Genomic DNA, 111655 nt, shown 5'->3' on the forward strand with positions numbered 1-111655 from the left:
GGCTTCAAGAACCCCTCCACCGCTTCGCGGTCCCCCTCCCCGCAAAGCGGGGAGGAGACAAAACGCCGTCGCAAAGCCAAGCTGGTAAACAGCCCCTTAACCCTGTGGGTGCGACAAAGGCGGCCGAACGTCAGCCGCAGGAAGGTTCGATCCTTCATGTCCACCGCCCTCGTCATCGGCCGTCAGGCCTGGATCAGCGCCCGCATCCTGTGGGACGCGCCGTTCGTGGTGCGGTTCAGGGGGGTCTTGCAGGCCCTGCTGGCGACCCTGCTGCTGGTCGCCCTGGTGTCGTGGAATCCGGCGGACGCCAGTCTGAATGCCGCTTCCAGCCTGCCGACGACCAACTGGCTTGGGACGAACGGGGCCCTGTTCGCCGACCTGTTCATGCAATCGCTGGGCCTTGCGGCCTGGCCCGCCGCCCTGCTGCTGGTCGCCTTCGGCCTGGCGCGCGCGGTCGGTGATGCGATCCAGCAAAGGCTCAAGCCCACGCCGTTGAAAGCTCTGGCCGCGACCGGCGGGGTGCTGCTGCTGTCCAGCGCGCTCGCCGCCCTGGCCGCGCCCGCCGCCTGGCCGCTCGCCGCCGGTCTGGGCGGTCTGTGGGGCGATGCGGTGACAGGCCTGGCGGCGCGCGGTCTCGGCGCCCTGCATATCCCCGGCGGCCGCATAATCGCGGGCCTCGTCTTCCTGATCTTCGGGCTGTGGCTGGTCGGTTTCGCCATCGGCCTGCGCGCCATGGATTTTCTGGACGCCCTGCACTGGGGCAAGTCGCTGCGCGCACCCGCGCCGCCTCAGCCGAAGCCCCAGGCCGCCCGCGAAAAGGCGCCCGCCAAGGCCCGAGCGCCCCGCGCCGCCCCACCGGAAGAGGCGCCGCTGGCCCCGACCTATGCAGAAGAGCCGCCTCAGACCGCCTATGACGACCTGCCGCCGTGGGAGGACGACGCCGTCCAGCCCGCGCCCCGCCCCTCGGCCGCCCGCCCGGTCGAGCCGCGCGTCGCCGCGGTTAAGGCCCCCAAGGCCCGCAAGGACGACGTGGACCAACAGGCCTTCGACTTCGTGCGGCCCGAGGGCGATTTCGACCTGCCGCCGCTCGGCATCCTGACCAAGCCGGCCCAGCGCGTCGGTTCGGTGGACGAGGACTCGCTGAAGCAGAACGCCAAGATGCTGGAAGGCGTGCTGCAGGAGTTCGGCGTGCGCGGCGTGATCGACCAGATCCGCCCGGGCCCGGTCGTCACCCTGTACGAACTGGTGCCCGCGCCGGGCGTGAAGCATGGCCGCGTGGTCGCCTTGGCCGACGATATCGCCCGGTCGATGTCCGCCCGCGCCTGTCGCATCTCGGTGGTCCAAGGCCGAAACGCAATCGGCATCGAACTGCCCAACGCCAAGCGCGAGACCGTCTATCTGCGCGACCTTCTGGCCAGCGCCGAATACGACAAGAAGGGCCACCTGCTGCCCCTGGCGCTTGGCGAGACCATTGGCGGCGAGCCCTATGTGGCCGACTTGGCGCGGATGCCTCACCTGCTGATCGCGGGCACCACCGGCTCCGGCAAGTCGGTCGGGGTCAACGCCATGATCCTGTCGATCCTGTATCGCCACAGCCCGGCCGAGTGCCGCTTCATCATGATCGACCCCAAGATGCTGGAGCTGTCGGTCTATGACGGCATCCCGCACCTGCTGGCGCCGGTCGTCACCGATCCGAAGAAGGCCGTCGTCGCCCTGAAATGGACGGTGCGCGAGATGGAGGATCGCTATCGCCGCATGTCCAAGCTGGGGGTGCGCAACATCGCCAGCTACAACGAGCGCGCCCGCGAGGCCCAGGCCAAGGGCGAGCATTTCGAACGCACGGTCCAGACCGGCTTCGACGACCAGGGCCGCCCGGTCTATGAGTCCGAGAAGATCCGCCCCGAACCCCTGCCCTTCCTGGTCGTGGTCATGGACGAAATGGCCGACCTGATGCTGGTCGCCGGCAAGGACGTGGAAGGCGCCGTTCAGCGCCTGGCCCAGATGGCCCGCGCCGCCGGCATCCACCTGATCATGGCGACCCAGCGCCCGTCGGTGGACGTCATCACCGGCACCATCAAGGCCAACTTCCCCACCCGCATCTCCTTCCAGGTCACGTCCAAGATCGACAGCCGCACCATCCTGGGCGAACAGGGCGGCGAACAACTGCTGGGCCAGGGCGACATGCTCTACATGGCCGGCGGCGGGCGGATCACCCGCCTGCACGGCCCGTTCGTCGACGACAAGGAAGTCGAGGACGTCTGCAAACACCTGAAAGCCCAGGCCGAGCCCGACTATCTGGATCTGATCACCGACGAGCCCGACGGCGACGGCGACAACGGTTTCGACGAAAGCGGCGGCGGAGGCTCGGGCGACGACCTGTACGATCGCGCCGTCGCCGTGGTCACCCGCGACCGCAAGGCCTCGACCAGCTACGTCCAGCGTCGACTGCAGATCGGCTACAACCGCGCCGCTTCTCTGATCGAGCGAATGGAGCAGGAAGGCGTGGTCAGCCCCGCCAACCACGCGGGCAAGCGCGACGTCCTGGCCGGCCCGCCGCCGATGGTGTGACGAAAATCGAGGAACGGCTGCGGCTCGGAGCCGTTGTCTGACCCGCTATCGCGTCCAAGCTTCAGCATTTCGATGAACAGGGCTTCATCGCAGCGCCGGAATATGGTCAGGCTCGCGTCATTCCGACGCCAAGCCGACCGGGCAAGACGGCAGGATCGACAACCATCCCGAACGGGAGACGAACTTCATGACCTCGCGCACCAAGACTCTGGCCTTGCCGGCCGCCGATCTGCACCGCCGCAGCCTGCTGCTGGGCGCCGGCCTGACGACCGGCCTGATCGCGCTGGGCGCCTTCGACGCCGCCCACGCCCAGTCCAACCTGTCGGCCGAGGATCGCGCCGTGGTGCAGCAGGCGCAGGGCTATCTTCAGGCCCTGACCTCGGCGCAAGGGACCTTCACCGAAACGGGTCCGAACGGCCAGACGCGCCAGGGCCGCTTCTATCTGCAGCGTCCGGGCAAGATGCGGTTCGAATACACCAACCCGGCCGGTCTGCTGGTGGTGTCGGACGGCTATAACGTCAAACGCTACGACCCGCGTCTGAACAGCTTCCAGCAGGTGCCGCTGGGTCGCACCCCGCTGTCCACCTTCCTGGCGCGCAATGTGCGGCTGGACCAGGGCGTGCGCATCGAGCGCGTGACGCGGATGGCCTCGGGCGCCTTCGCCATCACGGCGCGGGATTCCAACCGCCCGAACGACGGTCAGGTCGTGCTGGCCTTCGCCGGCAATCCGATGCGTCTGCAAGAGTGGACCATCACCGATCCTCAGGGCGCCCGCACCCGGACCCAGCTGACGTCGCTGCAACCTGCGTCCGGCCTGTCGGCGCGCCTGTTCCAGCTCAGCGACCCGACCCGTCGTCCCGGCCGCAACTAAGGCCGTTCAGTCTAGAGTGTTCTTGGGGGCGGGTGACCATTCCTCAACCCCTGTTCCCCTAGATTGGCCGCATGAGCGCGACCGCCCCGCCATCCGGCGTCCCATCGCTGAAATGGATCGCGGCGGTCGGCGCGGGCGCCTTTGCTCTGTTCATGCTGGGCGCCTTGGTGGTCGAGCCGGCTCTAAATCGCCTGATCGCGCCGACCGACGCCTCCGTCGGACCTCGCGTGTCCGTACAGGTCGAGGTCGGGGAAGTCGTGCTGTCCGGGCGCTACGTCGCGGCCAAGTCCTCCATGGCGCTGGACGTGGACGGCGGCGCGCTGAGCACGACCACGGGCGGCCGCCTGACTTCGGCGCCGCATCGGCTGGTTCAGGCGGATCAGCAGGCCAGCGTCTCCAAGAGGTTCACCGACGCCATGGCCGTGCCGCCGACGGCCCAGATCGAGGTGCGGCGCGTCACGGCTGACGAAGACACGCGGCTGTGCGCCGGTCATCCCGTCGGATGGCTGGCCTTGGCCGTGCGGCGCGACGGCTTCGTCCTGATGCCGGTGCGACAGGGGCCGCCGCCGGGCGCCCTGCTGGCCGACGACCGCCTGTGCGCCGTGCTGGACCTCAGCCGATGATGCGAGCCCTGGCGCTGGCGGCGTTGGCCGGACTGGTCGCCGCGCTTCTGACCTGGACCCGGCCGGGTGCGACGGGTGGGACGGCGACAGACCCTGTCGTCATTCAGGTGCTCGACAACGGCTTTCACACCGATATCGCCGTACCGCGCGCGGCGCTTGAACGTCGCGGCGGTCCTCTGGCCCATGCGGTTGAGGCTTTGGCGCCGGGCGACTGGATCCTGATCGGCTGGGGCGATGCGAAATTCTACGTCGATCAGCGCCCGATTTCGGATCGGTTGCCGGACGGGGCGCGCGCGTTCCTGCATCCCGGCAATCGATCGGTGCTGATGCTGGCCCCTCGACGTGACGATCCGCGCCGGACCTATGGCGAAGACAGCGCCGCCCTGACCCTGAGCCGCGCCCGGTTCGAGCGTCTGGCCGCGCGGGTCGAGGCCTCGCTGGATCTGTCGAACGGCCGGCCGCACATCGCAGCCCTACGGCCCGGCGACGACGCGCGCTTCTTCGCTAGCCGCGAGACCTTCTCCGTCCTGCATCTGTGCAATCACTGGACGGCCGGCGTGCTGAACGCCGGCGGCGTGGCCATTCGTCCGGTGCCGGCCATCGCCTCGGGCGAGGTGATGCGTTCGGTTCGGGCCGCCGAACGGGCGCGAAAACTGGACAGACCCCCGCTGCGGGACTAGACCGCCCGACTTTCGCCTATCCGGCCGGGTCCGATCCCCAGCGGGCGAACAAGAAGGAGAGGCCGATGGCCCACAAGCAACACACCCGCAACGCCTCCGGCCCCGCCGGACCTAGCCAGCGCCAGCTGCGCGCCGGCGAGCTGATCCGTCACGCCTTGGTCGACATCCTGCGCGAGGAGGATATCCGAGACGAGGCCCTGGCCGGGGTGTCCATCACTGTGACCGAAGTGCGCCTGTCGCCGGACCTGAAACACGCCACCTGTTTCGTCGAGCCTCTCGGCGCCGGCGTCGAGGCCGCGCCGACCAATGGCCATGAGAGCGAGATCATCAAGGCGCTGAACGTCCACGCCAAATTCGTGCGCGGTCAGCTGGGCCGCCGCCTGGACATGAAGTTCACGCCCGATCTGAAGTTCCGCCACGACGAAAGCTTCGACGCCGCCAGCCACATCGACCGCCTGTTTGACGACCCCCGCGTCCGCGCCGACCTGGAGCGCCGCGACGAAGACGAGGGCGAAGACTGATGCTGGCGATCCTCCCCCGTCCTTCACGGGGGAGGGGGACCGCGCGCAGCGTGGTGGAGGGGGCGACCCCAGACACCGGCCTTGCGTCCGCCCCCTCCACCACTTCGTGGTCCCCCTCCCCCGCTTCGCAGGGGAGGATCTGAGGATGGCCCGCAAGAAGAAGGGCGACATCGTCGATGGCTGGGTCTGCCTGGACAAGCCGTTCGAGATGGGATCGACCGAGGCCGTCAGCCGCATCCGTCGCCTGTTCAACGCCCAGAAGGCCGGTCACGCCGGAACGCTCGACCCCCTGGCCAGCGGCATCCTGCCTATCGCGCTCGGCGAGGCGACCAAGACCGTGCCGATGATGATGGAGGCCCAGAAGGTCTATCGCTTCACCATCAACTGGGGCGTCTCGACCGACAGCGTGGACCGCGAGGGCGAGATCATCGGCCGCTCCGACGTGCGTCCCACGGTCGATCAAGTGAAGGCCGCCCTGCCTGCCTTCGTCGGCGAGATCGACCAGACGCCGCCGCGCTTTTCCGCCATCAAGGTGGACGGCGCCCGAGCCTATGACCTGGCGCGCGACGGCGTCGAGTTCGAGCTCCAGGCCCGGCGCGTGACCATCCATTCCGCCGAGGTCAGCGACGCGCCCGACGCCGACCACGTTGAAATCACAATCCGCACCGGCAAGGGCGTCTATGTCCGCTCGATGGCCCGCGATCTGGCTGCGGTTCTGGGCGCCGAGGGTCATGTCAGCGCCCTGAGACGCGAGCGCGTGGGGCCGTTCAGCACGCAAAACGCCGTCACTCTGGATTCTCTGGAGGAAATGGTGCATAGGGGCGCCGCCTCGGAAGGCTTGCTTGCCGTCGCGACCGCTCTGGACGACATCCCGGAACTGGCCGTGAATGAACAGGACGCCTTCTCGCTTCGGCAGGGACGCCCGATCGTTCTGCTCCCCCGTCAGGTGGAAACCCTCAAGGATCGTCTCACCGGCGGTTCGCGCACGGTTTCAGCCTTTCAGGGCCAGACCCTCGTCGCCCTCTGTCAGTTGCGGGCCGGCCGGCTAGAACCCGACCGCGTTTTCAACCTCTAGGCCCGCGCCATCCGGCAAGGGCCGAGACCCCACGGCCTCAAGTAGCGCGAAGCGCGATAGGCCAAGAAAGGACTCTTACGATGTCGGTTACTGCTGAACGCAAGCACGAGATCATCGCCGATAACGCCCGCTCCGCCGGCGACACCGGCTCGGCCGAGGTTCAGGTCGCGATCCTGTCGGAACGCATCGCCAACCTCACCGAACACTTCAAGACCCACAAGAAGGACAACCACTCGCGTCGTGGCCTTCTGAAGATGGTGTCGCAACGTCGCCGCCTGCTCGACCACCTGAACAAGGTCGACGCCGGTCGCTACCAGGCGCTCATCTCCAAACTGGGCCTGCGCCGCTAAGGCGTCGGATCAGTGTAGAATATGCTTTCGAGGCGCGGGCGGTCACGTCCGCGCCTCGTTGTGCAACTAAGCGCTTCCAGGCCAAGTGGCTGCCGGTTGGCCGCCCGGGAAGCGCGACTACAAGACACGACCTGTGCGCCGCAGGACTTACCGGCGCAGCTGCGAGGGCCATGACGGTCCTCTCCCGGTCGTCGCGATGGCGCGGCGGCCTCTGGATCGAAGGACTGAACGCCGACGCATCCGCCCCATGATGGGACCCCGCACGGAATACGCCGTCCGGGATACGAAAGACGAAATATGTTCGACATCAAACGCAAGACGATCGACTGGGCCGGCCGCCCGCTGACCCTGGAAACGGGCCGCATCGCCCGCCAGGCCGACGGCGCCGTGCTGGCGACCTACGGCGAGACCGTGGTTCTGGCCACCGTCGTCTATGGCCGCGCGCCCAAGCCCGGCCTGGATTTCTTCCCCCTGACGGTCAACTACCAGGAAAAGACCTTCGCCGCCGGCAAGATCCCGGGCGGCTACTTCAAGCGTGAAGGCCGTCCGTCCGAGAAGGAAACCCTGGTTTCCCGCCTTATCGACCGTCCGATCCGCCCGCTGTTCGTCAAGGGCTTCAAGAACGAGACCCAGGTCGTCGTGACCGTGCTGCAGCACGACATGGAAAACGATCCCGACGTTCTGGGCATGGTCGCCGCCTCGGCCGCCCTGACCATCTCGGGCGTGCCCTTCATGGGCCCCATCGGCGCCGCGCGCGTCGGCCTGATCGATGGCGAGCTGGTGCTGAACCCCGCCATCGACCTGATCCCGTCCTCGGACCTCGACCTGGTGGTCGCCGGTACGCAAGACGCCCTGATGATGGTCGAATCCGAAGCCAAGGAGCTGTCGGAAGAGAAGATGCTCGAGGCCCTGATGTTCGCGCATGCGGGCATGCAGCCGGTGATCGACGCCATCATCGAACTGGCTGAACACGCCGCCAAGGAGCCCTTCGACTTCCAGGCCGACGATCACTCCGACGTCGTCGCCTCGATCAAGTCGCTGGTCGGCGAAGACATCAAGAGCGCCTACACCCACGCCGGCAAATACGAGCGCCGTTCGGGCGTCGACGCGGCCAAGAAAGCCGCCGCCGCCAAGCTGGTGAAGACCGACGAGAACCCCGACGGCGTCGACGGTTCCAAGTTCTCGGCCGCCTTCAAGGAGTGCGAAGCCGAAGTCCTGCGTCGCGACATCATCGAGAACGCGCACCGCGTCGACGGCCGCGCCCTCGACAAGGTCCGCGCCATCGTGTCGGAAGTCGGCGTCCTGCCGCGCACCCACGGTTCGGCCCTGTTCACGCGTGGGGAAACCCAGGCCTTGGTCGTCGCCACCCTCGGCACCGGCGAGGACGAGCAGTACATCGACAGCCTGCAGGGCACCTACAAAGAGAACTTCCTGCTGCACTATAACTTCCCCCCCTATTCGGTGGGTGAAGCGGGCCGCATGGGTTCGCCCGGCCGTCGCGAAATCGGTCACGGCAAGCTGGCCTGGCGCGCGATCCGTCCGATGCTCCCGACCAAGGAAGACTTCCCCTACACCATCCGCCTGGTCTCCGAGATCACCGAGTCGAACGGCTCGTCCTCAATGGCCACGGTCTGCGGTTCGTCGCTGGCCCTGATGGACGCCGGCGTGCCGCTGATCCGTCCGGTCTCGGGCATCGCCATGGGCCTGATCCTGGAGCCGTCGGGCGAGTTCGCCATCCTGTCGGACATCCTGGGTGACGAAGACCACCTGGGCGACATGGACTTCAAGGTCGCCGGCACGTCGGAAGGCATCACCAGCCTTCAGATGGACATCAAGGTCGCCGGCATCACCAAGGAGATCATGAAGCAGGCCCTGACGCAGGCTTCGGCCGGTCGCCTGCACATCCTGGACGAGATGTCCAAGGCCATGGATGCGCCGCGCGCCGAACTGGGTGAACACGCGCCCAAGATCGAAACGATCAAGATCCCCGTCGACAAGATCCGTGAAGTCATCGGTTCGGGCGGCAAGGTCATCCGCGAGATCGTCGAGAAGACCGGCGCCAAGATCGACATCGGCGATGACGGCACCATCAAGGTCGCCGCCAACGACCAGGAGAAGATCGACGCTGCCAAGGCCTGGATCCAGTCCATCGCCTCGGAGCCGGAAGTCGGAACCATCTACTCCGGCAAAGTCGTTAAGGTCGTCGACTTCGGCGCCTTTGTGAACTTCTTCGGCGCCAAGGACGGCCTGGTCCACGTGTCCCAGATCGCTCTGGAACGCGTCGCCAACCCGGCCGACGTCCTGTCGGAAGGCCAAGAGGTGAAGGTCAAGTTCCTGGGCTTCGACGATCGCGGCAAGACCAAGCTGTCGATGAAGGTCGTCGATCAGGCCACGGGTGAAGACCTGACGGCCAAGATCAACGCCGAGCGCGCCGAGCGCGGCGAAGAGCCCCTGTCGGAAGACACCGGCGGTCGTCCGAAACGTGACGGCGGGGATCGCGGTGGCGATCGCGGACGTCGTCGTCGCGACTAAGCGACCTCGCATCCAAGACTGATGAGGCCCGGCGGAGCGATCCGCCGGGCCTTTTTCTTTGGGGCCGCGCAACGGCTGTCCGCGATTTCACTTGCCGCTTCGGCCCATGCAGTTTCCATTGCCGCATCCAAGTTTCGAGGGGCCGTTCCATGTTCGATCGTCGTCGTCTTCTTCAGTCCGCCGCCTTGGGCGCCGGTCTCGTCGCCGTGAGCGGCCCCGCCTTCGCGCGTCAGGCCGGGGCATCTCAGGGCGACGCCGCCGCCCAACTCAAAACCTTTATGGACGCCACGTTCGAGCAGACGCTGGACAAGAGCCCCGAGGTCGTCACCATGTTCGGCCTGGACAAGGGCGACCGCGCCGCCGCCAAGTCCAAACTGACTGTTCCGACCCGCGCCGAGGAAGACGACCAGCGCGCCTTCACGCGTCGCCAACGCGCCGAACTGTCCCGCATCGACCGCTCTAAACTCGATGCCCGCAACGCCAACTACTACGACAGCCTGACCCAGAATCTGGACGGGGTGATCGCCACCTACGACATTCCCTACGGCCAGGGCGGCTGGCCCAATCCGTACCGCGTCAGCCAGCAGGGCGGCGCCTATCAGTCCACGCCCGACTTCCTGGCCAACCAGCACACCATCGAGACGGCCGCCGACGCCGACGCCTATGTCGCCCGCGTCAACGCCTTCGCCGACGTGTTGATGGCCGAAACGGATCGACTGAAGGAAGACTATGCGCTGGGCGTCATCCCGCCCGACTTCATCCTGGCCAAGGCCATCCGCCAGCAGGACGGCGTCCTGGCGACCCCCGCGGCGACCTCGCCCCTGACCCAGTCGGTCGTGGATCGGGGCCGCGCCAAGGGCCTGACCGGCGACTGGGGCGCCCAGGTCGAACGGCTTGTGACCGAGCGGGTCTATCCGGCCCTGGCCGCCCAAAACGCCGTGCTGAAAGCAGCCCAGCCGAACGCCGTGCACGAGGCCTCGGTTCGACGCCTGCCGCAGGGCGAGCAGTATTACGCCAACAGCCTGCGCTACATCACCACGACCCGACTGACCGCCGACGAGATCCACCGCACCGGCGTGGAACAGATGGCCGATCTGACGGCGCGCGCCGATGTGTTGCTGAAGGCGCAAGGCCTGACGCAGGGTTCGGTCGCCGAACGGATCAAGGCCTTGGGGGATGATCCCAAATACGTCTACGCCAACACCGACGCCGGCAAGGCCGAGCTGATCGCCAAGCTGAACGCCCAAATGGCCGACATGCAGGCCCGCCTGCCCAACGCGTTCGGCCGCCTGCCCAAGGCCAAGGTCGAGATCAAGCGCGTCCCGCCCGAGATCGAGGCTGGCGCGCCGATGGGCTATTATAACTCGCCCAGCCTGGATGGGACGCGGCCCGGCATCTACTGGATCAATCTGAAGGACACGGCGGAATGGCCGTCCTGGACCCTGCCGACCCTGACCTATCACGAGGCGACGCCGGGCCACCACTTGCAGATCAGCCTGCAGCAGGAGAGCGAGTCGGCGCCGCTGCTGATGAACCTGCTGGGCTTCTCGTCCTACGTCGAGGGCTGGGGGCTATATGCCGAACAGCTGGCCGACGAACTGGGCGCCTATGAGAGCGATCCGGTCGGTCAGATCGGCTACCTGCAATCGTTGATGTTCCGCGCCGCGCGCCTTGTCGTCGACACCGGCATCCATTCCAAGGGCTGGAGCCGCGAAGAGGGCATCCGCTACATGATGGAGGCCTATGGCGATCAGGAAGGCGCGGCGACGTCCGAGGTCGAACGCTATTGCGGATGGCCGGGCCAGGCCTGCGCCTACAAGGTCGGTCACAACGAATGGGTCCGCCTGCGCGAAAAGGCCAAGACGACTCTGGGGCCCAGGTTCGACATCAAGGGCTTCCACGACACCGCCCTCGCCGCCGGCGGCGTGCCCCTGTCGGTGCTGGAACGGATCGTCGACGGCTGGGTCGCGACCCAGGCCTGACCGCCCCGGCCGCGCCGGGCCGATGAAGAGGATCGGGACGCGTCGGCGCGACGTGTCCCCCTACGAGAGTTGCCGCATGATCGATCGTCGCCGACTTCTGCTGACCGCCGCCGCCACGGCTGCGGTCGCCCCCGCCGCAGCGCAGGCCCAGACCCAGACGACCGCCGCCGATGCGGACGGACGCCTTAACAGCCTGCTGGACGGCTGGTTCGAAGCGGACATCGACGAAAATCCGGAGGGTGCGACCAACCTTGGCCTGGACCACGGCACGCGGGCGGGGCTTTCTGCAAAACTCAGCGAAGCCGGACCGGCCGCCATACGGAACGATCGTCAGAAGGCTGTGAGCCGCTGGGCGCAGTTGGACGCCTTCGACCAGAGCGGCCTGTCGCCCGCCGGGGCGCTGAACTACGCCATCGCGGCCTTCGGAGCCGAGACGGCGGCGCAGACGGCGCGCTTCGATTATGGGGCGGGACCGGGACGACCGTCGCCCTATATCGTGACCCAGCTGTCGGGCGCCTATTTCAGCACGCCCGATTTCCTCGACAACCAGCACAGGATCGAAGACGCGGCGGGCGCCGACGCCTTCCTGTCGCGGCTCGAGGCCTTCTCCGGCGTGCTGGAGGGCGAGACGGCCAAGATCCAGGAAGATGCGGGTCTGGGTGTCATTCCGCCGGACTTCATCATCGACCGGATGCTGCCGCAGATTCGAACCCTGCACGACACGCCCGCCGCCGATCTCGCCATGCTGAAGTCTTTGGCGCGCAAGACCGCCGGTCTGGGCCTGACCGGTTATGACGCCCGCGCCGCCGCTATCGTCGATCAGAAGGTCAAGCCGGCCCTGGCCGCTCAGATCGAAGCTTTGGAGGCCCTGCGTCCGCGCGCCACCCACGAAGCCGGGGTCTGGCGCCTGCCGGACGGCGAGGCCTTCTACGCCGCCGGGCTGAAGGCCAATACGACCACAACGTTGACGGCCAAGGAAATCCACGCACTGGGCCGCGAACAGGTCGCCGAGATCAGCGCCGAGATCGACGCCATCCTGAAGGCCCAAGGCTATACCCAAGGCACGGTCGGCGAACGCATCCAGGCCCTGAACAAGGACCCGGCCCAGTTGTTCGCCAATACCGATGCGGGCAAGGCCGAACTGCTGGCCTGGTTGAACATGCTGGTCTCCGATCTTGAGCCGAAACTGCCCCAGGTGTTTGGCCGTCTGCCCAAGTCGCACGTCGAGATCCGCCGCGTCCCGGTCTCGATCCAGTCGGGTGCGCCGGGCGGCTACTATCAAGGACCGCCGCTGGATGGATCGCGGCCGGGCGCCTATTACATCAACCTGCGCGACACCGGAAACTGGCCGCGCTTCGCCTTGCCGACGCTGACCTATCATGAAGCATCGCCGGGGCATCACCTTCAGGTGGCGCTGCAGCGCGAGTCCGACGAACTGCCGCAATGGCGACGCGCGGGAGGCTTCTCGGCCTATAACGAGGGCTGGGCCCTGTATGCCGAGGCGGTGGCGGCTGACGATCTGGGTGTCTATGCCGACAATCCATTGGGCCGGGTCGGCTTCCTGATGTCCTACCTGTTCCGGGCCGTGCGATTGGTTGTGGACACGGGCCTGCATTCCGAGCGCTGGAGCCGCGAACAGGCGGTCGACTATATGGCGACCTCAGGCGCCAAGCCATTGGATGCGTCCAACAGCGAGATCAACCGATACTGCGTCTGGCCCGGCCAGGCCTGCGCGTACAAGGTCGGCCACACCGTCATCGCGCGCCTGCGCAAAGAGGCCGAAGGCCGGCCCGGCTTCGATTTGCGGGCCTTCCACGACAAGGTGCTGGAGAACGGATCCTTGCCCCTGGCCGTCCTCGAACGCGTGGTCCGAGGACAGGCCTAGTCGGCGACGGTAAGGCCGTCGGCCTGGCGCAGGCGATTGTGGATGTCGGTGGCGGCGACGGCGGCTTCGGCGGTCGCGACGGCGATCTGGTTGAGGCCGCGCACCACGTCTCCGGCGGCATAGAGGCCCGGCACGCTGGTGGCCTGATGCAGATCGACCTCCAACCGGCCGTCGTCGGCCAGACGCGCGCCCAGCCCCCGGGCCAGGTCGGCGTTCGGCGATGTGCCCAGCGCCGAATAGACAAGGTCGAACGCGCGGCTCTGGCCAGCGTAACTCAGGGCCGTCACCCGGTCGTTCTCGATGTCGATTGCGTCCAGCGGCGCCAAGATCAGTTCGACGCCCAACCGTTCAAGTTCGTCACGCCGGCTGAGCGCGTCGGGCGCGCCGATGTGGATCAAGGTCACACGGTCGGAATAGGTGCGCATGAAGGCGGCCTCGCGCGCGCCCTTGTCGCTTTGGCCGATGATGGCGACAGCCTTGTCGGTCGCCTCATAGCCGTCGCAGATGGGACAGATGCGGACCAGCGCCTTTTGCACCGCCGCTTCGACGCCGGGCAGATCCGGACGGTGATCGACGACCCCGGTCGCCAACAGGACGGCGCGGGCGCGGATAGCGCGGCCATCCATCTCAGCGACGAAGCCGTCGCCGTCGTGGCTCAGGCGCTGGACGCGACCCGGTTCGACGACCGCGCCATATTCCTGGGCCTGTTCGCGCATCCGCATCAGGATGTCCGCGCCGGTGATGCCGGCCGGAAAGCCCGGCATATTGTGGCTGAGCGGGATCCAGCAGGCGCGGGGCGCGCCGCCATCCACCACCAGGGTCCGCCGACGAAAGCGCCCCAGATAGGTCGCCGCCGTCAGGCCGGCCGGGCCCGCGCCGATGATCAGAACCTCCGGATCGGTCACCGCGTGCGCCAAGTGACAGGCCAAAGATCGGACGGCACGCCGGCGCATTCGCCCATCACGCTTTCCTGCGTCAGGGTGAAGCCCTGTCCCGTCCAGGCCCAGGTCTGCGCCGCGCCGCAATCCCCGATGCCCCGCGCCTTGGCGAAGGCCGATAGGGTGCGGGTCTTGGGATGATAGGCGCCGTTGACGGTCGCGTTGTCCGGCATGACGGGATCGGAACCCGGCCCTTCCGATCCGGCGAGGATCGCGGGCCGAGGGTCGCGACCGCCCGGTCCTGTCAGGTACCAGTTGTGGGTGACATTGTAGGCGCCCGATCCGCAGGGCACGGCCCACAGCTCGGTGCGGGCGTCCAGCCGGGCGGACATGACCATGTCGCTGACAGCCGGCATGGCCGACTCCTTGAGGCAGTCGCCGACCTCGGTGCGGGCGCGCAGCGCGGCGGGCACCTTCTGGCTCTGATCGCCGAACCCAGCCTGATCGACGGCCGGAGCGGGGGTGACGATCGGCAGCGGCGGCGCGACAGGAACGAGGGCGGCCGGGCGGTCGCCGCGTCGGATCAGGGCGGTTGGCGTATCCAGACGTCCCTGCTTCTCGTCGATCCACAACAGGGCGGCGGCGGCGCCGTGCAGCGAGACCTCCTGGGTCGAGGCGCCGCGAATGATCATGACCTTGCCTTGGGCCAGGGCGTCGAGGGTAGTGCGGGCGCCGTCGCGGATCTCGCCGATCGGCGCCTCGACGTTGCTCGCGTCGCTGAGCACAGCCGGATAGGCGCGGCCGTCGATCGTCAGGCTGAGCGGCTCAGCAGCCTTGGCGTCGCCGTCCGGCCAATAGCCGAAGAGGATTTGCGGCTGGGCGTCCGGACCGGGCGCCAGGGTGATGCGGACCCAGCCAGCGGCGAACTCTGGCGCAAAGCCGAAGGCCCAGCATGTCCCGTCGTTGCCGCAGGTCGCGCTCCAGTCCCGGAAGGTCTTGGTTTCAGGGCGTATCTGCAGCACCGGCGCAGCGGCGGCCGGAGCAGCAGGACGAGCGGCCTTGGTCGCGGCAGGCGTCTTGGCCGCATCCTTGTCTCCGCATCCGGCGATGGACAGCGCAGACAGGACAAGGGCCGAAAGGGCGACGCCGCGCTACAGGCCGTTCAGGGTCATGCCTTCTTCAACTCCGACGGCTTGTGCGCCGCGCGTGCGCCGGTCTTGGCGCTCTCGACGATATACTCCGGATTATCCTTGGAGGCCGCAACCTTGTGGCCCTTGATCTTGGCCTCCGAGGTGACCTTCTTGACCACCTTGCCGGTCGTTGTGCCCTGGCTGTGGTCCCACTTCACCTTGTCGCCGGCCTTGAACGTCTTTTCTGACATGATTGTGCTTCCTGCTGTGTCGCTTCCTGTTCAGCGATCAGCCTGCGCATCAGTTCCGCATCGATCACGGGCGGCGCCTCGCAGAAGGTGACGATCCAGCGATCCACCAGCTGGCGCTCTTCCTCCGTCATCCTGCCGTCCGTCTCTATTGCTGGGTTCAAGAGAAGTCCGGGGGCGGCAAAGGGTTCAGGAACGATCTGCGTTATTCCGGGCGGTGACGACGGGCGGCGGGGTTTGCGCGGGCGCGCGGCCTCGCTATACCGCCGCCACGACATTCCCTTCCCCACAGTCACAGGCGGACCGTACGCATGGCCAAGATCAAGGTCGAAAACCCCATCGTCGACATCGACGGCGACGAAATGACCCGCATCATCTGGCAGATGATCAAGGACAAGCTGGTCTTCCCGTTCCTGGATCTCGAGCTGGACTACTACGACCTGGGCATGGAGAACCGCGACGCCACCGACGACCAGGTGACGATCGATGCGGCCCACGCGATCCAGAAGCACGGCGTCGGCGTGAAGTGCGCCACCATCACCCCGGACGAAGCCCGCGTGCAGGAGTTCGGCCTGAAGAAGATGTGGAAGTCGCCGAACGGCACCATCCGCAACATCCTGGGCGGCGTGGTCTTCCGCGAGCCCATCATCTGCTCGAACGTGCCGCGCCTGGTTCCGGGTTGGACCCAGCCGATCGTCGTCGGCCGTCACGCCTTCGGCGACCAGTACAAGGCCACCGACTTCCTGATGCCCGGTCCCGGCACCCTGACGATCAAGTTCGTCGGCGAGGACGGCGAAGTGATCGAGCACGAGGTCTACAAGGCCCCGGGCGCCGGCGTGGCCATGGCCATGTACAACCAAGACGCCTCGATCCGCGAATTCGCCCACGCCAGCTTCGCCTATGGCCTGCAGCGCAACTACCCGGTCTATCTGTCGACCAAGAACACGATCCTGAAAGCCTATGACGGCCGCTTCAAGGACCTGTTCCAGGAAGTGTTCGACGAACACTACGCCGCCGAGTTCAAGGCGCGCGGCCTGACCTATGAGCACCGCCTGATCGACGACATGGTCGCGGCCGCGATGAAGTGGTCGGGCGGCTTCGTCTGGGCGTGCAAGAACTACGACGGCGACGTGCAGTCCGACGTCGTGGCCCAGGGCTTCGGCTCGCTGGGCCTGATGACCTCGGTCCTGATGACGCCGGACGGCAAGGTGCTGGAGACGGAAGCCGCCCACGGCACCGTGACCCGCCACTATCGCCAGCATCAGAAGGGCGAGGCCACCTCGACCAACTCGATCGCCTCGATCTTCGCCTGGACGCGCGGCTTCAAGCACCGCGCCAAGCTGGACGACAACGCCGCCCTGGACCAGTTCGCCGACACGCTGGAGAAGGTGGTCGTGGACACCGTCGAGGCCGGCTTCATGACCAAGGACCTGGCGCTGCTGGTCGGCGACCAACAGGGCTGGCTGACCACCGAAGGCTTCCTCGACAAGGTCGCCGAGAACCTGAAGACCGCTCTGCCGGACGTGGGCTGAGGATAAGGGTGGACGTCCGTGCGGCGTCCGCCCCCTCCACCACGCTGCGCGTGGTCCCCCTCCCCCGCTTCGCTGGGGAGGAATGTCCTCAAGCAGCCCGAAGGGCGGTAGGACAAACAAGAATGAGCCCCGTCGGATCGCTCCGGCGGGGCTTTTCGTTGTGCGAAGGGCCGGGGCGTGCATGATCGGCGGTAATGAGGATGCGTTCGTGAAGCGGCTGTTCGGAAACCTGGTGCTGGCGGCGGTGGTCGTGGCGGTGCTGTCCTTCTTCGCGGCGCCCGCGGTGGCCTTCTTCGCCATTCGGTCGGCGGCCGAGGCGAACGACGTGGCGGGGCTGGCGCGGCTGATCGACTTCAACGCGGTGCGCCAGTCGTTGCGGCCGCAGCTGGCGGGACGGCCCGAGGCGATGGCGCCCGCGCCGTCCTTCCTGGAAGACCCCATCGGCGCCTTCCGGCGTCAGATCGAGCAGAACCCGATCCTGCGCCAGCCGGACGTCGACGCCTATCTGACGCCGGCCGCCCTCGACGCCCTGCTGAAGGGCGAGGGCCGATACGCCAGCCAGCGCACGTCGGCGGGCGTGGCGCCGGCCTCGGAGCGCAGTCGCAAGCCCTGGCCCAGCCCCGCCTACTGGAGCGTCAACCGGGCGCGGATGGCGGTGACGGATCAGGGCGGGTCGCGCACCCTGTTCACATTCGAGCGGCGCGGGCCGTTCGAGTGGAAGCTGGTTCACATCGGCCTGCCCGACGGGACGGCGCCGGCGACGCCGGCCGTCACCGTCACCACCCGATAAACCCGGCAACCGACGCCGCCCGGCCCGCGTTGGCTTTCCAAGGAGACGACATGAGCCGCAAGATCATCACCGGAGCCCTGATCGCCGTCGTCATCGGCGTGGTCGTCGCCCTGTTCGTCTCGCCCTTCATCGCCGCCCAGGCGCTGGTGCGGGCTGCGCGGACCGGGGATGCGGCCGGGCTGGAGCGGCAGGTGGACTTCCCGGCGTTCCGCACCAGCCTGAAGAGCGAGCTGAACGCGCGGGCGGCGCTGGAAATCCGCAACCGGACCAAGGGCGACACGGGCCTGGCGGCGCTGGGGATGCTGCTGGCCCCGTCGCTGGTCGAAGGCGCGGTCGACAACTTCGTCACGCCGCAGGGCATCGCCGCCATGGTCCGCTCCGGCGAGACGCCCGAGCCGGAACGGCCCGTGCCCGCTGACGACACCCCGGCCGCAGACAAGGACAAGATCCGCCAGTCCTGGGCCTATCGCGGGCTCAACACCTTCGCCGTCACCCTGACGCGCGACGACCGGCCGGACGATGCGCTGGTGCTGATCATGGAACGCCGGACGCCGTTTACCTGGAAGCTGGCCGGGGTCGATCTGACGCCCGACCCGATGGGTTGAGACGGTCGGGCACAAAAACACCGTCTAAAGTGTCTAATTCGTCTGATTGGACGGCGGGGCGCCGATCAGAAAAGTGAGTGCAATTGGTGCACTTTGTCTTGGGTGCGCGGCCTCCTCTGGGGTGAGCGGAGATTATAGGCCGGGTCCAGGGCGCGCTCAGGAAGCGGACGCTGCGGCCCTCTAAGCCGCTGAGTTGCAAGGTTTTCAGGTTCAAAATTGGGATGGCTTCCCTCTCCGGGTGGGAGAGGGCTTGAGCGCACGAGCGCGCAGCGATCGTACTTGCGCGAAAGGGTGAGGGTCGGGTGGTGCGACATGGCCCAGCGACCGACCCTCATCCGGCCCTGCGGGCCACCTTCTCCCACCGGGAGAAGGATCGAGGCGATTAAGCCAGCGCGTTTCGAATCGCCGCCAGACCGTCTTCGGCCTTGGAGCCGTCGGGAGCGCCGCCTTGGGCGAAGTCGGGTTTGCCGCCGGCGCCCTGGCCGCCCATGGCGATGACGGCGGCGCGGGCCAGGTCGGCGGCGTTGACGCGGTCGGCCCCAGTCCCGGCAAGGTCCGAGGTCACGGCGACGGTGACGGCCGCCTTACCCTCGGTGACGCCGATCAAGGCGACGACGCCGGTTCCAACCTGTTTTCTGAAGTCTTCGGCGACGCCGCGCAGACCCTTGCCGTCCACGCCGTCCAGCACGCGGGCCATCAGTTTGACGCCGTTGATCTCCTCAGGCGCGGACGACGCGCCCGAGCCGCCGCCCAGGGCCAGCTGCTTCTTCAGCTCGGCGACCTGCTTCTCCAGCGACTTGACCGAGGCGGACAAGCTGTCGACGCGGGCGGGGACGTCGGCGGTCTGGACCTTGAAGCTCTGGGCCAGCGAACGGGCGACGCCGGCCTGGGACAGCAGATACTGACGCGCGGCCTCGCCGGTCAGGGCCTCGATGCGGCGCACGCCGGCGGCGACGCCGGTTTCCTGAACGATCTTGAACAGGGCGATGTCGCCGGTGCGGGCGACGTGGGTGCCGCCGCACAGTTCGACCGAATAGGGGGCGTTGTCGCTGACCAGCGAGCGCCCCAGCGTCAGCACGCGGACCTCGTCGCCATATTTCTCGCCGAACAGGGCGATGGCGCCGGCCTCGATCGCCTCCTGCGGGGCCATCAGTTTCGTCTCCGCCGGGACGTTCTGGCGGATGACGGCGTTGACCTCGGTCTCGATGGCCGACAGTTCAGCCTCGGTGAGCGGGGCGCCGTGGCTGAAGTCGAAGCGGGCGCGCTCGGCGTCGACCAGCTGACCCTTCTGGGCGACGGCGGGGCCGAGCACATTCTTCAGCGCCGTGTGCAGCAGGTGGGCGGCGGAGTGGTTGGCGCGGCTGGTGCGGCGCTTTTCAGCGTCCACCAGCTGGGCGGCGCGGGTTCCGATCTCCAGCTTGCCGGCCGTGACCTGGGCCACCAGGACGTGCAGGTCGCCGGCGTGTTTGCGCACATCGATGACCTCGGCTTCCCCGCCCGGCCACTCCAGCGTCCCGTGATCGCCGGCCTGGCCGCCGCTTTCGGCATAGAAGGGGGTGGTGTCGAACAAGACTTCGACGATGTCGCCGGCCTCGGCGGTTTCGACCGGCGCGCCGGCGTTCATGATGGCCAGGACCTCGCCCGAGCCTTCGATATTGTCATAGCCGGTGAAGACGGTCGGGCCCATCCGGTCGCGGATCGCCAGCCATTCGTTTGTGTTGGCGGTCTGGCCCGAGCCCTTCCAGTTTTCGCGCGACCGCTGGCGCTGTTCGGCCATGGCGGCCTCGAAGCCGTCGACGTTGACCGAGAAGCCGCGACGACGCGCCTCGTCCTGGGTCAGGTCCAGCGGGAAGCCGTAGGTGTCGGACAGGGTGAAGGCCGTCTGGCCGTCCAGCATGTCGCCGGGACGGAAGCCCTGAACCGCCGTGTCGAACAGGGCCATGCCGCGGCCGAGCGTGGTGCGGAAGCGGACCTCTTCCTGCTTCAGCGTATCCTCGATGAAGGGCTGGGCGCGGGCGAGTTCGGGATAGGCGTCGCCCATCTGGGCCACCAGGGTCGGGACCAGACGGTGCATCAGGGGATCGGCGGCGCCCAGCAGGTGGGCGTGGCGCATGGCGCGGCGCATGATGCGGCGCAGCACATAGCCTCGGCCTTCGTTCGACGGCGTGACGCCGTCCGCGATCAGGAAGGACGACGAGCGAAGGTGGTCGGCGATGACCCGGTGGCTGGCGGCCTGGTCGCCGTCCGACTTGGTCGAGGTGGCGTCTTCAGACGCGGCGATCAGGGTCTTGAACAGGTCGGTTTCGAAGACCGAATGCACGCCCTGGAGCACGGTGGTCATCCGCTCGAGACCCATGCCGGTGTCCACGCTGGGCTTGGGAAGGTTGCGAACGATCTGATCGTTCTCCTTCTCATATTGCATGAAGACGTTGTTCCAGATCTCGACGTAGCGATCGCCGTCCTCATCCGGCGAACCGGGAGGGCCGCCGGCGATCTTGTCGCCGTGATCCCAGAAGATTTCGGTGCATGGGCCGCACGGACCCGAGTCGCCCATGGCCCAGAAGTTGTCCGAGCCGGCGATGCGAATGATCTTGTCGTCGGAGAAGCCGGTGACCTTTTTCCAGATCGCGGCGGCCTCGTCGTCATCGATATAGACGGTGACCAGCAGGCGTTTGGGGTCCAGGTCGAAGTCCTGGGTGACCAGGTTCCACGCCTTCTCGATGGCGTGTTCCTTGAAGTAGTCGCCGAAGGAGAAGTTGCCCAGCATCTCGAAGAAGGTCAGGTGGCGGGCGGTATAGCCGACGTTGTCCAGGTCGTTGTGCTTGCCCCCGGCGCGGACGCATTTCTGCGAGCTGGTCGCGCGCGGATAGGGCGGCTTGGCGGCGCCGGTGAAATAGTCCTTGAACGGCACCATGCCTGCATTGACGAAGAGCAGGCTCGGATCGTTCTGCGGCACCAGCGGGGCCGAATGGACCTTGGCGTGGCCGTCCGCCGCGAAATAGTCGAGGTAGGTGGCGCGGATCTCGTTCAGGCTGGGCATTCGGCGTGTCTTCGGCTGGGGCGGTCGCTAGGAACCGGCGTCATATAGGGTTTTGGCGGGGAGCGCATCATCTGCGCGGGGAGAGGCGCGCAGCACACGATCCTCCCCCGAGGAGCGCAGCGTAACGGGGGAGGGGGACCATGCGCAGCATGGTGGAGGGGGCGAAAGTCGTTAGGTGTTGAAAGGAGCGGTCAGCATCGGGGATGCGGTCGCCCCCTCCACCGCTTCGCGGTCCCCCTCCCCCGCTGGGCGGGGGGAGGATTATCTCAGACCCTCGGCGGCGGGCCGAACTTGCCGGACTGGTAGTCCTGGATCGCCTGGATGATCTCGTCGCGGGTGTTCATGACGAAGGGGCCGTGGCTGAAGACCGGCTCGCCGATGGGATCGGCGTGGCCCAGGAGGACGACGGCGTCGGTGGTCGCCGTGATCTGGACCGTGTCGCCATCGGTCAGGCCGGCGAGGTTCCATTGCGGCACCGGCGTTCCGGCGACGGCGATCTCGCCCTTGACCCCATAGAGGAAGACATTGCGGCCGGGGGCGACGGGCGTCTCGAACGTCGCACCGGCGGGCAGGCGCACGACCGCCAGATGGATGTCGATCAGGGACTGGATCGGCGCCTTCACACCCAGCCAGTCGCCGGAGACCGGCTCGACCGTGACGCCGGCCTCGGTCGTGAAGGTCGGGATGTCGGATTTCTGCAGCCCGATGTAGTCAGGCTTGGTCATCTTCAGCCGTGACGGCAGGTTGACCCACAGCTGCAGGATTTCCATCGGCCCGCCGTCGCGCTTGAAGGCGGCCGGTGACAGTTCGGCGTGGATCAGGCCGGAGCCGGCGGTCATCCACTGGATGCCGCCCGCCTTGATGATGCTCTCGCCGCCGCCGGAATCGTTGTGGGCCAGTTCGCCGTCCAGGATGAAGGTGACGGTCTCGAAGCCCCGGTGCGGGTGCGGGCCGAACGGCAGCCCGGCGTTGCCCGGCGCATAGGTCTGGGGCCCGTGGTGGTTCAGGAACAGGAAGGGATCGATCTGGTCCACGCCGGGACCGGGCACCGGACGCCGGGTGGTCAGGTCGCCGATGTCGTCGCGATGGGCGGGGTGCAGGCGAAGGACGGAACGGGGCTGGGTCATTCGCTACATATAGGGTGGCGGATCGGCGGTGGCGAGATCAGCCTGAACGGGTCGCCGTAACAGGACGGGCGCGGCCGTCCTGAACCCATTCTCCGGCCCAGCCACTCGCCGCCGCATGCAGACGCAGTTCGCCCTCCGACAGGGGAATGATGACGACCTCGCCCTGGGTCGAGACCGGGCCTGCGAAGCCCATTTGGTCGACCCCGGCCGGCGCATCCAGACGTCGCCAGGCGCCTTCGACCCGACGGCCCTCGCCCCTGTCGGTCAGGGACAGCGACAGCAAGGGTCTTCCGTCCGGCTGGGCGATGCGCCAGCGGCCGTCCAGCGGGCCCATTGCGGCTTCGGCGTCGATCGCGGCCTGGGCCACGCCCTGGTCGTAGGTGGTCTGGCTGTCGGAGGGGCTGAACTCATAGTCGCCGGCGTAGTCGTCGACCGCAACCGGGGCCGTCAGGGAACGGCGATGCAGGTCGGTCGCGGCGTCCCCCTCGGCCGTTTCGCGCCCGAAACGGGACGGCGGCTGATAGGGGTGGACGGCCGGCGCGCGATAGGTTTCCGGCGTCGCGTCCAGAAGACCGGTCGTCTGGATGGCGGGCTCCAGGGCGACGGCGGACATCAGGGCGAGCAGCAACATGACCCCACCCTGCCAAATCGCCGGGCGCGTCGCCTAGCCGTCGATCGGGCGCTGAACGCAAACGTGATCCGTCGTGATGGAACCGACGTAAACCGCACAATCTGTCGATCTGGGGGTCTGCGCGTTGACACCGGCCCCACAGGGTCACAAAAGCCTTCGCAACCGCACACGGCGATTGAATTCATTCGCTTTTGAGAACCATTCGCATGAACCAGCCCAACCCGACGCCGGGTGGCGCCTCAAGCGACCGGACGGGTCGCTTCGTCACTCAACCGAACGGACATATCGCGCCGCTGTCGCCCCACATGGGCGTCTGGCGCTGGCACGTCACCATGACGGCCTCGATCCTGTTCCGCGCGACGATCATCGCCGCCACGGTCGGCGTGCTGTTCGTCCTGGCCTGGCTGGGCGCGCTGGCGTTCGGGCCCGAGGCGTTCCAGAGCGCGCTCGATCTGGCCGGATCGCCGCTGGGCCTGCTGGTCTTCTTCGGTCTGACGGTCGTGCTGTTCTCCTTCATCCTGAACGGCGCGCGCCACACCTATAACGACACCGGCAACGGGCTGACGGTGAAGTCGGCGACCGCCCTGTCGAACATCGCCGTGTGGGGGCCGGTCCCGCTGGCCGTGCTGTTCTGGGTCGTGCTGTTCGCCACGGGGAGGGTTTCGCTGTGAGCGGCGCCGCAAAGTTCAAGAACAACGTCAAGGTCTCCGAGCGTCACGGCGCCGGTGAATGGCTGATCGAGCGCATCCTGCTGGTGGCCCTGCTGCCGCTGGGCCTGTGGGTCGCCTCGACCGGCTTCACCTTGGCGGGCGCCGGCTATGACGCGGCGATGGCCTGGTTCGCCAATCCGCTGAACGCCGCCCTGATGGCGATCACCGCGGTGATCTTCTTCGGCTACGTCAGCCTGGCTTGGAAAGTCATTCTGGAAGACTACGTGCCCAACGTCGGAACGCGCGGCCTTCTGGTCCTGCTGCTGAACGTCGTCTTCCTGGTGCTGGCCGCCGCCAGCGTCTTCTTCATCGTGCGGCTGGCGCTGGGTTCGGCGCCGCTGCCCGCTGGTTTCGGAGCCTGATTACCTGATGGCCGCTTACGAACTGATCGATCACGAATATGACGTCGTCGTCGTCGGCGCTGGGGGCTCGGGCCTTCGCGCCGCGCTCGGCGCCGCCCAGCAGGGGCTGAAGGTCGCCTGCGTGACCAAGGTCTTCCCCACCCGCTCGCACACCGTCGCGGCCCAGGGCGGCATCTCCGCCTCGCTCGGCAACATGGGCGAGGACAGCTGGCAATGGCACATGTACGACACCGTCAAGGGGTCGGACTGGCTGGGCGACCAGGACTCGATCGAATATCTGGTCCGTAACGCGCCCAAGGCCGTCTATGAGCTGGAACACTGGGGCGTGCCCTTCAGCCGCACCGAAGAAGGCAAGATCTATCAGCGCGCCTTCGGCGGCATGACCCGCAACTTCGGCGAAGGCCCGGTGCAGCGCACCTGCGCCGCCGCCGACCGCACCGGCCACGCCATCCTGCACACCCTGTACGGCCAGTCGGTGCGCCGCGAGGTGAAGTTCTTCGTCGAATATTTCGCGCTCGACCTGATCATGCAGGACGGCGCCTGCACCGGCGTGACGGCCCTGCAACTGGACAACGGTCAGCTTCACCAGTTCCGCGCCAAGATGGTGGTTCTGGCGACCGGCGGATACGGCCGCGCCTATTTCAGCGCCACCTCGGCCCACACCTGCACCGGCGACGGCAATGCGATGGTGCTGCGCGCCGGCCTGCCGTTGCAGGACATGGAGTTCGTGCAGTTCCACCCGACCGGCATCTATGGCGCCGGCTGCCTGATCACCGAGGGTGCACGCGGCGAGGGCGGTTATCTGACCAACTCGGAAGGCGAGCGCTTCATGGAGCGCTATGCGCCGACCGTGAAGGACCTGGCCCCGCGCGACATGGTCTCGCGCTCCATGACCATCGAAATCCGTGAAGGGCGCGGCGTGGGTCCGAACAAGGACCACATCTTCCTGCACCTGGATCACCTGGATCCGAAGATCCTGCACCAGCGCCTGCCGGGCATTTCCGAAAGCGCCAAGATCTTCGCCGGCGTGGATGTGACCAAGGAGCCGATCCCGGTCCTGCCGACCGTCCACTACAACATGGGCGGCATCCCCACGAACTATCACGGCGAAGTCCTGACGCTGCGCGACGGCAACCCCGACAGCGTGGTTCCGGGCCTGATGGCCGTGGGCGAGGCGGCGTGCGTTTCGGTGCACGGCGCCAACCGCCTGGGCTCCAACTCCCTGACCGACCTGGTGGTGTTCGGCCGCGCCGTCGGCCTGCGCTGCGGTGAAGTCGTCGACAAGGCCTCGGCCGTGCCGTCGGCCTCCAAGAGCCAGACCGACCAGCACCTGGCCCGCCTGGACCGCTTCCGCTACGCCGACGGCTCGACCCCGACCGCCGAGCTGCGTCTGTCGATGCAGCGCGCGATGCAGGCCGATGCGGCGGTGTTCCGCACCGGCGAAACCCTGCAGCAGGGCACCGACAAGCTGCGCGCCATCGAGGCGGCCGGCGCCGACATCAAGACCACCGATCGCGGCCTGATCTGGAATACGGACCTGGTCGAGACGCTGGAGTACGACAACCTCATCGCCCAGGCGATGGTGACGATCGAGGGTGGTCTGAACCGCACGGAATCGCGCGGCGCCCACGCCCGCGAAGACTATCCCGATCGCGACGACGTCAACTGGATGAAGCACACCTTGGCGTGGAAGCGTCCGGGAGAGCAGGTCCAGATCGATTATCGTCCGGTCCACAACTACACCATGTCCGACGACATCGCGTATATCGAACCGAAGGCGCGGGTTTACTAAGATGGTCCAGCTTACTCTCCCCAGAGGCTCCAAGCCAACGACCGGCAAGGTCCACAAGGCCGCGCCGGGCTCCAAGGACGTGAAGACCTACAAGGTCTATCGCTACGATCCGGAGACCGACGCCGATCCGCGCTGGGACACCTATGAGGTGCCGACCGGCGACCACGGCCCGATGCTGCTGGACGCCCTGATCCACATCAAGAACACCATCGATCCGACCCTGTCGTTCCGGCGCTCGTGCCGAGAGGGCATCTGCGGCTCGTGCTCGATGAACATCGACGGGCGCAACGCCCTGGCCTGCACCAAGGGCTGGGACGAATGCGCGTCCAACAACATCACCATCTCCCCCCTGCCCCACCAGCCGGTGGTCAAGGACCTGGTGACGGACCTGAGCCTGTTCTACGCCCAGTACGACTCGATCCAGCCGTATCTGCAATCGGACGAGCCCGACCCCGAAAAGGAACGTCTGCAGACCCCGGCCGAGCGCGAGAAGCTGGACGGCCTGTACGAGTGCATCCTGTGCGCCTGCTGCTCGACGTCCTGCCCCAGCTACTGGTGGAACCAGGAAGAATACCTGGGCCCGGCGGCGCTGCTGCAATCCTATCGCTGGATTTCCGACAGCCGCGACGACGCGACCCAGAAGCGCCTGGACGACCTGGAAGACCCGTTCAAACTGTATCGCTGCCACACGATCATGAACTGCGCCCAGGTCTGCCCCAAGGGTCTGAACCCGGCCAAGGCCATCGCCGAGACCAAGAAGCTGATGGTCGCGCCGAGCCGCAAGAAGGCGGCCTGAGTATCCGGCGCCGGGGGCCTTGCCTCCGGCGCCGCCTCGTTTAAGAGCGGCGCATGGCCAGCATCACCTATATCGAGCATGACGGAACCGAGCACGTCGTCGACGTGAAGTCGGGGCTGAGCGTCATGGAAGGCGCGATCCGCAACAATGTGCCGGGCATCGACGCGGACTGCGGCGGGGCCTGCGCCTGCGCGACCTGCCATGTTTATGTCGACGACGCCTGGCGCGAGGCGACGGGCAAGCCGTCGGCGATGGAAGAATCGATGCTGGACTTCGCCGAAGAGGTCGAGCCGAACAGCCGCCTGTCGTGCCAGATCCGGGTGTCGGACGCGCTGAACGGCCTGATCGTGCGGTTGCCGGAAAACCAGCACTGAAATGATCGACGCGCGGCTGATCGACAGGATCGGCCGATGGATCGACCAGCGCACCGAGGCGATGGGCCAGGACAGTCCGCCGCCGGTTCTAGGGATCGCGGGTTCGCAAGGTTCGGGAAAATCGACCCTGGCCAAAGCCGTCGCCGAGCGGTTCGGCGGGGCGAGCCTGTCGCTGGACGACGTCTATCTGACCAAGGCGGAGCGGGCGGCCATGGCGGCGCGGGTGCATCCGCTGTTCGCCACGCGCGGGCCGCCGGGGACGCATGACCTGGGGGTTCTGAACCGTCTGCTGGATCGGTTGCAGGCGGCGAGGCCGGACGATCTGACGCCTCTGCCGCGTTTCGACAAGCTGGCCGACGACCGGGCGTCCGAGGCGGACTGGCCAGTCGTGAAAGGTCGGCCGCGCGTCATCGTGCTGGAGGGATGGTGCCTAGGCGCGACGCCGCAGGCCGAGGCGGACCTGGTTGCACCGATCAACGCCCTGGAAGCCCAGAAGGATGTCGGGGGCGAATGGCGCAGGGCGGTCAATGCAGCGCTGAGCCAGCCCTACCTCCGCCTGCGCGCGCGGCTGGACGCTCTGGTCTTTCTCAAGGCGCCGGGGTTCGATGTCGTGCTGGACTGGCGCTGCGAGCAGGAGGCGGGATTGATGGGGCAGGACGCCGTATCGCCCGAGCTACGCGCGGCCCTGGAGGTCTTCATCCAGCATTATGAGCGCCTGAGCCGGCATATGATGTCGGGCGGCGTGGAGGCCGACATGATCGTCGCTCTGGACCGGAAACGCGGGGTTCGCAGCCTTGAAGGCGGGCTTGGCGCCTGAGCCGCATCTGTGCGTTATCGGACCATGAGCCTGTTTGGATCCAAGCCCGCCGTCGAGCCCGACCGCCGCATGGGCGCGCGCCGACCCGCAAACGCGCGCGGTGTGATCTGTGCGCCCGGCCTGGAGACGGCGTGTCTGATCGTCGATCTGTCGGACGCGGGGATGAAGCTGCGGCTGGACAGAGGCGGGGCCTTGCCGCGCGAGGTCGTGGTGGTCGATGTGGCTGCGGGCGTCGCCTATCCCGCCACCGTCGTCTGGCAGCGCGGGCAGGAGGCCGGGCTGAGGCAGACCGGGGCGAAGTCGCTGAGAGGCCTAGCGCCGGCGAGGCTGATCCCCGCGCGCGACGCCTGGCTGAGGGCCGGCGGCCAATGATCGGCCGGGCTAGTCCGCCGTATCGGCGGGCATGGAGCCGGCGTTGATGGCGATGCGGCCCACCAGCCCCTTGACGATCAGGTCCAAGGCCGATCCCTCACGATAGTCGGCGGCGGCGACGAAGTTCACCCGGTCCTCCGAGATCAGGGAATAGACCTTCTTCTGATCCCGCTCGTTCGAGCGCGGATCATAGACGGCGATCGAGAAACCGCCCTTGGTGTGCATCATCTTCATGGTCGGCACGTCGGTGTCGCCGTCGCCGATGAAGATCATCCGGTCGAAAGGCACGGCGCGCTCGTCGTCGGGGATGAAGTGGTTGATGCGTTCGTGCTCCCAGTGATTCTTCACGCCCTTGTTGATGCGGAACAGATACTGGGTCTTGGTGGTGTAGTTGACGCCGACCGCCGGCCAGGCGGCCTCGCCCTTGTCGTCATAGACGTAGTGGGAGGCGAAGACGTGGGTCAGGGCGGGGCGGATCGGCGTGCCGTCGATCATCTCCTCCAGCCCGGCGGAGATGATGTAATGCTCGATCTCCAGCCCGTATTTGGCGCCGAAGGCGTTCATCCGGTCGAACCAGCTAAGGTCCTTCAGTCCCTCGAACAGAGCCACCGCCTCGCCGTGCTGGCGCAGGGTCTCGCGCGTCACCGGGGTGCCGTTCTGACGCGCGTGGTGCAGCATCAGCTGCATGTACATCAGGATGCCGTCGCCGTCGGCGTCCTTGGTCAGGCGCTCGGCCTCTTCCCAGAAGGCGCCGATGCCCATGCCGACGGAGGGAATGAAGGACACCTCCTGCATATTGCCGCGCGCCAGGGTGCCGTCGAAATCATAGATCAGGGCGGTCTTCAGCAGCGGGGTCTTGGGTTCGGCCGTATCGGACATGGGGGCGAGATCCTTGGTGGAACCCGCCCTCTATATCAGCCCGCCGCGCCCGTCGATTGGCGCCGCTGACCGAAGGTGGGCGCCGCCGCCTTCTGCTCGGCCCAGTAGTCGGCGCCCGTCGTCGGCTTGAACATGGTGCGGGGCGACCCGTTGCGGGCCACCACGGCGAAGGTGTTGGTCGAGGCCTGATAGATCAGGGTGTCGCCATTGGGCCGTTTGACGGTCTCGGCGTCGCGCGGAGGCTTGGTCGTGAAAGCCGTGACCTTGGTCAGATAATCCTCGGCCGAGCGCGCGCCGAAGTCTGCGCCGTTGCGGTCGTAGAGACGCGCGATCTTGGCGTCGACGGTTTCGCGCCGATTGGCGGTCAGGACGGGCTTTCCTGAGGCGTCGCAGCCTCTTCGCTTGCCGTCGGCATGGACGTCAGGGCGACGGGTTCGGCGCTCGCCGTCCGATCCCGCGTCTCGACCGCCGAACTGTTGTCGCAGGCACTCAGCCCCAGCAGACCGCACAGGACCAGCGCGGTCCCTCCCCTCGTCAGCATTCTCATTCCTCCCTCCAGATACCCGCTGGGCGCGACGAAAGCACAACTTTATTGTTCGTGCAATGTTCTCGTCTCGACGGCGCCACGCGCGGCGGCTAGACCGTGGGCATGGACAATCGCCTCCTTTCGAACCGCAAGATCCTGCTGATCGTGGGCGGCGGCATCGCGGCCTATAAGGCGCTGGAGCTGGTGCGGCTGATCGCCAAGGCGGGCGGGCAGACGCGGGTGATCCTGACGGAATCCGGCGCCGAGTTCGTCACGCCCCTGTCGCTGGCGGCGCTGAGCGGGCATCCGGTGCGGTCAGGGCTGTTCCACCCGGACGACGAGACCAGCATGGGTCATATCGAGCTGTCCCGCTGGGCCGATCTGGTGGTGGTGGCGCCGGCGACGGCGGGACTGATCGCCAAGGCGGCGAATGGTTTGGCCGACGACCTGGCCTCGACGACCCTGATCGCCACGGACAAGCGGGTGCTGCTGGCGCCGGCGATGAATGTGCGAATGTGGGAGCATCCGGCGGTCCAGGCCAATATGGAACGATTGAAGGCCTTTCCGGGCTTCCACGGCGTCGCGGTGGTGGGGCCGGACGACGGCGAGATGGCCTGCGGCGAATATGGGCTGGGTCGGATGGCGGAGCCCGCCGCGATCCTGGAGGCCATTGTGGGCCTGCTGGCAGGCGCGGCCGGACGACCGCTCAAGGGACGCAAGGCCGTGGTCACGGCCGGGCCGACGTTCGAACCGATCGACCCGGTGCGGGGCCTGACCAATCGCTCCAGCGGCAAACAGGGCTACGCCATCGCCGCCGCCCTGGCCGAACTGGGCGCAGAGGTGACGTTGGTGTCGGGGCCGACGGCGCTGGCGGCGCCGACCGGCGTGACGCGGATCGATGTGGAGAGCGCGCTGGAGATGCAGGCGGCGACGCAGAGCGCCCTTCCCGCCGACATCGCCGTCCTGTCGGCCGCCGTCGCCGACTGGCGCATCGACACCATCGCCGGCGGCAAGATCAAGAAGGGACCCGGCGGCCCGCCGACCCTGGCCCTGATCGAAAACCCCGACATCCTGGCCGGCGTCGCCGCGCCCGGTCCGAACCGCCCGGCCCTGGTCATCGGCTTCGCCGCCGAGACGACGGATCTGGAAGCGAATGCGCGCGCCAAGCTGTCGCGAAAGGGCTGCGACTGGATTCTGGGCAACGACGTGTCCGACGACGTGTTCGGATCGGACGGCAACGCCGTGCTGCTGGTCACCGCCGATCGGACCGAGACCTGGCCGCGCCAGTCCAAGACCGCCATCGCCCGGGCCGTCGCCGTCCGCATCGCCGATCATTTCAAGGCCCCCGAATGACTGAGACCCCGATCCAGATCCTGCGCCTGCCGCATTCCGAAGGTCTGCCCCTGCCCGCCTATGAGACGGCCGGGTCGGCGGGCATGGACCTGCGCGCCGCAGTGCCCGAGGATCAGCCGATGACCCTGGCGCCGGGTCAGCGGGCGCTGGTGCCCACGGGGCTGAAGATCGCCCTGCCGCTGGGGTATGAGGCCCAGGTGCGGGCGCGCTCGGGACTGGCTTTGAAACACGGCATCATCTGCCCCAATGCGCCGGGCACCATCGACAGCGACTATCGCGGCGAGTGCGGCGTCATCCTGGCCAACATCGGCGCCGAGCCCTTCGTCATCCGCCGCGGCGAACGCATCGCCCAGCTTGTGATCGCCCGGCATGAGCGGGCGGACTGGATCGAGGTCGAAACGCTGGACGAGACCGCACGCGGGGCGGGCGGGTTCGGATCGACGGGGCGCTGACGCCCTAAACCAGCGGCGCCGTCGGCTGGATGAGGCTGGCCTTGCGGCGGATATGTTCGCGCCAGGCGGTGTAGAGGCCGCTGCTCGCGATCAGGGCGGCGCCGGCCAGGGTGGTGAGGGTGGGCGTCGCGGCCATCAGCCACCAGCCGAAGACGATGGCGCCGACAATCTGGAGATAGTCGAAGGGCGCGACCACGGCGACCGGGGCCTTTTGCAGCGAGGCGGTCATGAACAGCTGGGCCAGACCGCCGGCGACGCCCGATCCGATCAGCAGGCCGAAGGTGCCGAGCGCGTGCCAATGGCCGACGAAGGGCAGCAGGATCGCCCCCACGACCGAACAGGCGACGAAGAACCAGAAGACGATGGCGGCGACGTGTTCGGTGTCGCGCAGCTGTCGCAGCGTAATGGTCACGCCGGCCGTCAGCACCGCCCCGATCAAGGCGAAGGCCACGCCCGCCAGCGGCAGGACCGAATGGCCGACGCCCGGCCGCATGACGACGATCACGCCGATGAAACCGACCGCGACGGCGGCCCAGCGGCGCGGGCCGACCGCCTCCTTCAGCACGAAGAAGGACAGGATGGTGGCGAAGATCGGGGCGGTGAAGCTGAGGGTCGTCGCGTCGGCAAGGGGTAGAAGGGTCAGCGTCTGGAACAGGCACAGGATGGCCGCGACGCCCAGGGCGCTGCGTCCCAGATGGGCCAGGGGGCGGCGCGTCGACAGGGCCGAGAGGCCGCCCGGCTGGGTCAGCACCCAAGCCAACACCACCGGCAGGCCGAAGAAGGCGCGATAGAACAGCATTTCCGGCGCCGCGACGCCGTCCTGCGACGCCAGCTTCAACGTCGCCGTCATGATCGAGAAACAGCCGGCGGCGGCGATGCGCAGAAGAATGCCGCGGACGACATCCTCGCCCGCGGCTTTCGATGGATCAGGCGAAGGCCGCGCGGCGGCGACCATGTCGCGCGCTTAGGCCTGGCCGGTTTCGACCGGCTGCTGGGCGATCTGTTGCTGGCGCGCGATGTAGATGGCGGCGAAGTCGATCGGGTCCAGCTGGAACGGGGGATAGAAGCCGCCGTCGGCCGTGGCGCCCGAGATGATCTCGCGCGCGAACGGGAACAGGTAGCGCGGGCATTCGATCAGCAGCAGCGGCTCGATGTCCTGCTCCTGAACATTGGCCAGCTGGAACAGGCCGCCATAGACCAGTTCGACGTGGAAGACGGGCTGGTTCTCGTGGGTCGCCTTGATCGAGAGCTTCAGGTCCAGTTCGAACAGGCCGTCGGGGCGACCCTGGGCGGCCATTTCGACGCCGAGGTCGATTGCGGGCTTGCCGTCTATGCGTAGGGATTCCGGGGCGCGCGGGTTCTCGAACGAGAAGTCGCGAACGTATTGCGCCAGGATGCGGAAGCCGGGACCGGCGGGCTGGCCCTGCTGGGCGTCGCCTTGCTGGGGCTGTTCGGCGGGAGGAGCGGCGTCGGTCATGAAACGGTCTTTGGCGCAGTTTGGGGCCGATGAGGCCGGAATGAGGCGCCGCGACTACCATGCCGGGACGCTTGGCCGCAACGTCGCGCGCGCGATTGGGGGCGCGCTTCGCCTTGCCTCACCCTATATGAGCCCGTAATCACGCCAGACTAAGTGTTTGGCGCACCCGTCGTTCGCTACAGGAATCTCCTCTTGAACATGCCGGTTCAGTTCCAGGTCGTCGTCTTCGCCTTCATTGCAGCCTTTGTGCTGTTTCAGCTCTACAATGTGCTGGGCAAGCGGGTGGGCCGTCAGCCGCAGGAAGACGCCAAGATCGCGCCGCCCGGCCCGGCCCAGGCCGAAACGCCCAAGATCGCGGCGATCGACCCGGCGACCCTGGCCTCGATCGCCAGCCTGAAGGCGCGCGATCCGGCGTTCGACCCGGCCCGTTTCCTGGACGGCGCGCGTCAGGCCTATGAGACCATCGTTCGCGGCTACGCCGCCGGCGACAGGGCCGCGCTGAAGCCGTTGCTGAAGCCGAACGTCTTCGCCTCGTTCGAGGCCGGCATCGCGGCGCGCGAGACGCGTGGCGAGACCGAGACGGTCGAGTTCCTGTATCCCCCCCGGGCCGATCTGGAAGGCGCAGTGGCCGAGGGCGACAAGGCCGTGGCCAAGGTACGCTTCCTGGCCGAACTGCGCAGCCGGGTGACCAAGGCCTCTGGCGAAACGGCAGACGCGACGACGGGCGAGCCGCTGGTCGAGGAACGCCGCACGGCCGAACACTGGACCTTCGAACGCACCCTGGGCGCTGCGGACCCGAACTGGGTCCTGGCGCGCGTCGAGCCGGCCAACGCCTGATGGCGGTTTGCGGCCGGTCGGGCGCGCTGGCGACGCTGACGGCCGCCCTGGCTGTCGCGGCCTGTTCGACCGGGCCGATGACGCCGACGGGCGCGACGGGGACGACAGGGCCGCAGACAGGGCCGATGCCCTATACGCCCTCGCCCAATCCGACCCCGCCTCCCGCGCCGTCCGACGCCCTGAGCCCCGCCGTGCTGCCGGGCTGGAGCCAGGAGGACCATCTGGCCGCCTTCCGGGCCTATGTGGACGGGTGCGGCGCGGCGCGTGACGCGGCCGCCGGCCGGGTCTGCGGACGCGCCAAGGCCATGGCGACGACAATGACGATCACGCCGTCGCAGGCGCGCGCCTTCTTCGAGGCCAGCTTCAGCGCGATCCCGGCTCAGACGCCGGACGGGCGACCGGGCCTGCTGACCTCCTATTTCGCGCCCGAATATCCGGCGCGGCGACGACCGGACGCCGAGTTCTCGGCCCCCATCCTGCCCAAGCCCGCCAATCCACGCGCGGCCGGCGACCGGGCCTATATCGAATCCGCCGCACGGCCCGAGCAGGCCTTGGCCTGGATGCGGGCCGAGGACCTGTTCTTTCTGCAGATCCAGGGGTCGGGCTATCTGACGTTCGAGGACGGCACGCGCGGCCGCGCCGCCTATGCCGCCGACAACGGCAAGCCGTTCGTGGGCATCGCCCGACCGATGGCGCAGCAGGGATTGTTGCCGCAGAACGGCACCTCCGGCGATGCGATCCGGGACTGGCTGGCCAGCCACCGGGGCTATGAGGCGCAGGCGGTCATGGCGCTGAACCCGCGCTACATCTTCTTCCGGCTGGACCCGGACGATGACGGCCACCCGGCGGGGGCGGCGGGCGTGCCCCTGACCGAGCGGCGGGCCATCGCGGTCGACCCGGCCCACTGGCGTTATGGCGAACTGGTCTGGCTGGAGGCCGACGGGGGCAATCTGCGCGGCGCCACGGCCAGCTATCGCGGTCTGGCCATGGCGCTGGACACGGGATCGGCCATTCGCGGACCGGTGCGCGCCGACCTCTATATGGGTCGCGGCGACCGCGCGGGGGCTGAAGCCGGGACCGTGCGCCACCCCTTGCGGATGTGGCGCCTGGTCCCGAAGGGTTAGGCGACGGTCTGGGTCACCGCGATATTGCCCCGCGTGGCGTGCGAATAGGGGCAGACGGTATCCGCCTCGGCGACAAGGGCTTCGGCCTCGGCGCGATCCACGCCAGGCAGGCTGACCTCCAGCGCCACCTCCAGGCCGAAGCCCTTGTCGCTGCGCGGACCGATGCCGACCGTGGCGTTGACGGCGGCGTCGGCAGGCACTTTGGCGTAACCGCCCTGAGAGGCGACGAACTTCATGGCGCCGAGGAAGCAGGCCGCGTAGCCAGCCGCGAACAGCTGTTCGGGGTTGTTGCCGACGCCGGCGCCGCCCAGCTCCTTAGGCGTGCCCAAGGCGACATCCAGAGAGCCGTCGGTGGTGGCGGCGCGGCCGTCGCGGCCGCCCGTCGCGACGGCGGTGGTGCGGTACAGGGTGTTGATGGACATACAAATCAGCTCCGGGGAGGTCGTAAATATCGTGCGCGATTTAATCGCGTGACATGATTTAGTGCGCCAGATAGGAGGCGTCAAGCTTGCGATTGTATCGCGTGCGATTATTATCTACCTATGACCTCACCCGCCCCCTCCCCCGCCGCCATGGCCGTCGATGACATGCTGTGTTTCGCCGCCTATTCGGCGAACCTGGCGTTCAACCGGTTCTACAAGCCGCTGCTGGACCGGATGGGCCTGACTTATCCGCAGTTCCTGACCATGGCCCTGCTCTGGCGTGAGGACGAACAGACGGTCGGCCGGCTGGGCGAGCAGCTGTTTCTGGAATCCAACACCCTGACCCCGCTGATCAAACGGCTTGAGGCGGCCGGGCTGGTGACGAGGGCGCGCGACAAGGCGGATGAGCGGGTCGTGCGCGTCAGCCTGACCGACGCAGGACGGGCGTTGGCTGTCGAGGCCGCCTGCCTGCCGCAATCGGTATTGGACGCCACCGAGATGACGCCCGAAGCCCTGACCGACCTGCGCCAAGGCCTGGGGGCGCTGCGCGACAAGCTGCGGGCGGCCCAGCCGCCGGCCGAGGGCTAGGCCAGGTCTTCGATCTCGTCTTCGGTCAGTTCGCCGGGGACGATGGTGACGGGCAGTTTGCGGCCGCCGATCTGCGCGCCTTGTTTGATGATGGCCGAGACCAGCGGGCCGGGGCCGCGCGAGCTGGTTCCGGCGGCCAGGACCAGGATCTTGATGTCGGGATCGGCGGCGACGACCTTCTTGATCGCGGCCTGGGCCTCGCCCTTTTCGATCAGGAAGACCGGCGCGGCGCCGGAGCGGGTCTGCGCCTCCTCGCCCAGGCGGTTGAGCAGGATTTCCGCCTCCTGGCGCTGCTGGCGTTCGATTTCCTCGCGAACGCCCGACCAGTGGGCGTCGCTGTCGGTCGGCAGGACGCGCAGCATGACCACGTGCCCGCCCGTCGATTTCGCCCGCCGCGAGGCGAACCGCAGGGCGGCCTCGAACTCCGGACTGTCGTCGACGACGACGAGGAACTTTCTCGGCATTGCGGCCTCCCCAGCCTGATCAGCGGCTGAAGAGGCCGTGCGACGACGGCTTCGTCAAGCGAAGACCCGCTGCTCAGCCATTCACGGCCGCTGTCGCCAGATCGCGGATCGTCGCGTTGGCGATGGTCAGTTTGGCGAAGGTCCATCCCGAGCCCGACTGTTCGATCTCGTCCACCGAGGCGCGCACGCCCTCGACCGTCGCCTGTTTGGAGCCGATCCAGGCGTCCACGGCGGCCTCGGCCGCGTCCTCGCTGACGCCGACCGACGGATCGGAAGCGCGGGCGACGGCGCGGGTCAAGGCCGCCTGCTCGTTCATCAGGTCTTCGATCAGACGACGGACGGCGAGACGATCGAAATGATCCGCAGACGGAATGGAGCCGGCGGCGGCGCGCAGGCGGTCGAAGTCGAAGGCGGCCCCGACCTGGTGATACAGGCGCGCCATGGCCGCGACCGGCCAGTTCGCTTCCTGCGCCAGATCCCCGATGTCGGAGGCGGCGACGAGGGGGCGCATGATGGCGATGCTGCGGGTCAGATCCTCAGGCGCGCCATGGTCGGCGAAGCGTTTGACGCGCGCATCCAGACGCCCCTGTTCGAAGCGCGACAGGACCGGCGCGCCCTCGGCCTGCAAGGCGTCGGCGATCGGGCGATAGCGGTCGATCAGGGCCTGAACCGACAGACCGCCCTTGGCGCGGCGGGCCAGCCAGAAGGTCTGACGACGCAGGACGACGGCGATCTCCTGATAAAGGGCGATCTGGGCCTCGGCCGAGATCTTCAGGTCCAGGGCCGAAACGGCGTCCCAGGCCTCGTCCAGGCGGAAGACGCGGCGCGCGGCCTCGAAGGCGATGATCAGGGCGGTGGTGTCGCATTCCGCCGAGCCGCGCAGGCGGTCGGGGAAGGTCGGGCCGCACATGTTGACGACTTCGTTGGCCATGACGGTGGCGATGATCTCGCGCCGCAGACGGTGGCTCTTCATCTCCGGCTCGAACCGGGCCAGGGCCTCGGGGAAGTAGCGGACCAGGATCTGTTCGAAGAAGGGATCCTCGGGCGCCTGGGAGGCGACGATGTCGTCCGACAGTTCTAGCTTGGCGTAGGCCATCAGGACGGCCAGTTCGGGCCGGGCCAGCGGGATGCCCGCCGTCATCAGCTCCTTGACGCGGGCGTCGTTGGGCAGGCCCTCGACCTTGCGGTCCAGTTTGCCGCGCGCCGACAGGCTCTGCATGAACCGCTGCTGGGCGTCCAGGGCGCCGACGCCTTCGGCCTGTTGGAGGGTCAGGGCCAGGGTCTGGTCGTAGTTGTGGGCCAGCACCTTCAGGCCGACCTCGTCGGTCATGGAGGCCAGCAGCGGCGTGCGCTCCTCGGCCGGCAGGACGCCGTTGGTCACGGCCGAGCCGACCAGGATCTTGATGTTGACCTCGTGGTCGGAGGTGTCGACCCCGGCGGAGTTGTCGATGGCGTCGGTGTTGATGCGGCCGCCGGCCTGACCGAAGGCAATGCGCCCGGCCTGGGTGAAGCCGAGGTTTGCGCCCTCGCCCACCACCTTGACCCGCAGTTCGTCGGCGTTGATGCGCAGTGCGTCGGTGCCCTTGTCCCCGACCTGGGCGTCGGTTTCGGCCGCCGATTTCACATAGGTGCCGATGCCGCCCAGATAGAGCAGTTCGACCGGCGCCTTCAGGATGGCGCGGATCAGGCTGACGGGGTCCAGCTCGTCCTCGGCGATGTCCAGGGCCGCCTTGATCTGGGGCGTCAGTTGGATCGACTTGGCCGAGCGCGAGAAGACGCCGCCGCCTTCCGAGATCAGGGCCTTGTCATAGTCCTGCCAAGACGAGCGCGGCAGGTCGAACAGACGCTTGCGCTCCGTCCAAGTGGTGAGATGATCCGGGTTCGGATCAATGAAGATGTCGCGGTGATCGAAGGCGGCGACCAGGCGCGTCGCCTTGGACAGAAGGACGCCGTTGCCAAAGACGTCGCCGGACATGTCGCCGACGCCGACCATGGTGAAGGGCTGGGTCTGGATGTCCTTGCCCATTTCGCGGAAGTGGCGCTTGACCGCCTCCCACGCGCCGCGCGCGGTGATGCCCATGGCCTTGTGGTCATAGCCGATGGAGCCGCCCGAGGCGAAGGCGTCGCCCAGCCAGAAGCCGTAGGAGGCCGAGACGCCGTTGGCGATGTCGGAAAAGGTCGCCGTGCCCTTGTCGGCGGCCACGACCAGATAGGGGTCGTCGCCCTCCCAGGCGATGACATTGGCCGGATGGGTCACCGAACCGTCGGCGGCGATATTGTCGGTGATGTCCAGAAGACCGGACAGGAAGGTGCGATAGGCGCGGATGGCCTCGCCCTGAATGGCCTCGCGATCCGTCGTGCGGGGCAGTTGCTTGGGATAGAAGCCGCCCTTTGAGCCGACCGGCACGATGACGGCGTTCTTCACCTGCTGCGCCTTGACCAGGCCCAGGACCTCGGTGCGGAAGTCGTCGCGACGGTCCGACCAGCGCAGGCCGCCGCGCGCGACGGGGCCGAAGCGCAGGTGCACGCCCTCGACGTGCGGCGCCCAGACGAAGATTTCACGATAGGGTTTGGGCAGGGGCAGATCGTCCAGCTCGCGCGAGGCGATCTTGATCGAGATGTGCGGCTTGGGCTGACCGTCGGCGTCCAGCTGGAAATAGTTGGTGCGTTTGATCGCGCCGATCAGGGCGGCGATGCGGCGCAGGGCCCGGTCGTGATCCAGGCTCTTCACGTCCTGCAGCAAGGTGACGATCTTGGCGTCCAGCTCGGCGACGGCCGGCGCGCGGTCGTCGGCCGAGCCCCCTTCAGGCGCGAACTTGGCCTTGAACAGCGACAGAAGCGCGCGAGCCACGTCGGGATATTCGCGCAGGGCCTCTTCCTGCACCGTCTGGGAAGGGTCCAGGCCCGTCTGCTGGCGATAGTGGGCCAGGGTGCGGATCAGGGCGGCGTCGCGCCATTCCACGCCCAGTTCGATCACCAAGCGGTTGAAGCCGTCGCTTTCATTGCGGCCGGTCCAAACGGCGGCGAAGGCGTCCTCGAACGGGCCCTTCACGTCGTCAAAGACCAGCGCCTCGCCGCGCGGATCCTCCATCAGGAACTCGTGGACGTGGATCTCCTCCTCGCCCATGGGACGGATCGGATAGCCGTATTCCTCCAGCGTCTTCAGGCCCATGTCGGCCAGGATCGGCAGGACGTCGGACAGGGGAACGGCGGGGCCGCGACGATAGAGTTTGAAGCGGAACTGCAGGCGGCTGTCGTCCGGCGTGCGGAAGGCGCGCACGGCGACCGCCTTGCCCTCACCCGGCAGGCCCGTCTCATTCAGCCGGTTCACATATTGCAGGTCGGTTGCGGCCTCGTCGGCGTCATAGCGATCGCGATAGGCGGCCCCGAAGGCGCGGGCCCATTGGGCGCTCAGCGGCCCGACGGCGACTTCCTCGACGCCCGAGCGACGCAGGGCGCCTTCGAAACGATCGACCCAGCCGCGACCAGCCTCGGCGACGTCGGTCTCCAGCTGGGCGGCGTCCGGGATCGGGTGGGCGCCGGGCTCCACGCCGATGATGTAGTGGATGCGCACCAGGGGCGCGTCGGACAGCTCCGGATACCAGGCCGAGATGCGGCCGCCCCAAGCGCGAGCGATGATCTGGCCGATACGTTCGCGCACGGCGGAATCGAACTTCTCGCGCGGAATGAAGCACAGGACCGAGACGAAGCGGTCGAACGGGTCCTGGCGCGAGAACAGACGGATGCGCGGCCGGTCGTAGAGGTGAAGGATGCCCAGGGCGATGGACAGCAGTTCGTCCTCGCTGACCTGGAACAGCTCGTCGCGCGGATAATTCTCAAGGATGTTCTTGAGACGTTTCTCATTGTGGCTGCCGGGCGCCTTGTCGGCGCGGGCCAGAGCGTTGGCCACCTTGCGACGCAGCAGAGGCACTTCGGTCGTCAGCTGGTCGTAGGCTTCCGACGTGAACAGGCCGACGAAACGGGTCTCGCCGGTCGCCTTGCCGTCCGGGCCGTAACGCTTGACCCCGACATAGTCCATGTAGGCGCGGCGGTGGACGCGCGAGCGGGCGTTGGCCTTGGCCACCGTCACCGGTTCGCTGAGGTCCAGCTGACGGCGCATCTGGCGCGTCAGGACGGCGGGTTCCGACGCGCGGCGCAGCACGGTGCGCTCGGGATCGGCCAGAATGCCCAGGCCGTCGGTGGACAGGCCCAGCGGCGCCTCGGCCTCATAGTCGCCGTCGGCATTCAGCGGATAGTCGTAGTCGCGCGCGCCCAGGAAGACGAAATGGTCGCTCTTCAGCCATTTCAGGAAGGCGATGTTCTCGGCCAGGACGGCGGGATCGACCGGGGGCGGGGTCTCTTCCAGACGCTGCACGGCCTGGCGCATCAAAGACGTCATGGCGTCGTGATCGGCGACGGCGGCGTGCACATCCGACAGGCTCTGGGCCAGGCCTTCGCCCAGGGCGTCGCGACGCTCCTGAGGCACGCTGTCGATGACCAGCATGATGATCGACAGGCGGCGGCCGTCCAGCTCGACCACCGGGTGGAACAGGGCGCGCACGGACACGGCGGCCTCGGCCAGGGCGCCCATGACGCTGTCGACCAGGAAGGGGGCGTCGGACTGGACGATGCGCACCAGATCGTAATCCAGCACCTTGTCCGACGCGCCGTGCAGCGGGCCGACGGTAATGGCGGGAGCAGCCGCGTCGGTCGGATAGGCCTTGGCGGCGGTCCAGGAGGCGGCGAGCAAGGCGGCCAGATCCTCGCCGCTGAGCTCGGGCGTCTCATCGGCCGAATAGTCTTCGTGCGCCTGGGTCAGATAGGTCTGTTCGACTGCGCCGGGCCCGGTCCCCACGATCTTGGCGAAGGCCGCCTCCAGCGCGGCCTTGGTGATCGGCTGAACGGGTTGGCGCAGATCGTGGGCGGTCATGGACGAGCGGTCTCGAACGACGCGGCAGGGCCGCAAGGGATGCGGCGCGACGGGGCGCCACCCCCGCTGACTAGGCCAGGTCCGGTCGCTCGGGAAGCCCCCGGAGACCGTTCATTGTAATGATCAGTGATCAGGTTGGAATTATTGTGCAGCGCCACAAAGCAGAAAGCCGCCGGACTGGGGGAGTCCGGCGGCCTGCGCGAGCGGCGCCTGGAGGGGAGGGGAGGGCGCCGGCTTCGCTTCGCTGCGGTTCGGAGGGGGAGTGTCCCGCAGCGTCGAAATCGGAAATGGGAAGCCGCCTGCGCCGTTCAAGAGCGCATCAGGCGGAATCTTTCGCGACATTTTGGCGCCTCTGGTTAACCCCTTTGGGCGCCGATGCAGACGTGGCCGGATGAGGGCGACAACGGATTTCGATGCTATGCGTTAGGAGGGGTCAACGGTGAAGCTGGAGCACCCGATTACATGCGTCGCTTTTTGATGGGTTCGATCGTGGCGGCCGTGGTCGGCCTGCTGCTCGCCGGCGCCGGATACTGGGCCTATTGGAACTTCTATTCGCGGTTCCAGCCGGTCACCATCAGCCGCAATCAGGCCGAGGTGCAGCAACTGCTGGACGAGGCGTCCTGGGTGTCGGACGGCAGCGGGGGGCAGGCCCTGTATATCGTCACCTATCGCGACAGCGCCTCGGCCCTGCGTTACGCGCGCGACGAGGCGCCCAAGCTGAAGGCGGCGGGTATCGAGACGCGCTACATCCTGTTCGCCCGCCCCGATCTGGAGGGTGCGGCGCAATCGACGGCGGCGGAGCGAGCGACGGTCGCGGAGCTGTGGCTGACGCGGGACTGGCCGCTTTATCAGCGCTGGATGGCGACCCCGGCCAAAAGCTGGACCGCCGCAGGCGTGCCGCAGGCGGACGGCAATCTGGCGCGCACCGCCGTGGTCGAGGCCGGCCGTCGCTTCAACGAGCGGCTGAGCCAGCTGCTAAAAGAATCCGGCGTCGACATCAGCTATCCGCTGATCCTGTGGCGCGACAAGCAGGGCTTCCTGAAGGCCTGCGGCTGCTCGGACCGGCAGGCCTGGGCATTTATCCGCGACGATGTCGGCGCACCCGACCGGTTGGGCCAGCCCGACGCGGGACCGATCGCGCCCGAAGAACAGGCGCCGGCGCAGGACGTCCGCCCCTCGGCGATGCCCTATCCAGACCTGCCGACCATTCCACCGGTCAATGCGCCGGCTGGAGGCGCCACGCCGACGCCGCCCTCGCCTCAAGCCCGCCCGGCGACACCGCCCGCATCGAACCGACCGGCGACGCCGCCGCGCACGGCCCCGGCGCCGAGCAAGCAGGACGACACGACCTTCTATTGATCAGAGCGTTCGGCAGGCCGCGATCAGGCGATCGACGTCGCCGGCGTCCTGATACAACCCAAAACCGAAGCGGATCACGTCTTCGCGCACATCGGTGACGAGGTTCGCCACCCGCAGACCCGCGCACCAGGTCTGGGCGTCGGGATGACGCAAGGCGAGGAAACGGGCGCGCGGCGCATCGCCCTCGACGGGATTGAGGATTTCGGCCTGAGACAACAGCCCCGCCTGTCCACCCTGAACGGCCTGCTGGAAAATGCTCGCGAGATCGCGCGCATGGGCGGCAACGGCGGCGGTGTCGAGCCCCTGCTGATCCAGCATTCGGCGCACGGCGTTGAAACGGTACAGCGGGGTGCAGTCGAAGGTGGCGCCCCAGAACCGACCACCGTCGCTGCGATACTGGACGCCGCCGGGCGGCCCCGACAGGTCGCCGAACTCCGCGAACCAGCCGGTGACGACAGGACGCGGGCAGAAGCCGGGTGGGGCGTGCAGGAAGCAGACGCCCTCGCCCGACATGGCGTATTTGTAGCCGCCGGAGACATAGAAGACCCGGTCCGCCACCGCCGACAGGTCGGTCGGGGTGGCCATGAAGCCGTGATAGCCGTCGATCAGCACCCAAGGCCCTTCGGGTTTCGCCAGGGCGGCAAGCTCCTCGATCCGGTCGAACAGGCCCCCGGTGCGGAAGAAGACCTGGCTGACCACGATCCAGTCGTAACCGCCCTTGGACGCTTCGGCGATAAAGCGGTCGGCGAAGGTGTCGAAGGGCGCGAGCGCAACGCGCGTGACCACCGCCGCCCCGACCTCTTCCCACCGTTCGGCCTGACGACGGAAGGAGTGGAACTCGCCATCGGTCGCCAGAATACGGACCGGCGTGGTCTCTACGCCCGAAAACAGGCGCAGCAGGAAGTCGTGGGTGTTGGAGGAAAAGACGATGCTGTCGGGCGAGGACAGGCCCAGCTCGGCCGCGACATGGGCCTGGGCCTCGGGGATCACCTGGCCGAAGACGAGGTCCCACTTGTGGTCGGCATGCAGATTGGCGTCGAGCCAGGTCTGCTGCTGCGCTTCGAAACTGGCGTCGGGCCACAGGTGATGGCTGTGCGCGGCGAAATGCAGCCGACCGGGCGCCGCCGACAGGGCGCGGGAGAAGAGGGACTTGTAGGTCATCCCTCTTCTTTAGGACATCTCACCCAGCGCTCAAGCAGCGAGCCGAAGCGCGGCGAGCGAGAGCGCCGCGCGGTGGCTCGCCTCTTAAACCAGAGCGCCGTGGCAGTGTTTGAACTTGCGGCCCGAGCCGCAGGGGCAGGGGGAGTTGCGGCCGGTCATTTCCCAGTCGGGCGGCAGGGCCTCGACGGGCAGTTTGGAGCGGTCGTCGCCGATCAGCGTGCCTTCGGGGTTCTGAGCCGACGGATTGGCCATCTCGTTCTCGCCGGTGCCGGGGTTCAGGTGGATTTCCTGGAACTCGGGCAGTTCGGGCGGCGCCTGGAAGCGGAACTCGACCGTCATCAGCCAGCGGGTCACGTTGTGGCGCAGGTCGTAGAGCAAGTTCTCGAACAGCGAGAAGGCTTCGGTCTTGTATTCGTTCAGCGGGTCGCGCTGGCCATAGCCGCGCAGGCCAATGACGCCGCGCAGGTGGTCCAGGTGGACCAGGTGCTCGCGCCACTGCATGTCGATCATCTGCAGCATGAACTGCTTTTCCAGACCGCGCGTCTGGTCGGCGCCGATCTGTTCCAGGCGTTCGGCGGCGCGGGCGTCGGCGGCGGCCAGCAGCCGCTCCTCGATCTCCTCGTTCGACACGCCTTCCTCGGCGGCCCAGTCGTGCAGCGGCAGCTCCAGACCCAGGGTCGAGCGGACCTTTTCGTCCAGGCCGTCGATGTCCCACTGCTCGGCATAGGCCTTGGGCGGCATATAGCGTTCGACCAGGTCGGATACGACGTCGCGGCGGAAGTCGCCGACCAGTTCCGATAGATCCTCGGAGTCCATGAACTCCTGACGCTGCTCGAACACAGCCTTACGCTGGTCGTTCACGACGTCGTCGTATTTCAGCAGGTTCTTGCGGATGTCGTAGTTGCGGGTCTCGACGCGCTTCTGGGCCGTCTCGATGGCGCGGTTCAGCCAGGGGTGGGTGATAGCCTCGCCCTCCGCCACGCCGAAGGTCTTCATGATCGAGTCGAGGCGGTCGCCGGCGAAGATGCGCAGCAGGTCGTCCTCGCAGGACAGATAGAATTTCGAGGTGCCGGGGTCGCCCTGACGGCCGGTGCGGCCGCGCAGCTGGTTGTCGATCCGGCGGCTTTCGTGGCGCTCGGTGCCCAAGACGAACAGGCCGCCGGCCTCCAGCGCGATCTTCTTCTGGACGGCGATCTCGGCCTTGAACTCGGCCTCCTTGGCTGCTTGCATTTCCGGCGTGACCTCGACGGCCATGTTGCGCTGTTCCAGCAGCCACTTCTGCATCTTCATCTCGAGGTTGCCCCCGAGCTGAATGTCGGTGCCGCGGCCCGCCATGTTGGTGGCGATGGTCACCACGCCCGGCAGGCCGGCGTCGGCGACGATGTAGGCTTCCTGCTCGTGCTGGCGCGCGTTTAGGACGCTGTGCGGAATGCCGCGCAGCTTGGTCTCGTAGGTGATGTCATAGGCGGCGTCGCCGATCTTCTCGGCTTCCTTGGCCTTGCCCGCATATTCCGGCTTCAGCGTCCGCGAGGTCTCGACCTTGTATTCGAAGCGGCTCAGCAGGTCCGACAGCTGTTCCGAACGCTCGATCGACACGGTGCCGACCAGGATCGGCTGGCCGGCGAGGTGGCATTCGGCGATCTGGCGCGCGATGGCCTGGTTCTTCTCGGCGTGGGTCCGATAGACCTCGTCGTCGTAGTCCTTGCGCTGGATCGGCCGGTTGGTCGGCACTTCCAGCACGTCCATCTTGTAGATGTCGCCGAATTCCTGGGCCTCGGTCGCCGCCGTGCCGGTCATGCCCGACAGCTTTTCGTACAGGCGGAAATAGTTCTGGATCGTCACCGAGGCCAGGGTCTGGTTCTCGGGCTGGATCTTGACGTCTTCTTTGGCCTCGATGGCCTGGTGCAGACCTTCGGACAGGCGACGGCCGGTCATCATGCGGCCGGTGAACTCGTCGATCAGGACGATCTCGCCGCCCTTGATGATATAGTCCTTGTCGCGCTGATACAGGGTGTTGGCGCGCAGGGCCTGGTTGGCGTGGTGAACCAGGCTGATGTTGGCGGCGTCGTACAGGCCGGTGGTGTCGGCCGCGAAGTGACCGCCGGCCTCGAGGGCCTCTTCCATCCGCTCGGAACCCAGCTCGGTCAGCAGGACCTGCTTCTGCTTCTCGTCGAGCTCGAAGGTGTCCTTGTCCTTGATCAGGTCTTTGATCAGGCCGTCGAGGATCTTGTAGAGATCCGAACGGTCCTCGGTCGGGCCCGAGATGATCAGAGGCGTGCGCGCCTCGTCGATCAGGATGGAGTCGACCTCGTCGACAATGGCGAAGTTGTGCGGACGCTGCACCATCTCGCGCCGGTCATAGACCAGGTTGTCGCGCAGATAGTCGAAGCCGAACTCGTTGTTGGTGCCGTAGGTGACGTCGGCGTTGTAGGCCTGCTGGCGCTGGCCCTGGCTGAGGCCGTTGACGATGACGCCGACCTCAAGGCCCAGGAAGCGATAGACCTTGCCCATCGTCTCGGCGTCGCGGCGGGCCAGGTAGTCGTTGACGGTGATGACGTGCACGCCCTTGCCGGGCAGGGCGTTCAGATAGACCGGCGCCACGGCGACCAGGGTCTTGCCTTCGCCGGTCCGCATCTCGGCGATGCCGCCTTCATGCAGGATCATGCCGCCGGCCAGCTGAACATCGTACTGGCGCTGGCCCAGCACGCGCTTGGAGGCCTCGCGCACGACCGCAAAGGCTTCGGGCAGGATCTTGTCCAGGGTCTCGCCGTTCGCCAGCCGATCGCGGAAGGCGTCGGTCATCATCCGCAGTTCGTCGTCGGACAGGGCGGCGAACTTGGGCTCCAGCGCATTGATGCGCTGGGCGTGGTCCTGGAAGGCCTTGACCTTGCGGTCGTTGGAAGAGCCGAAAAGTTTCTTGGCGAAGCCGAGCATATTGGATCCGGTAAGCGGTCGAGCGTCTGCGAGCTGAGCGGCTCTGAAATCCCGTGAGGGGCGGCGATACGGACGCCGTGAGAGAGGCCCTGACCGACCGCAGCCCCGGAGCGCCGCATCAGGCGCGCGCGAAGGGCCGCGCAGACGATCAAAACCCCTCGACTTGGGCGCAGGCGGGACTTAAGCACCGGCCTAACCCCTGTCAACGCGAGGGGCTTTCGGCCGCCTTCGACGGAGCGCCCCCTTGACCCCCTTCCGGCGATCTTCACGCATCCTGACGGCGGCCTTGCTGACGGCGGCGCTTTCGACCGCCGCCTGTTCGCGTAGCGGCGACAACCGGCCGCCCGAACAGGGGGACCAGGCCGTGGCCACGGTCCAGGACGAGACCATCTGGGCCTCGGACGTGAAGCGCGAGGCGGTTGCCCAAGGTTTGATCGGCGAGGACGAGGCGCTGGATACGACGTCGGATCTCTTCCGCCGGGTGCTGGACGAGGTGATCGACCAAAAGCTGCTGGCCGGAGAGGCGCAGCGGCGTCGACTGGATTCCTCGCCTCTGGCGCAGCGGCGACTGGAAGCGACGCGCGAACGCATCCTGGGCGACATGCTGGTCGAGAGCGTGGTCAACAAGGCCGTCTCGGACCAGGCGGTGCAGACCCTGTATAATGAGCAGCTGCGGCTGGCGAAGACCTCGGAAGAGATCCGCGTGCGGTTGATCCTGTCGCGCACCAAGCCCGAGGCGGACGCCGTGATCGGCATTCTGGGCCAGGGCGCCGGCTTCGAGGCGGTGGCGGCGGAGCGGTCGATCGACGAGGCGACGCGGTTTTCCGGCGGGGATCTGGGCTATTCGACGCTGGACGTGATGCCCCAAGCCTATGCCGACGCCCTGCGCGACAAGCCGGCCGGTGCGACCGTCGGGCCCTTCCAGACCGAGGGCGGCTGGGCCGTTCTGAGAGTCGAGGACCGGCGCAAGGAAAACCCGCCGACGCTGGAACAGGCCCGACCGCAGATCGTGCGCTATCTGACCTATGAAGGCGTGCGACAGTTGCTGGAACAACTGCGTGGCAAGGCCAAGGTCGATGTCCGCCTGCCCGCGCAGACGCCGCCCGCATCGCCCGCTCCTTCCGCCCCTTCCGCTCCTCCGGGCGCCTGACATGACCAAGCCTCCCTCCACGACCGGCCAGAAGATCGAGCATGCGTTCGAAAAGGCGCTGGACCCGTTCGCCACGGCGCTGAAGCGCGCCACCCGCACGCCGGGATCGGATGCGGCGCCAACCGCCGCGCCTGCGCCGGCCGCCGCCGGCAAGCCGGGTCTGGCCATCTCGCCCTTAGCCGTGCCGTTTCCGACCATTCCGCCGATTGGCGGGGTCGAGATCGCGACCGCGCGCGCCGGCTTCTACAAGCATGAACGTGACGATCTGGTGGTGTTCCGGTTCGCGCGGGGGACCAGCTGCGCCGGGGTCTTCACCCGCCACAAGATCGGCTCGGCCCCCGTGGACTGGTGCAAGAAGCATCTGGCCGGGGCCGAGGGCGGCAAGGATGTGCGCGCCCTGGTTATCAACGCCGGATGCGCCAACGCCTTCACCGGCAAGGCCGGCGCGGACGCGGCGCGGCGCACGGCCTCGGAGGTCGCCAAACGGTTCGGCTGTCGTCAGCGCGACGTCATGCTGGCCTCGACAGGCGTGATCGGCGTGGTGCTGGACGACAAGAAGATCGTCGCCAAACTGCCCGAGATCGAGAACGGACTGGAGGCGGACGCCTGGGCCCGGGCCGGTCGCGGCATCATGACCACCGACACCTTCCCCAAGGGCTCCTACGCCGAGGCCGAGATCGAGGGCTACAAGGTCCGGATCGCCGGCATCGCCAAGGGATCGGGCATGATCGCGCCGGACATGGCGACCATGCTGGCCTTCATCGTCACCGATGCGGACATCCATCCGAACGTGCTGCAGGCGCTGTTGGGCCTGCACGTGCGCACCACCTTCAACAGCGTGACGGTGGATGGCGACACCTCGACCAACGACACGGCCCTGCTGTTCGCCACCGGCACCTCGGGCGCGCCACGCATCGGGCGGGTCGGCGATCGCCGCCTGAAGAGCTTCTCGGCCGCCCTGGACAAGGTGATGCTGGACCTGGCGCACCAGCTGGTGCGCGACGGCGAAGGCGCGACCAAGTTTGTCAAGGTGACGGTGGACGGGGCCGCCTCGCCCGCCTCGGCCCGCAAGCTGGCCAAGTCCATCGCCGACAGCCCGCTGGTCAAGACCGCCATCGCCGGTCAGGACGCCAATTGGGGCCGGGTCGTCATGGCGGTGGGCAAGACCGAGGAGCCGGTCGACCGCGACCGTCTGGCCATCAAGTTCGGTCCGCACCAGGCCGCCATCGACGGCGCCCCGTCCCCGACCTATGACGAGGCCAAGATGACCGCCTATATGAAAAACCCCGAAATCGACATCATCGTCGACGTGGGTTCGGGCCGGGCGTCGGCGACCGTGTGGACCTGCGATCTGACCAAGGGCTACATCGAGATCAACGGCGACTATCGCTCGTGACCGCTGCGCCCCTTCCCACCATCCTGGTCGTCGCCGTCGCCCTGATTGACGTGGATGGACGGGTGCTGATCGCCAAACGTCCCGAAGGCAAGAAGCTGGCCGGGCTGTGGGAGTTTCCGGGCGGCAAGGTCGAGCCCGGAGAGCGGCCTGAACAGGCCCTGATCCGCGAGCTGAAGGAAGAGCTGGGCATCGACGTCAGCGAAAACTGTCTGTCGCCGTTCGTTTTCGCCAGTCACGCTTACGATTCGTTTCACCTGTTGATGCCATTGTATCTGTGCCGACGGTGGGACGGCGTGGTCACGGCGCGTGAACACGACGGCCTGGCCTGGGTGAAGCCGAACAAGCTTTCGGACTATCCCATGCCGCCGGCGGACGAACCTCTGGTCGCCTGGTTGCGCGACCTGCTCTGACCACCGCCGACCAGGGAGGCCGGCCATGCGACGTCTTATCGGCCGGTTCCTGCGCAATGAGAGCGGGGCCACAGCCATCGAATACGGCCTGCTCTGCGCCCTGATCTTCCTGGCGATCGTGACCTCGATCAGCGCCTTGGCGAACAGCCAAAACGGCGGCCTGGCCGCAACGGTGAACAAGCTGAGCGCCGCCATACAGGCCGCGATAAGCTAGTCCGGCTCTTCGCCCGTCATTTCCCTGACGCCCAGCGCATCGGCCAGCCGCGTCTTGGCCGAGCCGCGCGGCAGAGGCTTCTGCTGGCTGTCGTGGGGTTTCCAGCCGGCCAGATGGATGATCTCGAACGTCGCCTGTATGCGGCCGTCGTCGAGACCGTAGCGCTCGGCATAGAGGGCGGCGGCGCGCGCCACGATACGTCGGCTCAGCGGCCGAACGGGTCCGTGCAGCACATTGGTCTCGCCCATTGCGCGCAGGTCGCGGATCAAGGCGAACAGGTCGGCGTAACGGACGGTGAACCGATCCACGTCCGATACCGGCAGGGCGAACCCGGCGCGCTGCAACAGGGCCGCGCCGTCATAGCCGTCAGCGAAGGGCGAAACCCGCGCCTGGGCGCCGCCGCGCTCTTCCAGCTCGACCTCGGTCAGGACGGCGCGAAGCTCTTTCAGCGTGCCCGCGCCGAACAGCGTGCCGATGAACAGGCCGTCCGGTTTCAACACGCGCCGGATCTGGGCCAAGGCGCCAGGCAGGTCGTTGGCCCAGTGAAGAGTCAAAAGGGAGACGATCAGATCGGTCGAGGCGTCGGCCAGCGGCAGCGCATCCGCGCCTGGCGCTGCGCGCTGGGCCAGGGAGACAGGCGTCTGGATGAGACCGACGCGGCCGGCGGCGTCGCTGGACCGAACCGCCGCATCGAACACGCCTGGATGAGCGGACAGATCGACCGCAACGGGAAAATCGCGCAGTATGGCTTCCAGGCTCTCGGCGGCGTTGGCGGCGGCGCGGGCGTGCAGGAAGTCAGCCTGGGGGAACCGGGTGGCGGACCGCGCCAGCCGCGCCTGACGTCGAACGGCGTCGAAGATGCGTGGGGGGCCTTCGGAAGGGGATTGGGGGGCGGTCATGGACGCACAGGATGGGGGCTGGCGGCGCGCCTGGGAAGGGGCGGGCCGTCACTTGCGCGGAGCGGGGCGGGGACTGGCCGACCTGATCCTGCCGCCGATGGCGCATGACAGCCGAGAGGCGACGGCTGCGGCCGGCCTGACGCCCGACGCCTGGAGCCGGATCAAATTTCTAGAAGCGCCGGTCTGCGACGGCTGCGGGGCGGCCTTCGACTTTGACGGCGGCCCCTTCGCCGAGGATCGCTGCGCCGCCTGTATCGCCAGGCCCTACGCCTTCGAGAGGGCGCGCGCGGCCTGCCTGTATGACGAGGCGTCGCGTGGCCTGATCCTGAGGTTCAAGCACGGGGACCAGCAACAGTTCGCGCCCCTGTTCGCGCGCTGGATCGGACGCGCCGCCGCCGATCTGGTCGAAGACGCGGACGTGATCCTGCCCGTGCCGCTGCATCGGTTTCGCCTGTTGTCGCGGCGCTTCAATCAGGCCGCCGAAATCGCCCGGCCGCTGGCCCGGCACGCCCACCGCGACTATTTGCCCGACGCCCTGGTCCGCACGACCCACACGACCAGCCAGGGCGGCAAGAGCCAGCGCGGGCGGCGGCTGAACGTCAAGCAGGCCTTCGCCGTGACCAAGGCGGGCCGGCGTCGGATCCGGGGGCGACGCATCCTTCTGATCGACGATGTGTTGACCACTGGCGCGACCGGAGAGGCCTGCGCGCGCGCCCTGATTGACGGCGGAGCGCGCGCCGTGGATCTCGCCGTCATCGCGAGGGTGCGAAACGCCCGTGAACTGACTATGTGAAGAGCGCCCTATCGCTCGCCGCGCGGCGGCTCGCTGCTTGAGGGCGCTGGATTTTATTTTGGAGATCTGAACTTGGCCGACGTCGTCATCTACACCAAGCCTGGCTGCCCCTACTGCTTCAGCGCCATGTCGCTTCTGAAGAAAAAGGGCGTGGACTATACCGAGATCGTCGCGTCCAACGATCCCGACAAGAAGGCCGAGATGGTCGAGAAGTCAGGCGGCCGCATGACCTTCCCGCAGATCTTCATCGACGGCCAGCACGTCGGCGGTTCCGACGACATCCACGCGCTGGATCGCGACGGCAAGCTGGACGGACTTCTGGCCGCCTGATCCATGAGCAGCGGGCTCGACATCGCCCTGATCCAGACGCGCACGCCGGCGACGGCGCGAGCGGCGCTGGCCCATGTCGAGCCTCTGATCCGCGAGGCGGCGTCGGGCGGGGCGAAGTTCGTCCTGACGCCCGAAGGGACTAATGTCCTGGAGCAACGCCGCGACCGGCGTGATGCGGCGATCACGACTGAGGACGAGGACGTCGTCGTTCTGGGTCTGCGTCGTCTGGCGGCGGAACTGGGCGTCTGGCTGCTGATCGGTTCGGCCATCGTCCGGTCAGGCCAGGCGGGAGATGGCCGCGCCGCCAATCGGTCGCTGCTGATCGATGCGTCGGGCGGGATCGTGGCCCGATACGACAAGCTGCATGTCTTCGATGTGAACCTGCCCAATGGCGAGACCTATCGCGAAAGCGCGACGGTGAGGCCCGGCGACGGGGCGTCGGTAGCGGACACGCCCTGGGGCCGGCTGGGCCTGACCATCTGCTACGACATCCGCTTTCCCCACCTGCATCGCCAGCTGGCCAAGGCCGGGGCGTCGATGATCGCCGTCCCGGCCGCCTTCACCGCCCCGACAGGCGAGGCGCATTGGGAAACCCTGTTGCGCGCCCGCGCCATCGAGACGGGTGCGTTCGTCCTGGCCCCAGCGCAGGGCGGACTGCATGAGGACGGTCGCCGCACCTGGGGGCGATCCACCGTCGTCGGCCCGTGGGGTGAGATCATCGCCAAGGTGGATCACGACGAGCCTTGCATCGTGCGTGCAAAACTGGACATGGAGGCCGTGGCCAGGGCGCGCGCCGCCGTGCCCAGCCTGACCCACGATCGCGATTTCCTGCCCGCTGTTTAACGCCCCATGATCCGCTACGCCCTGAAATGCGACCAGGCCCACGCCTTCGAAGCCTGGTTCGGCTCCTCGACCGACTATGACGATCAGGCGGCGCGGGGGCTGGTGGAATGCCCGTTCTGCGGTTCGCACGCGGTCGACAAGGCGATCATGGCTCCGGCCGTCAGCGGCGCCCGCAAGGCCGATCCCGCCTCTGACGTCGCCGCCAAGATGCAGACAATGATGATGGCCGCCGCCCGCGAGGTTCGCGCCCATGTCGAGGCCAACTTCGACTACGTCGGCGACACCTTCGCCCGCGAGGCGCGCGACATCCACGAGGGCCGATCCGAGAAGCGCGAAATCTATGGCGAGGCCACGCCCGCCGAGGTGAAGAAGCTGAAGGACGACGGTGTTCCGGTCTCCGCCCTGCCTGACGCGCCGCCAGACCCGTCCAAGGTGAACTGATGACCCTGCAATGGCGGCCCATGCGGCCCGACGACATCGAGGCGGTGACGGGGGTGGCGCGGCTGTCGTTTCCCGATCATTTCGAGGACCGGGCCTGTTTCGAGAACCGCCTGGCGCTGTATCCGCGCGGATGTTTCGTTCTGGCGGACGGTGACGAACCGGCGCGCGGCTATCTGATCGCCTATCCGTGGAAGGCCGAGAGCGCGCCGCCGCTGAACACGGTGATCGAGGGCCTGCCGGCCCAGCCGGACCTGATCTATCTGCACGATCTGGCCCTGCACCCCGAGGCGCGGGGCGGGGGCGTGACCGGCGCCATCGTCGAGCGACTGGCCGAACAGGCGACGGAAGACGGATGGCCCGCCATCGCCCTGGTCGCCGTCAATGACGCCGTCGGGTTCTGGTCGCGACACGGTTTCGTCGAGCAGCCCGCCGAGGCCATGGCGGCCAAACTGGCTAGCTACGGCGCCGACGCCCGCTATATGCTCCGGCCGCTCTAGCGCCGATTGAGCGCGGTCTGTCCGCCCGCGCGCACGAAATGCGTGCGTTGAGGACGGGGCAGAGCGACATAGGCCCGACGCCTCATTTCACGCTCGCAGACGCTGGCGTCGCCAAGGCTGTCGGGCGTCAGGATCGCGCGATGGACGGCGCACCAGTCGCGGCTGGCGGCGCGGATGCGACCGGCCAGGATCATCGCCTCGCCAGGTCGGGCCATATTCAGTCCCTCGGCGTTCACATGCATGTCCGGCGCCTGGCCGGTGCCCAAGGCGGCGGCAAGCGCGGCTGCGATCATCAAACCCATCGTCATCTCCCATCGGAATGGGCCTGCGTCAGGCCCGTCGTGGGAAGGAGGCGTCCGTCGGCGGCGTCAGATGCGGCGTCGGGGATGAAATATCGGTAAGGCGGCGATCAGCGCGGCGAACGCCCGCTCTGGTCTTTCTGTCCACATGCCTGTAAGAGGCGCGCGCCTCCCGCATGCCTTTTCATGACCAGCGGCCGCCCGTATGCCGGCCGCGCCTTTTCGCGATACTCAAATGAACCTGCGCAACGTCGCCATCATCGCCCACGTCGACCACGGCAAGACGACCCTGGTGGACCAACTGCTCGCCCAGTCCGGCGTCTTCCGAGCCAACGAGGCGCAGACCGAGCGCGCGATGGACTCCAACGACCAGGAAAAAGAGCGCGGCATCACCATCCTGGCCAAGTGCACGTCGGTGCTCTGGAACGGCAAGGCCGGTGAAACCCGCATCAACATCATCGACACCCCCGGCCACGCCGACTTCGGCGGCGAGGTCGAGCGCATCCTGGGCATGGTGGACGGCTGCGTCATCCTGGTCGACGCCGAAGAGGGCGTCATGCCCCAGACCAAGTTCGTGCTGACCAAGGCGCTGAAGATGGGCCTGCGCCCGATCCTGTGCATCAACAAGGTCGACCGCGCCCACGCCGATCCGGACCGCGTCCACAACGAGACCTTCGACCTGTTCGCCGCCATCGGCGCGACGGACGAGCAGCTGGACTTCCCGCACATCTACGCCTCGGGCCGCAACGGCTGGGCGACGCTGGACCTGAACCAGCCGAATGACAATCTGGCTCCGCTGTTCGACCTGATCGTCGATCACGTCCCGCCGCCCGCCGTCCAGGCCAACCGCGACAAGCCCTTCCGCATGCTGGACGTGCTGATCGAAAGCGATCCGTTCCTGGGGCGTCTGCTGACCGGCCGCATCGAGAGCGGCAAGGCCGTTCCCGGCATGGCGATCCATGCCCTGGACCGTGAAGGTAAGGAAATCGAACGCGGCCGCATCACCAAGGTGCTGGCCTTCCGCGGCCTGAAGCGTCAGGCCCTGGACGAGGGTTCGGAAGCGGGCGACATCGTCGCCATCGCCGGCATGTCCAAGGCGACCGTGGCCGACACCCTGTGCGCCATGGAAGTCACCGAGCCTCTGCCCGCCCAGCCGATCGATCCGCCCACCATCTCCATGACCGTCTCGGTCAACGACAGCCCCCTGGCCGGTCGCGAAGGCGACAAGGTCCAGTCGCGCGTCATCCGTGATCGCCTTCTGAAGGAGGCTGAGGCCAACGTCGCCATCCGCGTGACTACGACCGAAGGCGGCGACGCCTATGAAGTCGCCGGCCGTGGCGAACTGCAGCTGGGCGTTCTGATCGAGAACATGCGCCGCGAAGGCTTCGAGGTCTCGATCTCGCGTCCGCGCGTGGTGTTCCAGACCGGCGAGAACGGCGAGAAGCTGGAGCCGATCGAAGACGTCATGATCGACGTCGACGACGAGTTCTCGGGCATCGTCATCGAGAAGCTGTCGGCGCGTAAGGCCGAAATGACCGACATGGGCCCGTCGGGCGCCGGCAAGACCCGCATCAGCCTGAAGGCGCCGTCGCGTTCGCTGATCGGCTATCAGGGCGAGTTCCTGACCGACACGCGTGGTTCGGGCGTGCTGAACCGCGTGTTCAGCCACTATGAGCCGCACAAGGGCGCCATCGCCGGTCGTCTGAAGGGCGTTCTGATCTCGAACTCGGACGGTGAAACCGCCGCCTTCGCCCTGTGGAACCTGGAAGACCGCGGCATCATGTTCGTCGGCGCCGGCGAAAAGACCTATCAGGGCATGATCATCGGCGAGAACGCGCGCTGGGACGACCTGGACGTCAACCCGATCAAGGGCAAGCAGCTGACCAACGTCCGCGCCTCCGGCAAGGACGAGGCCGTTCGCCTGACGCCGCCGCGCCAGATGTCGCTGGAACAGGCCATCGCCTATATCGACGACGATGAACTGGTTGAAGTGACGCCCAAGTCCATCCGCCTGCGCAAGCAGACGCTGAACCCGTCGTTCCGCAAGAAACGCGTTCGCCCGGAGTAGTCAGCAATCCCTGACTGACGAGCGGTGGGATGCGGCCTATAGACGGCTGACATGAACGCCTCGCCCAGTCTGGATGACCGCCTTGACGAGGCCGCCCGCGCGGAAGACCCGCGCGCGGCGGTCTCTGTCGTTTTGCGCGAGACCTATGACGCCGCCCGCGCCCGGGCGGAGCGCAAGCTGGACGGCGGCATGAAGGGCCGCGATGTGGCGCGTCTGTACGCCGCCGCCGCCGACGAGATGCTGGCCGGCCTGTGGCGGGTGGCGACCCAGACGCTGTGGCCGACCTCGCCGGTCGAGGCCGAGCGGCTGGCCCTGGTCGCGGTCGGGGGCTACGGCCGGGGCGTGCTGGCGCCCCATTCCGATCTCGACCTGCTGTTTCTGAGATCGTCCAAAGCGACGCCGCGCGGCGAGCAGGTGATTCAGTTCGTCCTCTATGTGCTGTGGGACCTGGGGGCCAAGGTCGGGTCGGCGGTGCGCTCGGTCGAAGAGTGTCTGAGCCTGTCGCGCACCGACATGACGGTGCGGACGACCCTGCTGGAGGCGCGTCCGCTGGCGGGGGACGAGGCGCTGGCCCAGCTGATGATCGGCCGGTTTCGCGACATGGTGTCGAAATCCGATCCGCGCTCCTTCATCGCCGCCAAGCTGGAGGAGCGGGCTGCCCGGCACGAAAAGGCCGGCTCGACCCGCTACAAGGTCGAACCCAACGTCAAGGACGGCAAGGGGGGCTTGCGCGACCTGAACACCCTGTACTGGATCGCCCGGTCACTGGCGCCCGAAAGCCGGCTGGGCGCGACGGTGATGGACGAGCTGTTCACCCCGCGCGAGCGACGAACGTCGGACGAGGCGTTCGACTTCCTGTGGCGGGTCCGCATACATCTGCATCTGATCGCGGGCCGGCCCGAGGAAAAGCTGACGTTCGACATGCAGCCCGAGGTGGCCCGGCGCATGGGCTGGCGCGGGCGCGGCGACGAACCGGCGGTCGAGCGGTTCATGCGGCGATACTTTCTGGTGGCCCGCGACGTCGGCGCCCTGACGCGCGCCATGTCGGCTAAGCTGGAGGCGCGCCACCAAAAGACGGCGCACGGCCTGTCGCGTCTGATGGCGCCGTTCCGGCCCGCCCCCCGGCGCAAGCTGGAGGTCGAGGGGTTCTGGATCGACCAGGGCCGGTTGTCAGTCGAGGGGCCGGAGGTGTTCGCCGCCGATCCAGTCAAGCTGCTGACCCTGTTCGTCTGCGCCGACAAGCACGACCTGGACCTGCATCCGGACGCCTTTTCGGCGGTGACGCGATCGCTGTCGCTGGTGACGCCCCGGCTGAGGCGCGATCCGGCGGCGACGCGCGCCTTCCTGGACGTTCTGGCGCACGGGCAGCGGCCCTATCGCGTCCTGACCATCATGAACGAGACGGGTCTGTTGGGTCGGTTCCTGCCCGAATGGGGGCGGATCGTCGGCCAGACCCAGTTCAACATGTACCACGCCTATACGGTCGACGAGCATACGCTTCAGGCCATCGGCATCATCAACGACATCGCGCGCGGCAAACTGAAGACCGACCACCCCATGGCCAGCGAGATCGTGCACCTGATCTCGGACATGGAAGCCCTGATGCTGGGCATGCTGCTGCACGACGTCGGCAAGGGCGGCGAGCGGGGGCAGCTGGAGGACGGCGCCATCGCCGCGCGCCGGGCGTGCGAGCGGCTGGGCGTCGATCCGCGCCGGATCGAACTGGTCGTCTGGCTGGTGCGCAGCCATCTGGCGCTGTCGGACTACGCCCAGAAGCGCGACCTGTCGGACCCGGCGACCATCCGCGCCTTCGCCGAACTGGTCGGCGACCCCGAGCGGCTGCGGATGCTGCTGGTCCTGACCGTCGCCGATATCCGGGCCGTGGGGCCGGGGGTGTGGAACGGCTGGAAGGGTCAGCTGATGCGCACCCTCTACAACCAGGTCGCCGCCCTGTTCCGTGGCGAGGACGTCACGCGCGAGGATCCGCTGGCGGCGCACCCGGCCCTGGTCCAGCGGGCGCGCGAGACGGGCGCGGCGGCCGAGAGCGCGCCCACCGCGCCGGTGCAGGGGCTGACGGTGCAGACCACCGAAATCTCCATCGCAGCGGCCGACCGACCGGGCCTGTTCGCCGATCTGGCCCAGACCATGGCCGCCCTGGGCGCCGACGTGACCGACGCCCGCGTGGCGACAGAGGACGGTGTCGTTCTGGACGTGTTTCGTGTTCAGGACGGAGCGGGCCTGCCCTATGGCCAGGCCGAGCCGCGTCGCCTGAAGGCTTTGGTCGAGGCGCTGGAAAAGGCCGCGCGGGGCGAGGGCCGCATCGGCCAGGCGCCCGATCCGACGGGCAATGCGCGCAAGGCGGCCTTCGAAGTCCGGCCCGTGGTCATGGTCGATCACCACGCCAGCGAGGTCGCCACCGTGGTCGAGGTGTCCTGCGCCGACCGGCCGGGGCTGCTGGCGGACCTGTCGCGCGTGTTCAACGACGAAGGCCTGAGCATCCGCTCCGCCCATGTCGCCAGCTATGGCGAGCGGGCGGTGGACAGTTTCTACGTCGTGGATCGCAAAGGGCGGAAGATCACCTCGGAACAGCGGATCGCCGAACTGCGCACCGCGCTTGAGGCCGTGCTGGACAGCCGCGCGCCCGCGCCCGCCGGACGCAAGGTCGCCTCGGCCCGCGCCAGCGCGCGCGACGTCTCCGACCTGGGCCGCCGCAGCCCGCGCGCAAAGCCCGTATCGCCCGGCGAACAAGCGCGCTAAGCGACAACCTTCCTCCGCGCCCTGTCGAATGTCCGCATGAGCCTCGCCCGAAACACCCTGGTGCAGTCGACCCTGACGCTGGGCAGTCGAATTCTCGGCTTCGTGCGCGACATGGCGCTGGCGGCGCGCTTCGGCCAGGGGCCGATGATGGACGCCTTCACCACGGCGTTGATGCTGCCCAACATGTTCCGCCGCCTGTTCGCCGAGGGCGCCTTCGCCCAGGCCTTCGTGCCGGTCTATGGCGGGGTTCGGGCGCGCGAGGGCGAGGAAGCCGCCGCCGTCACGGCGTCCGAGGCGCTCAGCTTCATGCTGGCGGTCGTCGCCGGCTTCTGCATCCTGCTGCAGGTCGTGATGCCCTGGATCATGCCGTGGCTGCTGTCGGCGTATCAGGGTCAGCCCGAGGTGCTGCGCGCCGCCGTGATCGCAACCCAACTGGCCATGCCCTACCTGGCCTGTATGACCGTGGCCTCGCTGCTGTCGGGCGTGTTGAACACCGGGGGTCGGTTCGCCCTGTCGGCGGCCGTGCCGGTGTTTCTGAACCTGTGCACCCTGGCCGCCCTGATGCCGCCGGTGATCCTGCCGATCCCGCAGGAGACGGTGCTGCTGATGGTGACGGCGGCGGTGACGGTGTCTGGGCTTATCCAGGCCGGCCTCTTGTGGTGGGGCGTGCGGCGTCTGGGCGTGCGGCTCAAGATCGGCCTGCCGCGCATCACGCCGAATGTGCGTCACACCCTGGCGCTCGCTGTGCCCGGCGCCCTGGCGGGCGGGGCGCTGCAGATCAACTCTCTGGTGTCGCAGTTCCTGACCGGGTCGGACGAGGGCGCGCGTTCGGTGCTGTATAACGCCGACCGGCTGTATCAACTGCCGCTGGGCCTGGTGGGGGTCGCCATCGGCCTGGCCCTGGTGCCGCGCCTGACCAAGGCCTTCGTCGACGGCGATCACGAGGGCGGGCAGAAGACGCTGGACGACGGCATCAACCTGGCCATGGCCTTCACCCTGCCGGCGGCCGTGGCCCTGTTTGTCATTCCCTTCTTCATCATCGACGCGACGGTGACGCGGGGCGCCTTCACCTCGGCCGACGCCGCCCGCACCGCCGACGTTTTGCGTCAGTTCGCCTGGGGCGTGCCGGCCTTCGTCCTGGCCAAGGTTCTGACCCCGCCCTTCTTCGCGCGCCAGGACACGCGCCGTCCGATGATCTTCGCCGTGGCCAGCGTGGTCATCACCGTCATCCTGGGCTCGGCCCTGTTCTTCTGGTTCCGCCGTCAGGGCTGGGACGGAGTGCTGGGCCTGGCCATCGCCACCAGCACCTCGGCCTGGGTGAATGTCGCCCTGCTGGGCGGGGTCCTGATCCGCGAGAACAGCTGGCGGCCGTCGCCGGCCTTTTTGTCGCGCATCGCCCGCGTGATCGCCGCCAGCGCCATGATGGCCGCCCTGCTGTTCGCCGCCGACGTCTTCTATCCGCAGCTTAGCCGCCTGTTCCTGGCCAAGGAGATCGCCGTCCTGGTGGTCTGCGGCGCCGGGGCCGGGCTTTACGGCTTCTGCCTGCTGGCGTTCCGGGCCGTCACGATCTCGGAACTGAAGGCCACGCTGAAGCGCGAGCCCGGCGGCGGCGCGGTCTCCGGTCTGGACTGACAGGCGGCGAACCGATAAGCGCGAGGCCATGACGACCTCGGGCCTGATCCATGACCTGCGATGGCGCGGCTGAACCGCCGCCTGCCTCGCCACGCCTGCCTTTCGACCTTCCGAGACCCGATCCCATGACCGACCAAACCCCCGCCGTTGCGACCTTTGACGGCCCGCGCCGCATCCTGTCCGGCATCCAGGCCTCAGGCGCGCTGCACCTGGGCAACTACCTCGGCGCCCTGAAGCGGTTCGTGGAACTGCAGGACCAGGGCGCGCCGGTCTATGTCTTCGTCGCCGACATGCACGCCATCACCGTGTGGCAGGATCCGGCCAAACTGACCGCCCAGACGCGCGAGATCGCCGCCGCCTATCTCGCCTCGGGCCTGGATCCGGAAAAGGCGATCATCTTCCCGCAGTCGGCCGTGCGCGCCCATGCCGAACTGGCCTGGATCTTCAACTGCGTCGCCCGCCTCGGCTGGCTCGACCGGATGACCCAGTTCAAGGAGAAGTCGGGCAAGCACAAGGAACGCTCGTCGGTCGGTCTCTACACCTATCCCGTGCTCCAGGCGGCCGACATCCTGCTGTACAAGGCCACCGAAGTGCCGGTCGGCGAGGACCAGAAGCAGCATCTGGAGCTGACCCGCGACATCGCCGCCAAGTTCAACAACGACTTCGGCGTTGCCGGCTTTTTCCCCGTGCCTGAGCCGATCATCCAGGGGCCGGCGACGCGCGTTATGTCCCTGCGCGACGGGGCAGCCAAGATGTCCAAGTCGGATCCGTCCGACAACAGCCGCATCAACCTGACCGACGACGCCGACACGATCGCCTCCAAGATCAAGAAGGCCAAGACCGATCCCGAGCCGTTGCCGGAAACCCTGGACGGCCTGAACGAACGGCCCGAGGCCAAGAATCTGGTCGCCATCTATGCGGCGTTGGCGGGCCTTACCCGCGAACAGGTGATCGCACAGTTCGGCGGCCAGGGTTTCGGCGCCTTCAAGCCGGCGCTGGCGGATCTGGCGGTGTCGTCGCTGGCGCCCGTGACGGCCGAGATGCGCCGACTGATGGACGATCCGGCCGAGATCGACCGCGTGCTGAAGGCCGGCGCCGAACGCGCCGCCGAGGTCGCCGATCCCGTGGTGGACGAGGTCAAGAAGATCGTCGGCTTCTGGAGGGCGTAATGGGGGTCTATGAAGCCAAGGTCGTCTGGAACCGCGGCGACCAGCCCTTCCTGGACAAAGGCTACAGCCGCGCCCATTCCTGGAGCTTCGACGGCGGGGCGGTGGTGCCGGGGTCGTCGGCGCCCTCCAGCGTGCCCGTGCCGATGTCCGATCCGGCCGGCGTCGATCCGGAAGAGGCGATGATCGCCTCTCTGTCCAGCTGTCATATGCTGTGGTTCCTGGCCTTCGCCGCCAACGCCGGCCTGGTGGTCGACACCTATGTCGACGAGGCGTCGGGCAAGATGGGCAAGGACGAGAACGGCAAACGCTACCTCGCCGAGGTGACGCTGCGCCCCTTCACCAGCTTCACCGGCCGCGAACCCGATCAGGCCGAGATCGACGCCCTGCACCACCAGGCCCACGACCATGGCGAAATGGCCCATTCGGTCCGCGCAACGATCACGGTCGAGGCGACGATCGGCTAGGCGGCGACCGCCGTCTCTTCCTCGACCAGGGACCTGAACAGAGCGTGGGCGGCGATCATACCGTCCGAGGTCGCCAGGGTGATGTTGGAGGCGGCGCGCGCCAGGTCACCGGCGGCGAAGACGCCCGGCTGGGTCGTCTGCTGCATGGCGTCCACCTTGATTACTCGCCCCATCGGGGTGTCGGTCATCTCGCAGCCCAGCCGCTCGGCGAAGGGGCTGGCGACGCGCACATTGGCGCCGACGAAGATAGCCTTCAGGTCGACGAACCGTCCGTCGGTCAGCCGCGCGCCGCTCAGGTCCGGCGCCTCGCCCTCCAGCCGCGCGATGGGCGTGGCCTCGATGGTGACCCCGCGTCGATCCAGCAGATGGGCGTCCTCGGGCGACAGGCCCACGTCGAGATCCATGAACAGGGTGACCTGGCCCCATTCGGCGACCGTCGCCGCATACGGGACCGCGTGATCGCCGCGCCCCAGCACGCCGATGGGGCCGCCGCCGATCTCATAGCCGTGGCACCAAGGACAGTGCAGGGCGGTGCGGCCCCAGCGTTCCTTCACTCCCGGAATGTCGGCCAGCACGTCCTCGACCCCGTGCGACAGCAGCAGCCGGCGACCGCGCGTGCGCGTGCCGTCAGCGAAGGCGACCGAGAAACCGCCATCGATCCGTTCGACCTCGACCGCCTCCGCCATGCGGAAGGCGGCGGTCGGATAGGCCGCGACCTGAGCTCGAGCCGACGCCGTGATCTCAGCGCCGGGCTTTCCGTCATTTGTCAGGACGCCATGGGCGCGAGCGGCGAACCGATTGCGCGGCCGGCCGTCGTCGATGACCAGAACGCGGCGTCGCGCGCGGACCAGCTGCATGGCTGCGGATAGGCCGGCATAGGAGCCGCCGATGATCAGAGCGTCGTGCGGCATGACGTCAGGACTTTCGGGCGTGGGCATGCAGGAGGTCTCTCTTGGGATGTTCGGCCATGCGGCGCGAGAAATCCGCCGCCAGATCGGCCAGGGTTATGTCGTTCAGGCGCGCGATCAGAAGGGCGCGGGCGGCGGCGTAGGTCTCGGCCAAGGCGTCGTTGACCGCCGCCTCGACTAGGCAGCCGTCGGCCTCGACAGGCGGAGCGGCCGGAAACAGATCCGCGCCGCCGAGGGCCGCGTTCACCTGGCCCAGGGTGACCTGATCCAGCGGTCGCGACAGACGCCAGCCCCCGCCATGCCCCTTCTCCGACGCCACCAATCCCTGCTCGCGCAGACCGGCCATGGTTCGGCGCACCACCACCGGATTTGTCGAAAGGCAGACCGCCAGCTGGTCCGAGGTCATGGGCGAGCCGGTGCGTGTCTCACGCTCGGCCATGTGCAGCAGGGCGTGGAGGATGTTGGACAGCCGGGAATTCCTTTTCATGTAACTGCAATTGTTACGTGATGGATCGCCCGTCAAGAGCGCGGGTCAGTTTTCTTTTCAGCCGTGCGGCACGGCGTCGGTCAGGAAGGCGCCGAAACGGCGCAGGGCCTCGACTGTCAGTTCCGGATCGTGGCGCATTGGACCGTTGTTGGTGGGTTCGTCGAAGGCGTGGGTGCCCCCGGCGATCCAGCTTTCGACCTGGGAGCCGCAGTTGCGGATCATGGCGTTGACCTGTTCGGCGTTACGCACAGTCGTCAGGTGGTCGCGCTTGCAGGTAACGGCCAGAACGCGCGGGCAATGCCGCCACGGCTTCAACCGGTTGAAGGCGAACGGGCCGATATAGGGATAGGTCAGCCACACCGCCTTGACGCCGGACAGGTTGGCCTCGGCGGGATCCATCACGCCAAAGGCGCCGGGCGTCGGCGCGCCGCTCATCATCTCCATGATCGACCAGCCGCCGTGGCTCCAGCCGGCGAGGGCCAGCTTTGTCGCATCGACATCAGGGCGGGCCGAAACGCCCTGGATCGCCGCCAGCACGTCGCCCACCCGCTCATAGCCCCGGAACGACAGGCCCGTGCAGACCGCCGCCAGGGTGAAGACCCGGCCCCATCCGCGCGGGCCGTAGGAATCGATGATGAAGGCGCGCCAGCCCGCCGCCTTGGCGACCTCGGCATAGCGGGGCAGGTGATCGCGCAGCCCCCCGCAGCCATGAAACAGCAGCACCGCCGGGCGGGGCCGGTCGTCGTCGGGGCCCACGACGGTGACGTGGGGTTCGAGGCGGGCCCAGCGGCGCTTCAGATCATCCATTCCCGATTTACGCCGCAGCTTGTCGTCGAAAGCCAGTCCAAAAATCAGGCGCTCAACGCGCCCGGCGCAGCGTCAGGTTCAGCCGGCCGCCGCCGGGGATCAGGCGCGACGATCCGGCCAGCACGCGGTCGACGCCGTGACGGGCCAGGCGCGCGGGGCCGGTCAGGGCGCAGATATCGCCGCTGTCCAGCCTCAGCGTCGTGGTGCGTCCGCGTTCCGCCGCGCCGATGCGGAACGTCGCCGTGTCTCCCAGCGAGACCGACAGGACCGGTGCCCCGAGGTCGGCCTCGTCCTTGTCCTGGTGCAGGCCCATCTTCGCCGCATCGCGATACAGATTGACCAGACAGGCGTCCGGCGGCGTGGGCCAGCCGACCGTGGCGTCCCACAGGTCGAGCAGCACAGTCGGGATCGCGGGCCAGGGTCGCCCGGTTTCGGGATGGGTCGACTGATAGCGATAGCCGCCCCGGTCGGAGACCCAGCCCAGCCGCCCGAAGTTGCTCATCTGAACCGAAAAGGGCCGACCGCCCGGCGTGGTCGGCCGATAGAGGGGCGCGTCATCCAGCCGGGCGAACACCTCGGCGACCAGATCAGCCTGCGCCGCAGCATCGAGCGCCCCCGGCCAGAGCCGGAAGCCCTCGATAGCGGTCTTCACCTCAACGGGTATAGGTGTATTCGCTGACCTCACAGACATTGATGCGCGACCGCGTCAGCTCCTGACCGTTGGTGAACTCGGCCTTGAAGTCATAGATACAGGCGCCCGAGCCGTCATCGATGTTGATGCGCACATCCTGCCCGCTTTCCAGAACGTCCGAGCCCAGGATGTCCTCTTCCCAGTCGTCGCTGCGCGAATCCGACGCGTAGAAGCGCAACATGGTCCAGCCGGTGCGGTTCTTGATTGTGACGTGCCGATCATAGCCGTCACGCGACTGGATGGCCGGCGCCCCAGCAGGCGGCGCGGCGGCCGCCGCAGAGCCGATCAGAACGGCGGCGGCGACGGCGGCCTTGAGCATGATCTTGATCATTGTTTCCTTTCCCTTCCTCGATCGCGATCCCCAGAGCGCGATGCAAAATCTTATGCGCCGTAATCGCCGCGCCTGCATCTTCGAATTTCACCGTTCTTCGAAAGTGCTGAATCGCATAACGCCCTTGCGGGCCGGGGGGATTTTCCCATATCGGGGCCAGCTTCGGAGAAACCCCGCGAAACTTGGGGCTATCCAGCCTGATCCACGCCAACCCAACCGGGGGCGGTCACGCGCGGCGCTTCGTCGAAGGCCGCCGCATCGCCCGCCGAACCAGAGAGACTGAAGAACACATGGCCAAGATTATCGGCATCGACCTGGGCACCACCAACTCGTGCGTCGCCGTCATGGACGGCAAGACGCCGAAGGTGATCGAAAACGCCGAGGGCAACCGCACGACCCCGTCGGTCGTGGCGATCCAGGACGGCGCGGAAGTGCTGGTGGGCCAACCCGCCAAGCGCCAGGCCGTCACCAACCCGTCCAACACCTTCTTCGCGATCAAGCGCCTGATCGGCCGCAACTTCGATGATCCCGTCGTCGCCAAGGACAAGGGCATGGTGCCCTATGAGATCGTCAAGGGCCCGAACGGCGACGCCTGGGTGCGCGCCTTCGGCAAGGACTATTCCCCGCAGCAGATTTCGGCCTTCACCCTGACCAAGATGAAGGAAGCGGCCGAGGCCTATCTGGGCGACAAGGTCACCCAGGCCGTGATCACCGTGCCGGCCTACTTCAACGACAGCCAACGTCAGGCGACCAAGGACGCCGGCAAGATCGCCGGCCTGGAAGTGCTGCGCATCATTAACGAGCCGACCGCGGCGGCTCTGGCCTATGGTCTGGAAAAGAACGACGGCCAGAAGATCGCCGTCTATGACCTGGGCGGCGGCACCTTCGACGTCTCGATCCTGGAGATCGGCGACGGCGTGTTCGAGGTGAAGTCGACCAACGGCGACACCTTCCTGGGCGGCGAGGACTTCGATCTGCGTCTGGTCGATTACCTGGCCGACGAGTTCAAGAAGGAGCAGTCGGTCGACCTGCGCCAGGACAAGCTGGCCCTGCAGCGCCTGAAGGAAGAGGCCGAGAAGGCCAAGAAGGAGCTGTCGACCACGACCCAGTACGAGGTCAACCTGCCGTTCATCACCATGAACGCCTCGGGTCCGCTGCACCTGAACATCAAGCTGACGCGCGCCAAGCTGGAAAGCCTGGTCGAGGATCTGGTCCAGCGCACGATCGAGCCGTGCAAGAAGGCCCTGGCCGACGCCGGCCTGAAGGCTTCGGACATCGACGAAGTGGTTCTGGTCGGCGGCATGACCCGCATGCCCAAGGTCGTGGAAGCCGTGAAGGCCTTCTTCGGCAAGGAGCCGCACAAGGGCGTGAACCCTGACGAAGTCGTGGCCCTGGGCGCCGCCGTTCAGGCCGGCGTTCTGCAAGGCGACGTCAAGGACGTGCTGCTGCTGGACGTGACGCCGCTGACCCTGGGCATCGAAACCCTGGGCGGCGTCTTCACGCCCCTGATCGAGCGCAACACGACGATCCCGACCAAGAAGAGCCAGACCTTCTCGACCGCCGACGACAACCAGTCGGCCGTGACGATCCGGGTCTTCCAGGGCGAGCGTCCGATGGCGTCGGACAACAAGATGCTGGGTCAGTTCGACCTGATGGGCATTCCGCCCGCACCGCGCGGCATGCCGCAGATCGAGGTCGCCTTCGACATCGACGCCAACGGCATCGTCAACGTTTCGGCCAAGGATAAGGCGACCAACAAGGAGCAGTCGATCCGCATCCAGGCCAACGGCGGCCTGTCGGACGCCGACATCGACAAGATGGTCAAGGAAGCCGAGGCCAACGCCGCCACCGACAAGGCCAAGAAGGATCTGGTCGAGGCGCAGAACGCCGCCGACAGCCTGATCCACTCGACCGAGAAGGCCCTGGCCGAACATGGCGACAAGGTCGGCGCGGACGAGAAGACGGCCATCGAGACCGGCCTGGCCGAGCTGAAGACCGCTCGCGAAGGTACCGACCCGGAAGACATCCGCGCCAAGACCAACACCCTGGTCCAGGCTTCGATGAAGCTGGGTGAGGCCATGTACGCCCAACAACAGGGCGACACCGCCGCAGAAGGCCAGCCGGCCGACGACGGCGTGGTCGATGCCGAGTTCGAAGAAGTGTCGGACACGGACGGCGACGACAAGAAGAGCGCCTGATCCGTCACAGGTCGCTGAAATGATACGGCCCCGCTTGTCTTGCGATAGGCGGGGCCTTTTCATGAAACTTGCATCATTGGTCCCGGACCCCATGTCAGCCGGGACATCGATTTCGACCAACGCTCGATAAGAGGCGAGGCGAAAGCGAACGGGGAAGTATGAGGACGAACGCCCGATGGCGCGTGATTATTACGAAGTTCTGGGTGTCGAACGCACGATCGACGCCCCCGGCCTGAAAGCCGCCTACCGCAAGCTGGCCATGATCCACCACCCGGACCGCAACGGCGGGTCGGAAGAGTCGATGGCCAAGTTCAAGGAGTTGTCCGAGGCCTATACGGTGCTGTCGGACGACAACAAGCGCGCGGCCTATGATCGTTACGGCCATGCGGGCGTGAACGGCGGTGGGGGCGGCAATCCCTTCGGCCAGGGCGGCCAGGGCTTCTCGGACATCAACGACATCTTCTCCCAGGTCTTTGGCGATGCGTTCGGCGACGCGTTCGGCGGACGCCAGGGCCGGGGCCAGCAGGGCGGACCGCGCCGGGGCTCGGACCTGCGCTACGATCTCGAGATCACCTTGGAGCAGGCCTACAAGGGCGAAGACGTCGAGATCGACATCCCCTCGACCATGACCTGCGACACCTGCGAGGGGTCGGGCGCCAAGCCGGGGACCAAGCCCGTCACCTGCACCACCTGCCAGGGCGCCGGTCGCGTGCGCCAGGCCAACGGCTTCTTTCAGGTCGAGCGCACCTGCCCCCGTTGCCACGGCCAGGGTCAGATGATCGCCGATCCCTGCACCACCTGCCACGGGCACGGCCAGGTTCGCAAAACCCGCACCCTGAACCTGAAAATCCCCGCCGGCGTGGACGACGGTTCGCGCATCCGTCTGTCGGGTGAGGGCGATGCGGGCCAGCGCGGCGGACCGCGCGGCGATCTATACGTCTTCATCTCGGTCACGCCGCACGACCTGTTCGAGCGCGACAACCTGGACCTGCTGGTCACCGTGCCCGTGCCGATGACCGTGGCGGCTCTGGGCGGCGAGATCGACGCCCCTTGCCTGGTCTCCACGGCCTGCGACGGCAAGTGCAAGGCCTCCGTCGCCGTGCCGGCCGGCGCCCAGACCGGCAAGACCGTGCGCATCAAGGGCAAGGGCATGCCCCATCTGAACGGCCGCAATCGAGGCGATCTGGTCGTCGAACTGTTCGTCGAGACGCCCACCGATCTGACCGCGCGCCAGCGTGAGTTGCTGGAAGAGCTTGCCCTGTCGTTCGGGGAGGGGCAGAACCCCAGGAATTCCAGCTTTGCCGGAAAGGCGAAGCGTTTCTGGGCCGACATCCTGGGCAGTCAGGACGCGGACGGGTCGAAAGAGAACGCGGTTTGAGCGCAATCTTCCACGCCGGCATTTCCGGCTATCGCGGCCGGATGGGGCGTGCGGTCTCTCAGGTTCTGGACGCCCGCGAGGACGTGGTGGTCGCCGCCCGCTTCGATTGGGGCGAAACCGCCGACCTGTCGCTGTGCGACGTGATCATCGACTTCTCGACCCCGGCCGCCTCGGTGGCCCTGGCCCAGAGCGCGGCCGAGCGCGGCGGCCCGGCCTTGGTGATCGGTTCGACCGGCTTCACGGACGAGCAGGAGGCCGACCTGATGAAGGCCGCCGAGAAGGTCGCCATCGTCAAGAGCGGCAATTTCTCCTTGGGCGTGAACATCCTGATCGGCCTTGTCCAGCACGCGGCCCAACGTCTGGACGCCCAGGATTGGGACATCGAGATCACCGAGGCCCACCACCGCCGGAAAGTGGATTCACCGTCGGGCACGGCCCTGATGCTGGGCGAAGCCGCCGCCGAGGGGCGGTTTGCGGATCTGGATGACCTGCGCTCCAAACCCTACGACGGGGTCCAAGGCGAGCGCGAGAGCGGCAAGATCGGTTTTTCCTCCATCCGCGCCGGCGGCATCATCGGCGAGCATACCGTGCTGTTCGCATCGGAAGACGAGGTGCTGACCCTGAGCCACTCGGCGATCGATCGGTCGTTGTTTGCAAAGGGCGCTGTCGCCGCCGCCGCCTGGGTGCGGACGCGAGGCCCCGGTCTCTATGACATGCAGGACGTGCTGGGCTTCCGGCAGGCTTAGTTTTTTGAGGCGCTAACGCGCCGCGCTACGTTCGCGACGCGGTCGCTCTCTGCTTGCGCATCTATTGTGCGGTTACGCCGCGTCTTCCTGAACAGGCAGGCCGTAGGCTTCCCACAGTGAGCGGTCCTTAAGCGCCTTGGCGAGGAAGGCGACGTGGGCGGCCTGTTCCTCGGGCGTGGAGCGCGGCGCCAAGGGGCGAGGACGCTGGCCGTAGGCGGCGGTTTCGATGACGCCGCCGGGGCCACGACCGACCGGCGCGGACGACAGGTCCAGCACCCGTTCCTTGCCGCCGCGAAGCTCCAGATAAACCTCGGCCAGCAGACGGGCGTCGATCAGGGCGCCGTGCAGCGTCCGCTCGACCAGCGACACCTTGTAGCGTTTACATAGGGCGTCCAGCGAGTTGGGCATCCCCGGAAACCGCGTCTGGGCCAGTTTCAGCGTATCGATCCAGCGCGCCTCGCCGGTGATCGGCCGGCCGCACCGCGCATATTCGAAGTCGATGAAGTTGCGGTCAAAGGCGGCGTTGTGGGCGATCATCTGCGCATCGCCGATGAAGTCGATCAGGTCGTCAGCGATCTCAGCGAACTTGGGCGCATCCTTGACCTTCTCGTCGGTGATGCCGTGAACCCGGATGGCGTCGGGCGGGATCAGCCGCTCGGGATTGACGAACCGATGGAAGGTCCGCCCCGTCGGCAGCAGATCCTGGATCTCGATACAGCCGACCTCGATCAACCGGTCGCCCGTCTTGGGGTCGAAGCCGGTGGTTTCCGTATCCAGAACGATCTCGCGCGCCATTCGCCCTTAATGGCGGCATTCGCCTCAGCGCGAAAGGCTCGCCGCGCCGCGCCGGTGAGATATCCACGACGGGTCCAGAACGGCGGCGACGATCGCCTCGACCTCGTCCCGCGCGGCCTCCAACCCCCGGCCGGTGTCGATGACGAAATCGGCGCGGGCGCGCTTTTCGGCGTCCGGCATCTGGCGCGCCAGGATGGCGTCGAACCGTTCGCGGGTCATGCCGGGGCGGGCCAGGACACGCTCCGCCTGGATCGCCGGATCGGCGGTGACCACCACCACGGCGTCGACGGCCCTGTCTCCACCCGTCTCGAACAGCAGGGGGATGTCCAGAACCGCCAGTTTCACACCCGCCGAGCGCGCCGCCTCCAGGTCCGCCGCGCGCCCCTGGGCGACCAGGGGGTGGACGATGGCTTCCAGACGATGGAACGCGGTGTCGGCTTTCCCAAGGGCCTCGGCCAGACGCGTGCGATCGACCGCGCCGTCCACGATGACGCCGGGAAAGGCTTCGCCCACAGGACCGACCGCCTCACCGCCGCGCGCGTAGAGGCGGTGAACCGCATCGTCGGCGTTCCAAACGACGGCCCCCAGATCGGCGAACATGGCCGTCGTCGTCGACTTGCCCATGCCGATGGAGCCGGTGAGACCGAGCAGGATCATGCCGTCTCGCCCAGATGGGTCATCAACAGGGCGCGAAGATCGAGAGGCGGCGGCGCGCGGCGGAAAAGGGCTTCGAACGACGGCGCCGCCTGGCCGATCAACATGGCCAATCCATCCACTGTCCGCAGGCCGCGTTCGCGCGCCGCCGTCAGAAAGGGCGTAGCCAACGGTTTGTAGGTCATGTCCATAACCACCGTGCCGGGCGCGATCCGGTCGAAGTCGATGCTGGGCGCAACGCTCAGCGCGTTGATAACCAAGGCTGCGCCGTCAAAAGCGTCGCCTGCCGCCATGACCCGAACCGACGGCCCGAGATCGGCGGCCAGGGCCTGGGCGCGTTCGGGCGAACGGTTGACGATGCGAACCTCGGCGCCGGCCTCGACCAAAGCGCCGGACCCTGCGCGGGCCGCGCCCCCGGCGCCCAGCATCACCACCGGCCGCCCGGCCACGTCCAGGTCCGGCGCTTGTTCTTTCAGGCCGCTCATCAGGCCGATCCCGTCGGAACTGTCGGCCAGCACCCGCCCGTTTTCGAACTGCAGGATGTTGGCCGAGGACGTCAGCCGCGCCGCCGCAGTCGCCTGATCCGCCAGGGCGAAGGCCTGTTCCTTGAACGGGGCGGTGACGTTCAGCCCCATGATCAGACCCGCGCGCCCTGCCGCGACTAGGGACTCGAAGCCGGCCGCATCGGCAGGGGCGAAGGGGACGTAGGCGCCGTCAATAACGCCGGCCGCCAGCCAGGCGTTGTGGATGACCGGGCTAAGCGAATGGGCGACCGGATTCCCGGCGATCCCGGCGACCATGGCCGCCCCGGTTATGCGGTGCGTGCTCATGCCGCGATCACCCCAGCCCGACGCAGCTCTTTCAGCACCGGCCAGAGCGGCAGGCCCAGCACCGTGAAATAGTCGCCGTCCACCGCCTCGAACAGCTGCGAGCCCAGCCCCTCGAGCCGATAGGAGCCGACGCAGGACAGCAGGGCCTCGCCCTCGGCCGCCAGATAGGCGTCGAGGAAGGCGTCCGAGAAATCGCGCATCCGCATCTGAACCGTATCGACGCCGGACCAGACGATCTGGCCCTTGGTCGCCAATGCTGCGCCGGAATGCAGCTGGTGCGACTTGCCACGCATCGTTTTCAGCCGCTCGCGCGCCGCCTCCAGAGACCTGGCCTTGGAGACCAAGCCGCCGTCAAAGGCCAGGGTCTGATCCGAGCCCAGCACCCAGGCGGTTTCGTCGTCGCGTGAGACGGCCAAGGCCTTGGCTTCCGCGAGACGAACGGCGAGGGCGGCGGCGTCCAGGTCGGTCGAGACGGCCTTGATGGCGTCCTCGTCCACAGCGGCGACGCGCACCTCAAAGGCGACGCCGGCGTTTTCCAGCATGGCACGGCGGGCCGAGCTCTTGGATGCCAGGATGAGAGCTTCGGATTTCACCACGTCGTCCCGATCTTGTGGTTGCGATGTTCGCTCAGCAGATTGGTGATCGCCGCCGCCGTCTCCTCCACCGAGCGGCGGGTCACGTCGATGGTGGGCCAGCCGCGCCGCTCGAAGGCCCGGCGCGCCTTGATCGTCTCGTCGCGCACGGCGTCCTGATCGGTGTAGTTCGACGACTGGCTGGCGTTCAGATTGTCGATACGGTTGCGCCGGATCTGAACCAGTCGATCAGGCGACACGGTCAGGCCGATCACCAAGGGGTTCTTCAGCTTGGTCAGCCGCTCGCCATCCTCCTGACCCGGCACCAGAGGCACATTGGCCGCCCGGATGCCTCGGTGGGCCAGATAGATGCAGGTCGGGGTCTTGGATGTCCGGCTGACCCCGCACAGAACGACGTCTGCGCCCTCCAGCTGATCCAGCGACCCCTGGCCGTCGTCGTAGGCCATGGCGAAGTCCAGCGCCGCGATCCGGTTGAAATAGTCATGGTCCAGCGCGTGCTGGGCGCCGACGCGGGTGGACAGGGCCGCGCCGAGATAGCGCGACATGGCCCCGACCAGCGGATCCAGCGCGCCGATCTGGGGCATGTCCAGGCGACGGCAGCCCTCTTCCAGCTGTTCGCGCAGATCGCGGTCGACCAGGGTGTGGAGAACGACGCCCGGCGCGGACTCCACCTCCTGCAGCACCCGTTCCATCTGCTTTGCCGATCGCACCAGGGAATAGATGTGCTCGATCGGAATGACGCCGTCGAAGCGTGCGGTCACCGCCTTGGCCATGGCGTTCAAGGTCTCGCCGGTGGAGTCTGACACCAGGTGAACGTGGAAATAGGTGGCCAGACGGGCCGGTCCCGAGGGTCTCGCAGGGCTCATGAGACTGTCTGTCTCCCTGTTGAAAGTTGGGGGACGGCGTTGGACCGTCGGGGCGCCGTTTTTCTTAGCCGCTGATCGATCCGCCCGCGAGCGGGGATGATGGTGGATCGCATTGGGCGTCCGCCGCCGGATCATCCCAAGGCGGAAAACCGAATTTCCAACCGCTGTGGAAAATCCTAATGAAAGGTTAACGGTGCTTAACCGCGTTCACAGCCGCAAGCCCCCGCAAACCCTTGCCCGTTAATGTTTCGTTAGGGATTGTCCACCGGCGGGATCAGTCGTTTCGACATCCCCGTTAACGATACGCCAGGCGTGGATATCCGCTTTTGTTCCGCCGCCGCCGATCGATTCATCACCGCCATTCCACCGCCCTACCTGCCACTTCGAATCTTTTAATTCTTAATCTGATTAGGGATTGAGGGCGGGGGGCTGTGACCTTAATCCTCCGGCATGACCGATCAGACCCAGACTGCCGATCCGACACCCCTGGTGCTCCGGGCTCTCCGCGGGGATACGTTGGAGCGTCCGCCGGTGTGGTTCATGCGCCAGGCCGGTCGGTATCTGCCGGAATACCGCAAGCTGAGGTCCGAGGCGCCCGACTTCATCGCCTTCTGTCTGAACCCCGACATGGCCGCCGAAGCGACGCTTCAGCCCATGCGCCGGTTCGGCTTCGATGCGGCCATCGTCTTCGCCGACATCCTGCTGATCCCGCGCGCCCTGGGCCAAGACGTCTGGTTCGAAACGGGGGAGGGGCCGCGGCTGGGCGAAATGCCGATCCCGGGTCGGATGGCCGAACTGGCTCCGGCGGCGGGCGAGCATCTGTCGGCGGTGGGTGAGACCCTGTCGATCGTGCGCGCGGCCCTAGAGCCGGAACGCGCCCTGATCGGCTTCGCCGGCGCGCCCTGGACAGTGGCGACCTATATGCTGGACGGACAGGCGCGCACCATCGGCAAAGGCGAACGCGCCCAGGCCCGCACCTACGCCTATGCCGATCCTGAACGCGTCGACGAGACGCTGGAGGTTCTGGTCGAGGCCACGGCCAGGTATCTGAAGATGCAGGCGGACGCCGGGGCCCAGGTTCTGAAGATCTTCGAGAGCTGGGCCGAGGGTCTGCCGGATGATCTGTTCGAAAGATTGGTCCTGAAGCCCCACCAGGCGCTGGTGAAGCGCACGCGGGAGCTGGGGGTCACTGTACCCCTGATCGGCTTCCCACGGGGCTCTGCGGCGCTCGCAGAGCAGTATGCCGAGGCGGTCGAGGTCGACGCCGTCGCCCTGGACACCGCCTGCCCGCTCGAGGTCGGCAAACGGGTGCAGCAGATCAAGCCGATCCAGGGGGCGCTCGACCCGCTGTTGTTGCGCGCCGGCGGCGATCTGCTGGACCGACGCGTCGATCAGCTGATGGAGGCCTGGGGGCAGGGGCCTTGGCTGTTCAACCTCGGCCACGGCATCCTGCCGGACGTGCCGATCGACCATGTCGAACAGGTTCTGAGACGGATCGGCGCCCAATGAGCGATGCGAACCCCGGCCGCCGCATTGCGGTGGTGCTGTTCAATCTGGGCGGGCCGGACGATCAGGCTTCGGTCAAGCCGTTCCTGTTCAACCTGTTCAACGATCCGGCCATCATCGGCCTTCCGGGGATCTTCCGCACGCCTCTGGCCAAACTGATCTCCAGCCGGCGCGAAACCAGCGCTCAGGCCAACTACGCCCTGATGGGCGGGGGATCGCCGCTGCTGCCCGAAACCAGTCGCCAAGCTGAGGCTTTGCAGGCGGTGCTTGGCGCGCGGCTGGGCGGCGATGAGGTCAAGGTCTTCATCGCCATGCGCTACTGGCATCCGTTGACCGAAGAGACGGCGGCCGAGGTCGCCGCCTTCGGACCCGACGAAGTCGTCCTGCTGCCGCTCTATCCGCAGTTTTCGACCACGACGACGGAATCCTCGCTGAAGGCTTGGAACGCCGCCTATGCCGGCCCGGGCGTCAGCCGCGCCGTCTGCTGCTATCCGGCCGCGACAGGCTGGGTTGAGGCCCAGGCCCAGGCGATCGGCGAGAAGCTGGACGAGGCGGTGGGCCAGCCGGTGCGGGTGCTGTTCTCCGCCCATGGCATCCCCGAGAAGCTGGTGACCGGCAAGGGCGATCCCTATCAGGAGCAGATCGAGACGACGGTTGCCGCCGTGGTCGCCGCCATCGAGGCCCAGCGCGGGCCGATCGACCACGCTATCTGCTACCAAAGCCGGGTCGGGCCGATGAAATGGCTGGGCCCGTCCACGCCTGAAGCCATTGAAACCGCCGCCAAAGACGGCGTCGGGGTCGTCGTCACGCCCATCGCCTTCGTCTCGGAGCATATCGAGACCCTGGTCGAGCTGGATATTGAATACGGCGAACTGGCCCACGAAAAAGGGGCCAGTCCCTATTTGCGGGCGCCGGCGGTCGGGATCGAGCCGCTGTTCATCGACGCCTTGGCCGACGCGGCTGTGGGTGCACTGTCCCATAGGGGCGTCGCGCCGTTCGGTCAGGGGTGCAAGGCGGACTGGAAGGCCTGCCCGCATCGCAAGGCAAGGCAGGCGGCATGAACACCTACGATCTCGCACGCGGGCTGCACATTCTGGCGGTGATCGCCTGGATGGCGGGCCTTCTGTTCCTGCCTCGGCTCTACGCCTATGACGCCGAACAGAACGCCAAGCCCGAACCGCTGAAAAGTGAAATGCAGGCGCTGTTGCGCCTGTGGCAGACGCGGCTGCTGCGCATCATTCTGAACCCGGCGATGATCCTGGCCTGGGTTTTTGGTCTGTGGTTGATCCACATCGACGTCTCGGCGCGCGGAGCGGTCTTCCTGGGCGAGCCGTGGATGATCGCCAAGCTGACTGGCGTCTTCGTGCTCAGCGGCTGGCATGGATTTCTGGCGGCCCAAAGGAAGAAGATTGCGGCCGGCACGTCGAAATATTCCGGCAAGTTCTGGCGTATGACGAACGAAGTGCCCTTCGTTCTGGCCATCGTCATGGTGCTGTCGGTGACGACGGAGTGGACGTTCCGGTAAGCGGCTCCGCTTGACCTCGTCCGCCGCCTGTGGTTCCGCTGGCGGCGAACCGTTCGGCGTCCCGCGTCGGCGGTCCCTCTCTTTCGTGACGCCTGCAGGCCTTGGAGCCAGCGGGAGCCCGTCGCACCTCCCTTCGGCCTTCCGGCCAGACATTTTCAGAGACCCGCGCCGCAGCCGTCTGGCCGTGTGCGCCCGCGAGCCTGCATCATGACCGACGTCCGCGACACCAATCCCGAGACCCCCGAGAACGAAGGCGTGGAGGTTGAAGCCCCCACCCATCACGGCGCGGCGCATGAAGCCGGCGAGGCGGCGGGCGCCGATTCCGGCGTGGATACGACAGCGGACGATGAAGAGGACGGCGAGCCCGTCGTCGCCAACGGCCGCATCACGCTCGCCGAGCTGAACGAGAAGACGCCGGCTGACCTGGTCGCCTTCGCCGAACAGCTGGAGGTCGAGAACGCCTCCAACTTGCGCAAACAGGATTTGCTGTTCGCCATCCTGAAGGCCCTCGCCGACGAAGAAGTCGAGATCATCGCCGACGGCGTGCTGGAAATCCTGCCGGACGGCTTCGGCTTCCTGCGCAGCTCGGACGCCAACTATCTGCCGGGGCCGGACGACGTCTATGTCTCGCCGTCGCAGATCCGCCGCTTCGGCCTGCGTTCGGGCGACACCGTCCATGGGGCCGTGCGGGCGCCGCGCGAAGGCGAACGCTATTTCGCCCTGCTCAAGGTCGACACGATCAATCTGGAAGACCCCGAAGCGGTCAAGACGAAGGTCCTGTTCGACAACCTGACGCCGCTCTATCCCGAAGAGCGACTGCACATGGAAATCCAGGATCCGACGCTGAAGGATCGCTCGGGTCGGGTCATCGATATCGTCGCGCCGCTGGGCAAGGGACAGCGCTGCCTGATCGTGGCGCCGCCGCGCGTCGGCAAGACGGTGATGCTGCAGAACATCGCCAAGTCGATCGAGCGGAACCACCCGGAAGTCTTCCTGATCGTCCTGCTGATCGACGAACGCCCCGAAGAAGTGACGGACATGCAGCGCACGGTGAAGGGCGAGGTTGTCGCCTCGACCTTCGACGAGCCTGCCACCCGCCACGTCGCCGTCGCCGAAATGGTGATCGAAAAGGCCAAGCGTCTGGTCGAGCACAAGAAGGACGTAGTGATCCTGCTGGACTCCATCACGCGTCTGGGCCGGGCCTACAACGCCACCGTCCCCTCTTCGGGCAAGGTGCTGACGGGCGGCGTGGACGCCAACGCCCTGCAACGTCCCAAGCGCTTCTTCGGCGCCGCGCGCAACGTGGAGCAGGGCGGTTCTCTGACCATCATCGCCACGGCCCTGATCGACACGGGCAGCCGGATGGACGAGGTGATCTTCGAAGAGTTCAAGGGCACCGGCAACTCGGAAATCGTGCTGGACCGCAAGGTCGCCGACAAGCGCATCTTCCCCGCCATCGACGTGCTGAAGTCCGGCACCCGCAAGGAAGATCTGATCACGCCGAAGGATCAGTTGGCCAAGACCTATGTCCTGCGCCGCATCCTGAATCCGATGGGTCCGCAGGACGCGATCGAGTTCCTGCTCGACAAACTGCGTCAGTCGAAGAACAACTCTGACTTCTTCCAGTCGATGAACACCTGATCCGTCGTCGGACGTTTCACGTGAAACAGGAGACCGTGCGATGAAGGTCAATGTGGAAGTCGATTGCACACCGGCGGAGGCGCGCGCATTCCTGGGTCTGCCGGACGTCACGCCGCTGAACGAGGCCATGGTCGCGGAGATGCAGAAGCGGATGGAGGCCAATGTCGCCGCGATGCAGCCCGAGGAGTTGATGAAGACCTGGACCAGCTTCGGCCTGCAGGCTCAGGACCAATTCCGACGCCTGATGGAAGCGGCGGTAAAGTGAGCATCCGCCCTCTCCGGAGCCGCTCGGTCTGAGTTGATGATCGACACCATCTTCGCCTTGGCGACGCCGCCCGGCCGAGGCGCCATTGCGGTTCTCCGCCTGTCGGGCCCTGGCGTCGAGGCCGCGTTGACGGCGCTGGGCGCAACCCGGTTGAAGCCGCGCATCGCGTCGGTGCGTGACCTCAGCCATGCCGGCGATCACATTGATCAGGCGCTTGTGCTGCGTTTTGTGGCGCCCAACAGCTATACGGGCGAGGACGCGGCAGAATTGCATCTGCATGGCGGTCGCGCGGTCGTTGAGGCCGCCAGCCGCGCCTTGATCGCGTTGGGCTTGCGCCCGGCAGACCCCGGCGAGTTCACGCGCCGCGCCTTTCAGAATGGCCGCATGGATCTGGCGCAAGCCGAGGCGGTCGCCGATCTGATAGACGCGGAGACCAGCGCCCAGGCCAAGCAGGCCTTGGGTCAGTTGGACGGCAAGCTCAGCGAGACCTATGCCGGTTTCCGCCGTGACCTTCTTCACGCCCTGGCTCTGATCGAGGCCGAGATCGATTTTCCGGATGAAGAGGTGCCGGACAATCTGGCTCGCACGGCAGGGCCGGTGTTGGACCGACTCGGCGCCGACCTGCGACGCGCGGTCGATACGGGGCGGCGTGGCGAACGGGTCAGGGAGGGCTATCGCATCGTCTTGATCGGAGAAACGAACGCCGGCAAGTCGTCGCTGTTCAATGCGCTCGTTGCGCGTGAGGCGGCTATCGTCACGCCGATCGCCGGCACCACGCGGGATGTGCTGGATGCCGACCTGGTGATCGGCGGCTACGCCGTGACCTTGTCGGATACGGCCGGCTTGAGAGACAGCGACGACCCGGTCGAGGCCGAGGGCGTGCGCCGCGCTCGGCTGCGCGCCGAACACGCCGACCTGCGTCTTTGGGTCCGTGCGCCTGGCGACCCGGACGGGGTGGCTGCGGCTTACGTCAAGGATGGCGATCTGATCGTGGCGACCAAGTCCGACCTAGGCGCCGGCTCAGGCGAAGGCGAGTATGAGACTTTGGCGGTGAGCACCGTGACTGGCGCCGGCCTGGCTGAGCTTCGGGACTGGATTGCTGCCCGTCTTGCGCAGGATTTGTCAGGCGCCGACTTCCCCTCCGTGACTCAGGAACGGCATCGGCTGCGTTTGCTTGAGGCGTTGGAAAGCGTGGATGCGGCGCGGGCTGCACTGAATGTGGCGCCGGAAATGGCTGGCGACGATCTGAGACGGGCTGCCGACGCTATGGCGCGCGTGACAGGTGCGATCGGTGTTGAGGACATTCTGGGCGAAGTCTTTTCGACCTTCTGCATCGGAAAGTAGGTCTAGCCATACCGGTGTTTCACGTGAAACGGAGGGCCATCTTAGTCTGACGGGCTTGGCCTGCCTCTGGCGGTCAAACCCGTTTTGCCCTATGTGGCGGCGATGATTTCTCCCTTAGATTTCGTGTTCGACGTCGTTGTCATCGGCGGCGGCCACGCCGGCTGTGAAGCGGCGGCGGCCTCCGCGCGGGCGGGTGCTCGCACCGTCTTGCTGACCCAGAAGCTGGAGACGATCGGCGAGATGTCGTGCAACCCAGCTATCGGGGGGCTGGGGAAGGGGCATCTGGTTCGAGAGATCGACGCCATGGACGGCGTGATGGGGCGGCTGGCCGATGTGTCAGGCATCCAATTCCGCCTCCTAAACCGATCCAAGGGCGCCGCCGTTCGGGGTCCGCGCAGCCAGATCGACCGCAGGCTCTATCGCGAAGCCATGCAGGCCGAACTTCACGGCACGCCCAATCTGACCCTGATGGCGGGGACGGCCGAGCGACTTATCCTTGAAGGTGACTGTGTGGTCGGCGTCGTGACCGGCGGCGGAGAGACGGTTCGCGCTGGGGCGGTCGTCCTGACGACCGGCACCTTCCTGAACGGGGTCATCCATCGCGGCGACGAGCGCATCCCCGCGGGGCGGCATGGCGAGGAGCCCTCGATGGGTCTGGCCGCCGATCTTCATGCGGCCGACCTTATGATGGGACGTCTGAAGACAGGCACGCCCGCACGCCTGGACGGTCGGACGATTGCCTGGGAACGTCTGGAAATGCAGCAGGCGGACGAGGAGCCGTCAGCTTTTTCCTTCCTGTCCGACCGGATCGATGTGCCCCAGATCGCCTGCGGCGTGACCCACACGACTGAAGAGACCCATCGGATCATCGCGGAGAATCTTGGGGAGAGCGCCGTCTATGGCGGCAAGCTTTCGGGACGGGGGCCGCGTTACTGTCCGTCGATCGAAGACAAGGTCGTTCGGTTCGCCGACAAGACGAGCCATCAGATCTTTCTTGAACCGGAAGGTTTGGACGATCCGACGGTCTATCCGAACGGGATCTCCACCTCGGTGTCAGAGCCGATACAACTCGCCTTCCTTCGCACCATCCCGGGGTTGGAGGCGGTCGAGGTGTTTCGATACGGCTACGCCATTGAATACGACTACGTCGATCCGCGCGAGTTGACGGCGGCGCTGGAGGTGAAGAAGCGTCCCGGACTGTATTTGGCCGGACAGATCAACGGGACGACCGGTTATGAGGAGGCCGCGGCGCAGGGGCTGATGGCGGGGCTGAACGCCGCGCGTTCAGCGGCCGGCCAGGAGCCGGTGATCCTGGGGCGTGATCAGGCCTATATCGGCGTCATGATCGACGATCTGGTGACACGCGGTGTCACCGAACCGTACCGGATGTTCACCAGCCGGGCGGAATATCGGCTGACGCTGCGAGCCGACAATGCCGACCTTCGGCTCACACCCCTTGCAATCGAGCTGGGTATCGTTGGTGACGAGCGGCGCATTCGTTTTGAAGGCAAGGCCTCGGCGCTTGCGGCAGCGAGTGCTGTTTCACGTGAAACACTGTTCACCCCCAACCAAGCCAGCGCAATCGGCATATCTGTAAATGCTGATGGTCGTCGACGGTCGATGCGCGAACTGTTGGCCTTCCCCGATGTGACTTTGGATCAATTCCTCTCGGCAGTGCCCCTCATCGCCGATTGGACCACTGAAGTCCGCGAGCAGGTCCAGATCGACGCGGCCTATGCCAACTATTTGGATCGCCAATCGCAGGATGCGGACGCTCTGAAGGTGGAGGAGGGGCTGATGCTTCCGACCGATCTCGACTACGGCGCCGTCGGCGGCCTGTCGAACGAGGTGAAGGAGAAGTTGGCTCGCGTGCAACCTCGGACCCTGGGCCAGGCTGGCCGGATCGAGGGCATGACGCCCGGCGCTTTGACGGCGCTGCTGGCCTATGTGAAGCGCGCGCCCAAGGCATCGGTCGCGGCCTGATGTTGGAGGCTGAACAAGAGGCGTTCCGTGCACGCGCCAATGCGTCAGCGGAACAGATCGCCGACCTTGAAGCCTTTCGACTGCGATTGGTCGAGGCCAATGCGGTGATGAATCTAGTCGGCCCGGACAGTTTGTCAGACTTCTGGAACCGCCATGTCTGGGACAGTGCGCAACTGCTTGATCTGGCGCCGGACGCGAAGACCTGGGCGGATCTGGGGGCAGGGGCCGGCTTTCCCGGGCTAGTGCTTTCCACCATGCTGAAGGGGCGGGATGGGGCCCATGTCTGGCTGATCGATAGCCTGGCCAAGCGCTGCCGATTCCTTCAGGAGGTTGTGAATGCATTGTCATTGCCGGCGACGGTCATAGTCGGTCGGGCTGAGGCGCAGACTGTGACGTGTGACATCGTCACCGCCCGAGCCGTCGCGCCAATGGAGAAACTGCTAGGTTATGCACAGCCCTACTTCCAAAGGGGTGCACAAGGTCTGTTCCTGAAGGGGGAGCGTGCCGAATCCGAGTTGATCGAAGCGCGCAAATCCTGGCATTTCGAGGCTGAACTGGCCCCGTCGCAAAGCGACGTGCGCGGCCGCATCGTGACAATCCGGAGCCTCCGCCGTGCCCGCTCAACGCGCTAGAAAGCCCGCCCGCGTCCTCGCCGTGTCCAACCAGAAGGGCGGGGTTGGCAAGACGACGACGGCAATCAACCTCGGCACCGCGCTGGCCGCTATCGGGGAGCGCGTGCTGATCGTGGATATGGACCCACAGGGCAATGCCTCCACAGGTCTCGGTGTTCCACGTGAAACACGGCGCGTCACCATCTACGATGTCGTCGTGGATCAGCGCTCCATCGCCGATGCCTCGGTGCAGACGACTGTGCCGGGTTTGTGGATCGTCCCGGCCGACGCGGACATGTCGGGCGTTGAGATCGAACTCAGCCAGGCGGATCGCCGATCCTATCGGCTGCGTGATGCTCTTCGCGCGCACGACGACGGCCCTACCGCGTATGACTACGTCCTGATCGACTGCCCGCCGTCGTTGAACCTGCTGACGCTGAATGCGATGGCCGCTGCGGACGCGGTGCTGGTGCCGCTGCAATGCGAGTTCTTCGCCTTGGAAGGCCTGAGCCAGCTGATGCGCACCATCGACATGGTCAAGCACAGCCTCAACCCGTCGCTGGAAATCCAGGGCCTAGTCCTGACGATGTTCGATCGTCGTAGCGCCCTGTCGGGCCAGGTGGCCAACGACGTGCGCGCTCACTTCGGCGACAAGGTCTATGAGAGCGTGATCCCGCGTAATGTCCGCGTCGCCGAGGCGCCGTCCTTCGGCAAGCCCGCGCTGATCTATGACCTGAAGTGCGCGGGCAGCCAGGCCTATCTGCGGCTAGCCAAGGAAGTAGTGAAGCGCGAACGCCAGCGCCTGAAGCTGGCCGCCTGAGTTTTAATAGAACGGAACAGTATCTTGGCTGAACGACAAAGAGGTCTGGGCCGCGGCCTGTCGGCGTTGATGGGGCAGGACGCCGAGGCGCCGGTGGCATCTGACGCGCCTGTGCCCGCCGGCGTGCAACGCGTGCCGATCGAAAGCCTGAAGCCCAATCCGGACCAGCCGCGCAAGACCTTCCGCCAGGAGGATCTGGAGGAACTGACCGCCTCTATCCGCGACAAGGGGGTGTTGCAGCCGATCCTGGTGCGGACCCAACCGGGCGAGGACGGCGTCTGGCAGATTATCGCTGGCGAACGCCGCTGGCGCGCGTCGCAGGCGGCGCGCCTGACCGAGGTGCCGATCGTGGTCCACGAGATGGACGACGTCGAGGTGTTCGAAGTCGCGATCGTCGAGAACGTCCAGCGCGCGGACCTGAATCCTCTGGAAGAGGCCGAGGCGTACCGCGTTCTGATGGATCGCTTCGGACGGACGCAGGATGCGGTGGCGGGCGTGGTAGGCAAGAGCCGCAGCCATGTGGCCAACACCATGCGCCTGCTGCAACTGCCCGAGCGGGTGCTGTTCTATGTGCGCGAAGGCAAGCTGTCCGCGGGTCACGCCCGGGCCCTGATCAATACGCCCGATCCGGGCCAGTTGGCGGACATCGCTTTCGTGGATGGTCTCAGTGTCCGTGAGACCGAGGCCCTGGCGCGCCGTGCGGTCGAGGGGCCGAAGCCGACGAAGACCAAGTCGGCGTCGGCGGCCTCAGGCGGGGAGGGGGCGGCCGATGTCGCCGCCCTGCAGCAGGATCTGGCCGATGCGCTGGGCCTGAAGGTGCAGTTGTCGGACAAGGGCGGTAAGGGCGAGCTGACGATCGGCTACGGCTCGCTGGAGCAGCTCGACGACCTGTGCCGCCGTTTGATGCGCGGCTGAGCGGCGGACTGTGCTAGGGTGTCGATATGACTGAAGACACGACACCCACCGCCGCCGAAAAGCTGAAGCAGGCGCTCGCCGCCAAGAAGGCCAAGGCTGGTCATGGGTTCAACGCCCAACCGGGCGCCAAGGCCGAAGAGAAGGCCGTGTCGGCGCGCAACGTCGCCATGGCCCAGCCCGCCTTCCGCAAGGCGTCCAAGCGCGGCTAGCGCTACAGCCCCAGCCGTCTGGCGCGACCTGCGATTTCCAGCAGCAGGCGTTCGGCGATCAATTGGTCCGGCATTCCGGTCGTCTTGGTGGCGACATCGGCCGTGTTGATGCTGTCCAAGACTTCGTCCAGGGCTTCGAGCCGCCAGGACCGCGCCTGACGCAGCATTTCCGCCTCCTGTTTCCAGAAGACGCCGGCGGCCTTGGCGGCCTCCTTGGCGTTTGCGCCGTTGGCCTGCAAGATATTGATCCGGCGTAGCTTGCCGAGATGGATTGCGGCGGAGCGAACGGCCAGCACCGACGATTCGCCCTCGGCGAAAGCGCGCCTGAGCCCCGCCTGCGCCGGGCCGGGACGCGCGCCGAAGGCCTGAAGCGCCGCATCCGACAGGGAGGCGTCCGGCTCGACGCCAAGATGATGCTCCAGCGCGTCCATATCCAGAGTCTTGCCGGAGCCGGGGCCGATGAACAGGGCCAGCCGCTCGATCTCCTGCCGCATCAAGCCCCGCTCGCGCGGCAGGCGGGCGACGAAACGGTCCAGGGCGTCGGACGTCAGGCCCACCTTGTCGGCGGCCAGGGCTTCACGGACCATGCGGGCGACATCGCCGGTTTCGTCCTCGTAGCAGACGATGCCGACCGCGCCGTTTTCCTTCTCGGCCGCCTTTCTGAGCGCGGATTCGCGGCCTAGCTGGTCGGCCTCGACCACCATCATGGCGTCGGGATTGTAGCCGCCGTCGGCGTGGATCTTCAGCGCGGCGGCGACAGCCTTGTCCACGCCGGGCTTCAGCGCCGACAGACGGATGCGCACCAGACGACGGCCGCCCATCAGGGACATGGCCGTCAGCGCCTCTTCCAGCTTCGTTTCGTCGCCATCGATGTCGCTGTCGGTCAGGACGGTGACGTTGAAGGGGTCGTTCAGGTCGGGCGTGACCGTCTTGCACAACACCTCGGCCCGCTCGGCGACGCCCGACCGGTCCTTGCCGTGGATCACCGCCGCCCGGATCGCCGGATCGGGCGCCTTTAGAAAGCGATCGATCTCAGGGCGTTTGGCCAGGATCACGGGTTCGACAGCGCCTGCATCAGATCCAGTCGGATCAGGCGAGCCAGTTCGGCTGCGGCGCGCTCCTCGCCGTCCTGCTGGGCGGCGATGGCGGCATAGGGCTGGTCGGCGGTAGCGTAGGTCGTGGTGACCGTTTCCGTGCCGCTGACAGGCATTCCGCCGGCAGCCGGGGTCAGGGTCCAGGTCGCCTTGACCGTCAGTTCATAGCGGGTGGCGGTGTCGTCGATGCGGCGACCCAGCGAGCGGCGGTTCTGCTGGACCTCGGTCGTCAGGCGATACAGCGGCGTCGCGCCGCGATCCCAAGCGAGGACGTCTTCCAGCTGCTCGCGCAGGCGATAGCCCAGGCGGTCGTCCTGGGTCGTGACGGCGATCCGGCGCAGGGACGACCCCACGGCCGGCTCCGCGTACATGGGCGTGAAGCCGCAGGCGGACACCGCCAGAGACGCGAGAACCGCGAAAGCCGCCGCAATACGCATCAGCCGGCCACCAGATTGACGATGCGGTCCTTGACCACGACGATCTTCTTCACGCTCAGACCCTCCAGCCGCGCCTTGACCGTTTCGTCGGCCAGGACCAGGGCTTCGACCTCGGACGGCTCCATGCCGCGCGGCACGCGGATTTCCGCGCGACGCTTGCCGTTGATCTGGATGGGCAGGACCACCTCGTCGTCGGCCGCGAGCGCAGCGTCCCACACGGGCCACGGCGCGTCCAGAACCATCCCGTCTTCTCCCAGCCGGGTCCAGGCTTCTTCGGCCAGGTGCGGGGTGAAGGGGGCGATCAGACGGGCCAGTGCCGACAGGGCCTGCCGCTTGGCGTCGCCGCCGGCCTGGGCGTTGTCGCGGATGGTGGCGACGAAGGCGTAGAGCTTGGCGATGGCCGAGTTAAAGCGGAAGCCTTCGACCCCTTCGGACACGGCCTTGATGGCCTTGTGCGTCTCGCGCAGCAGCTCGGCGTTGGCCTTATCCTCGCCGGCGAAACCGGCGTCATAGGTGTCGAACAAGGTCCAGGCGCGCTGGACGAAGCGGCTGGCGCCCTCCACGCCGCCAGGAGTCCACTGCACGTCCCGCTCGGGCGGGCTGTCGGACAGGACGAACAGGCGACCGGCGTCCACGCCGTAGCTTTCCAGGATCTCGGCCGGAGCGACCACGTTCTTCTTGGACTTCGACATCTTTTCGATGTCGCCGATGACCAGGATTTCGCCGGTCGAAAGCTGGCGGGCCGAGCGGACGCCGTTGTCGTTCTTCAGCTCCACGTCGGTCGGCTCGACCCAGGCGCCGTCGGCCCGGCGATAGGTCTCGTGGACCACCATGCCTTGGGTGAACAGGCCGGCGAACGGCTCCTTCACCGACAACATGCCGGCGTCAGACAGGGCGCGGGTGATGAAGCGGGCGTACAGCAGGTGCAGGACCGCGTGCTCGACCCCGCCGATATATTGATCGACAGCCAGCCAGCGGTCGGCGGCGGCCTTGTCGATCGGCGCCTCGGCCGTCGGATCGGTGAACCGCGCGAAATACCAGCTGGAATCTACGAAGGTGTCGAGCGTGTCGGTCTCGCGCGTAGCATCCGCGCCGCACGAGGGGCATTTGACGTGCTTCCAGGTCGCGTGACGCGCCAACGGGTTGCCGGGCACGTCGAAGGTCACATCATCAGGCAGGATGACCGGCAACTGATCGGCGGGAACCTCGACGACGCCGCAAGACGGACAGTGGATGATCGGGATCGGGCAACCCCAGTAGCGCTGGCGCGAGACGCCCCAGTCGCGCAGGCGATAGATGGTCTCGGCGCGACCCTGGCCGGCGGCCTCGACCTTGGCGATGGCGGCGGCCTTGGCGGCCTCGACGTCCATTCCGTCCAGGAAGTCGGAGTTGAAGATGCGGCCGGGACCGACATAGGCCTCGGTTCCGATCTCGATGGTCTCGGCGTCGTCGGGCTTGACCACCGGCGTCACCGGCAGATCGTATTTGCGGGCGAAATCCAGGTCGCGCTGGTCGTGGGCCGGGCAGCCGAAGATGGCGCCCGAGCCATAGGTCGACAGCACGAAGTTAGCGGCCCAGACCGGCAGGGTCTTGTCCGGATCGAAGGGGTGGCGGACGCGGACGCCCAGATCGACGCCCAGCTTCTCGGCCTTTTCGATCTCAGCTTCGCTGGTGCCGGTTTGGGCGCAGGCCTTGATGAAGTCCGCCACGTCCGGCCGGTGCTCCGCGATGGCCTTGGCCAGGGGATGGTCGGGGGCCAGGGCCAGGAAGCTGGCCCCGAACAGGGTGTCGGGGCGGGTCGTATAGACCTCGATGGGGTCGCGGGCGTGATTGGGTTCGCCCTCGGGAGAGGCGGGCAGGAAGGCCGGCGCCTCGGCGATGTCCCACCACAGGGTCGCACCCTTGGACTTGCCGATCCAGTTCTCCTGCATCAGCCGGACCTTTTCGGGCCAGCGGTCCAAGGTCTTCAGGCCGTCGATCAGGTCGTCGGCATAGTCGGTGATGCGAAGGAACCACTGGTTCAGCTTGCGCTTCTCGACCAGGGCGCCCGAGCGCCAGCCGCGTCCATCGATCACCTGTTCGTTGGCCAAGACCGTGTTGTCGACCGGATCCCAGTTGACCACCGCATCCTTGCGATAGACCAGACCGCGCCGATACAGCTCCAAGAACCAGGCCTGCTGCTTGCCGTAGTATTCCGGGTCGCAGGTGGCGAACTCACGCGACCAGTCCAGCGAAAGGCCCAGCAGCTTCAGCTGCTCGCGCATGTTGGCGATGTTGGAATAGGTCCAGCCCTTGGGATGGATGCCGCGCTCCATGGCTGCGTTTTCGGCCGGCATGCCGAAGGCGTCCCAGCCCATCGGGTGCAGAACGTCGTACCCTTGCGCGCGCTTGGACCGCGCCACCACGTCGCCCATCACATAGTTGCGGGCGTGACCCATGTGGATGTTGCCCGACGGATAGGGGAACATCTCCAGCACATAGTATTTCGGCCGGCCGGTGTCCTTCGTGACGAAGGCGGAAGCCTCGGCCCATCGGGCCCGCTGGCGGGGTTCGGCGGTCTTGGGTTCGTAACGGGCCACGGTCGTCCTGAAAGTCGAAAGGGCGCTGACGCCCTCCCGGCTCAACTAGCCCGAAGGACGACAGCGCCCAAGAAGTAATGCGTCCTAAAAACTCTTGGACGCGTCGCGCTCAAGCAGCCCGAAGGGCGGTAGCGCCTAGAAATAAGAGCGAGCGCCGGCTTTAGCCGGCGTTCGACAGGTTCAGCTGGCGCGCCTTGGTCAGGATGGCGTTTTCCAGATCGGCCTCGGTCTGGGCGGCGACCGGGGCGGCGGTCCACTGACCATCGGCGCCCTTCACTTCCTTGGTCACCGTGACGTTCAGCGCGTCGGCGCGCAGACGGGTGTCCAGGATGAAGACGGTCGCCTTGAAGCGCTCGTTCGGCGTCTGGGGGTTGATGTACCAGTCATAGTTGATGACGCCGCCCCACGGATCGGCGGTCAGCAGCGGCATGAAGCTGAGCGTGTCCAGCGAGGCGCGCCACAGGTAGGCGTTGACGCCGATGCCCTGTTGCACGTTCGTCTTGGGCGCAGACTTCTTGCCGCCGACGAAGGGAATGCTCGAGCAGCCCGACAGGGACGCGCCCAGGGCCACGCCCGAGACCAGCACGACCGCGACGTTCCGAACCAGGGCCTTGTTGAGGCTCATCAAGAGAAGTCTCCGTAAACTCAGGGACGTGAGAGCCCTCGCCCGCACGCGCGCACGGCATGGGGAATGCCGATTACCAGGCTCTATAACACGGCGAAAAGGGGCGATGACAAGGCGAAGTCGGTTTCCCGTAGCATCGCGCGTCGCGGTGTTTTGTGAAGAGCATGTGAGATTTCGCCGGAATCCGCCCGAATCCCGTGACGCTTGAGACACATACGCTGACAACAATGCGCGGGAACCTTGTTATCGCCGGCTCATTGCGTTGACCGCGCAGACACCCGGTGTCTAATCGCGGGGCTCACGACCATATAAGGTCGGTTCAGGGTTGAAACGCCGCCTCATGGCGGGGTTCGAAGGATTCGGTATGCGGTTCGGTGGTTTCCTGGCTGTGGTGATGGCGACGACGGCGATGGCCGCGTCGACGTCGGCGCTCGCCCAAAGCACATCCACCGTTTCTCTTTCGGAAGCGCAGGCGGCGCAGCGCAATGCGCCGGCGCCGCAACGTCGCGGCCTGCGCCTGAACGATCGTGGCCGCTGGGGCCTGGATTTCAACCTGAACCAGCCCGTGGGTCGCGAGACCGACTGGGGTGATGTCGAGGCCGGCGCCTATTACCGCCTGAACGACCGTCTGCGCGTCGGCGCCGCCGCCGCCGTCAGCACGCCGGAAGCCGATCCGGCCCGCGCGCCCGAAACCAATGGTCGGGCCCAGCCCCGCGTCCGTCTGGAAACCATCTTCAAGTTCTGATTTCGATCGGTCAGCGAAACGCTGACTGGATCGCATTTACCGCCGCTAGGCCGCAGGCGCCTGTGTGTGCGAGCGTTGCGGCGTTTTCTGGCGTGACGCCGCCCAGCGCATAAACGGGCAGGCCGGCGGCTTTCACATGCTGTTCGAAAGCAGCGATGCCCAGGGCAGGTTTGCCGGCGGACACGCCGCCCGCTGGAAACACCGGCGACAGGATCAGTGCGTTCAGGTCTTCGGGCGGCAGCGATAGGCCGTGCCAGGCCGCTGTCAAAATCCAGTCGGGTCGGTCTGCGCGAATGCGCGCTGTCTGCTCCACCGCACGTTCAGGCAGGTGGAGCCCGTCGGCGTCGATCGCCTCGGCCAGATCAGGGTCCAGCCCGACCAACAGTTTCACGCCCCGATCGGCCGTCTCTTCCCGAAGCCGATGCCCCGTCTCGACGGCGTCGGAGGCGCCAAAGGCGCGATAGACCACGGCCGAGCCGGCGGGCAGGCGCGCCGCTGTCTCCCACGGTCTGGTCGTGCGATCCGGGTCGGTGAAGAACAGCATCGGCGGCAAGGCTGCGGCTGCCGGGCTGACAGCGGCGGCGGCGCGGTTTAGAGCGGTCGCGGCGTTCCAGAGCGCGCGCGCATTGTCGCTGTAACCGGCCGGCAGGATCATGACCTCTTCTTCCTCCGCTTTTTCCGCCCCGTCCATCGCCGAAAGGGTCGCCGAGGTGCGGGCGCGCATCGACGCCGCCTGCCATGCGGCCGGTCGGGATCCGGCGAGCGTGACCCTGACCGCCGTTTCCAAGACGCAAGCCCCAGAGGCCATCGACGCTATCCTGGCGACGGGTCAGCGGATCTTCGGCGAGAACCGAGTTCAAGAGGCGCAAGGCCGTTGGGCCGCCCGTCGTGGGGCCTTGCCGAGTCTGGAACTGCGGCTGATCGGCCCCTTGCAGACCAACAAGGCCGAGGATGCGGTCGCCCTGTTCGATGTGATCGAAACCCTAGACCGTGAAAAACTGGCGCGCGCCTTGGCGCAGGCGGGCGAAAAGCGCGGCCGATCGCCGCGCGTCCTGGTCCAGGTGAACTCGGGCGCGGAGCCTCAGAAAGCCGGGGTCCTGCCCGACGCCGCCGACGCCCTGATTGCGGCGGCCCGCGACACCTATGGGCTGACGCTCGAGGGTCTGATGTGCATTCCACCGGCGGATCAGGACGCAGGGCCGCATTTTCAGATGTTGCGGGACATGGCCGAACGCCACGGTTTGTCGGTCCTGTCGATGGGCATGAGCGGCGACTACGAGACCGCCATCCGGTGCGGCGCGACGCACGTCAGGGTCGGCACGGCCTTGTTCGGGGAACGAAATCGACCCGAAACGCCCTCTAGCTCGTAACCCGATGTGAATATTCGCACCCCCAAGCCTTGGCGCGGGGGCCAAGCCTCGCCATTGTCTGTCCCATGCCTACGCCCAAGACCATTCTGATCATTGACGACGACGACGACCTGCGCGAGGCCTTGGCCGAGCAGCTGAACCTGCATGAGGAGTTCAAGACTCAGCAGGCTGCAACCGCGACCGATGGCGTGCGAATGGGGCGCGAGATCCGCGCCGATCTGATCCTGTTGGACGTCGATCTGCCCGATATGGATGGCCGCGAGGCCTGTCGCCTGTTGCGTAAGGACGGGGTTTCGACGCCGGTGATCATGCTGACGGCGCAATCGGCGGACGCCGACGCCATCCTGGGTCTGGACGCCGGGGCCAACGACTATGTCACCAAGCCCTTCCGGTTCGCCGTGCTGCTGGCGCGCATTCGCGCCCATCTGCGCAGCCATGAACAATCCGAGGACGCCGTCTTCACCATCGGCCCCTACGAGTTCCGGCCTGCCGCCAAGGTGCTGATGGACGCCAAGGGCAAGAAAGTGCGGTTGACCGAAAAGGAAACCAATATCCTCAAATACCTCTATCGCGCCGGGGCCAAGCCGGTGTCGCGCGAAGAGTTGCTGACCGAGGTCTGGGGCTACAACGCCGGGGTCACGACCCACACGCTGGAAACCCATATCTATCGCCTGCGCCAGAAGATCGAACCGGAACCCGGCCATGCCCGCCTTCTGCTGACCGATGCGGGCGGATACCGGCTGCAGCCCTAAGGGCTCAGTCGGCCGTCTTCGGGCGGATCGTGAGCAGCGGCAGGAAGATGTGGACCAGCGGGCCGATGGTCAGGGCGTAGAGCAAAGTGCCCACCCCGACCGAGCCGCCCAACAGCCAGCCGACGGCGATAACGGCTAGTTCGATGGCCGTCCGCACCCATTTCACCGGCCAGCCTGTGCGCGCGATGATGCCGGTCATCAGGCCGTCGCGGGGGCCGGGACCGAGGCCTGCGCCGATATAGGCCCCGCTGGCCACGCCGTTCAGGACGATGCCGGCGATGAGCAGGCCGGCCCGGAGCGGTAGGCCCAGGTCGGACGGAATCCAGCCTAGGCCGACGTTGGCGACCGTGCCGATGACCAGCACATTGGCGACGGTCCCGATCCCCGGCTTCTGGCGCAGGGGAATCCATAGCAGCAACACGGCCATACCGATCAGATTGACCACCAGACCGAAGTTGATCCCGGCGGGTTTCGCGAACCGCTCGAACACCCCTTGGTTCAGCACGTCCCATGGATCCAGACCGAGATCGGCGCGGACGATCAGGGCGATGGACAGGCCGTAGAGAAACAGGCCGGCGAAGAGCTGGATCAGGCGACGGGTCATAAATCGATCTGATGCGCCAAACTGGCTATCAAAAACAGGGCCAGTTATGCCATTCTGGCCCCATGTCGTCGCGGTCAATCGGTCTTGTTGCTCTGACGCGCCACCTCGGCGCCTGGCGTGCGCCGGGTGCCGGGGCGGCCTATCGGCAGCTAGCGGGGGCGCTACGGCTTCTGATTTTGGACGGGCGATTGCCGTTGGCGGCGCGTTTGCCCGGCGAACGGGAAATGGCCCAGGCGCTGGGCTTGAGCCGAACGACCGTCTCGGCCGCCTACGGCCGCTTGCGGGATGACGGGTTTCTGACCGGCGGGCAGGGCGCCGCCGCACGCACCAGCCTGCCGAACGGACCGGCGCCGCGTCATGAGGCGACGCAAACGGACAGGTCCGGCCTGATCGACATGACCGCCGCCGTCCTGCCGGCCGATGCCAATGTGCATGCAGCCTATGTGCGGGCGCTGGAGCGATTGCCGGCGAACCTGCCAGGACACGGTTATGAGACGTCGGGGCTGGAGGAACTGCGCGAAGCGGTGGCCGCGGGATACCGGCGGCGCGGCCTGGCGACCTCTTCGGGGCAGATATTGATCACGCATGGCGCGCACAACGGACTGGTCCATCTGCTGCGCCTGACGACGCGGCCCGGCGCCCCGGTGGTGTTCGACCATCCCACATATCCGCAGGCGATCGACGCCATCCTGGCCGCGGGCGGTCGCGCCGTACCCGTCGCCTTGCCGGACGGCGAGGGCGAGGAGGGTTGGGACGTCGAGGGTCTGATCACGGCCTGCCGCAGCAGCAACGCGGCCATGGCCTATCTGGTGCTGGACCATAACAACCCGACCGGCCGAATGATGCGGGCGGCGGATCGGACGCGCTTGCTGGCGGGGCTGAAGGGGTCGGAGACCCTGCTGGTGCTGGACGAGACCCTGGTCGAACTGACGTTGAGCGGACCGCCGGCGCTCAGCGCCTCGGCCGTCGATGCGCCACGGATTGTCAGACTGGGATCGATGTCCAAAAGCGTCTGGGGCGGTTTGCGGATCGGCTGGATCCGCGCGGACCGGGCGGTGATCCAGCGTCTGGCCCAAAGTCGCGCCAGCTTCGATCTGGGTGTTCCGATCCTGGAGCAGCTGGCGGCGGTCGAACTGTTGAACGACGGCGGCAAGGCCTTAGCGGCGCGCCGGCCCCTCTTGCGCGCCCGGCGGGATCATCTGCGGGCGCGGCTCGCCGAAAAACTGCCTGAGTGGGTCTGTCCGCGCCCGGCTGGGGGACTGTCCCTATGGGCGCGGCTGCCGGGGCCGATCAGTTCCGCTTTGACGATCGCGGCCGAGGCCGAAGGCCTGCGCCTCGCCGCCAGTCCGCGATTCGGCGTCGACGGCGCCTTCGAACGCCGGCTGCGCCTGCCCTATACCTTGCCGGAAGATCAGCTGGAGGAGGCGGTGGTCCGGCTGGGGCGCGCCGCCAGAAAGGTCGGCCGGGGGCGAAAGGCGGCGGGGTCGGTCAAGCCGGTCGCCGTCTATTGAGGATCACACGTCCAGGTCGACCGTCACCGGCGCGTGGTCGCTGGGACGATCCCATTCACGGACGTCGTCGTGGATGCGGGCGGTGTCTTTGACCACGGCGGGGGTCAGGCCGGGCGAGGTCCAGATGTGGTCCAGGCGCAGACCGCGATTCGATTTGCGGAAGTCGGCGGCGCGATAGCTCCACCAGCTGGCCAGTTTCTGGGGCTCGGGGAAGCGGTCGCGCAGCACATCGGCGAAACCGCCCGTCTCCTGAAGCCTGTTCAGGGCCTCCACCTCGATCGGCGTGTGGCTGACGATCTTGGACATATAGCGGTGGTTCCAAACATCGCCCTCTCCCGGTGCAATGTTGAAGTCGCCGGCCATGACCAGGGGGCGAGACTTGTCCTGCTTGGCCACGATCGCGGTCAGCTGCTCGTAGAAATCCATCTTGTGATCGAATTTGGGGTTCAGCATCCGGTCGGGAACGTCTCCGCCGGCGGGGATATAGAAGTTCTGCACGTCGATGCCGGACACGCGGGCCGAGACGCAGCGCGCATGACCCAGTTTGCACACCTGGAAGGTGTCGCTGTCCTCAAGCGGCATGCGGCTGGCGATGGCGACGCCGTGCCAGCCCTTCTGGCCCGCCACGCGAAGGTGGGGCATGCCCATGTCCTCGAAGGCGCCGCGCGGGAACTGGTCCGTGGTGCATTTGATCTCCTGCAGCATCAGGACATCGGGCGCGCGTTCGGCGACGAAGCGGGCCACCTGATCGATGCGCAGGCGGACGGAGTTGATGTTCCAGGTGGCGAGGCGAAGGGTCATGTCCCGGTCTAGCAGGCGCGCCGCGTAAAAAAAGCCCGGCCGCGACGGGCCGGGCTCTGGGAGGTTCGTCTCTCTCGCCGCCGGGGGGGGGGATATTCCAGGGCGGTAGAACGGCCGCCGCCGCTCGTGTGCCCAAAGTGTCACTGACGAATATAAAAGTCAAATCTTCACAATTGCCCGCTTGTGCGTGCTCATTATGAAACAGTCTAAACGCGGATCAGTCTCGTGGCGTTTGCGCTTGCGGGGCCGTCGCCCATTCGCCGCGCCAGTCGTAGCTGAGCGTTACGCAGTGTCGATAGGCGCCGTCCGACCACCGACCCACCGCCTGCATCGTCAGGGGACGGGGCGCACGGACGCGACCCATGATCAGCCAGACCTCGTCGGCGCCGGGACACAGGGCGCGCGACAGGCCGCGGCCGTCGCCGTCTTGATCGATGGCATAGATGTCGTTTTCCTCGGCGCCCTGCGGCAGGACGCGTCGCGCGGCGTCCGGCCCGCCGCGCGTGAAGCCTGCTGTCCCGCGCGCGGTGGTGGAGAACAGACGTTCAACCTGCACCGCCCCGAACAGACCGCGCCGCACCTGCAAGGTGACACCCTTGGTCAGCGTCTGGGTGATCCGGTCCGACGCATTATAGGCTAGGTAGCGGGTGTCCGCATGAGCGGGCGCCGCTGCCGAACCGACGACGATCAGGGCGAGAGCGGTGGCGGTGATACGGCGCATACGTTTCTCTTCCTCAGGTTTTGCGGCGAGAACGGGGCCTGATCCGATCAGTGTTCGCCGAGGCAGCGCAGCGCGACCTCGAGATTGCGCAGGCCGTCTTCGCCGGTGACCGCCGGCGTTTCGCCGGTCGTGATGGCGCGGGCGAAGGCCTCCAGCTCCTTTTTCAGCGGCTCGGCCGGCCAGCTGTTCAGCATCCGGGTCGAATAGGAGCCGTCCGGCTGCTGGCCGAAATATTCTGTGACCTGGCGCGTGATCAGATCGGCGACGATGAACTTGGTCTTGGTCGCCACCTGCAGCGTGCGGGTCTTGTAGGGCGTGACCCAGTTGGTGGTGATGTGGGCGATGACCCCGCTGTCCAGGCGGAACTGAAGCAGGGCCGTGTCCTCGCGATCGGCGCGGGTACGGGCCAGTTGCGGCTGGACCTCGACGATCTCCGAGCCCGTCAGGTGGCGGATGATGTCGATGTCATGCACGGCGAGGTCGATGACCACGCCGACCTCGCCCATGCGGGGCGGGAAGGGACCGACCCGGGTGATCTGGATCGAGATGATGTCGTCGTCGGTAACGGCGCGCTTGACGGTTTCGACTGCGGGATTGAAGCGCTCGACCTGACCGACCATCAGAACGCGGTCATTGGCCTTGGCCGCATCAATCATGCGCTGGGCATCGGCGACGCTGGCGGCGATCGGCTTTTCGACCAGGACGTGGACGCCCTTTTCCAGCAGGGCGACGCCGATTTCGGCGTGGAATCGGTTGGGCGTGGCGACGATGGCGGCGTCCAGACCGGCGTCGACGAAGGCCTGGGCCGTCGTGACAGGTGATGCGCCATAGGCGGCGGCGACGCCCTCGGCCGTCACCGCATCGGGATCGAAGACGGTGGTCAGGTCGAACTCGCGCATCTCGGAGGCGACGCGCGCATGGTTGCGGCCCATGACGCCGACGCCGGCGACGCCGATCTTGAGGGCGGGAGTGTTCGGCATCGGCTTAGCCCTTGTAGCTGGCGACGGCGGCGACGACCTTGTCCTGGGTCGCCTCGTCCAGATCGGCGTGCATCGGCAGGCTGAGGACCCGGTCCCTCAGCCGTTCGGTGACGGGCAGGCCGCCCGCACCCTGAGGGAAGCGCTGATAGGCCGGCTGCATGTGCATGGGCACCGGATAATAGACGGCGGTGGGCACGCCCTGATCCTTCAGGTGCGCGGCCAGCCCGTCGCGGTCCTCATGCTCGATCGTGTACTGCGCCCAGATGGAGACGCCGCCGTCGATGACGTGGGGCACGGCCGAGACATGGGGTGCGAGGCGTTCGTTGTAGCGGGCGGCGATCCGGTTGCGCCACTCAATCTCCTGACCGAAGACCTTCAGCTTCTCGATCAGGATGGCGGCCTGGATGGTGTCCAGCCGGCTGTTCATGCCGATGCGCATGGCCAGATATTTGGGGTCGTGGGCGAAGGCGGCGGCACCGGCCTCGAGGTCCTTGGCGACGACCTTGCCGTGCACGCGAAGGGAATCCATTTCCTGAGCCAGGTCGTCGTCGTCGGTCAGCACCGCACCGCCGTCGCCGTAGCAGCCCAGGGGCTTGGCCGGGAAGAAGCTGGTCGTGGTGACATCGGCCCACTTCAGCGGATGATCGCCGTTCAGGCTGCAGCCGAAACCTTGCGCCGAGTCCGAGATCAGCTTCAGCCCATGACGGTCGCAGATGGCGCGGATTGCGGGATAGTCGGCGGGCTGACCGAACAGATCCACGGCGATGACCACCTTGGGCGTCAGGCGACCTTCGGCCTTGACCGCTTCGATGGCCGCCTCAAGCTTGGCCGGGTCCATATTGTAGGTGTGGGCGTCGACGTCCACGAACACGGGCGACGCGCCCAGCCACGGCACGACCTCGGCCGTGGCCGTGAAGGTGAAGCTGGGGCAGAAGACGGCGTCGCCGGTGCGGACGCCCCAGGCGATCAACGGCAGGATCAGAGCGTCGGTGCCGTTGCCGCAGCCCAAGGCGTGCTTGGCCTGACCGAAGGCGGCGAGGTCGGCCTCGAACTGGCGGACCTGCGGACCCATGACCCAGGCGCCGCCGACGACGGCCTCCTGAACGGCGGCCTCGATCTTGCCGCCGAGGCGTTGGCGCTGGGCCTGAAGGTCGATGAAGGGGATCATGGGGGACGCTCTCCACGGGGGATCGGGGGCGGCGGCCGGACAGGCGGGCCGCGAATGTCGGGTCGTCCTAGCAAGATCGGGCGCGCGGGCCAAATCGCGCGGCGTCACATCGCGTTGCCCTTTGCTACCGCACACAGGTCTTGGCGCCCGTCGGCTTGCGTCTTAAGCCAGCGCCATGACGACGCTTTCCGCCGCCCGGACCAGGGTTTCGAACTGGCTGTTCGACCATGCCCTGCCGCTGTGGGCCGAGCGGGGCGTGGATGCGCAGGGGCGCTTCTTCGAGCAGCTGGATTTCGATGGCCGGCCGGTGACCGGTCTTCGTCGTCGCACGCGGGTTCAGGCGCGTCAGGTCTATGTGTTTTGCGAAGCGGCTGCCTTGGGATGGGCGCAGGGCCATGCGGTGGCCAAGGCCGGGCTGGATCAACTGATAGCCGACCGCCGACGTGACGACGGCCTTTGGGTCTCGGCGACCGATGACGACGGCGTGGTGGTCGATGAGACGCCCGATCTCTACGACCTGGCCTTCGTCCTGTTCGCGCTCGCGGCGGCGCACCGCGTCCTGGGTGATACGCGAGCGCGGCCTCTGGCGCTTGAGACGCTGGCTGCGATCGATCGGTTGATGGCGTCTTCGCATGGAGGATGGGAGGAGGCCCTGCCGCCGCGCCTGCCGCGGCGTCAAAATCCCCACATGCATATGCTGGAGGCCATGCTGGCCTGGCAGGCGATTGCGCCTGATCCCGCGTTCGAGGCGGCGGCGCGGACGTCGCTGGACCTGTGCAAACAGCGCTTCCTGATCGACGGCGCGATCCGCGAATATTTCACCGAGGATTGGTCCGCCGATCCAGCGACAGGTTATGTGATCGAGCCGGGCCACCTCGAAGAATGGGCCTGGCTGTTGAAACAGAGCGGGGACGATTCAGATCTGGCCACGGCGCTGCATCGTCGGGCGGCAGCCCAGGGCTATCGCGACAGGTTCGCCATCCGTGAGATCGGCCCGGCGGGAGAGGTGCTGGATGGCGGGCGGCGTCTGTGGGCCCAGACCGAGGCCATTCGCACAGGGTTGAGTTTTGGCGACACCTGCGTTTCGGCACTGATCGCCGCCGTGTTCCACACGCATCTGGCGACCGCCGTGCCGGGCCTATGGGTGGACAGCTACGACGCCGACTGCCGCTCGCACGATGAAGCGGCGCCGGCGTCCAGCCTCTATCACCTGATGACCGCCTTTTCGGAATTGCTTCGGAGCGACGCATGACCGGCCGGCCCGCCGGCTTTCTGGATCGGGACGGGGTGCTGATCGAGGACAGCGGTTATCCGCATCGGCCCGAGGATCTGAAGCTGATTCCGGGCGCGGCGGCGGCGGTGCGGCGGATGAATCAGGCCGGCTATCGCACCGTGATCGTGACGAACCAGTCGGGCGTGGCGCGGGGCCTGTTCAGCGAAGAGACGATGAACGCCTTCAACGATCTGCTGGTCGCGCGACTGGCCGAAGAGGGCGCGATCATCGACGCCGTCTATTCCGCGCCCTTCCATCCTGAAGCGATCGAGGCGCGCTATCGCCATCCCGACCACCCTGATCGCAAGCCCAATCCGGGCATGTTGCTGCGCGCCATCGAAGAGCATGATCTGGACCCGACCCAGTCCTTCATCATCGGCGATCAGAAGCGGGATCTGCAGGCCGGAGATCGGGCCGGGGTGGCGGGCTACCTCTTCGAAGGCGGCGATCTGGACGCTTTCGTGCGCGATGTGGTCGGTCTCTAAGACCGGGCGTCGCATTTCCTCGCCTGGTGAATTACTCTGATCCAAAATCGGAGGACATCGCCAATGAGCGCGCCCTATCCATTCGTTGAACGCCGCTGGACCTCGTCGGATGGGCTCACGCTCTTTGCGCGGGATTATGCGCCCGGTCCCGGCGTCGCGCGCCCGCCGGTGATCGCCATCCACGGCCTGACCCGCAACAGCGCCGATTTTGAAGCCATAGCGCCGCTTCTGGCCCAGAGCGGGCGGCGGGTGCTGGCGGTGGATATGCGCGGGCGCGGCCTGTCGGACCGTGCGCCCGATCCCATGACGTATACGCCAGATTTCTATGCGCGCGACGTTCTGGCCCTGATGGAGCAGGCTGGAATCGATCGAGCGGTCTTCATCGGCACCTCCATGGGCGGGTTGATCACCATGGCGCTGACGGCGATGCGGCCCAAGGCGGTGGTCGCGGCCATCTTGAACGACATCGGGCCGGAGGTGGCGCCGGAAGGTCTGGCGCGCATCGCCGCCTACAGCGGTCAGCCCGTCGAGATCGGCTCTTGGGCCGATGCGGCGGCCTATGCAAAGCGGATCAATGCGGTGGCGTTCCCGCACTATACGGATGCGGACTGGGACGCCTTCGCCCGGCGCATTTTCCGCCAGCAGCCGGACGGTGAGATCGCGCTGGACTACGATCCCGACATCGCCGTGCCGATCCGAGCGGCGGGGGCTAAGGCGCTGGTCCCGAACCTGTGGCCGATGTTCCGGCGGCTGGCGAAGAAGAAGCCGACGCTGCTGGTGCGAGGCGCTCAGTCGGATCTGCTGAGCGCCGACATCGCCGCGCGGATGAAGAGGGCGGCTCCAACCATGGCCTATGTCGAGGTTCCCGGCATCGGCCACGCGCCCATGTTGGACGAGGCCGAGGCCAAGGCGCCGATCTTCGAGTTCCTGGCCGAGGTCGATTAGTCCCTGGTCGGGTCGACCCGTGACGCATCGCCGTAGGTCAGGGCCAGGAAGACGTCCTCCAGGTCCGGATCTTCGGTGGTGATGTCGGCGATGGTGACGCCGGCGGCGCGCACGGCGTTGATAACCTGCTCGACCGACGACTGCCCCTTTTTGTAGGCGACCGCGAAGGCGCCGCCCGGACGAGGCGTAACCTCGAAACCGGCCAGCACCGGCGGCGTCGCCTGGGGCGTTTCCGGGGTCACAACGACATTTCGGCTGTCCAGACGGCGCAATAGCTGCGGCGTCGGCTCGCAGGCCACCACCTCGCCCCGGTTGACGATGGCGATGGTGTCGCAAAGCTCCTGGGCCTCTTCCAGATAGTGGGTGGTCAGGACGATGGTCACCCCCTCTTCGTTGATGCGGCGGACGTAGGCCCACAGCTGGCGACGCAGTTCGACGTCTACGCCGGCTGTCGGCTCGTCCAGGATCAGAATGGGCGGATTGTGGACCAGGGCCTTGGCCACCATCAGGCGGCGCTTCATACCGCCGGAGAGGGCGCGGACATAGGCGTTGGCCTTGTCCGACAGGCCCAGCGCGGCCAGAAGTTCGTCGGACCGGCGCTCGTCCTTGGGCACGCCGTAAAAGCCCGCCTGTACCTCCAGCGATTCGCGCGGGGTGAAGAAGACGTCGGCGACGATCTCCTGCGGCACGACGCCCAGGGCGGCGGCGGCGTCGCGCGGCTCCCTGTCGATGTCGCGGCCCCAAATAGTCACCGAGCCCTCGGACTTCTTCACCACTCCGGCCAGGATGTTGATCAGGGTCGATTTGCCTGCGCCGTTCGGGCCTAGCAGGCCGAAGACGGAGCCGCGCGGAATGACCAGATCAACGCCGCGCAGGGCCGTCTTGGGGGCGGCCTTCTTGGACCCAGCATAGGTCTTCTTCAGTCCCCGCACCTCAATGGCGTTGTCGGGCAGGGCGGGGGTCTCTGACATGATCGGCTATTCACTCGGGCGGGACGGCGAGCGGCATAGGTAAGGCGCACGATCGCAATCGCCAACCTGTCTCGCCGACACCATCCGACAAGCAGACCTGTCTATGTGTCAATGGTGCTTGACTCCGATCGTCTATTTGTCTAGCTTCCTTGTCATAAAGACAACCGACCTTGATGGAGATCGACGTGACCCCCGTTCAAAAAGCCAAGACGCCTCTGACTCGCACTCGCCTGATCGGCTTCGTCGCCATGGCGGTCTGCGCCATTGGCTATACCAGTGGAGGACTGGTGCTGCTGGCGGGCAAGACCGATCAGATCGAGATGACGCATGCCGCCATCGCCGGCGCCGCCCTGTTGCTGATCGGCGAGATCGGTCTGTGGGTCGGCGCGGCCTGTCTGGGCCTGACCTTGTTCAAGAAGCGCAAGGCCATGCTGAACCGGCTGCTGGGTCGTCGCCCGGCTGCGCCCAGCGAGGTTTGACCTTCGGGGCCGGTCCGCCTAGGAAGCCCGCAAGCCTTTCAGACCCGGACCGGACCATGCCTCCCCGCCATTCCGACGCCATCATCCCGCCGCCCGAAGAGATCGTCGTCTCGACCAAACGCGTGGCCTGCGACGGCGGCGGCGGGGCCCTGGGGCATCCGCTGGTCTATATGGACATGGGCGAGGACGACTTCATCGAGTGCGGCTATTGCGACCGGCGTTTCGTCCTGTCGGCCCAGGCGCACGACGAAAACGAATATCTGAGCCCCGCCGCCCGCGCGCCCGAGGCCCACTGAGACCGTAACCTCAGTTCAGTCGCGGTGTTGCGGCGGTTGGGTCTATAGACGGCTGAAACGCTGTTCGGACGGAGACGAGCCTTGCGCTATCTGCACACCATGGTCCGGGTAAAGGACATCGACGCCTCGCTGCACTTCTATTGCGACCTTCTGGGTCTGCAGGAGGTGCGCCGCACCGAGAACGAGGCGGGCCGGTTCACGCTTGTGTTTCTCGCCGCGCCCAAGAATCTGGAACAGTCGGCGGCGGAACGCTGCCGCGAGGTCGAGCTGACGTTCAACTGGGATCCGGAAGAGTATCAGGGCGGCCGCAACTTCGGTCATCTGGCCTATAAGGTCGATGACATCTACGCCGCCTGCCAGACGCTGATGGACGGCGGGGTGACGATCAACCGTCCGCCGCGCGACGGCAACATGGCCTTCGTCCGCTCGCCCGACGGCATCTCCATCGAACTGCTTCAGGAAGGCGCGCCGCTGGCGCCGGCCGAGCCCTGGGCCTCAATGCCGAACGTCGGCGCCTGGTGATGACGGCGCGGACGGCGGCTCTGCTGACGGTTGCGGCGGTCGTGCTGTCGGCCTGCGCCTCGACCACCGAGAGCAACACCGGCCGGACGGCGACGGAGCAGCTGCTCTTGGCGCGCGCCTCGGACCGGGCGGTCGAGGGGCTGGTCCTGCCGTTGCCGACGGGCGCTTCGGTCTTCATCGACGACACCTATTTCCAGGGCGAGGGCACCCGCTATGCCGTCAGCGCGATACGCGGCGCGATCTCGGACGCCGGTTTCAGCCTGGCCCGCAACAAGGACGAGGCGAACGCCGTGTTCGAAATCCGCGCCGGCGCCCTGTCGCTGGAGCAGATGCGGCGCGTCTTCGGCATTCCCGAGATGCGGATCCCGATCAACGAGACCTTCAACGTCGTCTCCCTGCCGGAACTGTCGGTCTACAGCCACCGGGACCGGGTCGGGGTCGCCGAGTTTTCCGGCTTCCTCTACGAAGCCAAGACCGGTGCGCCGCTGGGCGCCGTGGTGCCGATGATCGGCACCTATCGCATCCGCAGCCACAAGGCCTTCATGGTCGTGTCCTGGGGCCAGCAGCAGGCCCAGCCGGGTCAACGCGATCCCGGATCGAGCTGGACCGAATTCTGACGCTGACGCGGGGGCGTTGGAGCCCTATGTTCCGGCCATGACCGAGACGACTGCGCCCGAAAATCCAGAGACCGAACGCCCGATGACGCAGGACGGCCCTGCGCTGCGGCTGTGGATGATCGACGCATCGGCCTACATCTTTCGCGCCTATCACGCCCTGCCGCCTCTGACGCGCAAGTCCGACGGCCTGCCTGTCGGCGCGGTCCAGGGCTACTGCAACATGTTGTGGAAGCTGCTGAAGGACATGAAGGGCGCGGATGGCCCGACGCATCTGGTGGCCATCTTCGACAACTCGGAAAAGACGTTCCGCAACACCCTGTACGATCAGTACAAGGCCCATCGCCCGCCGCCGCCCGAGGATCTGGTCCCGCAGTTTCCGCTGGTGCGCGAGGCGACGGCGGCGTTCGGTGTGCATTGCGTCGAACTGCCCGGCTATGAGGCCGACGACCTGATCGCCACCTACGCCTGCAAGGCGCGCGATGCGGGCGGGGAGGCGGTGATCGTCTCGTCGGACAAGGATCTGATGCAGCTGATCGGCGGCGGCGTCGTGATGTGGGATCCGATGAAGGACCGGCGTCTGGCCGAGCCTGAAGTCTTCGAAAAGTTCGGCGTCGGCCCGGAGAAGATGGTCGATCTGCAGGCCCTGATCGGCGACAGCGTCGACAACGTCCCCGGCGCGCCAGGCATCGGGCCGAAGACGGCGGCGCAGCTGCTGGACGAATACGGCGATCTGGACACCCTGCTGGCCAATGCCGGTGAGATCAAACAGCCCAAGCGCCGCCAGACCCTGATCGACTTCGCCGACCAGATCCGTCTGTCGCGCGAACTGGTGCGACTGACCTGCGATGCGCCGGCGCCCGAGGCGATCGACGATTTCGCCGTGCGCGATCCCGATCCCGCGATCCTGTCGGCCTTTTTGGAGACGATGGAGTTCCGCTCGCTGCAGCGCCGCGTCGGCGACGGCAAGGCCGGGCCCAGCGACGTCTCGGCCTTTGCGCCCAAGCGTGCGCCGAACCTGAACGCGCCGGTCGCGACCCCTCGCTACGGTCAGGTCGTCGAAGGTCCGGCCGAGGTTCAGACCTTCGATCACGCGGCCTACGAATGCGTCCAGACCGAAGAGGCGCTGGATCGCTGGATCGCGCGCGCGACCGAGGTCGGCGTTGTCGGCTTCGACACCGAGACCGATACGTTGTCGGCGACCCATGCGGGCCTGTGCGGCGTGTCGCTGGCGGTGGGGCCGAACGAGGCCTGCTACATCCCCCTGACGCACGAGCACGAGCCGCAGGCCGGCGAAGGCGGTCTGTTTGGCGAAGCGGGAGAGACGCCCGAGCCGATCCATCAGCTGGATAAGCCCACGACCCTGGCCAAGCTGAAGACGCTGCTGGAAGACCCGTCGGTCCTGAAGGTGCTTCAGAACGCCAAATACGACATCGCCGTCATGGCGCGTCGGGGCATCCGCGTCGCGCCCTATGACGACACGATGCTGATGTCCTATGTGCTGGAGGGCGGGCTGCACGGGCACGGCATGGACGAGCTGGCGCGCCTGCACCTGGGCCACGAGCCGATTCCGTTCAAGAGCGTGGCGGGGACCGGCAAGAGCCAGAAATCCTTCAAGCACGTCGCGCTGAAGCCGGCCTCGGAATATGCCGCCGAGGATGCGGATGTGACCCTGCGGCTATGGCGGATCCTGAAACCCCGGCTGGCGCGTGAGGGCCTGTCCACCGTTTATGAGACGTTGGAACGCAGCATGCCGACGGTGCTGGCGGACATGGAGCTGAACGGGGTTCGCATCGACCCCGACCGGCTGAAGCGGCTGTCCAGCGAGTTCGGCCTGCGCATGGCCGAGCTGGAAGCCCAGGCTCATGAGATCGCCGGGCGGCCCTTCAATATCGGCTCGCCGCGCCAGATCGGCGAGATTCTGTTCGGCGAACTGAACCTGCCGGGCGGCAAGAAGACCGCCTCAGGGCAGTGGGGCACCGACGCCAGCGTGCTGGAGGAGTTGGCGCTCAGCCACGATCTGCCGCGCGCGATCCTGGACTGGCGCCAGCTGTCCAAGCTGAAGGGCACCTATACGGACGCCCTGACCGCGGCGGCCGATCCCAAGACGGACCGCGTTCACACCAGCTATCAACTGGCCGCCGCCACCACGGGCCGCCTGGCGTCCAGCGATCCCAACCTGCAGAACATCCCGATCCGCACCGAGACGGGCCGCGAGATCCGCCAAGCCTTCATCGCCGCGCCCGGAAATGTCCTGATCAGCGCCGACTACAGCCAGATCGAGCTGCGCCTTTTGGCCCATATCGGCGACATTCCCGAGCTGAAGCGCGCCTTCAAGGCGGGACTGGATATTCACGCGGCGACGGCGTCCGAGATGTTCGGTGTGCCGGTCGAGGGCATGCCATCCGAAACCCGACGGCGCGCCAAGGCGATCAACTTCGGCATCGTCTACGGCATTTCGGCCTTCGGCCTGGCCAACCAGCTGGGCATCGATCAGGGCGAGGCGGGGGCCTATATCAAGACCTATTTCGAACGCTTCCCCGGCATCCGCGCCTATATGGACAAGACCAAGGCCGAGGTGCGCCAGACCGGCTTCGTCTCGACCGTCTTCGGCCGCCGAATCCACATCCCGGCCATCCATTCCAAGTCCGGAGCCGAGCGCCAGTTCGGCGAGCGCGCCGCCATCAACGCCCCAATCCAGGGCGCGGCCGCCGACATCATCCGCCGCGCCATGATCCGCATGCCCGCCGCCCTGACCAAAGCCGGTCTTGCTACGCGCATGCTACTTCAGGTCCACGACGAACTGGTGTTCGAGGCGCCGGAAGCCGAGGCCGACCGCGCCATCGCCGTCATCAAACGCGTGATGGAAAACGCGTCGGACCCAGCCGTGGCCCTGACAGTTCCGCTCGTGGTGGATGCTCGCGCGGCGTCGAACTGGGACGCCGCCCACTGATGGTTACGTAAGTGAAATTGCAAACGCTTTCAGGTTAAGCTAAAAACAATCTGAGGTTCGTAGTCTGCGGGGCTGAGATATGTCTGTTGGGCTTTTATTCGCAACGGTTTTACTGGCTGGCGGAGGTCAGGCGATACAGCCTTCGAATGCGAGCGGCCCTGTTCAAGTTGAAGACGTCATCGTCAACGCCCAGAGATTCGAGGATGCAGCCGAACAATATGTTGGCGCTGTAGCCGATCCTGCTGGCGCACGAGGTTTGGCGCGTTGGCGGGATGGCGTCTGTATTGGGGTCATCAATCTGCGTGCCGATGTGGCTCAGGAAATTGCCGATCGTCTCGGCGATACGGCTCGCGGCCTAGGACTCCAGGTTGGGGAGCCGGGCTGTCGTCCAAATATAAAGATCACGGCATCGGATGAGCCATCGAAACTGGCTGGAGCACTTGTGTCGCAGTCGTTCAGGGCGTTCCACACAGGCGGCAGCGGCACTGATCAAGGCCGGGCAAGGCTCGATGCTTTTATCAACACTGACCGTCCTGTGCGCTGGTGGCAGGTCAGTTATCCCGGTAATGCCGAAACAGGCGAAGTCGCCGTTAGACTTCCCGGATACTACAACACGCTTGCAATGGCATTGGATGGTAACGATGTTTTGGCCTATGCGCCAAGTGTTCGCGTCACAAACCCCACCCGCCTACGTTCATCAATCTCTGATTTTCTTTATCATATACTCATTATATTAGATGTTGATCAGGTGCAAAGCGCCTCCGTCGGTCAACTGAGCGACTATCTGTCTATGGTGGCCTTTGCTCAGATAGACCCGGCAGGACAAACCCGAGGCTTTGCAACAATCCTCAATCTGTTTTCAAATCCCGAAGGTGCACCATCGGGTTTGACGAGCTGGGACAGGGCTTATCTGGACGGACTTTACCAATCTGACCTGACCCGCATCCAAATCGGCAACCAAGCGTCGGCATTGGCGTCGTCCGCACGAGCTATGAAAGTCGCTTCGGATAGAATGGCCATAGACGATTAACGGTATGAGGCCAGCCCGTCGTTGTGACGCTCACTACGCCGCGATCATGCCGATGTCGTCGGGGAGTTCGCCGCGGCCGAGCAGGCCGGTTTCGAAGTCCATGAAGATGTCCATCAGCTCCTCGACGTTCACCGGAGAGGCCGATGGGCCGAAGCGGTAGCGCCAGTAGCTGACGATGTGCTGGACGGCGCCCAGCTGGTCGCCCAGCTTGGCGAACATGGAGGGAGCGTCCAGCAGGAAGTCGCGGAAGGCGATGGGGCGGCCTTCCTGGGTCAATTTGGCGTAGGCGTCGTCATAGACGCGCAAGGTGCGGCTGACTTCGTCGCAGGTCTTGATGATGCGGCCGCGCAGGACATCGCGGCTGCGCGCCAGATATTCCTTGGCGGCGCGATCGATCTTGCCGACGGGCTTGATGGTGCGCACGGCCTCGGCGACCCCGGCGACCTCGCCCAGCAGGGCGGCGAGCGTCCATTTGTAATAGAGGAAGCCTTTCCAGCAGAAGACGCCCTCTTGGTACTGTTCGGGCGCCAGGCGCAGGGTCAGTCGCAAGGCGTCCAGCTGATCACCGGGGGTGTTCGAAAGGATTTTTGACGCCATACGTCCGGCGGAATCCGAATTCACCGCCACCGTGTCCGCGCCCAGGCTGAGCGTCACCAGCGGCTCGATCTCGCTGCGAACGAAGGCCAGCATGCGCTGAAGATCACTGTCGCTGATCGAGAAGTAGCAGGGCGAGGGGTCCAGGCCGCCGCGACGCAACTGCTCGCGCAGCAGGAAGGGATCCAGCGACGGCAGTTTGTCGATCAGGCGCAGGGTTTCGATATCGGGGTGGTTGGGCGCAACGCCGAACGCCTCCATCATCATCCGCTCGAAGCCGATCTGATTGACGAAAACGTATCGGCCGCCGGTCTTCAAATCCCCATCGTCGATGGGAATGACGACCTTGGTCGCGACCTGGCGTCGGCCGGTGAACAGATCGGTCTCGTTGCGACGCAGCCGATGCTTGATGATGAGGGCACGGTTCAGGGCCGAGGTTCGAAAGATTGGACGCGCCGCCCAGTCGGGATTGCGCACGGCGCCGTCGGGCGCGCTGTCGCCGTTCTCCTCCCACACGCGCAGCAAATTCAGCACGCGAGCGGTAGAGGCAGAGCTCTTGAGATGCTCCAGGTTGCGGACGGCGCGATCAGTCATGGCGCTGACGTTACGCCAACAATCGTCACCAAATGGCTTAGCTCGGGAAATAAAATATCTGCGGTCGGCGAGTTTCTGCCGTTCTGCCTGCGCGCCGAAAGGGTCTCTGAGCGCTGCGCTGGCGCGTGACGGCGATCCGGGTCTAGAACGACGGCATGCAGATTTTCGACATTCTGATCATCCTCGCGATCCTGGCCGTGACCATCACTCTGGGCTTCGGCCTCTATTCGCTGTTCCGGGGCGGGGACTATGCGCGCAGCCATTCCAACAAGCTGATGCGGCTGCGCGTCGGGCTTCAGGCGGTGGCCGTCATCCTGCTGGTCGTCGGCATGATGTGGAAGGCGACGCAGGGGGCCTGATCATGGTGACGCTGAACAAGATCTACACCCGCACGGGCGATGACGGTCGCACGCGGCTGGCGTCCGGCGCGCCTGTGTCCAAGAGCGATGCCCGGGTCGAGGCCTATGGCGCGGTGGATGAGCTGAACGCGGTGATCGGGGTCGCCCGGCTGAACAGCGGCCAGAACGACCGGATCGACGCCATGCTGGGCCGGATCCAGAATGAGCTGTTCGATCTGGGCGCCGATCTGGCCACGCCTCTAGACCCGCCGCCGGCCTGGGAGGCCTTGCGCATCGTGGAGAGCCAGGTTGCGCGCCTTGAGCAGGAAATCGACTGGATGAACGAGAGCCTGAAGGCGCTCGACAGCTTCATCCTGCCGGGCGGTGCGCCCTTGTCGGCCCATCTGCATGTCGCGCGCACCGTCTGCCGACGGGCCGAACGCGAGGCGGTGCGTCTGATCGAAAACGGCGAGGCCGTGAACGGCGAGGCGGTCAAATATCTGAACCGCCTGTCCGACCATCTGTTCGTCGCGGCTCGACGCGCCAACGCCAACGGCGCCAGCGACATCAAATGGAAGCCCGGCGCGACCCGCTAGGCGAAACCGGTCAGGCGGCGGGACGCGCCGCCGCCAGTGCGGCTTTCTGACGCTCGGCCTCTGCGGCGCGGGCGAGGCTCTGGGCGGCGAGATCCTGTTCGATCCGAACCAGCTCCCGGTTCTTCTCGGCCGAAGCCTCGGCGCGCGACACGCCATTGGGGCGGCCGGTGATCTGGGCGATGGAGATAGGCTGGGCGCAGATGCGGCTTTCCATGTCGTACCATTTTCCGGCCGCCTCGCAGCGTTTGCCGGGCGCGACCCAATAGTCCTGCAAGGCAAAAATCCCGACGACTGTGATGCCGAACAGGCCGAAGAAGATCATCGCCAGGCGGGGAAAGGTCAGGAAACGCTTCATCTCGTGGTCCGTTGGATAGGGATCGAAGCCACAGCTTGACCCCACGTTACGTTGACAGGCCTTCGCGACCGCTCCATGTCCTGCCCACACATTCAGGCGATTTCACGGATAGACCCATGAAGGTACTCGTCCCCGTCAAACGGGTGATCGACTATAACGTCAAGGCCCGCGTCAAGGCGGATCAGTCGGGCGTCGATCTGGCCAACGTCAAGATGAGCATGAACCCCTTCGACGAGATCGCCGTCGAAGAGGCGGTTCGTCTGAAGGAAGGCAAGGAACACCATGCCGCCGGCACCGCGACGGAAATCGTCGTGGTCTCCATCGGCGTCACCCAGGCGCAGGAAACCATCCGCACGGCGCTGGCCATGGGCGCGGATCGGGGTCTGCTGATTCAGTTGGACACGGATCTTGAGCCGCTGGCGGTCGCCAAGCTGCTGAAGGCGGTGGTCGAGGAGGAAAAGCCCGACCTGGTCCTGATGGGCAAACAGTCGATCGACGGCGACAACAATGCGGTGGGTCAGATGCTGGCCGCCCTGCTGGACTGGCCCCAAGCGACCTTCGCCGGGAAACTGGTGATCGATGCCGGCAAGGCCACGGTCACGCGCGAGGTCGATGGCGGCCTGCAGACGATCGCCGCCGAACTGCCGGCGGTGGTGACGGTGGATCTGCGGCTGAACACGCCGCGCTACGCCTCCCTGCCGAATATCATGAAGGCCAAGAAGAAGGAGATCGCCATGAAGGCGGTCGCCGACTACGGCGTCGATGTCGCCGACCGCCTGAAGGTCATCAAGGTCACCGAGCCGCCCAAGCGGTCGGCCGGCGTCAAGGTGGCCGATGCGGCCGAACTGGTTTCCAAGCTCAAGTCTGCGGGAGCGCTGTAATATGGCTGTCCTCGTCATCGCCGATCACGACGGTTTGACCGTTCGCGACACCACCCACAAGACCGTGACAGCCGCGCTGGGCCTGTCGCCCGATGTCGACGTCCTGGTCCTGGGGCAGGGGGCGCAGGCCGCCGCCGATAGCGCCGCCAAGATCGCTGGCGTCCGCAAGGTGCTGCTGGCCGAGGGCGCCGGTTTGGGCAAGATGCTGGCTGAGGCGGTCGAGGCGACCGTCCTGCCGCTGGCTGGGAGCTACGACGCCATCCTGACGCCTGCGACCACGGACGGGAAGAACTTCGCCCCGCGTCTTGCCGCCAAGCTGGACGTCGCGCCGATTTCGGACATCATCGAGGTGGTGTCGGCCGATACCTTCGTGCGCCCCATCTATGCCGGCAATGCGCTGGAGACGATCCAGTCGGTCGATGCCAAGAAGGTGATCACGGTGCGCCCGACCGCCTTCGCCGCCGCCGCCGAAGGCGGATCGGCTGCGGTCGAGAGCGTCGCCGGCGCCGACGCGCCCAAGACGGCCTTCGTGTCCGAGGAAATGGTCAAGTCGGACCGGCCCGAACTGGGCGCCGCCAAGATCATCGTCTCGGGCGGTCGCGCCCTGGGCTCGGCGGACGAGTTCCATGCCGTGATGGAGCCGCTCGCCGACAAGCTGGGCGCCGCCATCGGCGCCTCGCGGGCGGCGGTCGACGCCGGCTATGCGCCCAACGACTATCAGGTCGGTCAGACCGGCAAGGTGGTCGCCCCGGCGCTCTACATCGCCATCGGCATCTCGGGCGCCATTCAGCACTTGGCCGGGATGAAGGACTCCAAGACCATCGTCGCCATCAACAAGGACGCGGACGCCCCGATCTTCCAGGTCGCGGACTATGGTCTGGTCGGCGACTACAAGACGGTGGTGCCGGAACTGATGGCCGCCTTGGGCTAGGCCCAGGTCGAATCGATCTGAAGAGGGCGCGACGCCGATCGGAGCCGCGCCCTTTTTCTTGCCCGTAGAGGACGGCATGGCGAACTTGCCCATAAGGCTGCAGCCTGGCGCTGCGGCCGATCGCATCGACGGCTGGACGACCGACGCCG

The 111655-nt window shown here is 66.9% G+C and carries 113 protein-coding genes (1 of these 113 running past the window's edge); 72 read left to right on the forward strand and 41 right to left on the reverse strand.

From position 1 onward, the window contains the following. The first annotated feature begins 156 nt into the window (after positions 1–156). The 10 genes from A4249_RS13320 to A4249_RS13365 all read left to right on the forward strand — a co-directional run bounded on the left by A4249_RS13320 (position 157) and on the right by A4249_RS13365 (position 13087). Positions 157–2568, forward strand: a complete 2412-nt coding sequence (locus tag A4249_RS13320) for an FtsK/SpoIIIE family DNA translocase (protein WP_066553449.1) — start codon at positions 157–159, stop codon at positions 2566–2568. 187 nt (positions 2569–2755) lie between these two features. After that, positions 2756–3439, forward strand: a complete 684-nt coding sequence (locus tag A4249_RS13325) for a LolA family protein (RefSeq protein WP_066553451.1) — start codon at positions 2756–2758, stop codon at positions 3437–3439. A 71-nt stretch (positions 3440–3510) separates the two neighbouring features. Continuing rightward, entirely contained in the window at positions 3511–4062 is a 552-nt protein-coding gene (locus A4249_RS13330; protein ID WP_066553452.1) for a hypothetical protein, read from the forward strand. After that, entirely contained in the window at positions 4059–4742 is a 684-nt protein-coding gene (locus A4249_RS13335) for a DUF2459 domain-containing protein (RefSeq protein WP_066553453.1), read from the forward strand. The genes A4249_RS13330 and A4249_RS13335 overlap by 4 nt, the downstream gene beginning before the upstream one ends. 65 nt (positions 4743–4807) lie before the next feature. Beyond that, positions 4808–5263 (forward strand): 30S ribosome-binding factor RbfA, encoded by a 456-nt coding sequence (rbfA, locus tag A4249_RS13340; protein WP_066553454.1) that lies wholly within the window; start codon positions 4808–4810, stop codon positions 5261–5263. A 145-nt stretch (positions 5264–5408) separates the two neighbouring features. After that, positions 5409–6338 carry a tRNA pseudouridine(55) synthase TruB gene (gene truB, locus A4249_RS13345; protein ID WP_066553456.1) on the forward strand — a complete coding sequence of 310 codons (930 nt, stop codon included), beginning with the start codon at positions 5409–5411 and terminating at the stop codon, positions 6336–6338. 80 nt (positions 6339–6418) lie between these two features. Then, complete coding sequence (gene rpsO, locus A4249_RS13350) at positions 6419–6688, forward strand: 30S ribosomal protein S15 (RefSeq protein WP_017506665.1); 270 nt, start codon at positions 6419–6421, stop codon at positions 6686–6688. 297 nt (positions 6689–6985) lie between these two features. Next, positions 6986–9220 (forward strand): polyribonucleotide nucleotidyltransferase, encoded by a 2235-nt coding sequence (gene pnp, locus A4249_RS13355; protein WP_066553459.1) that lies wholly within the window; start codon positions 6986–6988, stop codon positions 9218–9220. A gap of 149 nt (positions 9221–9369) precedes the next feature. Beyond that, on the forward strand, positions 9370–11202 hold the full coding sequence (locus A4249_RS13360; protein WP_066553462.1) for a DUF885 domain-containing protein: 1833 nt from the start codon (positions 9370–9372) through the stop codon (positions 11200–11202). 76 nt (positions 11203–11278) lie between these two features. Continuing rightward, positions 11279–13087, forward strand: coding sequence for a DUF885 domain-containing protein (locus tag A4249_RS13365; RefSeq protein ID WP_082854174.1), 1809 nt, complete (start codon positions 11279–11281; stop codon positions 13085–13087). On the opposite strand, the gene A4249_RS13370 is transcribed toward A4249_RS13365, so the two are convergent. The 4 genes from A4249_RS13370 to A4249_RS16815 form a co-directional block, all read right to left on the reverse strand. Next, positions 13084–13992 carry an NAD(P)/FAD-dependent oxidoreductase gene (locus A4249_RS13370; protein WP_249762067.1) on the reverse strand — a complete coding sequence of 303 codons (909 nt, stop codon included), beginning with the start codon at positions 13990–13992 and terminating at the stop codon, positions 13084–13086. The genes A4249_RS13365 and A4249_RS13370 overlap by 4 nt on opposite strands. Beyond that, on the reverse strand, positions 13989–14987 hold the full coding sequence (locus tag A4249_RS13375) for a DUF1176 domain-containing protein (RefSeq protein ID WP_197458393.1): 999 nt from the start codon (positions 14985–14987) through the stop codon (positions 13989–13991). Before A4249_RS13375 ends, A4249_RS13370 begins: the two co-directional genes overlap by 4 nt. A 146-nt stretch (positions 14988–15133) precedes the next feature. After that, entirely contained in the window at positions 15134–15346 is a 213-nt protein-coding gene (locus A4249_RS13380; RefSeq protein WP_066553470.1) for a DUF2945 domain-containing protein, read from the reverse strand. Next, the gene (locus A4249_RS16815) at positions 15310–15477 is read right to left on the reverse strand and encodes a hypothetical protein (RefSeq protein ID WP_156146789.1); all 168 of its coding nucleotides are present in this window, start codon (positions 15475–15477) and stop codon (positions 15310–15312) included. The genes A4249_RS13380 and A4249_RS16815 overlap by 37 nt, the downstream gene beginning before the upstream one ends. A gap of 177 nt (positions 15478–15654) precedes the next feature. On the opposite strand from A4249_RS16815, the gene A4249_RS13390 reads away from it, so the two are divergent. The 3 genes from A4249_RS13390 (at position 15655) to A4249_RS13400 (ending at position 18270) form a co-directional block, all read left to right on the forward strand. Further along, positions 15655–16875, forward strand: a complete 1221-nt coding sequence (locus tag A4249_RS13390) for an NADP-dependent isocitrate dehydrogenase (RefSeq protein ID WP_066553475.1) — start codon at positions 15655–15657, stop codon at positions 16873–16875. Between the two features lie 208 nt (positions 16876–17083). Beyond that, positions 17084–17665, forward strand: coding sequence for a DUF2939 domain-containing protein (locus A4249_RS13395; protein WP_197458394.1), 582 nt, complete (start codon positions 17084–17086; stop codon positions 17663–17665). Between the two features lie 50 nt (positions 17666–17715). Beyond that, the gene (locus A4249_RS13400) at positions 17716–18270 is read left to right on the forward strand and encodes a DUF2939 domain-containing protein (RefSeq protein WP_066553480.1); all 555 of its coding nucleotides are present in this window, start codon (positions 17716–17718) and stop codon (positions 18268–18270) included. 382 nt (positions 18271–18652) lie between these two features. On the opposite strand, the gene alaS is transcribed toward A4249_RS13400, so the two are convergent. The 3 genes from alaS to A4249_RS13415 all read right to left on the reverse strand — a co-directional run bounded on the left by alaS (position 18653) and on the right by A4249_RS13415 (position 23068). Then, positions 18653–21310, reverse strand: coding sequence for an alanine--tRNA ligase (alaS, locus tag A4249_RS13405; protein ID WP_066553483.1), 2658 nt, complete (start codon positions 21308–21310; stop codon positions 18653–18655). 266 nt (positions 21311–21576) lie between these two features. Continuing rightward, a complete protein-coding gene (locus A4249_RS13410) occupies positions 21577–22437 on the reverse strand; it encodes a pirin family protein (RefSeq protein WP_066553484.1) in 861 nt (286 codons plus the stop codon). Positions 22438–22474: 37 nt separating this feature from the next. Further along, positions 22475–23068, reverse strand: coding sequence for a hypothetical protein (locus A4249_RS13415; RefSeq protein WP_066553485.1), 594 nt, complete (start codon positions 23066–23068; stop codon positions 22475–22477). A gap of 206 nt (positions 23069–23274) precedes the next feature. Here A4249_RS13415 and sdhC point away from each other — a divergent pair, with 206 nt between their 5' ends. Genes sdhC through A4249_RS13450 form a run of 7 tightly spaced genes read left to right on the forward strand, consistent with a single transcriptional unit; the run spans position 23275 to position 28291 of the window. Then, positions 23275–23739: a succinate dehydrogenase, cytochrome b556 subunit gene (gene sdhC, locus A4249_RS13420; protein ID WP_197458395.1), complete on the forward strand. Its 465-nt coding sequence runs from the start codon at positions 23275–23277 to the stop codon at positions 23737–23739. Further along, positions 23736–24140, forward strand: a complete 405-nt coding sequence (sdhD, locus tag A4249_RS13425; RefSeq protein WP_066553486.1) for a succinate dehydrogenase, hydrophobic membrane anchor protein — start codon at positions 23736–23738, stop codon at positions 24138–24140. The genes sdhC and sdhD overlap by 4 nt, the downstream gene beginning before the upstream one ends. A 7-nt stretch (positions 24141–24147) precedes the next feature. Next, positions 24148–25932: a succinate dehydrogenase flavoprotein subunit gene (gene sdhA / locus A4249_RS13430; RefSeq protein WP_055809722.1), complete on the forward strand. Its 1785-nt coding sequence runs from the start codon at positions 24148–24150 to the stop codon at positions 25930–25932. A gap of 1 nt (position 25933) precedes the next feature. Beyond that, entirely contained in the window at positions 25934–26728 is a 795-nt protein-coding gene (locus A4249_RS13435) for a succinate dehydrogenase iron-sulfur subunit (RefSeq protein ID WP_055755116.1), read from the forward strand. A 53-nt stretch (positions 26729–26781) separates the two neighbouring features. Then, on the forward strand, positions 26782–27102 hold the full coding sequence (locus tag A4249_RS13440) for a 2Fe-2S iron-sulfur cluster-binding protein (protein WP_066553488.1): 321 nt from the start codon (positions 26782–26784) through the stop codon (positions 27100–27102). Position 27103: 1 nt separating this feature from the next. Continuing rightward, entirely contained in the window at positions 27104–27919 is an 816-nt protein-coding gene (locus A4249_RS13445; RefSeq protein WP_066553490.1) for a kinase, read from the forward strand. 9 nt (positions 27920–27928) lie between these two features. Continuing rightward, positions 27929–28291 (forward strand): PilZ domain-containing protein, encoded by a 363-nt coding sequence (locus tag A4249_RS13450; RefSeq protein ID WP_231868709.1) that lies wholly within the window; start codon positions 27929–27931, stop codon positions 28289–28291. A 9-nt stretch (positions 28292–28300) separates the two neighbouring features. Here A4249_RS13450 and A4249_RS13455 read toward each other — a convergent pair whose 3' ends face one another. Beyond that, positions 28301–29170, reverse strand: coding sequence for an HAD family hydrolase (locus tag A4249_RS13455; RefSeq protein ID WP_066553493.1), 870 nt, complete (start codon positions 29168–29170; stop codon positions 28301–28303). A 35-nt stretch (positions 29171–29205) separates the two neighbouring features. Then, entirely contained in the window at positions 29206–29679 is a 474-nt protein-coding gene (locus A4249_RS13460) for an S-type pyocin family protein (RefSeq protein ID WP_231868710.1), read from the reverse strand. A gap of 140 nt (positions 29680–29819) precedes the next feature. Between A4249_RS13460 and coaBC the strand changes: the two genes are divergently transcribed. Beyond that, positions 29820–31049 carry a bifunctional phosphopantothenoylcysteine decarboxylase/phosphopantothenate--cysteine ligase CoaBC gene (gene coaBC, locus A4249_RS13465; RefSeq protein ID WP_066553495.1) on the forward strand — a complete coding sequence of 410 codons (1230 nt, stop codon included), beginning with the start codon at positions 29820–29822 and terminating at the stop codon, positions 31047–31049. After that, positions 31046–31501, forward strand: coding sequence for a dUTP diphosphatase (dut, locus tag A4249_RS13470; RefSeq protein WP_066553500.1), 456 nt, complete (start codon positions 31046–31048; stop codon positions 31499–31501). The genes coaBC and dut overlap by 4 nt, the downstream gene beginning before the upstream one ends. A gap of 4 nt (positions 31502–31505) precedes the next feature. Here dut and A4249_RS13475 read toward each other — a convergent pair whose 3' ends face one another. Both A4249_RS13475 and secB read right to left on the reverse strand, forming a co-directional pair. Continuing rightward, a complete protein-coding gene (locus A4249_RS13475; RefSeq protein WP_082854175.1) occupies positions 31506–32456 on the reverse strand; it encodes a DMT family transporter in 951 nt (316 codons plus the stop codon). A 9-nt stretch (positions 32457–32465) separates the two neighbouring features. Continuing rightward, the gene (gene secB, locus A4249_RS13480) at positions 32466–32978 is read right to left on the reverse strand and encodes a protein-export chaperone SecB (RefSeq protein WP_017505358.1); all 513 of its coding nucleotides are present in this window, start codon (positions 32976–32978) and stop codon (positions 32466–32468) included. 198 nt (positions 32979–33176) lie between these two features. Between secB and timA the strand changes: the two genes are divergently transcribed. Then, complete coding sequence (gene timA, locus A4249_RS13485) at positions 33177–33815, forward strand: TIM44-related membrane protein TimA (RefSeq protein WP_066555218.1); 639 nt, start codon at positions 33177–33179, stop codon at positions 33813–33815. Continuing rightward, positions 33815–34939 carry an MltA domain-containing protein gene (locus tag A4249_RS13490; protein WP_066553504.1) on the forward strand — a complete coding sequence of 375 codons (1125 nt, stop codon included), beginning with the start codon at positions 33815–33817 and terminating at the stop codon, positions 34937–34939. Before timA ends, A4249_RS13490 begins: the two co-directional genes overlap by 1 nt. Here the strand turns inward: A4249_RS13490 and A4249_RS13495 are convergent. Then, complete coding sequence (locus tag A4249_RS13495) at positions 34936–35355, reverse strand: organic hydroperoxide resistance protein (protein ID WP_442854503.1); 420 nt, start codon at positions 35353–35355, stop codon at positions 34936–34938. The two genes, A4249_RS13490 and A4249_RS13495, sit on opposite strands and share 4 nt — an antisense overlap. A 126-nt stretch (positions 35356–35481) precedes the next feature. Between A4249_RS13495 and A4249_RS13500 the strand changes: the two genes are divergently transcribed. Continuing rightward, positions 35482–35949: a MarR family winged helix-turn-helix transcriptional regulator gene (locus A4249_RS13500; protein ID WP_066553507.1), complete on the forward strand. Its 468-nt coding sequence runs from the start codon at positions 35482–35484 to the stop codon at positions 35947–35949. Here the strand turns inward: A4249_RS13500 and A4249_RS13505 are convergent. Beyond that, positions 35946–36413 carry a universal stress protein gene (locus tag A4249_RS13505; RefSeq protein ID WP_066553509.1) on the reverse strand — a complete coding sequence of 156 codons (468 nt, stop codon included), beginning with the start codon at positions 36411–36413 and terminating at the stop codon, positions 35946–35948. The genes A4249_RS13500 and A4249_RS13505 overlap by 4 nt on opposite strands. 73 nt (positions 36414–36486) lie before the next feature. Beyond that, on the reverse strand, positions 36487–41343 hold the full coding sequence (locus A4249_RS13510) for an NAD-glutamate dehydrogenase (RefSeq protein ID WP_066553515.1): 4857 nt from the start codon (positions 41341–41343) through the stop codon (positions 36487–36489). A gap of 462 nt (positions 41344–41805) precedes the next feature. On the opposite strand from A4249_RS13510, the gene A4249_RS13515 reads away from it, so the two are divergent. Beyond that, positions 41806–42702, forward strand: coding sequence for a hypothetical protein (locus A4249_RS13515; protein WP_066553518.1), 897 nt, complete (start codon positions 41806–41808; stop codon positions 42700–42702). Here the strand turns inward: A4249_RS13515 and A4249_RS13520 are convergent, their stop codons facing one another. Continuing rightward, a complete protein-coding gene (locus A4249_RS13520) occupies positions 42703–43863 on the reverse strand; it encodes an aminotransferase class V-fold PLP-dependent enzyme (RefSeq protein ID WP_066553521.1) in 1161 nt (386 codons plus the stop codon). It abuts the gene before it with no gap. 84 nt (positions 43864–43947) lie between these two features. After that, the gene (secA, locus tag A4249_RS13525) at positions 43948–46797 is read right to left on the reverse strand and encodes a preprotein translocase subunit SecA (RefSeq protein ID WP_066553522.1); all 2850 of its coding nucleotides are present in this window, start codon (positions 46795–46797) and stop codon (positions 43948–43950) included. 244 nt (positions 46798–47041) lie between these two features. Between secA and A4249_RS13530 the strand changes: the two genes are divergently transcribed. Genes A4249_RS13530 through A4249_RS13545 form a run of 4 tightly spaced genes read left to right on the forward strand, consistent with a single transcriptional unit; the run spans position 47042 to position 49967 of the window. Continuing rightward, positions 47042–47947 carry a peptidylprolyl isomerase gene (locus A4249_RS13530; protein ID WP_231868711.1) on the forward strand — a complete coding sequence of 302 codons (906 nt, stop codon included), beginning with the start codon at positions 47042–47044 and terminating at the stop codon, positions 47945–47947. A 1-nt stretch (position 47948) separates the two neighbouring features. Next, positions 47949–49343 carry a bifunctional glutamate N-acetyltransferase/amino-acid acetyltransferase ArgJ gene (gene argJ, locus A4249_RS13535; RefSeq protein WP_066553524.1) on the forward strand — a complete coding sequence of 465 codons (1395 nt, stop codon included), beginning with the start codon at positions 47949–47951 and terminating at the stop codon, positions 49341–49343. Then, positions 49340–49753 (forward strand): (deoxy)nucleoside triphosphate pyrophosphohydrolase, encoded by a 414-nt coding sequence (locus A4249_RS13540; protein ID WP_066553527.1) that lies wholly within the window; start codon positions 49340–49342, stop codon positions 49751–49753. Before argJ ends, A4249_RS13540 begins: the two co-directional genes overlap by 4 nt. 25 nt (positions 49754–49778) lie before the next feature. Continuing rightward, on the forward strand, positions 49779–49967 hold the full coding sequence (locus A4249_RS13545; protein WP_039246696.1) for a Flp family type IVb pilin: 189 nt from the start codon (positions 49779–49781) through the stop codon (positions 49965–49967). Here A4249_RS13545 and A4249_RS13550 read toward each other — a convergent pair. Beyond that, on the reverse strand, positions 49964–50866 hold the full coding sequence (locus A4249_RS13550) for a class I SAM-dependent methyltransferase (protein WP_066553531.1): 903 nt from the start codon (positions 50864–50866) through the stop codon (positions 49964–49966). The two genes, A4249_RS13545 and A4249_RS13550, sit on opposite strands and share 4 nt — an antisense overlap. Between A4249_RS13550 and A4249_RS13555 the strand changes: the two genes are divergently transcribed. The 5 genes from A4249_RS13555 to A4249_RS13575 all read left to right on the forward strand — a co-directional run bounded on the left by A4249_RS13555 (position 50865) and on the right by A4249_RS13575 (position 53770). Further along, positions 50865–51659 (forward strand): ComF family protein, encoded by a 795-nt coding sequence (locus A4249_RS13555; RefSeq protein ID WP_066553533.1) that lies wholly within the window; start codon positions 50865–50867, stop codon positions 51657–51659. The two genes, A4249_RS13550 and A4249_RS13555, sit on opposite strands and share 2 nt — an antisense overlap. A 72-nt stretch (positions 51660–51731) precedes the next feature. Next, on the forward strand, positions 51732–51989 hold the full coding sequence (gene grxC, locus A4249_RS13560; RefSeq protein ID WP_055755096.1) for a glutaredoxin 3: 258 nt from the start codon (positions 51732–51734) through the stop codon (positions 51987–51989). Positions 51990–51992: 3 nt separating this feature from the next. Next, positions 51993–52832 carry a carbon-nitrogen hydrolase family protein gene (locus tag A4249_RS13565; protein WP_066553535.1) on the forward strand — a complete coding sequence of 280 codons (840 nt, stop codon included), beginning with the start codon at positions 51993–51995 and terminating at the stop codon, positions 52830–52832. A 6-nt stretch (positions 52833–52838) separates the two neighbouring features. Beyond that, the gene (locus tag A4249_RS13570) at positions 52839–53273 is read left to right on the forward strand and encodes a DUF1178 family protein (RefSeq protein ID WP_066553544.1); all 435 of its coding nucleotides are present in this window, start codon (positions 52839–52841) and stop codon (positions 53271–53273) included. Then, complete coding sequence (locus A4249_RS13575) at positions 53273–53770, forward strand: GNAT family N-acetyltransferase (RefSeq protein WP_066553547.1); 498 nt, start codon at positions 53273–53275, stop codon at positions 53768–53770. The genes A4249_RS13570 and A4249_RS13575 overlap by 1 nt, the downstream gene beginning before the upstream one ends. Here A4249_RS13575 and A4249_RS13580 read toward each other — a convergent pair. Further along, positions 53767–54072: a UrcA family protein gene (locus A4249_RS13580; RefSeq protein ID WP_066553549.1), complete on the reverse strand. Its 306-nt coding sequence runs from the start codon at positions 54070–54072 to the stop codon at positions 53767–53769. The genes A4249_RS13575 and A4249_RS13580 overlap by 4 nt on opposite strands. A gap of 232 nt (positions 54073–54304) precedes the next feature. On the opposite strand from A4249_RS13580, the gene typA reads away from it, so the two are divergent. The 5 genes from typA to A4249_RS13605 all read left to right on the forward strand — a co-directional run bounded on the left by typA (position 54305) and on the right by A4249_RS13605 (position 62159). Next, positions 54305–56137 carry a translational GTPase TypA gene (gene typA / locus A4249_RS13585; RefSeq protein WP_055755091.1) on the forward strand — a complete coding sequence of 611 codons (1833 nt, stop codon included), beginning with the start codon at positions 54305–54307 and terminating at the stop codon, positions 56135–56137. Positions 56138–56188: 51 nt separating this feature from the next. Next, complete coding sequence (gene glnD / locus A4249_RS13590) at positions 56189–58894, forward strand: [protein-PII] uridylyltransferase (protein WP_066553552.1); 2706 nt, start codon at positions 56189–56191, stop codon at positions 58892–58894. 36 nt (positions 58895–58930) lie between these two features. Then, a complete protein-coding gene (murJ, locus tag A4249_RS13595) occupies positions 58931–60526 on the forward strand; it encodes a murein biosynthesis integral membrane protein MurJ (protein ID WP_066553555.1) in 1596 nt (531 codons plus the stop codon). Positions 60527–60651: 125 nt separating this feature from the next. Continuing rightward, positions 60652–61695, forward strand: a complete 1044-nt coding sequence (gene trpS, locus A4249_RS13600) for a tryptophan--tRNA ligase (RefSeq protein WP_066555224.1) — start codon at positions 60652–60654, stop codon at positions 61693–61695. Then, positions 61695–62159 carry an OsmC family protein gene (locus A4249_RS13605; protein ID WP_066553558.1) on the forward strand — a complete coding sequence of 155 codons (465 nt, stop codon included), beginning with the start codon at positions 61695–61697 and terminating at the stop codon, positions 62157–62159. Before trpS ends, A4249_RS13605 begins: the two co-directional genes overlap by 1 nt. Here the strand turns inward: A4249_RS13605 and A4249_RS13610 are convergent. From A4249_RS13610 to A4249_RS13630, 5 genes are read right to left on the reverse strand one after another with little or no spacing between them, the layout of a single operon-like run. Beyond that, a complete protein-coding gene (locus A4249_RS13610; protein ID WP_231868712.1) occupies positions 62156–63097 on the reverse strand; it encodes an NAD(P)/FAD-dependent oxidoreductase in 942 nt (313 codons plus the stop codon). The two genes, A4249_RS13605 and A4249_RS13610, sit on opposite strands and share 4 nt — an antisense overlap. Then, on the reverse strand, positions 63075–63554 hold the full coding sequence (locus A4249_RS13615) for an Rrf2 family transcriptional regulator (protein ID WP_066553561.1): 480 nt from the start codon (positions 63552–63554) through the stop codon (positions 63075–63077). The genes A4249_RS13610 and A4249_RS13615 overlap by 23 nt, the downstream gene beginning before the upstream one ends. Before the next feature lie 57 nt (positions 63555–63611). After that, on the reverse strand, positions 63612–64361 hold the full coding sequence (locus A4249_RS13620) for a dienelactone hydrolase family protein (protein ID WP_066553569.1): 750 nt from the start codon (positions 64359–64361) through the stop codon (positions 63612–63614). A 52-nt stretch (positions 64362–64413) separates the two neighbouring features. Next, complete coding sequence (locus A4249_RS13625; RefSeq protein ID WP_066553571.1) at positions 64414–65052, reverse strand: alpha-ketoglutarate-dependent dioxygenase AlkB; 639 nt, start codon at positions 65050–65052, stop codon at positions 64414–64416. Further along, entirely contained in the window at positions 65015–65383 is a 369-nt protein-coding gene (locus tag A4249_RS13630; protein ID WP_066553572.1) for a hypothetical protein, read from the reverse strand. The genes A4249_RS13625 and A4249_RS13630 overlap by 38 nt, the downstream gene beginning before the upstream one ends. A 290-nt stretch (positions 65384–65673) precedes the next feature. Here A4249_RS13630 and dnaK point away from each other — a divergent pair, with 290 nt between their 5' ends. From dnaK to dapB, 3 genes are all read left to right on the forward strand, one after another. Continuing rightward, a complete protein-coding gene (dnaK, locus tag A4249_RS13635) occupies positions 65674–67581 on the forward strand; it encodes a molecular chaperone DnaK (RefSeq protein WP_066553574.1) in 1908 nt (635 codons plus the stop codon). 175 nt (positions 67582–67756) lie between these two features. After that, positions 67757–68959 (forward strand): molecular chaperone DnaJ, encoded by a 1203-nt coding sequence (dnaJ, locus tag A4249_RS13640; protein WP_055755084.1) that lies wholly within the window; start codon positions 67757–67759, stop codon positions 68957–68959. Next, positions 68956–69705: a 4-hydroxy-tetrahydrodipicolinate reductase gene (gene dapB, locus A4249_RS13645; RefSeq protein ID WP_066553577.1), complete on the forward strand. Its 750-nt coding sequence runs from the start codon at positions 68956–68958 to the stop codon at positions 69703–69705. Before dnaJ ends, dapB begins: the two co-directional genes overlap by 4 nt. Positions 69706–69777: 72 nt before the next feature. On the opposite strand, the gene dnaQ is transcribed toward dapB, so the two are convergent. The 5 genes from dnaQ to A4249_RS13670 are packed head-to-tail and all read right to left on the reverse strand — an operon-like array spanning position 69778 to position 73443. Next, positions 69778–70500: a DNA polymerase III subunit epsilon gene (gene dnaQ / locus A4249_RS13650; protein ID WP_066553580.1), complete on the reverse strand. Its 723-nt coding sequence runs from the start codon at positions 70498–70500 to the stop codon at positions 69778–69780. A 24-nt stretch (positions 70501–70524) separates the two neighbouring features. Further along, entirely contained in the window at positions 70525–71157 is a 633-nt protein-coding gene (coaE, locus tag A4249_RS13655) for a dephospho-CoA kinase (RefSeq protein WP_066553583.1), read from the reverse strand. After that, positions 71154–71984, reverse strand: a complete 831-nt coding sequence (locus A4249_RS13660; protein WP_066553586.1) for a shikimate dehydrogenase family protein — start codon at positions 71982–71984, stop codon at positions 71154–71156. Before A4249_RS13660 ends, coaE begins: the two co-directional genes overlap by 4 nt. Continuing rightward, a complete protein-coding gene (locus A4249_RS13665) occupies positions 71981–72526 on the reverse strand; it encodes a Maf family protein (protein ID WP_197458552.1) in 546 nt (181 codons plus the stop codon). The genes A4249_RS13660 and A4249_RS13665 overlap by 4 nt, the downstream gene beginning before the upstream one ends. Positions 72527–72573: 47 nt before the next feature. Beyond that, positions 72574–73443, reverse strand: a complete 870-nt coding sequence (locus tag A4249_RS13670) for a pyruvate, water dikinase regulatory protein (RefSeq protein ID WP_055809600.1) — start codon at positions 73441–73443, stop codon at positions 72574–72576. Positions 73444–73893: 450 nt separating this feature from the next. Here A4249_RS13670 and hemE point away from each other — a divergent pair, with 450 nt between their 5' ends. The 11 genes from hemE to A4249_RS13725 all read left to right on the forward strand — a co-directional run bounded on the left by hemE (position 73894) and on the right by A4249_RS13725 (position 84262). Then, positions 73894–74952, forward strand: coding sequence for a uroporphyrinogen decarboxylase (gene hemE, locus A4249_RS13675; RefSeq protein ID WP_066553589.1), 1059 nt, complete (start codon positions 73894–73896; stop codon positions 74950–74952). Next, the gene (hemH, locus tag A4249_RS13680; RefSeq protein ID WP_066553591.1) at positions 74949–76010 is read left to right on the forward strand and encodes a ferrochelatase; all 1062 of its coding nucleotides are present in this window, start codon (positions 74949–74951) and stop codon (positions 76008–76010) included. Before hemE ends, hemH begins: the two co-directional genes overlap by 4 nt. Next, positions 76007–76474 carry a CopD family protein gene (locus A4249_RS13685; RefSeq protein WP_066553594.1) on the forward strand — a complete coding sequence of 156 codons (468 nt, stop codon included), beginning with the start codon at positions 76007–76009 and terminating at the stop codon, positions 76472–76474. Before hemH ends, A4249_RS13685 begins: the two co-directional genes overlap by 4 nt. Before the next feature lie 207 nt (positions 76475–76681). After that, on the forward strand, positions 76682–78115 hold the full coding sequence (rho, locus tag A4249_RS13690; protein WP_066553597.1) for a transcription termination factor Rho: 1434 nt from the start codon (positions 76682–76684) through the stop codon (positions 78113–78115). 40 nt (positions 78116–78155) lie between these two features. Next, positions 78156–78380, forward strand: a complete 225-nt coding sequence (locus A4249_RS13695; RefSeq protein ID WP_055755073.1) for a DUF6489 family protein — start codon at positions 78156–78158, stop codon at positions 78378–78380. Between the two features lie 36 nt (positions 78381–78416). Continuing rightward, positions 78417–79724, forward strand: coding sequence for a tRNA uridine-5-carboxymethylaminomethyl(34) synthesis GTPase MnmE (gene mnmE / locus A4249_RS13700; RefSeq protein ID WP_066553600.1), 1308 nt, complete (start codon positions 78417–78419; stop codon positions 79722–79724). 102 nt (positions 79725–79826) lie between these two features. Beyond that, positions 79827–81707 carry a tRNA uridine-5-carboxymethylaminomethyl(34) synthesis enzyme MnmG gene (gene mnmG, locus A4249_RS13705; RefSeq protein WP_066555229.1) on the forward strand — a complete coding sequence of 627 codons (1881 nt, stop codon included), beginning with the start codon at positions 79827–79829 and terminating at the stop codon, positions 81705–81707. Continuing rightward, entirely contained in the window at positions 81707–82339 is a 633-nt protein-coding gene (gene rsmG, locus A4249_RS13710) for a 16S rRNA (guanine(527)-N(7))-methyltransferase RsmG (protein ID WP_066553603.1), read from the forward strand. Before mnmG ends, rsmG begins: the two co-directional genes overlap by 1 nt. Continuing rightward, positions 82320–83138 (forward strand): ParA family protein, encoded by an 819-nt coding sequence (locus tag A4249_RS13715; RefSeq protein WP_039246649.1) that lies wholly within the window; start codon positions 82320–82322, stop codon positions 83136–83138. Before rsmG ends, A4249_RS13715 begins: the two co-directional genes overlap by 20 nt. A 24-nt stretch (positions 83139–83162) precedes the next feature. Next, entirely contained in the window at positions 83163–84053 is an 891-nt protein-coding gene (locus A4249_RS13720; RefSeq protein WP_197458396.1) for a ParB/RepB/Spo0J family partition protein, read from the forward strand. 26 nt (positions 84054–84079) lie between these two features. Beyond that, the gene (locus A4249_RS13725) at positions 84080–84262 is read left to right on the forward strand and encodes a hypothetical protein (protein WP_066553618.1); all 183 of its coding nucleotides are present in this window, start codon (positions 84080–84082) and stop codon (positions 84260–84262) included. 2 nt (positions 84263–84264) lie between these two features. Here A4249_RS13725 and holA read toward each other — a convergent pair whose 3' ends face one another. The 4 genes from holA to A4249_RS13745 all read right to left on the reverse strand — a co-directional run bounded on the left by holA (position 84265) and on the right by A4249_RS13745 (position 88997). Beyond that, complete coding sequence (gene holA / locus A4249_RS13730; protein ID WP_066553619.1) at positions 84265–85317, reverse strand: DNA polymerase III subunit delta; 1053 nt, start codon at positions 85315–85317, stop codon at positions 84265–84267. Further along, on the reverse strand, positions 85314–85793 hold the full coding sequence (lptE, locus tag A4249_RS13735) for an LPS assembly lipoprotein LptE (protein WP_066553621.1): 480 nt from the start codon (positions 85791–85793) through the stop codon (positions 85314–85316). The genes holA and lptE overlap by 4 nt, the downstream gene beginning before the upstream one ends. Beyond that, a complete protein-coding gene (gene leuS, locus A4249_RS13740; protein ID WP_066553622.1) occupies positions 85793–88372 on the reverse strand; it encodes a leucine--tRNA ligase in 2580 nt (859 codons plus the stop codon). Before leuS ends, lptE begins: the two co-directional genes overlap by 1 nt. Positions 88373–88532: 160 nt before the next feature. Next, on the reverse strand, positions 88533–88997 hold the full coding sequence (locus tag A4249_RS13745) for a DUF3576 domain-containing protein (RefSeq protein ID WP_066553623.1): 465 nt from the start codon (positions 88995–88997) through the stop codon (positions 88533–88535). A 364-nt stretch (positions 88998–89361) separates the two neighbouring features. Between A4249_RS13745 and A4249_RS13750 the strand changes: the two genes are divergently transcribed. Beyond that, entirely contained in the window at positions 89362–89742 is a 381-nt protein-coding gene (locus A4249_RS13750) for an NtrZ family periplasmic regulatory protein (protein ID WP_066553626.1), read from the forward strand. 10 nt (positions 89743–89752) lie between these two features. Here the strand turns inward: A4249_RS13750 and A4249_RS13755 are convergent, their stop codons facing one another. Beyond that, on the reverse strand, positions 89753–90397 hold the full coding sequence (locus A4249_RS13755; protein ID WP_197458397.1) for a thiamine phosphate synthase: 645 nt from the start codon (positions 90395–90397) through the stop codon (positions 89753–89755). Here A4249_RS13755 and A4249_RS13760 point away from each other — a divergent pair. Together A4249_RS13760 and A4249_RS13765 are read left to right on the forward strand one after the other, a co-directional pair. Beyond that, positions 90396–91112 (forward strand): YggS family pyridoxal phosphate-dependent enzyme, encoded by a 717-nt coding sequence (locus A4249_RS13760; RefSeq protein WP_066553629.1) that lies wholly within the window; start codon positions 90396–90398, stop codon positions 91110–91112. The two genes, A4249_RS13755 and A4249_RS13760, sit on opposite strands and share 2 nt — an antisense overlap. Before the next feature lie 65 nt (positions 91113–91177). Next, positions 91178–91864, forward strand: coding sequence for a response regulator transcription factor (locus A4249_RS13765; RefSeq protein WP_066553631.1), 687 nt, complete (start codon positions 91178–91180; stop codon positions 91862–91864). Between the two features lie 4 nt (positions 91865–91868). On the opposite strand, the gene yczE is transcribed toward A4249_RS13765, so the two are convergent. Then, the gene (gene yczE / locus A4249_RS13770) at positions 91869–92468 is read right to left on the reverse strand and encodes a membrane protein YczE (RefSeq protein WP_066553634.1); all 600 of its coding nucleotides are present in this window, start codon (positions 92466–92468) and stop codon (positions 91869–91871) included. A 62-nt stretch (positions 92469–92530) separates the two neighbouring features. On the opposite strand from yczE, the gene yczR reads away from it, so the two are divergent. Continuing rightward, positions 92531–93979, forward strand: coding sequence for a MocR-like transcription factor YczR (gene yczR, locus A4249_RS13775; RefSeq protein WP_066553637.1), 1449 nt, complete (start codon positions 92531–92533; stop codon positions 93977–93979). A gap of 3 nt (positions 93980–93982) precedes the next feature. Here the strand turns inward: yczR and xth are convergent, their stop codons facing one another. From xth to A4249_RS13795, 4 genes are all read right to left on the reverse strand, one after another. Beyond that, positions 93983–94780 (reverse strand): exodeoxyribonuclease III, encoded by a 798-nt coding sequence (gene xth / locus A4249_RS13780; protein WP_066553638.1) that lies wholly within the window; start codon positions 94778–94780, stop codon positions 93983–93985. Between the two features lie 217 nt (positions 94781–94997). After that, positions 94998–95501 carry a hypothetical protein gene (locus A4249_RS13785; RefSeq protein ID WP_066553639.1) on the reverse strand — a complete coding sequence of 168 codons (504 nt, stop codon included), beginning with the start codon at positions 95499–95501 and terminating at the stop codon, positions 94998–95000. A 47-nt stretch (positions 95502–95548) separates the two neighbouring features. Next, positions 95549–96481: a Gfo/Idh/MocA family protein gene (locus tag A4249_RS13790; RefSeq protein ID WP_055809548.1), complete on the reverse strand. Its 933-nt coding sequence runs from the start codon at positions 96479–96481 to the stop codon at positions 95549–95551. A 4-nt stretch (positions 96482–96485) separates the two neighbouring features. Then, positions 96486–97649 (reverse strand): DegT/DnrJ/EryC1/StrS family aminotransferase, encoded by a 1164-nt coding sequence (locus A4249_RS13795; protein ID WP_055809545.1) that lies wholly within the window; start codon positions 97647–97649, stop codon positions 96486–96488. Between the two features lie 175 nt (positions 97650–97824). On the opposite strand from A4249_RS13795, the gene A4249_RS13800 reads away from it, so the two are divergent. The 3 genes from A4249_RS13800 to A4249_RS13810 all read left to right on the forward strand — a co-directional run bounded on the left by A4249_RS13800 (position 97825) and on the right by A4249_RS13810 (position 100352). Further along, positions 97825–98901, forward strand: a complete 1077-nt coding sequence (locus A4249_RS13800) for an AGE family epimerase/isomerase (protein ID WP_066553641.1) — start codon at positions 97825–97827, stop codon at positions 98899–98901. Then, a complete protein-coding gene (locus A4249_RS13805; protein WP_066553648.1) occupies positions 98898–99407 on the forward strand; it encodes a D-glycero-alpha-D-manno-heptose-1,7-bisphosphate 7-phosphatase in 510 nt (169 codons plus the stop codon). The genes A4249_RS13800 and A4249_RS13805 overlap by 4 nt, the downstream gene beginning before the upstream one ends. A gap of 63 nt (positions 99408–99470) precedes the next feature. Continuing rightward, on the forward strand, positions 99471–100352 hold the full coding sequence (locus A4249_RS13810; RefSeq protein WP_066553650.1) for an alpha/beta fold hydrolase: 882 nt from the start codon (positions 99471–99473) through the stop codon (positions 100350–100352). On the opposite strand, the gene A4249_RS13815 is transcribed toward A4249_RS13810, so the two are convergent. Then, the gene (locus A4249_RS13815) at positions 100349–101323 is read right to left on the reverse strand and encodes an ABC transporter ATP-binding protein (protein ID WP_066553651.1); all 975 of its coding nucleotides are present in this window, start codon (positions 101321–101323) and stop codon (positions 100349–100351) included. The genes A4249_RS13810 and A4249_RS13815 overlap by 4 nt on opposite strands. A 185-nt stretch (positions 101324–101508) precedes the next feature. Here A4249_RS13815 and A4249_RS13820 point away from each other — a divergent pair, with 185 nt between their 5' ends. The 6 genes from A4249_RS13820 (at position 101509) to A4249_RS16675 (ending at position 107217) form a co-directional block, all read left to right on the forward strand. Then, entirely contained in the window at positions 101509–101802 is a 294-nt protein-coding gene (locus tag A4249_RS13820) for a hypothetical protein (protein ID WP_231868713.1), read from the forward strand. 56 nt (positions 101803–101858) lie between these two features. Beyond that, complete coding sequence (locus tag A4249_RS13825; protein ID WP_017505425.1) at positions 101859–102098, forward strand: zinc-finger domain-containing protein; 240 nt, start codon at positions 101859–101861, stop codon at positions 102096–102098. Between the two features lie 81 nt (positions 102099–102179). Beyond that, on the forward strand, positions 102180–102620 hold the full coding sequence (locus A4249_RS13830) for a VOC family protein (protein WP_066553656.1): 441 nt from the start codon (positions 102180–102182) through the stop codon (positions 102618–102620). Continuing rightward, entirely contained in the window at positions 102620–103237 is a 618-nt protein-coding gene (locus A4249_RS13835; protein ID WP_066553659.1) for a DUF6655 family protein, read from the forward strand. The genes A4249_RS13830 and A4249_RS13835 overlap by 1 nt, the downstream gene beginning before the upstream one ends. A gap of 37 nt (positions 103238–103274) precedes the next feature. After that, positions 103275–106187 carry a DNA polymerase I gene (polA, locus tag A4249_RS13840; RefSeq protein ID WP_066555233.1) on the forward strand — a complete coding sequence of 971 codons (2913 nt, stop codon included), beginning with the start codon at positions 103275–103277 and terminating at the stop codon, positions 106185–106187. Positions 106188–106266: 79 nt separating this feature from the next. Continuing rightward, positions 106267–107217: a hypothetical protein gene (locus A4249_RS16675; protein ID WP_156494722.1), complete on the forward strand. Its 951-nt coding sequence runs from the start codon at positions 106267–106269 to the stop codon at positions 107215–107217. A gap of 33 nt (positions 107218–107250) precedes the next feature. On the opposite strand, the gene A4249_RS13845 is transcribed toward A4249_RS16675, so the two are convergent. Continuing rightward, on the reverse strand, positions 107251–108405 hold the full coding sequence (locus A4249_RS13845) for a hypothetical protein (RefSeq protein WP_066553663.1): 1155 nt from the start codon (positions 108403–108405) through the stop codon (positions 107251–107253). 155 nt (positions 108406–108560) lie between these two features. Here A4249_RS13845 and A4249_RS13850 point away from each other — a divergent pair, with 155 nt between their 5' ends. Further along, positions 108561–108764 (forward strand): twin transmembrane helix small protein, encoded by a 204-nt coding sequence (locus tag A4249_RS13850; protein WP_055755048.1) that lies wholly within the window; start codon positions 108561–108563, stop codon positions 108762–108764. 2 nt (positions 108765–108766) lie between these two features. Further along, positions 108767–109339 (forward strand): cob(I)yrinic acid a,c-diamide adenosyltransferase, encoded by a 573-nt coding sequence (locus A4249_RS13855; RefSeq protein ID WP_066555237.1) that lies wholly within the window; start codon positions 108767–108769, stop codon positions 109337–109339. 10 nt (positions 109340–109349) lie between these two features. Here A4249_RS13855 and A4249_RS13860 read toward each other — a convergent pair whose 3' ends face one another. Further along, positions 109350–109694 carry a hypothetical protein gene (locus A4249_RS13860; RefSeq protein ID WP_066553666.1) on the reverse strand — a complete coding sequence of 115 codons (345 nt, stop codon included), beginning with the start codon at positions 109692–109694 and terminating at the stop codon, positions 109350–109352. Between the two features lie 116 nt (positions 109695–109810). Between A4249_RS13860 and A4249_RS13865 the strand changes: the two genes are divergently transcribed. The 3 genes from A4249_RS13865 to A4249_RS13875 form a co-directional block, all read left to right on the forward strand. Next, on the forward strand, positions 109811–110575 hold the full coding sequence (locus A4249_RS13865; protein ID WP_066553667.1) for an electron transfer flavoprotein subunit beta/FixA family protein: 765 nt from the start codon (positions 109811–109813) through the stop codon (positions 110573–110575). A 1-nt stretch (position 110576) separates the two neighbouring features. Next, positions 110577–111506 (forward strand): electron transfer flavoprotein subunit alpha/FixB family protein, encoded by a 930-nt coding sequence (locus tag A4249_RS13870; protein ID WP_066553668.1) that lies wholly within the window; start codon positions 110577–110579, stop codon positions 111504–111506. Between the two features lie 76 nt (positions 111507–111582). Beyond that, positions 111583–111655, forward strand: partial view of a DUF167 domain-containing protein gene (locus A4249_RS13875; RefSeq protein WP_066553669.1) — the beginning only. 218 nt of this gene lie beyond the right edge of the window; only the first 73 of its 291 coding nucleotides appear in the window; its start codon is at positions 111583–111585; its stop codon lies beyond the right edge, outside the window.

Source organism: Brevundimonas sp. GW460-12-10-14-LB2 (genome assembly GCF_001636925.1).
In the GTDB taxonomy this organism is placed as follows: domain Bacteria; phylum Pseudomonadota; class Alphaproteobacteria; order Caulobacterales; family Caulobacteraceae; genus Brevundimonas; species Brevundimonas vesicularis.

Coding starts and splice junctions, on each gene's coding strand:
- A4249_RS13360 (WP_066553462.1), top strand. CDS start 9,370: ATGTTCGATCGTCGTCGTCTTCTTCAGTCCGCCGCCTTGGGCGCCGGT.
- polA (WP_066555233.1), top strand. CDS start 103,275: ATGACCGAGACGACTGCGCCCGAAAATCCAGAGACCGAACGCCCGATG.
- A4249_RS13865 (WP_066553667.1), top strand. CDS start 109,811: ATGAAGGTACTCGTCCCCGTCAAACGGGTGATCGACTATAACGTCAAG.
- A4249_RS13440 (WP_066553488.1), top strand. CDS start 26,782: ATGGCCAGCATCACCTATATCGAGCATGACGGAACCGAGCACGTCGTC.
- truB (WP_066553456.1), top strand. CDS start 5,409: ATGGCCCGCAAGAAGAAGGGCGACATCGTCGATGGCTGGGTCTGCCTG.
- rbfA (WP_066553454.1), top strand. CDS start 4,808: ATGGCCCACAAGCAACACACCCGCAACGCCTCCGGCCCCGCCGGACCT.
- A4249_RS13745 (WP_066553623.1), bottom strand. CDS start 88,997: ATGAGCCTCAACAAGGCCCTGGTTCGGAACGTCGCGGTCGTGCTGGTC.
- A4249_RS13630 (WP_066553572.1), bottom strand. CDS start 65,383: ATGATCAAGATCATGCTCAAGGCCGCCGTCGCCGCCGCCGTTCTGATC.
- A4249_RS13670 (WP_055809600.1), bottom strand. CDS start 73,443: ATGAGCCCTGCGAGACCCTCGGGACCGGCCCGTCTGGCCACCTATTTC.
- A4249_RS13800 (WP_066553641.1), top strand. CDS start 97,825: ATGACGACGCTTTCCGCCGCCCGGACCAGGGTTTCGAACTGGCTGTTC.
- A4249_RS16815 (WP_156146789.1), bottom strand. CDS start 15,477: ATGACGGAGGAAGAGCGCCAGCTGGTGGATCGCTGGATCGTCACCTTC.
- A4249_RS13410 (WP_066553484.1), bottom strand. CDS start 22,437: ATGACCCAGCCCCGTTCCGTCCTTCGCCTGCACCCCGCCCATCGCGAC.
- secA (WP_066553522.1), bottom strand. CDS start 46,797: ATGCTCGGCTTCGCCAAGAAACTTTTCGGCTCTTCCAACGACCGCAAG.
- A4249_RS13520 (WP_066553521.1), bottom strand. CDS start 43,863: ATGACCTACAAGTCCCTCTTCTCCCGCGCCCTGTCGGCGGCGCCCGGT.
- A4249_RS13490 (WP_066553504.1), top strand. CDS start 33,815: ATGGCGGTTTGCGGCCGGTCGGGCGCGCTGGCGACGCTGACGGCCGCC.
- sdhC (WP_197458395.1), top strand. CDS start 23,275: ATGAACCAGCCCAACCCGACGCCGGGTGGCGCCTCAAGCGACCGGACG.
- A4249_RS13760 (WP_066553629.1), top strand. CDS start 90,396: ATGACCTCTTCTTCCTCCGCTTTTTCCGCCCCGTCCATCGCCGAAAGG.
- A4249_RS13755 (WP_197458397.1), bottom strand. CDS start 90,397: ATGATCCTGCCGGCCGGTTACAGCGACAATGCGCGCGCGCTCTGGAAC.
- coaBC (WP_066553495.1), top strand. CDS start 29,820: ATGGACAATCGCCTCCTTTCGAACCGCAAGATCCTGCTGATCGTGGGC.
- A4249_RS13825 (WP_017505425.1), top strand. CDS start 101,859: ATGCCTCCCCGCCATTCCGACGCCATCATCCCGCCGCCCGAAGAGATC.
- glnD (WP_066553552.1), top strand. CDS start 56,189: ATGAACGCCTCGCCCAGTCTGGATGACCGCCTTGACGAGGCCGCCCGC.
- A4249_RS13320 (WP_066553449.1), top strand. CDS start 157: ATGTCCACCGCCCTCGTCATCGGCCGTCAGGCCTGGATCAGCGCCCGC.
- A4249_RS13620 (WP_066553569.1), bottom strand. CDS start 64,361: ATGGATGATCTGAAGCGCCGCTGGGCCCGCCTCGAACCCCACGTCACC.
- A4249_RS13790 (WP_055809548.1), bottom strand. CDS start 96,481: ATGCCGAACACTCCCGCCCTCAAGATCGGCGTCGCCGGCGTCGGCGTC.
- argJ (WP_066553524.1), top strand. CDS start 47,949: ATGACCAAGCCTCCCTCCACGACCGGCCAGAAGATCGAGCATGCGTTC.
- typA (WP_055755091.1), top strand. CDS start 54,305: ATGAACCTGCGCAACGTCGCCATCATCGCCCACGTCGACCACGGCAAG.
- mnmE (WP_066553600.1), top strand. CDS start 78,417: ATGATCGACACCATCTTCGCCTTGGCGACGCCGCCCGGCCGAGGCGCC.
- A4249_RS13435 (WP_055755116.1), top strand. CDS start 25,934: ATGGTCCAGCTTACTCTCCCCAGAGGCTCCAAGCCAACGACCGGCAAG.
- xth (WP_066553638.1), bottom strand. CDS start 94,780: ATGACCCTTCGCCTCGCCACCTGGAACATCAACTCCGTCCGCCTGCGC.
- A4249_RS13860 (WP_066553666.1), bottom strand. CDS start 109,694: ATGAAGCGTTTCCTGACCTTTCCCCGCCTGGCGATGATCTTCTTCGGC.
- dnaQ (WP_066553580.1), bottom strand. CDS start 70,500: ATGGCGCGCGAGATCGTTCTGGATACGGAAACCACCGGCTTCGACCCC.
- murJ (WP_066553555.1), top strand. CDS start 58,931: ATGAGCCTCGCCCGAAACACCCTGGTGCAGTCGACCCTGACGCTGGGC.
- A4249_RS13325 (WP_066553451.1), top strand. CDS start 2,756: ATGACCTCGCGCACCAAGACTCTGGCCTTGCCGGCCGCCGATCTGCAC.
- A4249_RS13475 (WP_082854175.1), bottom strand. CDS start 32,456: ATGGTCGCCGCCGCGCGGCCTTCGCCTGATCCATCGAAAGCCGCGGGC.
- A4249_RS13550 (WP_066553531.1), bottom strand. CDS start 50,866: ATGACCGCCCCCCAATCCCCTTCCGAAGGCCCCCCACGCATCTTCGAC.
- lptE (WP_066553621.1), bottom strand. CDS start 85,793: ATGCGTATTGCGGCGGCTTTCGCGGTTCTCGCGTCTCTGGCGGTGTCC.
- pnp (WP_066553459.1), top strand. CDS start 6,986: ATGTTCGACATCAAACGCAAGACGATCGACTGGGCCGGCCGCCCGCTG.
- hemH (WP_066553591.1), top strand. CDS start 74,949: ATGAGCGATGCGAACCCCGGCCGCCGCATTGCGGTGGTGCTGTTCAAT.
- A4249_RS13400 (WP_066553480.1), top strand. CDS start 17,716: ATGAGCCGCAAGATCATCACCGGAGCCCTGATCGCCGTCGTCATCGGC.
- A4249_RS13810 (WP_066553650.1), top strand. CDS start 99,471: ATGAGCGCGCCCTATCCATTCGTTGAACGCCGCTGGACCTCGTCGGAT.
- A4249_RS13330 (WP_066553452.1), top strand. CDS start 3,511: ATGAGCGCGACCGCCCCGCCATCCGGCGTCCCATCGCTGAAATGGATC.
- hemE (WP_066553589.1), top strand. CDS start 73,894: ATGACCGATCAGACCCAGACTGCCGATCCGACACCCCTGGTGCTCCGG.
- A4249_RS13610 (WP_231868712.1), bottom strand. CDS start 63,097: ATGCCCACGCCCGAAAGTCCTGACGTCATGCCGCACGACGCTCTGATC.
- A4249_RS13695 (WP_055755073.1), top strand. CDS start 78,156: ATGAAGGTCAATGTGGAAGTCGATTGCACACCGGCGGAGGCGCGCGCA.
- A4249_RS13815 (WP_066553651.1), bottom strand. CDS start 101,323: ATGTCAGAGACCCCCGCCCTGCCCGACAACGCCATTGAGGTGCGGGGA.
- A4249_RS13415 (WP_066553485.1), bottom strand. CDS start 23,068: ATGTTGCTGCTCGCCCTGATGTCCGCCGTCGCCCTGGAGCCCGCCATC.
- coaE (WP_066553583.1), bottom strand. CDS start 71,157: ATGATCCTGCTCGGTCTCACCGGCTCCATCGGCATGGGCAAGTCGACG.
- A4249_RS13570 (WP_066553544.1), top strand. CDS start 52,839: ATGATCCGCTACGCCCTGAAATGCGACCAGGCCCACGCCTTCGAAGCC.
- rsmG (WP_066553603.1), top strand. CDS start 81,707: ATGTTGGAGGCTGAACAAGAGGCGTTCCGTGCACGCGCCAATGCGTCA.
- A4249_RS13785 (WP_066553639.1), bottom strand. CDS start 95,501: ATGCGCCGTATCACCGCCACCGCTCTCGCCCTGATCGTCGTCGGTTCG.
- A4249_RS13365 (WP_082854174.1), top strand. CDS start 11,279: ATGATCGATCGTCGCCGACTTCTGCTGACCGCCGCCGCCACGGCTGCG.
- A4249_RS13855 (WP_066555237.1), top strand. CDS start 108,767: ATGGTGACGCTGAACAAGATCTACACCCGCACGGGCGATGACGGTCGC.
- A4249_RS13605 (WP_066553558.1), top strand. CDS start 61,695: ATGGGGGTCTATGAAGCCAAGGTCGTCTGGAACCGCGGCGACCAGCCC.
- A4249_RS13335 (WP_066553453.1), top strand. CDS start 4,059: ATGATGCGAGCCCTGGCGCTGGCGGCGTTGGCCGGACTGGTCGCCGCG.
- A4249_RS13615 (WP_066553561.1), bottom strand. CDS start 63,554: ATGAAAAGGAATTCCCGGCTGTCCAACATCCTCCACGCCCTGCTGCAC.
- A4249_RS13870 (WP_066553668.1), top strand. CDS start 110,577: ATGGCTGTCCTCGTCATCGCCGATCACGACGGTTTGACCGTTCGCGAC.
- A4249_RS13390 (WP_066553475.1), top strand. CDS start 15,655: ATGGCCAAGATCAAGGTCGAAAACCCCATCGTCGACATCGACGGCGAC.
- rpsO (WP_017506665.1), top strand. CDS start 6,419: ATGTCGGTTACTGCTGAACGCAAGCACGAGATCATCGCCGATAACGCC.
- A4249_RS13580 (WP_066553549.1), bottom strand. CDS start 54,072: ATGGGTTTGATGATCGCAGCCGCGCTTGCCGCCGCCTTGGGCACCGGC.
- dnaK (WP_066553574.1), top strand. CDS start 65,674: ATGGCCAAGATTATCGGCATCGACCTGGGCACCACCAACTCGTGCGTC.
- A4249_RS13555 (WP_066553533.1), top strand. CDS start 50,865: ATGGACGCACAGGATGGGGGCTGGCGGCGCGCCTGGGAAGGGGCGGGC.
- A4249_RS13625 (WP_066553571.1), bottom strand. CDS start 65,052: ATGTCTGTGAGGTCAGCGAATACACCTATACCCGTTGAGGTGAAGACC.
- sdhA (WP_055809722.1), top strand. CDS start 24,148: ATGGCCGCTTACGAACTGATCGATCACGAATATGACGTCGTCGTCGTC.
- A4249_RS13765 (WP_066553631.1), top strand. CDS start 91,178: ATGCCTACGCCCAAGACCATTCTGATCATTGACGACGACGACGACCTG.
- A4249_RS13660 (WP_066553586.1), bottom strand. CDS start 71,984: ATGAGCACGCACCGCATAACCGGGGCGGCCATGGTCGCCGGGATCGCC.
- alaS (WP_066553483.1), bottom strand. CDS start 21,310: ATGCCCAGCCTGAACGAGATCCGCGCCACCTACCTCGACTATTTCGCG.
- A4249_RS13750 (WP_066553626.1), top strand. CDS start 89,362: ATGCGGTTCGGTGGTTTCCTGGCTGTGGTGATGGCGACGACGGCGATG.
- mnmG (WP_066555229.1), top strand. CDS start 79,827: ATGATTTCTCCCTTAGATTTCGTGTTCGACGTCGTTGTCATCGGCGGC.
- A4249_RS13685 (WP_066553594.1), top strand. CDS start 76,007: ATGAACACCTACGATCTCGCACGCGGGCTGCACATTCTGGCGGTGATC.
- A4249_RS16675 (WP_156494722.1), top strand. CDS start 106,267: ATGTCTGTTGGGCTTTTATTCGCAACGGTTTTACTGGCTGGCGGAGGT.
- A4249_RS13545 (WP_039246696.1), top strand. CDS start 49,779: ATGCGACGTCTTATCGGCCGGTTCCTGCGCAATGAGAGCGGGGCCACA.
- A4249_RS13665 (WP_197458552.1), bottom strand. CDS start 72,526: ATGCTGGAAAACGCCGGCGTCGCCTTTGAGGTGCGCGTCGCCGCTGTG.
- A4249_RS13725 (WP_066553618.1), top strand. CDS start 84,080: ATGACTGAAGACACGACACCCACCGCCGCCGAAAAGCTGAAGCAGGCG.
- A4249_RS13380 (WP_066553470.1), bottom strand. CDS start 15,346: ATGTCAGAAAAGACGTTCAAGGCCGGCGACAAGGTGAAGTGGGACCAC.
- A4249_RS13500 (WP_066553507.1), top strand. CDS start 35,482: ATGACCTCACCCGCCCCCTCCCCCGCCGCCATGGCCGTCGATGACATG.
- A4249_RS13455 (WP_066553493.1), bottom strand. CDS start 29,170: ATGTCCGATACGGCCGAACCCAAGACCCCGCTGCTGAAGACCGCCCTG.
- A4249_RS13850 (WP_055755048.1), top strand. CDS start 108,561: ATGCAGATTTTCGACATTCTGATCATCCTCGCGATCCTGGCCGTGACC.
- dnaJ (WP_055755084.1), top strand. CDS start 67,757: ATGGCGCGTGATTATTACGAAGTTCTGGGTGTCGAACGCACGATCGAC.
- yczE (WP_066553634.1), bottom strand. CDS start 92,468: ATGACCCGTCGCCTGATCCAGCTCTTCGCCGGCCTGTTTCTCTACGGC.
- A4249_RS13575 (WP_066553547.1), top strand. CDS start 53,273: ATGACCCTGCAATGGCGGCCCATGCGGCCCGACGACATCGAGGCGGTG.
- yczR (WP_066553637.1), top strand. CDS start 92,531: ATGTCGTCGCGGTCAATCGGTCTTGTTGCTCTGACGCGCCACCTCGGC.
- A4249_RS13515 (WP_066553518.1), top strand. CDS start 41,806: ATGCGTCGCTTTTTGATGGGTTCGATCGTGGCGGCCGTGGTCGGCCTG.
- rho (WP_066553597.1), top strand. CDS start 76,682: ATGACCGACGTCCGCGACACCAATCCCGAGACCCCCGAGAACGAAGGC.
- A4249_RS13845 (WP_066553663.1), bottom strand. CDS start 108,405: ATGACTGATCGCGCCGTCCGCAACCTGGAGCATCTCAAGAGCTCTGCC.
- A4249_RS13835 (WP_066553659.1), top strand. CDS start 102,620: ATGACGGCGCGGACGGCGGCTCTGCTGACGGTTGCGGCGGTCGTGCTG.
- A4249_RS13505 (WP_066553509.1), bottom strand. CDS start 36,413: ATGCCGAGAAAGTTCCTCGTCGTCGTCGACGACAGTCCGGAGTTCGAG.
- A4249_RS13565 (WP_066553535.1), top strand. CDS start 51,993: ATGAGCAGCGGGCTCGACATCGCCCTGATCCAGACGCGCACGCCGGCG.
- secB (WP_017505358.1), bottom strand. CDS start 32,978: ATGACCGACGCCGCTCCTCCCGCCGAACAGCCCCAGCAAGGCGACGCC.
- A4249_RS13445 (WP_066553490.1), top strand. CDS start 27,104: ATGATCGACGCGCGGCTGATCGACAGGATCGGCCGATGGATCGACCAG.
- timA (WP_066555218.1), top strand. CDS start 33,177: ATGCCGGTTCAGTTCCAGGTCGTCGTCTTCGCCTTCATTGCAGCCTTT.
- A4249_RS13795 (WP_055809545.1), bottom strand. CDS start 97,649: ATGATCCCCTTCATCGACCTTCAGGCCCAGCGCCAACGCCTCGGCGGC.
- A4249_RS13510 (WP_066553515.1), bottom strand. CDS start 41,343: ATGACCGCCCACGATCTGCGCCAACCCGTTCAGCCGATCACCAAGGCC.
- trpS (WP_066555224.1), top strand. CDS start 60,652: ATGACCGACCAAACCCCCGCCGTTGCGACCTTTGACGGCCCGCGCCGC.
- A4249_RS13805 (WP_066553648.1), top strand. CDS start 98,898: ATGACCGGCCGGCCCGCCGGCTTTCTGGATCGGGACGGGGTGCTGATC.
- dut (WP_066553500.1), top strand. CDS start 31,046: ATGACTGAGACCCCGATCCAGATCCTGCGCCTGCCGCATTCCGAAGGT.